Annotated in this window: 88 protein-coding genes and 1 pseudogene; 58 read left to right on the forward strand and 31 right to left on the reverse strand. The window is 60.6% G+C overall.

Annotation, left to right across the window (positions count from 1 at the left end; translation table 11 throughout):
- The 6 genes from PRI8871_RS16685 to PRI8871_RS16710 form a co-directional block, all read right to left on the reverse strand.
- Positions 1–280: acetyl-coenzyme A synthetase N-terminal domain-containing protein (locus tag PRI8871_RS16685; protein ID WP_281258643.1), on the reverse strand; the 280-nt coding region annotated here is incomplete at its 3' end.
- A gap of 86 nt (positions 281–366) precedes the next feature.
- On the reverse strand, positions 367–1,122 hold the full coding sequence (locus tag PRI8871_RS16690; protein WP_108887334.1) for an ABC transporter ATP-binding protein: 756 nt from the start codon (positions 1,120–1,122) through the stop codon (positions 367–369).
- 12 nt (positions 1,123–1,134) lie between these two features.
- On the reverse strand, positions 1,135–1,890 hold the full coding sequence (locus PRI8871_RS16695) for an ABC transporter ATP-binding protein (protein ID WP_108887335.1): 756 nt from the start codon (positions 1,888–1,890) through the stop codon (positions 1,135–1,137).
- Between the two features lie 13 nt (positions 1,891–1,903).
- Entirely contained in the window at positions 1,904–3,103 is a 1,200-nt protein-coding gene (locus PRI8871_RS16700) for a branched-chain amino acid ABC transporter permease (RefSeq protein WP_108887336.1), read from the reverse strand.
- 6 nt (positions 3,104–3,109) lie between these two features.
- On the reverse strand, positions 3,110–4,117 hold the full coding sequence (locus PRI8871_RS16705; protein ID WP_108887337.1) for a branched-chain amino acid ABC transporter permease: 1,008 nt from the start codon (positions 4,115–4,117) through the stop codon (positions 3,110–3,112).
- 156 nt (positions 4,118–4,273) lie between these two features.
- Positions 4,274–5,638 (reverse strand): substrate-binding protein, encoded by a 1,365-nt coding sequence (locus PRI8871_RS16710; RefSeq protein ID WP_108887338.1) that lies wholly within the window; start codon positions 5,636–5,638, stop codon positions 4,274–4,276.
- 215 nt (positions 5,639–5,853) lie between these two features.
- On the opposite strand from PRI8871_RS16710, the gene PRI8871_RS16715 reads away from it, so the two are divergent.
- The 5 genes from PRI8871_RS16715 (at position 5,854) to PRI8871_RS16735 (ending at position 11,741) form a co-directional block, all read left to right on the forward strand.
- Complete coding sequence (locus PRI8871_RS16715) at positions 5,854–7,155, forward strand: helix-turn-helix transcriptional regulator (protein WP_108887339.1); 1,302 nt, start codon at positions 5,854–5,856, stop codon at positions 7,153–7,155.
- A gap of 103 nt (positions 7,156–7,258) precedes the next feature.
- The gene (locus tag PRI8871_RS16720) at positions 7,259–7,627 is read left to right on the forward strand and encodes a response regulator transcription factor (protein ID WP_108887340.1); all 369 of its coding nucleotides are present in this window, start codon (positions 7,259–7,261) and stop codon (positions 7,625–7,627) included.
- Complete coding sequence (locus tag PRI8871_RS16725; protein WP_108887341.1) at positions 7,624–7,914, forward strand: hypothetical protein; 291 nt, start codon at positions 7,624–7,626, stop codon at positions 7,912–7,914. Before PRI8871_RS16720 ends, PRI8871_RS16725 begins: the two co-directional genes overlap by 4 nt.
- A complete protein-coding gene (locus tag PRI8871_RS16730; protein WP_108887342.1) occupies positions 7,911–10,589 on the forward strand; it encodes a sensor histidine kinase in 2,679 nt (892 codons plus the stop codon). Before PRI8871_RS16725 ends, PRI8871_RS16730 begins: the two co-directional genes overlap by 4 nt.
- Positions 10,590–10,724: 135 nt before the next feature.
- Positions 10,725–11,741 carry a FliM/FliN family flagellar motor switch protein gene (locus PRI8871_RS16735; RefSeq protein WP_181389503.1) on the forward strand — a complete coding sequence of 339 codons (1,017 nt, stop codon included), beginning with the start codon at positions 10,725–10,727 and terminating at the stop codon, positions 11,739–11,741.
- 5 nt (positions 11,742–11,746) lie between these two features.
- Here PRI8871_RS16735 and PRI8871_RS16740 read toward each other — a convergent pair whose 3' ends face one another.
- The 4 genes from PRI8871_RS16740 to PRI8871_RS16755 form a co-directional block, all read right to left on the reverse strand.
- The gene (locus PRI8871_RS16740; RefSeq protein WP_108887344.1) at positions 11,747–12,166 is read right to left on the reverse strand and encodes a protein tyrosine phosphatase family protein; all 420 of its coding nucleotides are present in this window, start codon (positions 12,164–12,166) and stop codon (positions 11,747–11,749) included.
- A gap of 10 nt (positions 12,167–12,176) precedes the next feature.
- Positions 12,177–12,611 (reverse strand): DUF6691 family protein, encoded by a 435-nt coding sequence (locus PRI8871_RS16745; protein WP_108887345.1) that lies wholly within the window; start codon positions 12,609–12,611, stop codon positions 12,177–12,179.
- Positions 12,611–13,036: a YeeE/YedE family protein gene (locus tag PRI8871_RS16750; protein WP_108887346.1), complete on the reverse strand. Its 426-nt coding sequence runs from the start codon at positions 13,034–13,036 to the stop codon at positions 12,611–12,613. Before PRI8871_RS16750 ends, PRI8871_RS16745 begins: the two co-directional genes overlap by 1 nt.
- A gap of 63 nt (positions 13,037–13,099) precedes the next feature.
- Positions 13,100–13,963, reverse strand: a complete 864-nt coding sequence (locus PRI8871_RS16755) for an MBL fold metallo-hydrolase (protein WP_108887347.1) — start codon at positions 13,961–13,963, stop codon at positions 13,100–13,102.
- Positions 13,964–14,100: 137 nt separating this feature from the next.
- Here PRI8871_RS16755 and PRI8871_RS16760 point away from each other — a divergent pair, with 137 nt between their 5' ends.
- From PRI8871_RS16760 to PRI8871_RS16770, 3 genes are all read left to right on the forward strand, one after another.
- Complete coding sequence (locus PRI8871_RS16760) at positions 14,101–14,421, forward strand: TraR/DksA family transcriptional regulator (RefSeq protein WP_108887348.1); 321 nt, start codon at positions 14,101–14,103, stop codon at positions 14,419–14,421.
- Positions 14,422–14,470: 49 nt separating this feature from the next.
- Positions 14,471–14,680, forward strand: coding sequence for a hypothetical protein (locus PRI8871_RS16765; protein WP_108887349.1), 210 nt, complete (start codon positions 14,471–14,473; stop codon positions 14,678–14,680).
- A 107-nt stretch (positions 14,681–14,787) separates the two neighbouring features.
- On the forward strand, positions 14,788–16,740 hold the full coding sequence (locus tag PRI8871_RS16770; protein ID WP_108887350.1) for an enoyl-CoA hydratase-related protein: 1,953 nt from the start codon (positions 14,788–14,790) through the stop codon (positions 16,738–16,740).
- A gap of 5 nt (positions 16,741–16,745) precedes the next feature.
- Here the strand turns inward: PRI8871_RS16770 and PRI8871_RS16775 are convergent, their stop codons facing one another.
- Positions 16,746–16,961: a hypothetical protein gene (locus PRI8871_RS16775; RefSeq protein WP_108887351.1), complete on the reverse strand. Its 216-nt coding sequence runs from the start codon at positions 16,959–16,961 to the stop codon at positions 16,746–16,748.
- Between the two features lie 119 nt (positions 16,962–17,080).
- On the opposite strand from PRI8871_RS16775, the gene PRI8871_RS16780 reads away from it, so the two are divergent.
- The 15 genes from PRI8871_RS16780 (at position 17,081) to ureG (ending at position 28,049) form a co-directional block, all read left to right on the forward strand.
- Positions 17,081–17,350 (forward strand): DUF2312 domain-containing protein, encoded by a 270-nt coding sequence (locus tag PRI8871_RS16780; protein ID WP_108887352.1) that lies wholly within the window; start codon positions 17,081–17,083, stop codon positions 17,348–17,350.
- 104 nt (positions 17,351–17,454) lie between these two features.
- Positions 17,455–18,393 carry a polyphosphate kinase 2 gene (ppk2, locus tag PRI8871_RS16785; protein ID WP_108887353.1) on the forward strand — a complete coding sequence of 313 codons (939 nt, stop codon included), beginning with the start codon at positions 17,455–17,457 and terminating at the stop codon, positions 18,391–18,393.
- 207 nt (positions 18,394–18,600) lie between these two features.
- The gene (locus PRI8871_RS16790) at positions 18,601–19,959 is read left to right on the forward strand and encodes an MATE family efflux transporter (RefSeq protein WP_108887354.1); all 1,359 of its coding nucleotides are present in this window, start codon (positions 18,601–18,603) and stop codon (positions 19,957–19,959) included.
- A gap of 62 nt (positions 19,960–20,021) precedes the next feature.
- On the forward strand, positions 20,022–20,921 hold the full coding sequence (locus PRI8871_RS16795) for a 2-dehydro-3-deoxygalactonokinase (RefSeq protein ID WP_108887355.1): 900 nt from the start codon (positions 20,022–20,024) through the stop codon (positions 20,919–20,921).
- Positions 20,918–21,529 carry a 2-dehydro-3-deoxy-6-phosphogalactonate aldolase gene (locus PRI8871_RS16800; protein ID WP_108887356.1) on the forward strand — a complete coding sequence of 204 codons (612 nt, stop codon included), beginning with the start codon at positions 20,918–20,920 and terminating at the stop codon, positions 21,527–21,529. Before PRI8871_RS16795 ends, PRI8871_RS16800 begins: the two co-directional genes overlap by 4 nt.
- A 179-nt stretch (positions 21,530–21,708) precedes the next feature.
- Positions 21,709–22,530 carry an urease accessory protein UreD gene (locus PRI8871_RS16805; RefSeq protein WP_245897924.1) on the forward strand — a complete coding sequence of 274 codons (822 nt, stop codon included), beginning with the start codon at positions 21,709–21,711 and terminating at the stop codon, positions 22,528–22,530.
- A gap of 1 nt (position 22,531) precedes the next feature.
- Positions 22,532–22,834 (forward strand): urease subunit gamma, encoded by a 303-nt coding sequence (locus PRI8871_RS16810; RefSeq protein ID WP_108887357.1) that lies wholly within the window; start codon positions 22,532–22,534, stop codon positions 22,832–22,834.
- Positions 22,835–22,851: 17 nt separating this feature from the next.
- Positions 22,852–23,022 (forward strand): hypothetical protein, encoded by a 171-nt coding sequence (locus PRI8871_RS19700; RefSeq protein WP_181389504.1) that lies wholly within the window; start codon positions 22,852–22,854, stop codon positions 23,020–23,022.
- The gene (locus tag PRI8871_RS16815) at positions 23,019–23,324 is read left to right on the forward strand and encodes an urease subunit beta (RefSeq protein WP_108887358.1); all 306 of its coding nucleotides are present in this window, start codon (positions 23,019–23,021) and stop codon (positions 23,322–23,324) included. Before PRI8871_RS19700 ends, PRI8871_RS16815 begins: the two co-directional genes overlap by 4 nt.
- Before the next feature lie 84 nt (positions 23,325–23,408).
- Positions 23,409–23,756 (forward strand): lysozyme inhibitor LprI family protein, encoded by a 348-nt coding sequence (locus PRI8871_RS16820; RefSeq protein ID WP_281258644.1) that lies wholly within the window; start codon positions 23,409–23,411, stop codon positions 23,754–23,756.
- Between the two features lie 43 nt (positions 23,757–23,799).
- Positions 23,800–24,507: a hypothetical protein gene (locus PRI8871_RS16825; RefSeq protein ID WP_108887360.1), complete on the forward strand. Its 708-nt coding sequence runs from the start codon at positions 23,800–23,802 to the stop codon at positions 24,505–24,507.
- Positions 24,508–24,510: 3 nt separating this feature from the next.
- The gene (ureC, locus tag PRI8871_RS16830; protein WP_108887361.1) at positions 24,511–26,259 is read left to right on the forward strand and encodes an urease subunit alpha; all 1,749 of its coding nucleotides are present in this window, start codon (positions 24,511–24,513) and stop codon (positions 26,257–26,259) included.
- Positions 26,260–26,287: 28 nt separating this feature from the next.
- Entirely contained in the window at positions 26,288–26,770 is a 483-nt protein-coding gene (locus PRI8871_RS16835; protein WP_108887362.1) for an urease accessory protein UreE, read from the forward strand.
- Positions 26,718–27,395 carry an urease accessory protein UreF gene (locus PRI8871_RS16840; RefSeq protein ID WP_370742154.1) on the forward strand — a complete coding sequence of 226 codons (678 nt, stop codon included), beginning with the start codon at positions 26,718–26,720 and terminating at the stop codon, positions 27,393–27,395. Before PRI8871_RS16835 ends, PRI8871_RS16840 begins: the two co-directional genes overlap by 53 nt.
- Before the next feature lie 18 nt (positions 27,396–27,413).
- Positions 27,414–28,049, forward strand: a complete 636-nt coding sequence (gene ureG, locus PRI8871_RS16845) for an urease accessory protein UreG (RefSeq protein WP_108887363.1) — start codon at positions 27,414–27,416, stop codon at positions 28,047–28,049.
- Here ureG and PRI8871_RS16850 read toward each other — a convergent pair whose 3' ends face one another.
- A complete protein-coding gene (locus tag PRI8871_RS16850; protein WP_108887364.1) occupies positions 28,050–28,880 on the reverse strand; it encodes an amidohydrolase family protein in 831 nt (276 codons plus the stop codon).
- A gap of 145 nt (positions 28,881–29,025) precedes the next feature.
- Between PRI8871_RS16850 and PRI8871_RS16855 the strand changes: the two genes are divergently transcribed.
- The 12 genes from PRI8871_RS16855 (at position 29,026) to PRI8871_RS16910 (ending at position 39,284) form a co-directional block, all read left to right on the forward strand.
- Complete coding sequence (locus PRI8871_RS16855) at positions 29,026–30,333, forward strand: type 2 periplasmic-binding domain-containing protein (RefSeq protein ID WP_108887365.1); 1,308 nt, start codon at positions 29,026–29,028, stop codon at positions 30,331–30,333.
- Between the two features lie 69 nt (positions 30,334–30,402).
- On the forward strand, positions 30,403–31,299 hold the full coding sequence (locus PRI8871_RS16860) for a carbohydrate ABC transporter permease (RefSeq protein ID WP_108887366.1): 897 nt from the start codon (positions 30,403–30,405) through the stop codon (positions 31,297–31,299).
- 3 nt (positions 31,300–31,302) lie between these two features.
- Positions 31,303–32,169, forward strand: coding sequence for a carbohydrate ABC transporter permease (locus PRI8871_RS16865; RefSeq protein WP_108887367.1), 867 nt, complete (start codon positions 31,303–31,305; stop codon positions 32,167–32,169).
- Positions 32,170–32,172: 3 nt separating this feature from the next.
- On the forward strand, positions 32,173–33,258 hold the full coding sequence (locus PRI8871_RS16870; protein WP_108887368.1) for an ABC transporter ATP-binding protein: 1,086 nt from the start codon (positions 32,173–32,175) through the stop codon (positions 33,256–33,258).
- 2 nt (positions 33,259–33,260) lie between these two features.
- A complete protein-coding gene (locus PRI8871_RS16875) occupies positions 33,261–34,373 on the forward strand; it encodes a mandelate racemase/muconate lactonizing enzyme family protein (protein WP_108887369.1) in 1,113 nt (370 codons plus the stop codon).
- Positions 34,370–34,699, forward strand: coding sequence for an L-rhamnose mutarotase (locus PRI8871_RS16880; RefSeq protein WP_108887370.1), 330 nt, complete (start codon positions 34,370–34,372; stop codon positions 34,697–34,699). The genes PRI8871_RS16875 and PRI8871_RS16880 overlap by 4 nt, the downstream gene beginning before the upstream one ends.
- Positions 34,692–35,744: a Gfo/Idh/MocA family protein gene (locus tag PRI8871_RS16885; RefSeq protein WP_108887371.1), complete on the forward strand. Its 1,053-nt coding sequence runs from the start codon at positions 34,692–34,694 to the stop codon at positions 35,742–35,744. The genes PRI8871_RS16880 and PRI8871_RS16885 overlap by 8 nt, the downstream gene beginning before the upstream one ends.
- A complete protein-coding gene (locus tag PRI8871_RS16890; protein ID WP_108887372.1) occupies positions 35,737–36,183 on the forward strand; it encodes a MaoC family dehydratase in 447 nt (148 codons plus the stop codon). The genes PRI8871_RS16885 and PRI8871_RS16890 overlap by 8 nt, the downstream gene beginning before the upstream one ends.
- Positions 36,180–36,494, forward strand: coding sequence for a UxaA family hydrolase (locus PRI8871_RS16895; protein WP_108887373.1), 315 nt, complete (start codon positions 36,180–36,182; stop codon positions 36,492–36,494). The genes PRI8871_RS16890 and PRI8871_RS16895 overlap by 4 nt, the downstream gene beginning before the upstream one ends.
- Positions 36,491–37,687, forward strand: a complete 1,197-nt coding sequence (locus PRI8871_RS16900; RefSeq protein ID WP_108887374.1) for a UxaA family hydrolase — start codon at positions 36,491–36,493, stop codon at positions 37,685–37,687. The genes PRI8871_RS16895 and PRI8871_RS16900 overlap by 4 nt, the downstream gene beginning before the upstream one ends.
- Before the next feature lie 10 nt (positions 37,688–37,697).
- Entirely contained in the window at positions 37,698–38,435 is a 738-nt protein-coding gene (locus tag PRI8871_RS16905) for an SDR family oxidoreductase (RefSeq protein ID WP_108887375.1), read from the forward strand.
- Between the two features lie 9 nt (positions 38,436–38,444).
- Positions 38,445–39,284, forward strand: coding sequence for a fumarylacetoacetate hydrolase family protein (locus PRI8871_RS16910; protein ID WP_108887376.1), 840 nt, complete (start codon positions 38,445–38,447; stop codon positions 39,282–39,284).
- 170 nt (positions 39,285–39,454) lie between these two features.
- Here the strand turns inward: PRI8871_RS16910 and PRI8871_RS16915 are convergent, their stop codons facing one another.
- Together PRI8871_RS16915 and PRI8871_RS16920 are read right to left on the reverse strand one after the other, a co-directional pair.
- On the reverse strand, positions 39,455–40,588 hold the full coding sequence (locus PRI8871_RS16915) for a CaiB/BaiF CoA transferase family protein (protein ID WP_108887377.1): 1,134 nt from the start codon (positions 40,586–40,588) through the stop codon (positions 39,455–39,457).
- Positions 40,581–41,723, reverse strand: a complete 1,143-nt coding sequence (locus PRI8871_RS16920; RefSeq protein WP_219929043.1) for an extracellular solute-binding protein — start codon at positions 41,721–41,723, stop codon at positions 40,581–40,583. The genes PRI8871_RS16915 and PRI8871_RS16920 overlap by 8 nt, the downstream gene beginning before the upstream one ends.
- A gap of 141 nt (positions 41,724–41,864) precedes the next feature.
- Between PRI8871_RS16920 and PRI8871_RS16925 the strand changes: the two genes are divergently transcribed.
- Positions 41,865–42,647, forward strand: coding sequence for an IclR family transcriptional regulator (locus tag PRI8871_RS16925; RefSeq protein WP_108887379.1), 783 nt, complete (start codon positions 41,865–41,867; stop codon positions 42,645–42,647).
- Here the strand turns inward: PRI8871_RS16925 and PRI8871_RS16930 are convergent.
- Together PRI8871_RS16930 and PRI8871_RS16935 are read right to left on the reverse strand one after the other, a co-directional pair.
- Positions 42,632–43,468, reverse strand: a complete 837-nt coding sequence (locus PRI8871_RS16930) for a TolB family protein (RefSeq protein WP_108887380.1) — start codon at positions 43,466–43,468, stop codon at positions 42,632–42,634. The two genes, PRI8871_RS16925 and PRI8871_RS16930, sit on opposite strands and share 16 nt — an antisense overlap.
- Complete coding sequence (locus PRI8871_RS16935; RefSeq protein ID WP_370742159.1) at positions 43,465–43,836, reverse strand: tellurite resistance TerB family protein; 372 nt, start codon at positions 43,834–43,836, stop codon at positions 43,465–43,467. The genes PRI8871_RS16930 and PRI8871_RS16935 overlap by 4 nt, the downstream gene beginning before the upstream one ends.
- Positions 43,837–44,009: 173 nt before the next feature.
- On the opposite strand from PRI8871_RS16935, the gene PRI8871_RS16940 reads away from it, so the two are divergent.
- Together PRI8871_RS16940 and PRI8871_RS16945 are read left to right on the forward strand one after the other, a co-directional pair.
- Positions 44,010–45,581 carry a lysine--tRNA ligase gene (locus PRI8871_RS16940; protein WP_108887382.1) on the forward strand — a complete coding sequence of 524 codons (1,572 nt, stop codon included), beginning with the start codon at positions 44,010–44,012 and terminating at the stop codon, positions 45,579–45,581.
- A gap of 109 nt (positions 45,582–45,690) precedes the next feature.
- A complete protein-coding gene (locus PRI8871_RS16945) occupies positions 45,691–46,098 on the forward strand; it encodes a c-type cytochrome (RefSeq protein WP_181389505.1) in 408 nt (135 codons plus the stop codon).
- Positions 46,099–46,101: 3 nt separating this feature from the next.
- On the opposite strand, the gene PRI8871_RS16950 is transcribed toward PRI8871_RS16945, so the two are convergent.
- Complete coding sequence (locus PRI8871_RS16950; RefSeq protein WP_108887383.1) at positions 46,102–47,508, reverse strand: pyridoxal phosphate-dependent decarboxylase family protein; 1,407 nt, start codon at positions 47,506–47,508, stop codon at positions 46,102–46,104.
- A 118-nt stretch (positions 47,509–47,626) separates the two neighbouring features.
- On the opposite strand from PRI8871_RS16950, the gene hpaR reads away from it, so the two are divergent.
- Complete coding sequence (hpaR, locus tag PRI8871_RS16955) at positions 47,627–48,073, forward strand: homoprotocatechuate degradation operon regulator HpaR (protein ID WP_108887384.1); 447 nt, start codon at positions 47,627–47,629, stop codon at positions 48,071–48,073.
- On the opposite strand, the gene PRI8871_RS16960 is transcribed toward hpaR, so the two are convergent.
- Complete coding sequence (locus PRI8871_RS16960) at positions 48,070–48,996, reverse strand: LysR family transcriptional regulator (RefSeq protein ID WP_219929044.1); 927 nt, start codon at positions 48,994–48,996, stop codon at positions 48,070–48,072. The two genes, hpaR and PRI8871_RS16960, sit on opposite strands and share 4 nt — an antisense overlap.
- Positions 48,997–49,160: 164 nt before the next feature.
- Here PRI8871_RS16960 and chvE point away from each other — a divergent pair, with 164 nt between their 5' ends.
- The 17 genes from chvE to PRI8871_RS17040 all read left to right on the forward strand — a co-directional run bounded on the left by chvE (position 49,161) and on the right by PRI8871_RS17040 (position 68,451).
- Complete coding sequence (gene chvE, locus PRI8871_RS16965) at positions 49,161–50,222, forward strand: multiple monosaccharide ABC transporter substrate-binding protein (protein ID WP_108887385.1); 1,062 nt, start codon at positions 49,161–49,163, stop codon at positions 50,220–50,222.
- Positions 50,223–50,313: 91 nt separating this feature from the next.
- A complete protein-coding gene (mmsA, locus tag PRI8871_RS16970) occupies positions 50,314–51,834 on the forward strand; it encodes a multiple monosaccharide ABC transporter ATP-binding protein (protein ID WP_108887386.1) in 1,521 nt (506 codons plus the stop codon).
- 14 nt (positions 51,835–51,848) lie between these two features.
- Entirely contained in the window at positions 51,849–53,036 is a 1,188-nt protein-coding gene (gene mmsB, locus PRI8871_RS16975) for a multiple monosaccharide ABC transporter permease (protein ID WP_108887387.1), read from the forward strand.
- 41 nt (positions 53,037–53,077) lie between these two features.
- The gene (araD, locus tag PRI8871_RS16980) at positions 53,078–54,820 is read left to right on the forward strand and encodes an L-arabinonate dehydratase (RefSeq protein ID WP_108887388.1); all 1,743 of its coding nucleotides are present in this window, start codon (positions 53,078–53,080) and stop codon (positions 54,818–54,820) included.
- Between the two features lie 9 nt (positions 54,821–54,829).
- Complete coding sequence (locus PRI8871_RS16985) at positions 54,830–55,762, forward strand: Gfo/Idh/MocA family protein (RefSeq protein WP_108887389.1); 933 nt, start codon at positions 54,830–54,832, stop codon at positions 55,760–55,762.
- 98 nt (positions 55,763–55,860) lie between these two features.
- Positions 55,861–56,619 carry a sulfite exporter TauE/SafE family protein gene (locus tag PRI8871_RS16990; RefSeq protein ID WP_108887390.1) on the forward strand — a complete coding sequence of 253 codons (759 nt, stop codon included), beginning with the start codon at positions 55,861–55,863 and terminating at the stop codon, positions 56,617–56,619.
- 169 nt (positions 56,620–56,788) lie between these two features.
- Positions 56,789–57,256 (forward strand): 4-hydroxylaminobenzoate lyase, encoded by a 468-nt coding sequence (locus PRI8871_RS16995; RefSeq protein WP_108887391.1) that lies wholly within the window; start codon positions 56,789–56,791, stop codon positions 57,254–57,256.
- A gap of 46 nt (positions 57,257–57,302) precedes the next feature.
- Positions 57,303–58,850 (forward strand): benzoate-CoA ligase family protein, encoded by a 1,548-nt coding sequence (locus tag PRI8871_RS17000; protein ID WP_108887392.1) that lies wholly within the window; start codon positions 57,303–57,305, stop codon positions 58,848–58,850.
- Positions 58,850–59,671: an alpha/beta fold hydrolase gene (locus PRI8871_RS17005; RefSeq protein WP_108887393.1), complete on the forward strand. Its 822-nt coding sequence runs from the start codon at positions 58,850–58,852 to the stop codon at positions 59,669–59,671. The genes PRI8871_RS17000 and PRI8871_RS17005 overlap by 1 nt, the downstream gene beginning before the upstream one ends.
- Positions 59,671–60,135, forward strand: coding sequence for a DUF309 domain-containing protein (locus tag PRI8871_RS17010; protein WP_108887394.1), 465 nt, complete (start codon positions 59,671–59,673; stop codon positions 60,133–60,135). The genes PRI8871_RS17005 and PRI8871_RS17010 overlap by 1 nt, the downstream gene beginning before the upstream one ends.
- Before the next feature lie 155 nt (positions 60,136–60,290).
- Entirely contained in the window at positions 60,291–61,949 is a 1,659-nt protein-coding gene (gene boxC / locus PRI8871_RS17015) for a 2,3-epoxybenzoyl-CoA dihydrolase (RefSeq protein WP_108887395.1), read from the forward strand.
- A gap of 113 nt (positions 61,950–62,062) precedes the next feature.
- Positions 62,063–63,514, forward strand: coding sequence for a benzoyl-CoA 2,3-epoxidase subunit BoxB (gene boxB, locus PRI8871_RS17020; protein ID WP_108887396.1), 1,452 nt, complete (start codon positions 62,063–62,065; stop codon positions 63,512–63,514).
- Positions 63,515–63,575: 61 nt separating this feature from the next.
- Positions 63,576–63,728, forward strand: coding sequence for a hypothetical protein (locus PRI8871_RS19705; RefSeq protein WP_181389506.1), 153 nt, complete (start codon positions 63,576–63,578; stop codon positions 63,726–63,728).
- Complete coding sequence (gene boxA, locus PRI8871_RS17025; protein ID WP_108887397.1) at positions 63,725–64,912, forward strand: benzoyl-CoA 2,3-epoxidase subunit BoxA; 1,188 nt, start codon at positions 63,725–63,727, stop codon at positions 64,910–64,912. The genes PRI8871_RS19705 and boxA overlap by 4 nt, the downstream gene beginning before the upstream one ends.
- Positions 64,912–65,328: an acyl-CoA thioesterase gene (locus PRI8871_RS17030; RefSeq protein WP_108887398.1), complete on the forward strand. Its 417-nt coding sequence runs from the start codon at positions 64,912–64,914 to the stop codon at positions 65,326–65,328. Before boxA ends, PRI8871_RS17030 begins: the two co-directional genes overlap by 1 nt.
- A 93-nt stretch (positions 65,329–65,421) precedes the next feature.
- Positions 65,422–66,339: a helix-turn-helix transcriptional regulator gene (locus tag PRI8871_RS17035; RefSeq protein ID WP_108887399.1), complete on the forward strand. Its 918-nt coding sequence runs from the start codon at positions 65,422–65,424 to the stop codon at positions 66,337–66,339.
- Positions 66,340–66,387: 48 nt separating this feature from the next.
- Complete coding sequence (locus tag PRI8871_RS17040) at positions 66,388–68,451, forward strand: 3-hydroxyacyl-CoA dehydrogenase NAD-binding domain-containing protein (protein WP_108887400.1); 2,064 nt, start codon at positions 66,388–66,390, stop codon at positions 68,449–68,451.
- 2 nt (positions 68,452–68,453) lie between these two features.
- Here the strand turns inward: PRI8871_RS17040 and PRI8871_RS19710 are convergent, their stop codons facing one another.
- The 11 genes from PRI8871_RS19710 to PRI8871_RS17090 form a co-directional block, all read right to left on the reverse strand.
- Positions 68,454–68,600: a hypothetical protein gene (locus PRI8871_RS19710; protein ID WP_181389507.1), complete on the reverse strand. Its 147-nt coding sequence runs from the start codon at positions 68,598–68,600 to the stop codon at positions 68,454–68,456.
- A gap of 112 nt (positions 68,601–68,712) precedes the next feature.
- Complete coding sequence (locus PRI8871_RS17045; protein WP_245897928.1) at positions 68,713–70,152, reverse strand: PhnE/PtxC family ABC transporter permease; 1,440 nt, start codon at positions 70,150–70,152, stop codon at positions 68,713–68,715.
- On the reverse strand, positions 70,145–70,801 hold the full coding sequence (locus tag PRI8871_RS17050; protein WP_108887402.1) for an ATP-binding cassette domain-containing protein: 657 nt from the start codon (positions 70,799–70,801) through the stop codon (positions 70,145–70,147). Before PRI8871_RS17050 ends, PRI8871_RS17045 begins: the two co-directional genes overlap by 8 nt.
- Entirely contained in the window at positions 70,798–71,655 is an 858-nt protein-coding gene (locus PRI8871_RS17055; RefSeq protein WP_108887403.1) for a putative selenate ABC transporter substrate-binding protein, read from the reverse strand. Before PRI8871_RS17055 ends, PRI8871_RS17050 begins: the two co-directional genes overlap by 4 nt.
- A 64-nt stretch (positions 71,656–71,719) precedes the next feature.
- Positions 71,720–73,078 carry an FGGY-family carbohydrate kinase gene (locus PRI8871_RS17060; protein WP_108887404.1) on the reverse strand — a complete coding sequence of 453 codons (1,359 nt, stop codon included), beginning with the start codon at positions 73,076–73,078 and terminating at the stop codon, positions 71,720–71,722.
- Positions 73,075–73,389 carry an L-rhamnose mutarotase gene (gene rhaM / locus PRI8871_RS17065; RefSeq protein ID WP_181389508.1) on the reverse strand — a complete coding sequence of 105 codons (315 nt, stop codon included), beginning with the start codon at positions 73,387–73,389 and terminating at the stop codon, positions 73,075–73,077. Before rhaM ends, PRI8871_RS17060 begins: the two co-directional genes overlap by 4 nt.
- The gene (locus tag PRI8871_RS17070) at positions 73,389–74,372 is read right to left on the reverse strand and encodes an ABC transporter permease (RefSeq protein ID WP_108887406.1); all 984 of its coding nucleotides are present in this window, start codon (positions 74,370–74,372) and stop codon (positions 73,389–73,391) included. The genes rhaM and PRI8871_RS17070 overlap by 1 nt, the downstream gene beginning before the upstream one ends.
- Entirely contained in the window at positions 74,369–75,349 is a 981-nt protein-coding gene (locus tag PRI8871_RS17075) for an ABC transporter permease (RefSeq protein ID WP_108887407.1), read from the reverse strand. Before PRI8871_RS17075 ends, PRI8871_RS17070 begins: the two co-directional genes overlap by 4 nt.
- Positions 75,350–76,843 (reverse strand): sugar ABC transporter ATP-binding protein, encoded by a 1,494-nt coding sequence (locus PRI8871_RS17080; protein WP_245897929.1) that lies wholly within the window; start codon positions 76,841–76,843, stop codon positions 75,350–75,352.
- A 155-nt stretch (positions 76,844–76,998) separates the two neighbouring features.
- Entirely contained in the window at positions 76,999–77,991 is a 993-nt protein-coding gene (gene rhaS / locus PRI8871_RS17085; protein WP_108887409.1) for a rhamnose ABC transporter substrate-binding protein, read from the reverse strand.
- A gap of 33 nt (positions 77,992–78,024) precedes the next feature.
- Entirely contained in the window at positions 78,025–78,828 is an 804-nt protein-coding gene (locus PRI8871_RS17090) for a DeoR/GlpR family DNA-binding transcription regulator (protein ID WP_108887410.1), read from the reverse strand.
- Between the two features lie 189 nt (positions 78,829–79,017).
- Between PRI8871_RS17090 and PRI8871_RS17095 the strand changes: the two genes are divergently transcribed.
- Together PRI8871_RS17095 and rhaI are read left to right on the forward strand one after the other, a co-directional pair.
- The gene (locus PRI8871_RS17095) at positions 79,018–81,120 is read left to right on the forward strand and encodes a bifunctional rhamnulose-1-phosphate aldolase/short-chain dehydrogenase (protein WP_108887411.1); all 2,103 of its coding nucleotides are present in this window, start codon (positions 79,018–79,020) and stop codon (positions 81,118–81,120) included.
- A gap of 9 nt (positions 81,121–81,129) precedes the next feature.
- The gene (gene rhaI / locus PRI8871_RS17100; protein WP_108887412.1) at positions 81,130–82,395 is read left to right on the forward strand and encodes an L-rhamnose catabolism isomerase; all 1,266 of its coding nucleotides are present in this window, start codon (positions 81,130–81,132) and stop codon (positions 82,393–82,395) included.
- Positions 82,396–82,537: 142 nt separating this feature from the next.
- Here rhaI and PRI8871_RS17105 read toward each other — a convergent pair whose 3' ends face one another.
- Positions 82,538–82,801: a hypothetical protein gene (locus PRI8871_RS17105; RefSeq protein ID WP_108887413.1), complete on the reverse strand. Its 264-nt coding sequence runs from the start codon at positions 82,799–82,801 to the stop codon at positions 82,538–82,540.
- A gap of 365 nt (positions 82,802–83,166) precedes the next feature.
- Positions 83,167–83,281, reverse strand: a pseudogene (locus tag PRI8871_RS17110) (IS5/IS1182 family transposase); the annotation flags it as partial.

The following is an 83,281-nucleotide window of genomic DNA, read 5'->3' on the forward strand; positions in this document are numbered from 1 at the left end:
TGGCGGTCTGGTCGCCGCGGGTCTCAAGGTGGCGGTCCACACAGTTGGCCGCAACGTTCAGCGTGCCATCGGCAAACCAGTTGATCTTGACCTGACCAAGCGTGAAATCAACGTCCTTGACCTGCGTGTACGGCTTGATCCAGTCAATCCGCTTGCCTTGCTCGCCCCAGAACGCCGCAGGATCCGCAATCGAAGACGCATACATCGCGTCATACGTCGCGGCATCTATCAACGCATGCGATACCGTCTCGGGCGAGGGGGGGTAAGTATTTTCTGACATAACTGTTCCTTGCATGGCTCGGAATGGAACTTGCCCCGCCCAACGCCTATTCGCAATCGAACAAAGGTATTGGGCGGGGCGGGTTTTCAGATCGCCAGATATTCGGCGCGCAGCTGTTCGTTTTCAAGCACTTCAGCAGCCGATCCGTCAAACACGATCGATCCGGTGTCCAAAATCACCGCACGGTCAGCCAATTGCAGGGCGCGGACGGCGTTTTGTTCAACAATAATCGTGGTCATACCCTGCTCTTTGATGTGGCGAAGGGTCTTTTCAATCTCGTCCACGATCACCGGGGCCAGACCTTCGTAAGGTTCGTCCAGCAGCAGCACCTTGATGTCACGGGCCAGGGCGCGCGCGATGGCCAGCATCTGCTGTTCGCCGCCCGACAGGGTCACGCCTTCCTGCTTGCGGCGTTCGCCCAGACGCGGGAACAGTTCATACAGGCGATCCAGCGACCAGCCGATCGGCGGGGCGATCTGGGCCAGTTCAAGGTTCTCCTCAACCGTCAGGCCGGGGATGATGCGGCGATCTTCGGGCACGAGGCCCAGACCGGCAGCAGCCGCCTGATGCGAGGCCATTTTGTGCAGCGGCTGGTGATCCAGCCAAATTTCCCCACGGCTGACCTGCGGGTTGTCCAGACGTGCGATGGACCGCAGCGTCGTGGTTTTGCCTGCACCGTTCCGGCCCAGCAGGGCAAGGATTTCGCCTTCGTGTACGTTGAAGGAAATCCCCTGCACGATGTAGCTTTCACCGTAGTAGGAGTGCATGTCCCAAACGGAGAGGAACGCGGGGGCGGTTTCGGCCTGGTTGGCGTTCTTCGAAAAATCGGGTCTGACGTTCATGTCTGCGTCTCCTTAATGGGCTTCGCCAAGGTAGGCTTCACGGACTTTCGGATGGCCCTTGATGTTCTGCGGGTCATCTTCAACCAGAGGCGTGCCCTGCGCCAAAACAGTAATCCGATCTGCAAGGCTGAACACCACGTGCATGTCGTGTTCGATGATCGCGATGGTGATATCACGTTCTTCCTTGATCTGTTTCAGCAGGTCGATGGTGTTGTTGGTATCGGCGCGGGCCATACCAGCGGTCGGTTCGTCCAGCAGAAGCAGTTTGGGGTTCTGGATCAGGCACATGGCCATCTCAAGGCGACGCTTGTCGCCGCGGGACATCGCCGCCGAGTGCATGCCGCGCTTGTCGATCATATTCACGTCGATCAACATTTGCTCGGCCTGCTCGACCATCTCTTTTTCGTTCATCATGTTTTCGATGGCATGCATACGGAACGAGCCGTCGCGGGCTGCGAAACATGGGATCATCATGTTTTCCATGACGGTCAGATCACCGAAGATCTCTGGCGTCTGGAACACGCGGGAAATGCCCATCTGGTTGATTTCATAGGGCGTGCGGCCCAGCACCGACTGGCCGTCAAACATAACCGAACCGGAGTCCGGGATCAGTTTGCCGACGAGGCAGTTCAGCAGGGTCGATTTCCCGGCCCCGTTGGGGCCGATGATCGCGTGCACGGTGTTTTCACGAACGCTCAGGTTCACGTCGGACAGGGCTTTCAGGCCACCGAAACGTTTGCCTACGTCTTTGACTTCAAGAATTCCCATCTGTCAGGTCTCCTTATTCTGCAGGCTCGGTCGAGGCCGATTTGTTGTCATCCGCCTTCTTGCCACGGAAGGCTTTGGCGATGCGCTGTCCGCCTTCAACCAGACCGCCGGGCAGGAAGATCACAACCAGCATGAAGATGATGCCAAGGGTCAGGTGCCAGCCTTTGCCGACGAAGGGGTGGATGATTGTCACTACCAAATCTTCCAGACCGTCGGGCATAAAGCTGAACCAGCCGTGTAGGACGTTGTCGTTGATCTTCGAGAAGATATTCTCAAAGTACTTGATCATACCTGCGCCCAGAACTGGACCGATCAGGGTGCCTGCGCCGCCAAGGATGGTCATCAGTACCACCTCGCCCGAAGCGGTCCACTGCATACGCTCAGCGCCTGCAAGCGGGTCCATCGAGGCCAGAAGGCCGCCAGCGAGGCCCGCATACATGCCCGAGATCACGAAGGCCGCCAAGGTGTAGGGCTTGGGGTTCAGACCGGTGTAGTTCATCCGGGTCTGGTTCGATTTGATCGCGCGCAGCATCATGCCAAAGGGCGAACGGAAGATGCGGATGGCCAAGTAGAATGCCAGTAGCATCGCGATCGCACAGACGTAGTAGCCAACCGAGAAGGTAAAGCTCCAGGGGCCGACGACCATGTCAAAGGACGACCGCATTTCTGCGCCAAACAGGTTGGTCACCGGGATCGACCCGTCAGCAGTGGCGCTTTGGCCCAGAACGCGGGGGTCTTCCAGCGTCAGCTGAAGGCCGGTTTCACCATTGGTCAGCGGAGTCAGCACCGAATAGGCCAGAGCGAAGGACATCTGCGCGAAGGCCAGCGTCAGGATCGAGAAGTAAATCCCGGTCCGGCGCAGCGATATGTAGCCGATGACAACCGCGAAGATGCCAGAGATCAGGACCGACAGGATGATCGCCGGAATGATGTTCATGCTGAGCAGTTTGAACATCCAAACCGCCGAGTAGGAGCCAATCCCGAGGAAGGCGGCGTGACCGAAGGACAGGTAGCCGGTCAGACCAAACAGGATGTTAAAGCCGATGGCGAAAATCCCGAAGATCACAAAGCGCTGCATCAGGTCGGGATAGCCCGCATTGAACTGCGCCAGACCCGAATTGGTCGGGAAGGGGTTAAGGATGAAGGGGGCTGCCAGCGTCAGGATGGCCACCAGCGCCAGCAGGGATGTGTCTTTTTTATCCAGTCCGAACATGTCTGGTTACTCCATCACGCCTTTGCGACCCATCAGACCACGCGGACGGGTCAGAAGGATGACGATGGCGACAAGGTAGATGATGATCTGGTTGATGCCGGGGATCAGGGTGATGACTTCTTTCATCGAGGCAAAGCTTTCCAGAATGCCCAGCAGGAACCCTGCCAGAACAGCGCCCGGAAGTGAGCCCATGCCGCCGACAACCACCACGACGAAGCTAAGAACCAAGAAGTCCATGCCCATGTGATAGTTTGGCGCGTTGATCGGGCCGTACATCACGCCCGCCAGACCGGCGACCGATGCGGCCAGGCCGAACATCAGGGTAAAGCGTTTGTCGATGTCGATGCCCAACAGACCAACGGTTTCGCGGTCGGCCATCCCGGCGCGAACAACCATCCCGAAGGTGGTGAACTGCAAGAAGGCAAAGACGGCGCCGATGATCGCGATGGCAAAGAAGAAGTACACGATCCGCCAAACCGGATAGACGATGCCTTCGGCCAGTTGCGCAACGCCGGACAGGGCCTCGGGCGCGGGGGTCTGGATCGGGTTGGCACCGTAGTAATACTTGATGATTTCCTGAAGCACGATCGCCAGACCGAAAGTCACAAGGATCTGGTCGGCGTGGGGGCGCTTGTAGAAATGCTTGATCAGGCCGCGTTCCATCGAAAAGCCGATCGCCAGCATCACGGGAATTGCGAATATGATGGCCAATGGGACCGACCATTCAATGATCGCCCCGCCTGTTTCCGGGCCGAACCATGATTCGACGTAAGGGGTCTTGACCTTCAGCGGGTTGCCGAGGAAGTCGGTCTTGCTTGGATCGACTGTCTCGTATGAAAGGTTGAGGATGCGCTGTAGCGTGACCGAGCAGAACGCCCCGATCATGAACAGTGCGCCGTGAGCGAAGTTCACCACGCCGAGCGTGCCGAAAATCAGTGTAAGCCCCAGCGCGATCAGCGCGTAGGCCGAGCCTTTGTCCAGCCCGTTTAGAGTTTGCAGAAGGAATGCGTCCATTGACCCCACCATCGGGTTAAGTGTGGAGAGCGCCCTCTGGCGGAGCCAGAGGACGGGGTGCGTTATTGCCGATGTTTCTTAATTTAAGTGGCTGATGTTATTTGAAATCAGCCTGAAACGGGCAATGGGGTGCGTGATGGCACGCACCCCAGCTTTTTATGCGCCCGGGTTACAGGTACCCAGTGCACCGCCCGCGAACATCGGGTGATCAGGTGCATAGGTAACTTGCTCAACCGGCGTCGCTTCGACGATTTCGACCAGCTCGAACTCGTTGCCCGGGTTCTCTGCGCCGCGCACAACCAGAACGTCTTTGAAGCACTGGTGGTCATCTGCACGGTACAGGGTCGGACCGTTGCCCAGACCGTCGAATTCGAAGCCTTCCAGGGCTTCTGCAACGGCGCAGGGGTTGAACGAACCGGCACGGGTCACGGCATCTGCGTACAGCAGGGTCTGAGCGTAGCAGGTCTGAGCGGCCTGGCTCGGCGGGAAGCCGTACTTTTCACCGAACGACTTAACAAACGCGTTGGTGCCGATGTAACGCGAGCCCATCTGGTTCTCGAGTTTCCAGTCCCAGTTCTGCGAGCCGACGATGCCCTTGATGTTCTGGCCAGCGCCTTTCGCCATCAGCTCCGAGTACAGCGGAACAACGATTTCGAAGTTCTTGCCGTTGACCTGCTTTTCACGCAGACCGAACTGAACAGCGTTGGTGAGCGAGTTCACCATGTTTCCGCCGTAGTGGTTCAGAACCAGAACGTCTGCGCCCGAGTTCAGAACCGGCGCGATGTACGACGAGAAGTCCGTCGAGGCCAGCGGGGTCAGAACGTTGTTGACAGTTTCCCAGCCCATGGCTTCGGTCGCTGCCTGGATCGACTCCTGCTGGGTCCAGCCCCAGGTGTAGTCGGCGGTCAGGTGATAGGCGCGACGGTCCGAACCGTACAGCTTGTTCAGCACCGGTGCCAGCGCAGCGGCCGACATGTAAGCGTTGAAGAAGTGACGGAAACCGTTGGCTTTCTTGTCCTTACCGGTGGTGTCGTTCGAGTGGGTCAGACCCGCCATGAAGATGATGCCGGCTTCTTGGCAGAGGCCCTGAACAGCAACAGCCACACCCGAGGACGAACCGCCCGAGATCATGATGGCGCCGTCTTTTTCGATCATCGACTTTGCCGAAGCGCGTGCCGCGTCCGACTTGGTCTGTGTATCACCGGTTACGAAATTGACTTTCTTGCCCAGAATGCCTGCACCGTTCAGCGCTTTCGACGAGAAGGTGTTCAGCATGCCGCCGTCGCCTTCGCCGTTCAGGTGCTGAACTGCCAGTTCAAAGGCGCGCAGTTCGTCAAGACCTTCTTCCGCGTACGGACCGGTCTGCGGAACGTTGAAGCCGAGCGTTACGGTATCGCCAGTCGGAGCGTTGGTGTAGCCACCATGGCTTGCGGCCGACAGATACGTCGGCAGAGCCAGACCGGCGCCAGCAACGGCACCCGTCTTGAGCACGCCACGGCGAGTCACATTGGTTTTGGACATATAATCCTCCCATTTTACGAAAAGACTGCAGGCTCCTCTTCCCGCAATCATTGGCACCATTGGTGCAAAGTCATTATGAATGGGTAAGAAAACTTCGCAACAAGCACTTTCGATAAAACAATTTTTTTGTAAAAAGCTAAACAGTGACCTATGGTAATGTGTAAAGAAATTTTTAACGCGGTGCAGAAACGCGTTGAATTCGTGAGGATTTCCGCATGTCGCGCGACACATTGACCGGCAGCCGGATCCGCGAAAGGCGGGTCATGTTAGGGCTAAAGCAATCAGACCTTGCGCGAAGGGCTGATATATCAGCTTCGTACCTCAATCTGATCGAACACAATCGCCGTAGAATCGGGGGCAAGCTGCTTTTGGTCATTGCCGATGTGCTTGGGGTTGAACCGGCCACTTTGACCGAAGGCGCCGAGGCCACATTGATCGCCACGCTGCGCGAAGCGGCAGGGGATGCGCCCAAAACCACCGCTGAATTGGATCGCCTGGACGAATTCGCCGGGCGTTTTCCGGGCTGGGCCGGGCTGCTGGCGGAAAACCGGTCGCGCGTCACCGCGCTTGAACGCACGGTTTCCGCACTCAACGACCGTCTGACCCATGATCCACATTTGGCCGAAGCGCTGCATGAGGTTCTGACAACTGTGACGGCCATCCGTTCCACCGCGTCCATTTTGGCCGAGCCGGGCGAAATCGAGATCGAATGGCAGCAGCGCTTTCATCGCAACATCAACGAAGATGCCGCCCGTCTTGCAGATACCAGTCGTGCCTTGGCCCAGTATCTTGACCGGGTTGACGATGACACAACCGACGTCGGCTCACCTCAGGATGAGCTTGATGCCGTATTGGCGCGGCATGGGTTCTACTTTCCTGAGCTGGAGGCAGGCACCGCACCGGCGGATTTTCTGGGCGAGGTTGGGGCCGGGCTGTCGCGGATCGCAAGTTATCTGTTGGCCGCTGTGCTTGAGCGCTTTGCGGCTGACGCCAAAGCGGTGCCTTCGGACACTCTGTTGCAAGAGGTTAAGGAGGTTGGGCCTGATCCATTCGCCATTGCCCTGCGGCTGGGCCTGTCGCCTGCGCAGATCATGCGCCGTATCGGGGCGCTGGCGAAACAGGCGGGGCTGGCAGATGTCGGCGTGGCCATTTGCGATGCCTCGGGCAGCCTGACGTTTCGTCAACCGTCCAACGACCTGCAATTTCCCCGCTTTGGCGCGGCCTGCACCATGCTGCCGCTCTATCAGGCTCTGTCGCAGCCGGTCATGCCAATTGTCACCGTGGTGGAGCTTCCGGGTGCCAACCCTACGCGATTGTTGACCTATTCCTATGCGGAACCTGTTCGCGCAAACCGTGCGGATCAACCGCGTTTACTTGAGGCAACGATGCTGGCAGTTCCGGTGCCCGCGGGTCGAAGTTTTGCGCCGCCTGTGGGTGTTGGTGTCAGTTGCGGAATCTGTTCGCGCGATGTCTGCCCCGGACGGCGGGAACCTTCGATTCTAAGTGAGGGATTCTGATACAGGTTTTGACTCGGGTCCTTGGAATGGCGATAACTACGATTAAAGTGCTACAAAAAGCACGACAAAGAGTGACGCAACCATTTTGGGGGGGAGACCAAATATGGGGAAGACGGTCCTGTTGATCGAGGATGAACCCAACATCATAGAAGCCATTAGTTTTATCCTCAGCCGGGACGGGTGGACCGTTGACACGCATTCCAACGGGCATGATGCGGTGGAGGTCGTAATGGGGAGGCGGCCTGACGTGTTGATCCTTGACGTGATGCTGCCGGGCAAAAGCGGCTATGAAATCCTGTCCGAACTGCGTGGCAGCCTATCGCCCAAGGATTTGCCGGTGTTGATGTTGACCGCGCGCGGCCAATCCAAAGACCGCGAATTGGCTGAACGGTCTGGCGTCAATCGCTTCATGACCAAGCCCTTTGCCAATGCCGAAGTGCTGGAGGCCGTCCGCTCGTTGGTGGTGGCATGAACGACGGGCCGCGGTTTGGCATCGGGCGCGGCCCATTGTTTGTTGAACGGCAAACCTATCGCCGCCGCCGGTTGATGGACGCGGCCCGTGTTGTGCCGGTCGTCGGCCTGTTTTTGTGGAGCATTCCCCTGCTTTGGAGCAAACTGCCTGAGGCTGCGGTGCCGACATCGCGGGCGTTGCTATTTGTCTTTGGGGTTTGGGTTGCGCTGATTGCTGTGGCCTTTCTGATCTCGTTGCCGTTGCGCCCCGTCGATAAGCCCGAGGATCAACCGGGCCGCAATTCATGACCACTTTGAATGCCCTGATCGCGGTTTGCCTGTGCTATGTCGCATTGCTGTTCGTTGTGGCCTTCGTGGCCGAACGGTCGGCTGCTCAGGGCCGGGTGGCGTGGCTGCGCTATCCGATGGTCTATACGCTGTCGTTATCGATCTATTGCACGGCCTGGACGTTCTACGGCGCGGTTGGCAATGCGGCCCGCAGCGGTCTTGAGTATCTGACGATTTACCTCGGCCCATCGCTGGTGATGGTCGGCTGGTGGTGGATCTTGCGCAAGCTGGTGAGAATTGGCCGGTCGCAGCGCATCACCTCGATCGCGGATTTGATCTCATCGCGTTTCGGCAAATCCAACTTGCTGGCCATTTGCGTGACGATCCTGGCCGTCGTTGGAACCACGCCCTATATCGCGCTGCAACTTCAATCGGTTACCCTGTCGTTTGAGGTCTTTGCCGAGGCCGCAAATCCCGGCCAATCGCTGACCCACAATGCCACCGCGCTATATCTGGCGATGGGTTTGGCGTTGTTCACGGTTGTTTTCGGCACGCGCAATCTGGATGCCAACGAACGCCATCACGGCGTGGTTATGGCCATCGCGGTTGAGGCAGTGGTCAAGCTCTTGGCGCTGATGGCGGTCGGGGTCTTCGTGGTCTGGGGCGTGGGCGGCGGTGTGGCCGATACGCTGCAACGCATTGATGCATCGGGCCTTGGCGAATGGCAGGTCAGCGGCGGGCGTTGGGCCGGGCTGATGTTCCTGTCGGCGGCGGCGTTTCTGTGTCTGCCGCGTATGTTCCAAGTTCTGGTGGTCGAAAACGACGACGAAAACCACCTGCGCACGGCCAGTTGGGCCTTCCCGATGTACATGATGCTGATGAGCCTGTTCGTGCTGCCCATCGCCGTTGTCGGGCTGGAACTTATGCCGGAAGGCGCAAACCCGGACACCTTCGTTCTGACCGTCCCGCTTAGCCAAGGGGCGGATGTGCTGGCGGTGCTGTCGTTTTTGGGCGGTTTTTCCTCGGCCACGTCGATGGTCATCGTGGCGGCAATTGCACTGTCGACCATGGTGTCGAACCACATCGTAATGCCGATCTGGCTTCGGGTCGCGCCGGGCGAGGGTGCGTCGGTGTCGGGGGATGTGCGCCATGTGGTCATGTTGGCGCGGCGGATGTCGATCGCCGGCATCCTGTTCCTTGGGTATCTGTATTATAGCCTGTCTGGCGGCGGCACGGCCCTGTCGACCATTGGCCTTGTGTCTTTCACCGGGGTTGCGCAGGTCTTGCCGGTGATGCTTGGCGGGATCTTTTGGCGGGGGGCCACGCGGGTCGGGGCTTTGGCGGGTCTTTGCACCGGGTTCGCGATCTGGTTATACACATCGTTCCTCCCCAGCTTTGGCCCCGGCCATTTCATGAGCGGCGATATCGTCGCCTTTGGCCCGCTTGGGCTTGGCTGGCTGCGGCCCCATGCGCTGTTCGGGATCGAAGGGATGGATCCGCTGCTGCATGCCCTGCTTTGGAGCATCTCGCTCAATACGCTTGTGTTTATCGCCGTGTCGATTGCCAGCTTCCCATCGCCGCTGGAACGGCTTCAGGGCGCGCAATTCGTCAATGTGTTCCAGCATTCGGTCGGCGCGCGCGGCTGGTCTGCCGGGGTCGCCCAAAGCGAAGACCTGATGATCATGGCGCAGCGGATCTTGGGCGCACGAGAGGCGCAGGCCCTGTTCACCCGAGAGGCGGCGGGCCAGGGACGTGGCGGCCAATTGCCTGACCCATCGCCCGATTTTCTGCAAACGTTGGAGCGTGAATTGGCGGGCTCGGTCGGGGCGGCGACGGCGCATGCGATGATCGGCCAGATCGTCGGCGGGGCGGCGGTTTCGGTCGAAGATCTGATGGCCGTGGCGGATGAAACCGCACAGATGATGGAATATTCATCGCGGCTTGAGGCGCAGTCTGAAGAACTCAGCCAGACTGCCGGTAAGCTGCGGGAAGCAAACGAAAAGCTGACACGCCTTTCGGTACAGAAAGACGCCTTCCTCAGCCAGATCAGCCACGAGCTGCGCACGCCCATGACCTCGATCCGCGCCTTCAGCGAGATTTTGCGCGACAGCGACGGGTTGCCGCCAGAGGATCAGACCAAATATGCTTCGATCATCCATGACGAAGCGATCCGCCTGACGCGGCTTTTGGATGATCTGCTGGATCTGAGCGTGTTGGAAAACGGTCAGGTGAACCTGAACCTACGGCGCGGGTCGCTGCGTGATGTATTGGAACGCGCCGTAGCCGCCGCTGTGGCCGACGATTCGCAAGGGGTGATCGAATTGCGGCGGGATACCGTGGCCGAAGACATCACGCTTTACACCGATCTGGACCGGCTGAGTCAGGTGTTTATCAACCTGATTTCCAACGCCCGCAAATACTGTGATGCCGTTGATGCTGTTCTCGAAATTCGGGTTCAGTCAGGCAATGACACTGTGATCCTGGATTTCATTGACAATGGCACCGGCATCGCCCCCGAGGCGCAGGACGTGATTTTTGAAAAGTTCTCTCGGGTGTCGGATCAAAAGGCGGGGGGCGCGGGGCTTGGACTGGCGATTTGCCGTCAGATCGTCACGCGGCTTGGCGGGAAAATTGACTATTTGCCGGGCCAACAAGGGGCCGCATTTCGCGTTGTCCTGCCGATGGCGATTGATTGACCAGAAAGATAAACGCCTTGGTAACCAAATCCCGGTAGCCCTGAGATAGGGCAAAACACGGGGTGCAGAATGGCTCAGGGTTCCGGCAACAGATCAAGCAGCGTTTTAGGGCGCAAGGTCAGTATTGCCCGCCAAATGCGTGAAGCCCGTGGCGTTGTGACGCCGACACGGGCCTTGCGCCGGTCCCTGTCGCGGGCGGCGGATCGTTTGTGGGATCTGCCGCTTGTCACGCAGGGGATGCGGGCGGATACGGTCGATCAGGAAAGCTGTCTTGAGGCGCTGAACAGCGATGAACTGATGCTCTTGCTGGAAGGGCCGCAGGGCGCGCTTGGTTTGGCGACCCTGTCGCGGGCCGTGGTTATGGGGCTGGTTGAGGTGCAGACCATCGGCTTGGTCACGCCGATCCCGCCCGATGATCGGCCCTATACGCCAACAGATGCCGCCATGGTCGCGCCTTTGATCGATGAAACCTTGGCGGGGCTAGAGGCGATTTTGCACGCCGCCCCCGAAGGTAGCGCGCTGACGGGGTTTCGGTTTGGCGCGATGCTGGACGATGTGCGCACCGCCGGATTAACGCTGGAAGCGCCCGAATTCGCCGAATTCCTGGTTGAAGTGGACCTGATGGGCGGCAAAGCGGGAACCGTGCGTTTCTTCTTCCCGCAGTCCGAAATATGCGAAGATCCTGCGCCCGGCAGGTCAGACCCTGCGCCGCACCAAGAGGCGCTTGAAACCGTGCCGGCGGCTGTCGATGTCGTGCTGCCTGCACTGCGTTTGCCATTGTCGCAAATCCGGTCGCTGAAGGCGGGGCAACGGTTGGTTTTGTCGGGGGATGCGGTGACGCAGGCGTGGTTGGTTGCCGGCCGCAAACACCGGATCACCAAGGGGCGGCTTGGCCAGATGAACGGATGTTTGGCGTTCCGGGTGGAAACGGGCGAAAATCGGCCTGAGGCTACGGGCGTCGGCCCGATTGATCTTGGCGACGCGCCCGATGGGATGGCCTCGCCTGCGCCGATGGCCATGGATATCCCGCAAGATCCGGTTGCCCCGATTGAGGCGGACAGCCCAATGTCCGAAGGGCTGCCTGACTTGGATATGGACTTCGGCAGCGAACTTGACGGGCTGCCTATGACGCTTGATCCGATCGAACCCTAAAGGGTTTAGACCAGCGTGTTCAGCATGGGCCGCAGGCCTTCTAGATCATAGCCGCCTTCGGCCGCTGCCGACAGAACGCCGTCAACGCCCCGATCCGGCGCGTGGCCGATGGCCCAGACAACCGTGCTGCGGGTGCCGCTGGCGCAATAGGCCAAAACTGGCCCTGTCGCGTTTTCCAGCAACTCTCGCTGACGGGCGACATTGTCGGGCGTCATGGTTTGATGGGTCAGCGGCAGGACTTCGAACGCCATGCCTGCGGCCTGAACCGCCTGACCAATTGCGTCAGCTTGCAGCGCGGGCGGCACTTCGCCGTCGGGACGGTTGCAAATAACAAGGGTAAAGCCCGCCTCTTTCAAGGCGGGCACGTCTTCCGCAACGATCTGCGGAGCGACGAAATATTCGGGGGTGATTTGCTTTGGTGCCATACCTTCCGAATTACTCGGCGGGAACGACTCTGTCTAGTCTCGCGCGTAGCATCGGGGCCAGTAACATCCCCGAAATCATCGCCGCGACAAACACCCATGTCCCCATACCGCCATAGCTGAGCGAGGCGATGGACGGGCCCGGACACAAACCGGCCAGACCCCAACCAAGACCGAACATGGTGGACCCGATGATCAGGTTGCGCCCCAGTTCGGGTTTCGGCGGCGGCGGGAAGGTGCCACCAAGGACGGGCGTGTTGCGCACACGGGTCAGGCGCCATGCGATGAACATCGGAATCATCGCGCCGCCCATCACAAAGGCCAGCGTCGGATCCCACGCGCCAAAGACGTCCAGCCAGCCCTGCACCTTGGTGGTGTCGGTCATGCCAGATACGAACAGGCCCGCGCCAAAGAACGATCCTGCGATCAATGCAAACAGATTACGCATCAGATGATCCCCAAGATGTGACGAAACAGTACAACCGAGATCCCGCCAGCCAGAATGTAGAAGACGGTGGCAACGATGCCCCGCAGGCTCAGACGGGAAATCCCGCACACGCCGTGGCCAGAGGTACAGCCGTTGGCGATACGCGTGCCGACACCGACCAACAGGCCAGCGGCGACCAAAACGCCGATGTTGTTCGTGACATGTGTATCAACCGAGCCATAGAGCGGCATCAGCAGGATCGGCAGCAGGACAACCCCGGCCAGAAAGAACAGCCGTTCCCATTTGGTGTCTTTGCCAGAGCCATCGACCAGGCCCCCGATAATTCCGCTTGCGCCCATGATGCGCCCGTTTGCCAAAAGGTAAACCGCACCTCCGGTGCCAATCAGCAAGCCGCCGATCAGCCCCCAGATCCAATCTTGTTCCATTTGCGTTTCCTATAAATCCTGTATGGGGGTGCCCTGCCGGTTCGCGGCGGCAGGGCTATATGTTTAGATTTTGTTGACGGGCACCTTCAGGAACACGTCGCCTTTTTCGTCAGGTTCCGGCATGTGCCCGGCACGCATGTTCACTTGCAGCGACGGGATGATCAGCTTGGGCATTGCCAAGGTCGCGTCACGCTCATCGCGCATTTTGATGAAGGCTTCGGCCGATTTGCCTTCGCCCACGTGGATGTTCAGCGCTTTCTGTTCGCCCACGGTGGTTTCCCACGCGTATTCGTCGCGGCCCGGTGCTTTGTAGTCGTGGCCTACGAAAATGCGGGTCTCTTCGGGCAGGCTGAGGATCTTCTGGATCGACGCGAACAGCGTCTCGGACGATCCGCCCGGGAAGTCGCAGCGTGCGGTGCCAAAGTCCGGCATGAACAGCGTGTCGCCAACAAAGGCCGCGTCGCCGATGACATAGGTCAGACAGGCGGGCGTGTGGCCCGGCGTGTGCAGAACGTCGCCGCGCATCTGGCCGATCATGACGCTGTCGCCTTCCTTGAACAGCTTGTCGAATTGCGACCCGTCGCGTTGGAATTCGGTGCCTTCGTTGAAGACCTTACCGAAAGTGTCCTGCACGATCGTGATCCGGTCGCCGATCCCGATCTTGCCGCCGACCTTTTCTTGGATATAAGGCGCGGCCGACAGGTGGTCAGCATGGACGTGGCTTTCCAGAAGCCATTCAACATTCAGGTTGTTTTCCTGAACGTATTTGATGATGGCATCGGCCGAACGCGTATCGGTGCGGCCCGAGCTGTAGTCGAAGTCCAGAACGCTGTCGACGATAGCGCAGGCGCTGCCTTGCGGGTCGCGAACGACATACGAAATGGTGTTGGTGGCTTCGTCAAAGAATGCGGTGACTTCAGGTGACATGATGTATCCCTCTGGTTTCGGAACATCATATACGTCTTTCTGAATATGTTTCAAGGGGTGATTTTTGTTGACCTGCCTCAAGGTAAAGTATCCGTGAAAATGGCAAGATTCCTCTGAAATCAAGTCAGGAGGAGCGGATGCAACAAGAACAATACGAACGCAAGCTTCGGGAGCGGCTGAAAGAATTGGGCGTTCGACTGATTCACGTCGAGGCCGAATTGGACGCCCCCCATTCGAAAGATTGGGAAGAAATGGCCACCGAACGCGAAGGCGATGAAGTTCTCGAAGGGCTGGGCCAGTCGGGCCTAGACGAAATTGAGCGGATCAAAGCCGCTTTATCGCGCATCTCTGCCGGAGAATTTGGCATTTGCGTTCAATGCGGCGGCGATATCTCTCAGGCTCGGTTGGAAATTCTGCCCGAGACCCCGCTTTGTCGTGACTGTGCAGCAAAACACTAACAAACTGAACGATGCGGAGGGGAGTCCGCAAGTTTGGGAGGATTGAACCATGAAAAGCAAACTTGAAAAACTTGTCGCCATTGAACAGAACATCGCCACGTCCCTTGGGACTGCGCGGCAGCGGCATCTGAAGGAATTAAGCGCCGAGGTAACGCGCTTGGTCGATATGGATGTGCTGAGCGAATGCCAGGCCCAGGAACGCCTGAAAGCTTGGTCCGATGAGGCTCAGGACGACCTTTTCGATAATATGCCAGTCTAAAAAGGCTCTGCGGCTTGCCATAGCGGGCTGATTCGATTCTACTGCCCGAAAGCGCGAAAAGCGCCTTCCTGAGAACAGGGATTGTCCGACCGGGACAGGAGCAGTGAATGGTCGAATCGGTGAAAATGTCCGTAGCGGACGGCGTGGCCTTCCTTGTGATCGAGGGGGGCGCTGGTAATGCGATGACCGTCGACATCCGGTCTGCATGTCTGGACGCGATCAAAGCCGCCGAAGCCAATTCAGACGTTTCTGAGATTGTCCTGCTTGGACATGGGGCCCGGTTTCCGTCGGGCCCTTCTTTAGTTGAGCTGGGCAAGGGCGAAGCCAGCCCGACTTTGGCCGATCTGTGCCTCGCGATCGAGGGGTGTTCCAAGCCCGTTGTCGCGGGTGTCATGGGGGCGGCGCAATCCGGCGGGATGGAGCTTTTGCTGGCCGCCCATTACCGGATCGCGGACAAACGCGCACGTGTTGGGTTCCCATCCGTGCGGCAGGGGGTGATCCCTTGCGCGGGCGGCACACAGCGTGCGCCGCGTCTGATAGGGGTGTCTGCCACGCTCGACCTGTTGCTGACCGGCGCGCTGATCCCGGTGACCGATGCACGCCTCGCCAACCTCTTCGACACGATCACCGAATTGCCCTTGGCGCAGGCGGCGCTGAGCTTTTGCCAGACGTTGCGGGGAAGCGGGCAGGGGCCGCGCCCGACAGAGGATCGCGCGGAGGGTGTTGCCGATTTCGCCTCTGCGAATGCCAGCATCAAAGCGGCGCGCGATGCCGCTGAAAGTGCGGCGGCAATCGAAGCGGTGTCTTGCGTCGAGGCTTCGTTGCTATTGCCCTATTCGGCAGGTTTGGTGTTTGAGGCTGAGGCTTTCCAAACCGTGATTGCAACGTCCGAAAGCGCGGCCTTGCGCCATGCCTATACGTCTGAATTCCGGGCGGCCACTGCGCCCGTGCCGGGTGGTGCGCGGCCAACGGTCGACACATTGGCCATTTTGGGCCACACGGCCTTTGCGGTTCGGCTGGTCATGGCGGCCTTGTCGGCGGGCTGTGCCGTGCATTGGGGCGGCGACGTGCCAGAGCAGCGCAAAGAGGCGATTGCCGCGCTGGTTCGCTTGATGGGGGGCAACCCCGAAGATTCCCGGTTTGAACTTCTGCGCACCGGCCCCGTTCAGGACATGCTGGACGACGTTGATATCGTGCTTCTGGCGGCGCCGGTTGACGGCGGGCTTGATACACCTGAAGGGCTGGCCGTATTCAAGCTTTACCCCGACCGGGTCGATCATGTGGGTCTGCGGTTTTCCGGCAATATGGAGCGGGGCCGCCTGGCCGAGATAATCGCCGGGCCTGATGCCACGCAGGCGCAAATTGCCGCCGCGATCACCCTGTCGCGGCGCATGGCGCAGGTGCCGGTGGTTGTTGCCTCTTCGGGGTTTTCCATCTGCGACCGGTTGGCGGCGGCCATCTTCCGGGGCACCGACGCGCTGGTCGATCAAGGGGTGTCCTTTGTCGATATCGACAAGGCGATGATTGCATGGGGCTGGCCTTTGCCGCCCTTCATGATGCGTGATCGCAAGGGGCTGGAAACAGCGGCCCGGATGCCCCGCGCCAAGGGCGGCGCGAATTGGGCGCAGGTGCCGGTGGCGCTGGGCCGGACGGGCCTGTCGGCGGGCAAAGGGTTTTACGACTACGAAAAGGGCAAGATGCCCGTCCCATCGCCCGAGGTGCTGCAGGCCATCGACGACAAGGTGGGCCAGCGCAAAACCATGACCGACCGACAGATCATCGAACTTGTTCTAGGGGCGTTGGCCAATGAAGGGATGCGCATGCTGGCCGATCAATGGGCCGCTTGCCCCGGCGATATCGACGTGGCCGCGATGTTGGGGCTGGAATTCCCGCGCAGTCTGGGCGGTCCAATGCATGCCGCCGATCAGGTCGGGCTGCTGAAGCTGTCCAAGGCGATGAAGGCGTTCGACCACCCCGATACGCCCTTCTGGACGCCTCACACTGTTTTGGCAGACATGATCCGCAACGGGCAAAACTTTGCCTCGCGCAATCCGGCCTGAGGGGGTTAGCCTAGGAAGATGCCGATGATGACGGTCATCAGGCCAATCACCGATACGAACAGCGACCCTATGTTCAGCGGCATGGCCTTCTGAACCACCACGCGCAATTCGTCATCGCTCAGCCCGGCTTTGCGGGCGCGGGCGACTTTGACGATGCTCAGAACCAGTCCGATCAGCCCCAACAGTGAAATTGCGGCCCCTGTCCAGATCACGGCGTCCATGGTTGTTCCCCTTCGTGGCTATGCTCGTGCGGGCGGTAATCGAATGCCGCCGTGTGTTCAACCCTTGATGGGAAGCGCAGGGGGCGGTATCGAAGGGGCCTCATTGGCAGGAGAGCAACATGGACCCGATCGAAGACAATGCCGCCGAGGCCAACTACCGGGTGACCGCAGGAGAGCTGCGCCAGTTCATCGAACGGTTGGAGCGGCTGGACGAAGAGAAAAAAGTGATCGCCGAGCAGATGAAGGAAGTGATGGCCGAAGCCAAAGGGCGCGGCTATGACACCAAGGTGATCCGCAAGGTCATCGCCCTGCGCAAGCGTGAACCCGATGACATCGCAGAAGAAGAAGCAGTGCTTGAAATGTACAAAGAAGCGCTGGGCATGAGCTAAGCGCCGACATCGGCAAATGTAACAGTTTTTTGACTTCGATCAGGGCGGCCTTTGGGGCCGCCCTTTATGATTGCGGCATCCCATTTCTAATCAGGAGACGCCGTATGAACATGCCCGATCCCGCGCCCAGCACCGAAGCCGCCGAAGTAGTTACGCCTGTTCAGAAACCGTCTGTTCCCCAGCCAACGCCCGATCAGATCCGCATGGCGTTTGAATCCGGCAAATACCCCTATCGCCGCAAAATGGCGCGCCGCGAATACGAATTGCAGAAGGCCGCGCTTCAGTCTGAATTGCTGAAGGTTCAGCTGTGGGCGCAAGAAACCGGACAGAAATTTGTTTTGCTGTTCGAAGGCCGTGATGCGGCGGGCAAAGGCGGCACGATCAAACGGTTCATGGAGCATCTGAACCCGCGGTCGGCGCGTGTGGTCGCGCTCAATAAACCGACGTGGGAAGAAAAGGGGCAGTGGTATTTCCAACGTTACATCAAGGAACTGCCCACCGTCGGCGAAATGGTGTTCTATGATCGGTCTTGGTACAATCGCGCGGGCGTGGAACGGGTCATGGGCTTTTGTGAACCGAATGAATACCTCGAATTCATGCGCCAGACGCCAGATCTGGAACGGATGCTGGTCCGCTCTGGCATTCGCCTTTACAAATATTGGTTCTCGGTCACGCAGACCGAACAGCGCAACCGGTTCAAATCGCGTGAAACCGATCCGCTTAAGCAGTGGAAGCTTAGCCCGATCGACAAGGCCAGCCTTGATAAGTGGGACGATTACACCGAAGCCAAAGAGGCGATGTTCTTCTACACCGACACCGCCGACGCGCCTTGGACGGTGATCAAGTCCAACGACAAGAAGCGCGCCCGCCTGAACTGCATGCGTCATTTCCTGTCGACGCTGGATTATCCGGGCAAAGATCCTTCGATCGCCACCGCGCCCGATCCATTGATCGTGGCCGGGGCGCATCACGTCATTCACCGGTCTGACCACATTCTGGGCACGGCGCTGCACCCCGAAACGCGCAAGGCGGCCAAGGCCTAAGGCTCGCCCCGTCATACACCCATCAGCGCAGGCACGCGTTGCGCTGATGGCACCGTCCCGGCCGGTCTGCCGGCTGGGCTTGCCTTCATGAAATCGCTCCGTCACACTTCGGCGGCTGACCTCAAGGCATTTGAGGAAGTCGCGCTGGTTTCCTGACCCGTGCAAGGCTAAGCCTTGCGGGTCCGCCCGGTATTCAAAGGACGTTTCATGACGGATCAGACATTGTCGCCGCTTGGCCATTTTCGGGCTTTGCTGGTTCTTGGCCTGCCTCTGATTGGCGGGCATTTGGCCCAATTTGCCATCGGGTTGACCGATACTATTATGCTGGGCTGGTACGGCGTGGCCGAACTGGCTGCGCTGACATTGGCGACGACTTGGTTCTTTGTTCTGTTCCTTCTGGGCAGCGGCTTTGCTTGGGCAGTGATGCCGATGGTCGCCAGCTTCCACGCCGAACAGGATCAGCAAAGCGTGCGCCGGGCCACGCGCATGGGGCTTTGGCTGTCGGGGTTCTTCTTTTGCGCTGCCTTGCCCCTGATGCTGTGGTCGCGGCCAATCTTCTTGGCCTTGGGGCAAGCGCCCGATCTGGCCGAGATGGCCCAGACCTACCTGCGGATTGCGGGGCTTGGCATGTTGCCCGCCTTGGGCGTGATGGTGCTAAAATCCTACCTCGCCGCGCTAGAGCGGACACAGACGATTTTCTGGATCACGGTCGGGGCGGCGGTGCTGAACGGCGTGGCCAACTATATCCTGATCTTCGGCAATTTCGGTGCGCCCGAACTGGGCATTCGCGGCGGTGCGCTGGCGTCACTGATGACCAGCCTGCTGTCGTTCGCGGCGGTTGTTGTCTATGCGGTCCGCATCTTGCCGGAACACGCGTTGTTCCAACGCTTCTGGCGGGCGGATGGCGAAATGTTGCGCCGGGTGTTTCAGCTTGGCTGGCCCATCGGCCTGACCAACCTGTCCGAGGTCGGCCTGTTCGCCAGCAGTGCTTTTATGGTCGGCTGGCTGGGTACGGTGCCGCTTGCGGCGCATGGCATCGCGCTTCAGGTGGCCACGGCGACCTTTATGATCCATCTGGGCCTTAGCAATGCGGCGACCGTGCGGGCGGGCGCGGCCCTTGGGCGGCGCGACGTGGCCGGGCTGACTCGCGGGGCCAAGGTGGCCAGCATGACATCGCTGATGATTGCCGTTGTCGCCTCGACCGCGTTCTTTGCGATCCCCGAAGTGCTGATCCGCCCCTTCCTTGATCCGGCGGAACCAAAGCTGGATGAGATCATGTTGATCGGCACCGGGCTATTGGCGCTCGCTGCTCTGTTCCAGATGTTCGACGGTGCGCAGGTCATCGCGCTTGGCCTGTTGCGCGGCGTGCAAGACACCCGCGTGCCGATGATCATGGCGGCGACGGCCTATTGGGTGATCGGCCTGCCTGCGGGCTATGTGCTGGCCTTCGTCGCGGGCCTTGGGGCCAAGGGCATTTGGATTGGCTTGGTGCTTGGCCTGTCTGCGGCGGCGGTCATGCTGCTGTGGCGGTTCTGGCGGCATTCGGTCCCGGCTTTGCCGCGCTAGGCGCTTGCACGCGGGCCGGGGCTGGGCCAAAACGGCGCGAACGCTAACATCGGGGCAGGATCATGCAAAAAGCCGATTGGATCGCCGTGGACTGGGGCACGTCGCATATGCGCGCCTGGGCCATGGACGCACAGGACAAGGTGATCGCCGAACGTCATAGCGACCGGGGCATGGGGCAGATCACACCTGATCAATACCCCGGTGTTCTGGCGGATCTGATGGGCGAGTTGCTGCCCGATGGTCCGGTTCAGGCGATCATCTGCGGCATGGCCGGTGCCCGTCAGGGCTGGGTTGAGGCGCCCTATACCGCCGTTCCCTGTAACCCGCCGTCCGCTGCGACCGCCGTTCAGGTACAGGCTGGCCAGATCGCCGCATTCATCCTGCCGGGTGTGTCACAAGCCAGCCCGCCTGACGTAATGCGCGGCGAGGAAACGCAGATCGCGGGCTTCATGGCCGCCAATTCCAAGTTCGACGGGGTGATTTGCCTGCCCGGCACCCATACGAAATGGGTCCATGTCAGCGCGGGCGAAATCGTCAGCTTTCAGACCTTCATGAGCGGCGAGATTTTCGCTCTGCTGTCTGGCCAATCCGTGCTGCGCCATTCCGTGGCCGGCGATGGCTGGTCGGATGAGGCTTTTGCCGAGGCCGTCGCCGATGCCATGGCCCGCCCCGGCACGCTGGCGGCAAAACTGTTTTCGATCCGCGCCGATGGGCTGCTGAATGGCACCGGGGCCGATGTGGCCCGTGCGCGCTTGTCAGGGCTGTTGATCGGCCTCGAACTGGCGGGGGCGCGGCCTTATTGGCTGGGGCAGGATATCGCGCTGGTGGGGGCTGCCCCCCTATGCCGCCTTTATCAATCGGCCCTGTCCGCGCAAGGCGCACCCGCCCGTATTGCCGATGTCACGGAAATGACCCTCGCAGGCTTGATCGCTGCACACGCCACCTTGAAGGATCCGCAATGACCCATCGCAACGTTATCGCCATTCTGCGCGGCATCACCCCGGACCAAGCCGCCGAGGCCGCCATCGCCTTGGTTGAGGCCGGGATCACCATCATTGAGGTTCCGCTCAATTCGCCCGAGCCGCTGAACAGCATCGCCCGGATGATCGAGGCCGTGGGCGACCGCGCGCTGATCGGGGCCGGGACGGTCTTGACGGTTGAGCAGGTGGCCGATCTGGCCGCCATCGGCGCGGCATTGGTCGTCTCGCCCGATTGCAACCCTGAGGTCATCGCCGCCACCAAGGCCGCTGGCATGCTGTCCTATCCCGGCGTCATGACGCCGACCGAATGCTTTGCCGCGCTGCGGGCCGGGGCGGATGGGCTGAAATTCTTCCCCGCCTTCCTGACCGGCACCAAAGGGCTGGCGGCGATCAAGGCCGTTCTGCCGCCGGACACGGCCACCTATGCGGTCGGCGGTGTTGGCCCGGCGCAGTTTGCCGATTGGCAGGCGGTGGGCGTGACCGGCTTTGGCATGGGGTCGAACCTGTTCAAACCGGGCATGGCAACGGGTGACATCGCCGCCAACGCTCGTGAGGTGGTCGCCGCCTATGACGCGGCTTTCCCGGCCTGACCCGGTAATCCTTCGGGATTTTTGATTAATTATTGGGCAGTCCTGCCGGGGCTGCCCTGTTTTTTGACATTCTGCCAGGTGAATCCTGCCTTTCCTCCGGCATCGGCCTTGTGACTCGCCATGGCTCCGCAGCAATTTGAGGCAAAGTTGCAGGGGGTGCCAAAATTCTGGACGCAAGCGTGATATCCGCCGCAGACACGGCCAAGGCCCAACGGGCGCGGGGGGCTTTGCGCCTGTCCGCGCGTCGGCGCGGCCCGCTGTCCGAGATTGGCGAGCTGTATCAGGCGGGCTCTATGAGGCTGCTGTTCCCGCAGCGGCGCGGCCCGGCCCTGTCGGCGGTAATGTTGAACACCGCAGGCGGCGTGACGGGCGGCGATCAGTTCGCCCTAGACCTAGAGGCCGAGGCGGGCAGCCATCTGACCATCTCGACCCAAGCGGCCGAACGGATCTATCGCGCACAGCCCGGACCGTCGGGGCAAGTCACCAACCGTTTGGTTTTGCGCGACAATACCCGCGTGGATTGGTTGCCGCAGGAAACCATTCTGTTCGATCAGGCGTCGCTGTCGCGGCGGCTTGAGATCGATATGACCGCCTCATCCCGTCTACTAGCCTGCGAAGCGTTGGTCTTTGGCCGCCGCGCCATGGGCGAAACGGTGGACCAATTGCACCTGACCGACCGGATTGACCTGCGGATCGATGGGCGCTTGGCCTTTGCCGACCGTCTGCGCCTGACCAGCAATGCCGAGGCGCAACTGGCCCGGATCGGTGTGGCAGGCGGCGCGGTCGCCATGGCGACGATCCTTTTCGCAGCATCGGGCGCGGCGGGCCATGTGCCAGCCTTGCGCGACATGCTGCCAAACACAGGCGGCGTCAGCGCCCTAAGCGGCGATCTAATCGTGCTGCGGGTGCTGGGCGCCGATTCCTACGCATTGCGCCAATCGGTTTTGCCGGTTCTGGCCCACCTCAACCAAGCGGCCTTGCCGCGGACCTGGATGATCTGACATGCAATTAACCCCCCGTGAAAAAGACAAACTTCTGGTGGCCATGGCCGCAATCGTGGCCCGCAAACGGCTTGAGCGCGGCGTGAAACTGAACCACCCCGAAGCGATTGCCCTGATTACGGATGCAGTGGTCGAAGGCGCGCGCGACGGGCGCAGCGTGGCCGATCTGATGCAGGCGGGGGCGCAGGTCATCAGCCGCGACCAATGCATGGAGGGCATCCCCGAGATGATCCACGAAGTGCAGGTCGAGGCCACCTTTCCCGACGGCACCAAACTGGTGACCGTTCACAACCCAATTCGATAACAACAGGGACCGATCCGATGAAAAAAGCTGTGTTCTTCACGTCTCTCCTTGCGACCCCGGCCATGGCCCATGACGGCGTGCATCTGCACCCGCATGACGGCGCAAGCTGGATGGTCGTTGCGGCGGCGCTGGCAGTGATCCTTGGGGCAGGGGCCTTGAAACTGGCCAGCACCCGGAGCCGCGCATGATCCCCGGAGAGCTGTTTCCAGCTGATGGCGATCTGATCCTGAACGCGGATCGCGAGGCCATCACGCTGACCGTTGCCAATACGGGCGACCGGCCTGTGCAGGTCGGCAGTCACTATCATTTTGCCGAAACCAACCCCGCATTGGACTTTGACCGCGATGCGGCACGGGGCATGCGTCTGGACATCGCCGCAGGCACAGCCGTGCGGTTTGAACCGGGCCAGCGACGCGATGTCGCGCTTATCCCGATCGCGGGCGGGCGCAAGATCTACGGGTTTAATCAGAAGGTCATGGGCGCGTTGTAGCGCTGTGCATGTGTGTGCGTTTTGGATCGTCGAATGAAGCTGATTGCTGCGATTTTTGGGGCCTGTTTGGGGGCATCTGCCGCCATGGGGCAGACCCTTGATTGCGATAATGCGACAAGTCAGGCCGAAATGACTGGTTGTGCATCAATGGCTTACGATGCAGCCGATGCCGAGCTGAACCGTCAGTGGAAGCGGGCCATGGCCGCGATGAAGCAGATGGACCGATATTCGCCAAATGCTCAACCTTCGGGCGAAGACGTCCTGAGGCAAGCGCAGCGGGCTTGGATCGCTTTTCGCGACCCCGCCTGCGAGGCCGAGAGCTATTTGGCGCGGGGCGGAACGATGCAGAACCAGCTATTCTACGTTTGCCTTGAAAGGCTGAGTCGCCAGCGGGCGGAGGATCTTCGCCTCATCGCCGACGGCTTGAATTAATGAGTGGAGCGCGCACCGCATGCAATTTCAAAGGAGCGGACCAATGAGCCTTATGACCAACCCTCTCAATTTCACAGCGGCCTGTATCAAGGCCTCGGGTGAGCTTTATGTAGAAAACATGCGCACGCTGCGCGTGTTCACCGATGCCGCGGTTCAGTCGCAACTGGCGTTCTTCGGTCTGGCCCATCCGCTGCACTATCTGGGTGAGCCGCCGGTGGCCGCAGAGCCTGTTGCAGCGCCCGCGCCCAAGGCGGCGCCTGCCGCGAAAAAGCCGCCCGCGACGCGCAAACCGGCGGCCCGCAAAGCCGCGCCGAAACCGGCGGCCAAGCCTGCCGCGAAAGCCGCCCCAAAACCCGCACCGGCCAAACCGGCCCCCGCGCCGAAACCGGCGGCCAAGGTCGAGGCCGCTGCGCCCGCCGCCAAGCCTGCACCGCAGGCCGTCCCGAAAGCCGAGGCACCAGCACCTGCCGCCAAGCCCGCCGCCGCGCAAGCCGCGCCAGCCGTGGCAAAAGCAGCGCCCGCACCAGAGGTGAAGCCCGCACCTGCGCCAGCGACCAAACCCGCACCGGCCCCGGCAGCACAAGTTGCGCCCGCGCAAAAACCGGCAGCCCCTGCACCGGCCCCGAAACCTGTCGCCCCGGCTGTCAAAGCCGAAGCCCCGAAACCCGCTGAGGCAAAACCGCAAACTGCGACGCGTGCACCGTCCGCGCCGCCTGCGATGCCTGCCAGCAAACCCGTCCTTAAGGAGTGATACATGCCCGCCAAGATTGCCCGTGCTGATTATGCAGCAATGTTCGGCCCCACGACTGGCGATAAGCTGCGTTTGGCCGACACAGACCTGATTATCGAGGTTGAACGCGACCTGACCGCCAATGCGGTCGGCGCTGCCGCAGGTCAGAACGGCGCAATCTATGGCGAAGAGGTCAAGTTCGGCGGCGGTAAGGTGATCCGCGACGGGATGGGCCAATCGCAGGCCACGCGTGCGCAAGGGGCGGTGGATACCGTCATCACCAACGCGCTGATCGTTGACCATACCGGCATCTATAAGGCGGATGTGGGCCTGAAGAACGGGCGCATTGCCAAGATTGGCAAGGCGGGCAACCCCGACACCCAGCCCGGCGTGAACATCATCGTTGGGCCGGGCACTGAGGCCATCGCGGGTGAGGGCAAGATCCTGACGGCAGGCGGTTTCGACAGCCACATCCACTTTATCTGCCCGCAACAGATCGAAGACGCGCTGCATTCGGGCCTGACCACCATGCTTGGCGGCGGCACTGGCCCTGCGCATGGCACGCTGGCAACCACCGTCACCCCCGGCCCATGGCACCTTGCGCGGATGCTTCAGGCCGCCGATGCCTTCCCGATGAACCTGGCCTTTGCGGGCAAGGGCAATGCCTCGTTGCCTGCCGCGCTGGAGGAGCAGATCAAGGCCGGTGCCTGCGCGCTGAAACTGCACGAAGATTGGGGCACGACCCCCGCCGCGATTGACTGCTGCCTGACCGTGGCCGACGCGATGGACGTGCAGGTGATGATCCACACCGACACGTTGAACGAATCCGGGTTCGTGGAAAATACGGTTGCGGCCATGAAGGGCCGTACCATCCACGCCTTCCACACCGAAGGCGCGGGCGGCGGGCACGCCCCCGACATCATCAAGATCTGCGGCGAAGAGTTTGTTCTGCCCAGCTCGACCAACCCGACGCGCCCCTACACCGTGAACACGCTGGAAGAGCATCTGGATATGCTCATGGTCTGTCACCACTTGGATAAATCCATCCCCGAGGATGTGGCCTTTGCCGAAAGCCGCATTCGCCGCGAAACCATCGCCGCCGAAGATATCCTCCATGATATGGGCGCGTTCTCGATCATCGCGTCCGACAGTCAGGCCATGGGCCGCGTTGGCGAGGTGCTGATCCGCACGTGGCAAACCGCTGACAAGATGAAGAAACAGCGCGGGCGCTTGGCCGAGGAAACCGGCGACAACGACAATTACCGCGTGCGGCGCTACATCTCAAAATACACGATCAACCCCGCAATCGCCCATGGCATCGCGCATGAGATCGGCAGCATCGAAGAGGGCAAACGCGCCGATCTGGTGCTGTGGAACCCGGCGTTCTTTGGCGTAAAGCCCGAAATGGTGCTGATCGGCGGTATGATCGCCTGCGCGCAGATGGGCGATCCCAACGCCTCAATCCCGACGCCGCAGCCCGTCTATTCGCGCCCGATGTTCGGCGCCTATGGCCGCGCGGTCGAAAACTCGGCCGTGACTTTCGTGTCCGAGGCCGCCTTGGCCGAAGGTATTGGTGATAAGCTGGGCCTTGCCAAAACGGTGCTTGGCGTGCGCAACACGCGCGGGATTGGCAAGAAAGACCTGATCCACAACAGCGCCACCCCGCATGTCGAGGTGAACCCCGAAACCTACGAAGTCCGCGCCGACGGCGAATTGCTAACTTGCGAGCCCGCCAAAGAACTGCCCATGGCGCAGCGCTATTTCCTGTTCTGATCCATCCGCCAGACCAAAGAAGACCCTCATGCAAACAGCACATCACTACCACGGCCACGCCCATAAACCCGCGTCTGATCGGTTGATCCTGACCTACGAGGACCGGTTCTTGCGGCGCAAGGTGTTGGTTCTGGCTTCGGGCGGGACGTTGCTCGTGGATCTGGCCAAGACCACCTCGCTCGATCAGGGCGGGGTGCTGATCACAACTGAGGGCGACGAAATCGCGATTGAGGCCGCGCCGGAACCGCTTTTGTCGATCACCGGCGAGGATATGGCGCGGCTGGCATGGCATATCGGCAATCGTCATACCCCCTGCCAGATTGAGCGGAACCGCCTGCTGATCCAGCCCGATCATGTGATCGCTGATATGCTGGTGCGGCTTGGCGCGCGTGTCGAAGAAGTGGAAGAACCCTTTACGCCCGAAGGTGGGGCCTATGGCCATGGCCGCACCCATGGGCATGACCATTCGCACAGCCACGGCCCCGACGATCATCATCACCATGACCACTGACCCGCACCTGATCCTGCATCAGATCTTCTCGCCTGCCTTTCCGGTGGGGGCCTTTGCCTATTCGCACGGGCTAGAGGCCGCGGTGCAGGGCGGAATCATTGGCGATGCTACAGATTTGCAGGGCTGGCTTGAGGACATTCTAAACCACGGGTCCGGCTGGTCTGATGCTGTGTTGTTTGCCCATGCGGCGCGCGGCGATGACATTGGCCCGCTGAACGAATTGGCTTTGGCTATGGTGCCCTCGGCGGATCGGCGGCTGGAGACGGAAAAGCAAGGCGCGGCCTTTGCGACCTGCGCGCGGGATCTGTGGGGCGTCGATTTGCCGAATGCGGCTTATCCGGTGGCGGTGGGGCGGTTGGTGCATCTGCTGGGATTGCCGCAGCGCGATGCGCTGCGCCTGTATTTGCAGGCTTTTGCTGCCAATATCACCAGCGCGGGCGTCCGCCTGATCCCGCTTGGCCAGACCGATGGTCAACGCATCACCTTGGCGCTGGCCCCGCTTCACCAAACCATCGCTGATCGCGCGATTACGGCGGATTTGGACGACATCGGCGGCTTTGTTCCGATGGTCGACATCGCCTCGCAGCGCCACGCGGCCCTGTATTCGCGGATCTTCCGCACCTGACGACGAAGGAGAGACCCCATGCCATCCCCGAACGGACCTTTACGCGTGGGCCTTGGTGGCCCTGTGGGCGCGGGCAAGACCACGCTAACGGCAGCGCTGTGCCGGGCGCTGCGCGATAAGGTGTCGATGGCCGTTGTCACCAATGACATCTACACGCAGGAAGACGCCGAAGAACTGATGCGCCAGCAAGTTCTGCCGCTGGACCGGATCAAGGGGGTGGAAACGGGCGGCTGCCCGCATACCGCAATCCGCGAAGATGCCTCGATCAACCTTGCCGCTATTGCCGAGTTGAATGAGGCGCATCCCGATCTGGATCTGATCTTGATTGAATCGGGGGGCGATAACCTGTCGGCGACGTTCAGCCCCGAACTGGCCGATGTGACGATCTATGTGATCGACACCGCGGCAGGCGAAGAAATCCCGCGCAAGGGCGGGCCTGCCATCACCAAATCGGATATCCTTGTGATCAACAAGACGGATCTTGCCCCTTATGTCGGGGCCTCGCTTGAGGTGATGGAGCGGGACGCGACCCGGATGCGCGCCGGGCGGCCCTTTGTGTTTGCGTCCCTGCGCCACGGGAATGGCGTGGATGAGATCATCGCGCTGCTGTCGCAAATCGGCGGCTTGGCCGTGCCGGGCATCGCCGCCGAATAATCACAGTTTCCAAATGCGGCGGGCATTGCCGGAGTATAGCTTTGCCCGCTCGCCCTCAGAACAGCCAGCCATCAGGGCATGCGTGATCGCGACCCACTGATCGAGCGAGGATTGCAGCGTGCAAACCGGGCTGTCCGACCCCCAAACCACCCGATCCCAGCCAAAAGCCAGAATGACGTGTTCGACATAAGGGCGCAGGGTTTCGGCGCTCCAATCGTCGCCCGTGTAGGCCGTGATCCCCGATATCTTGGCGCTGACATTCGGGCGCTGCGCGATCTTGGTCACCGCGCTGGCCCAATCGTCAAAAGCACCGCCTGCGATGTCCGGCACGCCGCAATGGTCCAGAACGAACTGGGTGTTTGGGGCGCTGTCGACCAATTCCGTGGCAATCCCGATCTGCCGCGCCAGAACGCATAGATCAAAGGGCAGGTCCGCCGCGCCAAGCGCCCGGATGCTTTCGCGGAACTGCGGCGCTGTGGACAGCTCATCGGGGACAACATGCAGCACGCGCCGCACGCCGCGCACGGCCGCACGGTCCACGCCATCCAGCCATTCCGCAAATTCCGCGCTTTCGGGCCGGGCCGAGGAAATGGCCCCGACAATCAGGCTATCGGGTTGCCCCATCAGGTCGCGGACAAAGGCCGTTTCAGCGTCAATCTGATCGGGGGCGACGTCGACCTCCATGTGCAAGGCCGCATCAATACCGATGCGGCGGGCCGTCCGGGCGTAGTCTTTATAGGTCCAGTCCTGATCCAGCGCGAGAACGTCGGACAGCCACGGGTAAGACAGGCGCTTGCGGTCAATCAGATGCAGATGCGTGTCGATGAACATGGGGGCCTCCTGAAAAGTCTCCTCTGAGTGGTACTGGAGCTTGACTCGAGATTTAAGTCAAGTTTAGATATGAAACTACATTCCGAATATAAAATTCTAGAATGTGGGCGGCACGGGAGGCCGCATTTAACGGGAGGTCCAAATCATGAAATTTTTTGCAGGGGGCGCAGGATTGGCTGCGCTGGCACTGACCACGGCCACCGGCGCGCTTGCCGCAGGCGAATTCGAAGGTGTGACGCTGGATGCCAAGCTGATCGGCGGTCAGCAGTATGAGGCGCTCTATGGCCGCATCTCAGAATGGGAGGCAGAAACCGGCGGCAAGGTGAACGTCATCTCGTCGAAGAACCACTTTGAACTGGATAAAGAGTTCAAGTCGGACATCGCCGCAGGCACCACCAGCTGGTGCGTGGGGTCGAACCATTCGTCCTTTGCGTCGCAATATCCGACGCTTTACACTGATCTGACGCCCTATGTTCCGGCGGCCACCGTTGCCGAATACGTCGATGCAAACATCGCCGCCGCCACGCTGGAAGGCCGTCTGGTGATGCTGCCGCGTGCGCAGTTCGACGTATCGGCGCTCTATTATCAGAAGTCGCTTTATTCCGATCCGGCCAAGGCCGAGGCATTCAAGGCCGAATATGGCTATGACCTGGCCGTGCCGACCACATGGAAGGAAGTGTCGGATCAGGCCAAATTCTTTACCGATGCGCCCAACTTCTACGGCACGCAATACGCCGGTAAGGATGAGGCCATCGTTGGCCGTTACTATGAAATGGTCGTTGCCGAAGGTGGCGAGCTGTTCACCGCCGATTTCCACCCGGCATTCAATTCGGACGCTGGCAAGCGCGCGCTGGCATGGTTCGTGGATCTGTATGAGGCGGGCGCCGTTCCGCCGGGCACCACGAACTACCTTTGGGATGACCTTGGCAACGGCATGGCCTCGGGCACCATCGCGCTGAACCTTGATTGGCCGGGCTGGGCTGGCTTCTTCAACGATCCGTCGGCGTCGAAAGTCGCGGGCAATCTGGGCGTTGCGCCCGCGCCCAAAGGTTCGGCTGGCAATCGCACTGGCTGGTCCGGCTTCCACGGCTTCTCGGTCACCGAAGACTGCGCCGACAAAGAGGCCGCGGCCTCGCTCGTGGTGTTCCTGACCAATGAAGACAGCCAGAAGCTTGAAAGCGCGGCCGGTCCGCTGCCGACCCGCGATGCGGTTTGGGACTATGTGACCGAACAGGCCAAGGGCGATGCGTTCAAATCCGAAACGCTGGCGGCCTTCCAGGAAACCGCGAAAACGGCCTTTGCCGTGCCCGCGACCCCGTACTGGATCGAAGCGACCAACCTGATCTACCCTGAGCTTCAGGCGGCCATTCTTGGCGACAAAACCATCGACGAAGCCTTGGCCGATGCTGAGGAAGCAGTCGATGAGATGATGCAGGAAAACGGCGTCTACTAACCGGCTCCTCCGCGCGGGGTGGCCGCAACTATGGTCACCCCAAGCATTGATTTACCGAACGGACTTCTGATGACCCGATTGAAACTGCCGCCATGGCTGGTTTTGCTGCTGCCTGCGATCTTGATATTGATGGCGGTCGTGCTGATCCCGCTGCTTTTGTCGCTATATTCCAGCTTCACCAGTTACCGGCTGACCCGGCCTGACAGTATCACCAACTGGATCGGCACGTTTAACTACGAAAAAGCCGCCAAGGACGAGAATTTCTGGGCCGCCTTTGGCAGAACGGTTCTGTTCCTGACCATCGCGCTGAACCTTGAAATGCTGTTCGGTCTTGGGCTGGCCTTGATGGTGTCCAAAGTCACGAAAGGCCAGCGCCTGCTGCGCACCGTGATGATGTTCCCGATGATGTTTTCGCCCATTCTGGTGGGGTTTCAGTTCAAGTTCATCTTCAATGACAACGTCGGGCTGGTGAACAATGCCTTGCAATCGCTTGGCCTAAGTTCAACGGCTATTCCTTGGCTGGTCGATGGCAAGCTGGCACTGTTCTCAATCGCGTTCGCCGAGATTTGGATGTCCACCTCCGTGTTTGGTATTCTGATCCTTGCCGGGCTATATGCGATCCCGCAAGATCCGCTTGAGGCGGCCAAGGTTGATGGCTGCACCTCGTGGCAAAGCTTTCGCTTTGTGACGCTGCCGTTCCTGATGCCCTTCATCTACATCGCCATGGCCATCCGGTCGCTGGATGTGGCGCGGGCCTATGACATGGTTCAGATCATGACCAACGGCGGCCCGGCACGGCGCACCGAACTGCTTTGGACGCTTATCGGGCGAACGGGCTATGTCGATGCCAAGATGGGCTACGCCAATGCCATGGGCTATATTTCGATCTTTTTGGCGATTTTCTTCACCGTGTACTTCTTCAAGAAACTGACCTCGGCCCGTGCCGAGCTGGGCATGGGGGGCTGAGCCATGACAACGGATCGCACCCATCGCAACCGCAAACGTGCCTTGCGCATCGCCCATTTCATCGGGCTGTTTATCGCCATGTCCATCATCTGCATTCCGGGGCTTTGGATCGTGCTCAACTCGTTCCGCCCAACGGTTGAGATCATGGCAAAGCCGCCGGTCTGGATCCCGAATGAGCTGAACCTAGACCATTACCGCGCCATGTTCGGCGGGAATGGGCAGGGCGGCGTGCCGGTTCTGACCTATTTCCGCAACTCGATGGTCATCTCGGTCACGTCGACGATTATCGCGCTTTTGGTGGGGATGGGCGGGGGCTATGCCTTTGCGCGCTATCGCTTCAAGGGCAAGGCCGCGCTGTTCGTGGGGCTGATGGCGACGCGGGCCGTGCCGGGCGTGGCGCTGTCGCTGCCGCTGTTCATCCTGTTCGCCCGGATCGGCATCATCGACACGCATTTCGGCATGATCCTGGCTTATGTGGCGATGAACGTGCCCTTTACCGTCTGGCTGATTGACGGGTTCTTCCGTCAGGTTCCCCGCGAACTGGCCGAAGCCGCCGAGATTGACGGCTGCACCCGGTGGCAGGCCTTTTGGCGGGTTGAATTTCCCGTGGCGCGGGCAGGAATCGCCAGCGCAGGGATCTTTGCCTTCCTGACCTCGTGGAACGAATACGCGCTGGCCAGCCAGCTGACCCGCTCAGTCTATTCGAAAACCATGCCTGTTGGCTTGCTCGACTTCACTTCGGAATTCACCCTCAATTGGGGAGGTATGTGCGCATTGGCGGTGCTGATGATTATCCCGGCGCTGATCCTGACCTTCCTTGTACAGAAACACCTCATTGCCGGCCTGACCTTCGGCGGCGTGAAAGGATAACCCATGGCGCAAGTTCACCTTCGATCTGTGGTCAAGAAATACGGCGGCTTGCAGGTCGTCCATGCGATCAACCTTGATATTGCCGATGGCGAGTTCGTAGTGCTGGTTGGCCCCTCGGGCTGCGGCAAATCCACGACGCTGCGGATGATCGCCGGGCTTGAGGATATCTCGGGCGGCGAGGTTCTGATTGGCGACCGGGTCGTCAACGACTTGCCCCCGCGCGAACGCAATCTGGCGATGGTGTTCCAGAACTACGCGCTGTACCCGCATATGTCGGTGCGTGAGAACCTTGGCTTTTCGCTGAAAATCGCCAAGCGCAGCCAATCCGAGATTGACCGCGCCGTCGATGACGCCGCCGAGATCCTGTCGCTGACGCCGTTGCTTGACCGCAAACCCGGCCAACTATCGGGCGGCCAGCGTCAGCGCGTTGCCATGGGCCGCGCCATTGTGCGCCATCCCGATGTGTTCTTGTTCGACGAGCCGCTGTCGAACCTTGACGCCAAGCTGCGCACGCAGATGCGGGTCGAGATCAAAAAACTGCACCAGCGCCTGAAATCCACCATCGTTTATGTGACCCACGATCAGGTTGAGGCGATGACGCTGGCCGACCGGATCGTCATCATGCGCGACGGGCATATCGAACAGATCGGCACCCCGCTTGAGGTGTTCGAGCGGCCCAACACGACCTTTGTCGCCACCTTCATCGGCTCGCCCCCGATGAACATGCTGCCCGCGCGGGTTGGCGGCGGGCGCGTGGTTCTGACCGATGGCACCGCCTTTGACATCCCGCCCGGTCACAAGGTCGAAGAAGGCCAGGACGTCATCTTTGGCGCACGGGCCGACAATATCATGCCGGTGGGCCATTCGCTGCCCGCAACCGAACACGTGGCCGAGGTCAAAATGTCTGTGCAACTGACCGAACCGCTTGGCACCGAAACTCTGCTGTTCGCGCAATTGGCCGGGCAAGAGGTGCAGGCCAAAATGCTCAACCCCCGTCCGGTTGCCAGCGGCGAAGTGCTGACGTTCCAGATCAATCTGGACAAATGCCACTTGTTCGACGCCGAAACGGGCGCAAGCCTGAGGGTCTGACCATGCCAAAGATCGTCCGTGCCGAATGTTTCAAGATTGATCTGGTTCCCAAGGTTTTGCGGACCGATGCGATCCAGTCGTTCAAATGTCAGGAAACCATTTTTGTCCGGGTCTGGGATGCGGATGGCGGCACGGGGCTGGGCTATAGCTATACCATTGGCGATGGGGGATCCGCAGTTCTGGCGCTGCTGCGCGATAGCCTGCTGCCCGCGCTGATTGGCCATGAGGCGGACCGGATCGAGGCCATCTGGCGGCATCTGCTGTTCTTCTCCCATGCGACCGCCGTGGGGCCGATCATGTCGCTTGCACTGGCGGCGATTGATACCGCGCTTTGGGATCTGCGCGGCCATCGCACCGGGTTGCCGCTGCATGTGCTGGCGGGCGGGGCCAAGGACCGCGTGCCGATGTACACGACTGAGGGCGGCTGGCTGCATCTGGAACCGGCGGCTTTGGTCGAGGATGCGCAGGCGGCACAGGCGCAGGGCTTTCGCGGCTCTAAGGTCAAGATCGGCAAGCCGACGGTTGCAGGGGATGAGGCGCGGCTTGGTGCGGTGCGCGATGCCCTTGGCCCGGATTATGAAATCATGACCGACGCCAACCAATCCATGACCGCCGCCGAGGCGCTGCGCCGGGTGCCAATGCTTGAAGCGCTCAATATCGGCTGGTTCGAAGAGCCTTTGCCCGCCGACGACATTGCGGGCCACGCGCGTCTGCAATCGCAAAGCCGGGTGCCGGTGGCGGTGGGCGAAAGCCTGTATTCCCCCGGTCAGTTCGCCGATTACATCGCGGCGGGCGCCTGCGGGATCGTTCAGGCCGATGTGGCGCGGGTGGGGGGCATTACCCCGTGGCTGAAGATCGCGCATCTGGCCGAGGCGCATAACATGGCGATCTGCCCGCATTTCCTGATGGAACTGCACGTCAGCCTTGTCTGCGCGGTGCCGAACGCGCCTTGGCTGGAATACATCCCTCAGCTTGACGATATCGCCGCGCCAATGCTGCGCGACGGGGGCATGGCGATTGCGCCGGATGCGCCGGGGCTGGGCATCGACTGGGACCACGACCGCCTGACACGAATGCGCGATCATGTGGCCGAAATTACAGGAGAAGACGCATGAAACGCTATGGGTCCGTGATCGGGCTGGGGCCTGATGCCATCGCCGAATACAAGCGCCTGCATGCCGATGTCTGGCCGGGTGTTCTGAAAATGATCAGCGCCTGCCATATCCGCAATTACTCGATCTTCCTGAAAGAGCCGGAAAACCTGCTGTTTTCCTATTTCGAATATCACGGATCGGATTTTGAGGCCGACATGAAGCGCATGGCGGATGATCCCGAAACCCAGCGCTGGTGGGATGTGTGTATGCCCTTGCAGCGCCCATTGGACACGCGGGCCGAGGGCGAATGGTGGGCCAATATGGAGGAGGTCTTTCACCATGATTGACCTGTCCCAGTCCATCGCCATGCCAGATGTGCCGCGCCCCGTGGTGATCTTTGGCGCAGGCTCAATCGTCACCGACGCCCATCTGCCCGCCTATCGCGATCTGGGCGTGCCTATTGCGGGGATCTATGATCCCGACGCCGCCAAAGCCGCCAAGGTCGCGGCCGATTGGGGCACAAAGGTCATCGGTTCACTGGAGCAGGCGGCGGCGATGGACGCGATCTTTGATCTGGCCGTACCGCCCGTTGCCATTCCGGGCATCTTGCAGGCCCTGCCCGAAGGGGCTTTGGCGATCATCCAAAAGCCGCTTGGATCGGACCTAAGCGAAGCGAACGAGATCATTCGCATCTTGCGCGCACGGAACATCACCGCCGCCGTCAATTTCCAACTGCGCTTTGCGCCCATGGCGCTGGCGCTGAAAGACGCGATTGCCAAGGGCCTGCTGGGCGAAGTGGTGGATTTCGACGCGTGGCTTGCGCTCGATACCCCGTGGCATCTGTGGGAATTTCTGGCCGATCTGCCAAGGGTCGAGATCCTGTTGCACTCGATCCATTACCTCGATTTCGTGCGCGATCTGCTGGGCAATCCGGCGGGCATTCATGCCAAAACCATGGGCCATCCGTCCTCGACCGTGTCCAACACGCGCACGTCGATGATGCTGGATTACGGCCCGCAAACGCGCTGCGCCTTGTCGATCAACCACAACCACAGCTTTGGCCGCCAGTTCCAAGCCTGCGAGTTCCGCATCTGCGGCACCAAGGGCGCGGCCTATATGAAGCTGGGCGTCAATCTGGACTACCCCAAGGGCGAACCGGATGAACTTTGGCTGAACACCGGGGGCGGTTGGCAGCAGGTGCCGCTGCAAGGCAACTGGTTCATCGCCGCCTTCCATGGCCGTTTCGCGCAAGTGCAACGCTATGCTGCCGGGTTGGATGCCACGCTGCAAGGCTCTGCCGAAGATGCCTGGCACACGATGGCGCTGGTCGAAGCGGCATACCAATCCTCGGCCCAACCCATGCACCCCATTCAAGAGGCCCCAGATGCTTGAGCAGACAATCTATTACGAAGACTATGAAATCGGACAAAACCGCCAAACCATCGGGCGCACGATCACGGAAACGGATTTCGTGGTGCACGCGGGCCATTCCGGCGATTTCTTTCCGCACCATCTGGATGCCGAGTTCTGCAAAACGCTGCCTTTTGGCCAGCGGATTGCCCATGGCACCATGGTGTTCACCATCGGCGTTGGCCTGACCGCGACCATCATCAACCCGGTGGCCTTTTCCTACGGCTATGACCGCATGCGGTTCATCAAACCGGTATTTATTGGCGATACGATCACCTCGACCGTTGAAATCATCGGCAAAGAGGTCATGGAGAAACGCCCCGGCTATGGCCGCGTGACCGAACGCCTGACCGTGACCAAGCAAACCGGAGAAGCGGCGTTGGTGGCCGATCATATCTACATGGTGGAGATGAAGAAGTGACCGGGCCATTCCTGTTGCTGCATCCAAACGACAACGTCTTGGTCGCCCGCGCCTTGGCCCCCGAAGGGCTTGAGGTCGCGCTTGAGGGCGGCACCGTGCGCCTGTCGCGCCCGATCCCCATGGCCCATAAAATCGCCCGCCACGCGATCGACGAAGGCACGCGCATTTTGAAATACGGCATGCCGATCGGCATCGCGACCCAAGCGATTGCGGCGGGCGAACATGTCCATGTGCACAATATCCGTTCCGCCTATACCGCGACCCATGTGTTGCAGGACGCCGACGGAGTTTCAGCAGGGGTGTCGCAATGATCTCGGGCTATCTGCGGGCCGATGGCCGCAAGGGCATTCGCAACACCGTTGTCGTCGCCTATCTGGTGGAATGTGCGCATTTCGTCGCCTCGAAGATCGTTGCGGGGTTCGATGGCGAAGACGTACAGTTGATCGGCTTTCCCGGCTGCTTCCCCAACGAATACGCCGCACAGATGATGGAGCGGCTTTGCACCCACCCCAACGTGGGCGCGGTGCTGTTCGTCTCGCTTGGGTGCGAGAGTTTTGACAAAGTGCGCGTGTCGAACGTGGTTTCAGAGTCGGGCCGCCCGGTGAAAACCTTGGTGATCCAAAAGGCGGGCGGTACGGCAGGCACGGTGCAGGCTGGCCGGGACTGGGTCCGCGCCACCTTGGACCAGATCGCTAAGGCCCCCCGCGCCGCTATGGGCGTGGATGAGTTGATCATCGGCACGGTTTGCGGCGGCTCGGACGGTACCTCGGGCATTTCTGGCAACCCCGCAGCGGGCAAGGCCTTTGACCTGCTGGTCGGCGAAGGCGCGGCTTGTATCTTTGAAGAAACCGGCGAGCTGATCGGCTGCGAAGAGATCATGGCCGAGCGCGCCATCACCCCCGAACTGGGCCAAGCCCTGCGCGAAAGCGTGCAAAAAGCCGAACGCTATTATGCGACGCTGGGATATGGGTCTTTCGCGGCAGGCAATGCAGCGGGCGGGCTTTCGACGATCGAGGAAAAATCGCTCGGGGCCTATGTGAAGTCGGGCGACAGCCCCATTTCCGGGCTGATCAAGCCGGGCGATGTGCCCCCGCGCGGCGGGCTTTACCTGATGGATGTGGTGCCGGATGGAGAAGTGCGCTTTGGTTTCCCCAACATCTCGGACAATGCGGAAATCGTCGAAATGATCGCCTCGGGCGCGCATCTGACGCTGTTTGTCACCGGGCGCGGCTCGGTCGTGGGATCGGCCATATCGCCAGTCATCAAGATCTGCGCCAACCCCGACACCTATCGCGCGCTAGAGGGCGACATGGACGTCAACGCCGGAGACATCATCGAAGGCAAGCGCAGCATCGAAGCCGTCGGCCAAGAGATCCGCGATCTGGTCGTCGCCGTGGCCAGCGGCGCGCAAACCAAGTCCGAGGCATTGGGCCACCGCGAATTCATCCTGACCTACAAATCATTCGAACCGATCGGGCCTGCCTGCCTGCCCGCATCGGCCTAAGGAGACATCCATGAAACGATTGGACAATAAGCTCTGCGTCATAACGGCGGCAGGGCAGGGGATCGGTTTGGCCACGGCCAAGCGTTTGGCCAGCGAAGGCGCCCGCGTCATCGCCACCGATATCAACGATGCTGCCTTGGCGGACTTGGCTCAGGTAGACGGCGTCGAGGCGCGCAAGCTGAACGTGCTTGACGCCGTCGCGATCTCCGCACTGGCCGCCGATCTTGGCCCGATTGACGTGCTGTTCAACTGCGCCGGGATTGTTCACGCAGGCACGATCCTTGAAGCCTCGGAAGACGAATGGGATTTCGCCTTTGACCTGAACGCCAAGGCGCAATTCCGCATGATCCGCGCCTTCCTGCCGGGAATGATCGCAAAGGGCGGCGGCTCGATCATCAATATGTCCTCAGTCGCGGGGCCCGTGACCGGGCCGGTGAACCGGCTGATCTATTCCGCGTCCAAGGCCGCCGTGGCGGGCCTGACCCGCGCTGTGGCGGCTGACTATGTGACCCAAGGCATCCGCTGTAACGCGATCTGCCCCGGCACAGTCGACAGCCCCAGCCTGCACGACCGCCTTCGCGCCACGGGGGATTATGAGGCCGCCAAACAGGCCTTCATCGCCCGCCAACCCATGGGCCGGATCGGAAGGCCTGAGGAAATCGCCGCGCTGGTGGCCTATCTGGCCGCTGACGAATCCGGCTTCACCACGGGCCAAGAACACATCATCGACGGTGGCTGGACCACATAAGGAGAGACCATGAAACTTGCACGCTATGGCGCCCCCGGCGCCGAGAAACCCGCTTTGGTCGATGCGCAGGGCCACCTGCGCGATCTGTCGGCCTATGTGCCCGATATCGCGGGCGAGGTTCTGACAGACCTGTCCGCACTGGCATCGCTTGACCCCGAAACGCTGCCCTTGATCGACGGCAACCCGCGCCTTGGCCCCTGCGTTGGCCAGACGGGCAAATTCATCTGTATCGGCCTGAACTACGCCGATCACGCCGCTGAAAGCGGGCTGGACGTGCCGCCCGAACCGGTGATCTTTGCCAAATACACCAGCGCGATCTGCGGGCCGAACGATCCGATCATCATCCCGCGCGGGTCCGAGAAAACCGACTGGGAGGTCGAGCTGGGCTTTGTCATCGGTAAGAAGGCCAAATACGTCGCCGAAGTCGACGCCATGGCCCATGTCGCAGGGTTCTGCCTGATCAACGACGTGTCCGAACGCGCCTATCAGATCGAACGGTCTGGCCAGTGGTCGAAGGGCAAAAGCTCTGACAACTTCGGCCCCACCGGCCCCTGGCTTGTGACCCCGGATGAGGTTGGTGATTTCGACGATCTGCACATGTGGCTGGATGTGAACGGCGAACGTGTCCAAGACGGCTCGACCGCCACGATGGTTTACAAAGTGCCGTTCCTGCTGAGCTACCTGTCGCAGTTCTTCACACTGCATCCCGGCGACATCATCTCAACTGGTACGCCTCCGGGTGTGGGTCTGGGCTTCAAACCGCCGCGCTACCTGAAAGCCGGTGACGTGGTCGATTTGGGAATCGAAGGGTTGGGCACCCAACGCCAAACCTGCGTGAACGACGTTTAACGGGTAAAAGAGGGGCTCTGCCCCGCCGCCGCTGCGCGGCGACTCCCCGGGAATATTTGAAGTCAGAAAATGCAGGGGCGCTTTTCCCGTATTTTCTGACCATAAATATTCCCGGGTGAATTGGGCCCGAAGGGACCAAGAGGGCAGCGCCCTCAATCAACGGCGGGGAGTCAGAGCCACCCTGATTTCAGAAGCGCATTGGCGTCGCCTAAGGCAGGCGCGGCGCGGGTGGATTTGGGCCGCTGCCCGTCGATGCGAAGGGGCAGACGGGTGGTGTGCATTTCAAGCCCGTCGCGGGCGATGGTCTGGGTCATGTCCAAGGTCGTGAGCACGCCGCTTGCCATTAATTCCTGCCAGTCCATCACAGGCGCCGCCCAGATGTCTGCTTTGGTGAAGGCTTCGATCCAATGGGCGGTATCAGCGGTGGCCAGCCGTTCAGCGAGGGCGGCTTTGATCTGGTCGCGTCTGGTGAACCCGTCCAACTGGGCAATCTCACTGGGCAGGCCGGTGAGTTGGGCCAAAAGTGTCAACTTGCCCATAGCGATGGCCACATGGCCGTCACGGGTGGCGTAGACGCCGTAGGGGGCCGCCAGATAGGCATGGGCCGGGTTTTGCGCGGACCGTTTCGGCGTGCGGTGGCCATCGTTGAACCATGTCGTCAGCATTTCGAACTGAAGGTCCGCCAGCACCTCGATTAGCGAGGTTTCGGTGTGACCTCCTTGCCCGGTGATGCCGCGCCGAACCAATAGGGCCAGAACGCCATGGGTCAGCGCGGCCCCGGCCAGAATATCGGCGATGGGCATGCCAACGGCGACCGGGCCATCCTCGGCCCCGCCGGACAGCCACATGACGCCTGCGCGGGCTTGTGCCAGCAGGTCTTGACCTGGCAGGTCGACCCATGGTCCTTCGGAACCATAGCCGGTGACCGAGCCATAAACGAGGCGCGGGTTCAGCGCCTTGACGTCCTCGTAGCCAAAGCCCAAACGCTCAATCACGCCGGGGCGGAAGTTTTGCAGCATCACATCCGCACCCTTGATCAACTCGGTCACGGCGGCCTTGTCGTCATCCAATTTCAGATCGATCGCGATGGACCGCTTGTTGCGGTTGATGGCGTGGAAGATCGTGCTTTCGCCGCCGATCTTGGTGTCGGTCAGATAAAGATAGCGGGACAGATCGCCCACGCCTGCGCGTTCCACCTTCACCACATCGGCCCCCAGATCGGCCAGTTTCAGCGCGCAATACGGGCCGGCAAGGAATTGGCTGAAGTCCAGCACACGCAGGCCGGACAGGGGCAGGTCAGTCATTTGGGAAGCTTTCGTTGAAACGGTCGTTTAGCGCGGCAAGGGCGGTTTGGTGGCTGGTGCGGCCGGACAGGGCATCCGTCAGGATATCCGCGCCGTCGTGCTGGAACCCCATGTAGCCATCGTGGCGCGGGCGCAGCCAAGCGGCTTCGTGCGTCATGCGGGTTTGGGCGTAGGTGTTGCCGGTAGGACGGTTGACGGTGTCGTTGCCCCAAGCCACCGCATTGCCGGGCTGGCCGTTGTTCTGGGCATAAAGGCCGGACTGCACCTTGGCGCTGGCCAGCCAGATGGCGAAGGCGGTGGCGGTTTCGGGGTGTTTGGTCTGTGCTGACACCGCGATGCCCGTACCCCCAAGGGCGGACCCAAGCGGGCCGTTGGGGCCAAGGGCCGGAATGTCGTGATAGCCGATGCGGTGGCTGCGGTAGCCGGTGCGCCCGTATGGGGCATAGAGGTAGATGTAGGGGGCCAGTTCCAGCGTGGCACTATCGGCCAGCGCATCCAGCGCGGCGATCGGGTCCATGCCGGTGCAGGCCGGATCAACGAGATCGTGCAAGGCCTGCATCGCCTCTAGCACCATAATTCCCGCCGCGCCGGGCAGCAAGGGGCCAGGGGTCACGGCGCAGGGCGATCCGATATTGGCGCTGAGGGTGAAAAAGCTCATGAGGTTATGAGGCGGGCGCAGGGGCCAGATCACCGTGCCGTTTCGCGCCGCTGTCAGCACCTGATCGAAGGTTTGCGCAGGGGCGCTGCGTTTGTCCGGGCGGATGGCCTGCACCTGTGCTGCGGCGTCGATGGGCAGTGCCCATTGCTGGCCGCCCAAGGTGTAGCTGGCATAACTTTTGCCGACGGTTTCCCCGGCCAACCGGGTCAGATCCCACGGTTTGGCGTGCAGGTCCAACGGCAACAGGCACCCGGCGGCCTGGGCGGCGCCCACATGCGGATGATCGATGATCATCAGGTCATATTGCGCCGCCAATTCCGGCACAGGGGTCGATTCAAACCCCTGAAGCGACCGCTTGTCCCATGTGATCTCGACCCCCGGCGACAGCGCGGCAAAGGCCTGCGCCGCTGCGACCACCGGGTCGTATCCTCGGGGGTCAGACCATGTCATGCCCCGCAAGATGATGTGTTCCATCATCGACTCCTCCACTCTGACTTCAGGTTATCGGCGATGGTTCATAAATGAAAGAAGATTTTATATCTTAAAGTGTCGCGGATCTTTGGGAGATTGCAAATCCTTGGAGGCTCTGGCTAAAGTCCCAAGAAAAGGAAGAAACGCATGTCCGACACCGAAGATGACGACAAGTACCGCGCCCCAGCTTTGTCCAAAGGGTTGGACATACTGGAATTGCTGGCGTCTGAACCGGACGGGTTAAGCCAAGCCGAAATCGCCAAGACTTTGGGCCGTACCACGTCTGAGATTTTTCGGATGTTGATGGTGCTGCGCAAGCGCGGCTATGTCCGGCTTGAGGACAGCGACCGCTATTCCCTGACGACGATGCTGTTTGAGATGGCGCATCGGCACCCGCCGATCCGGCGCCTGACATCCATCAGCGGCAAGGCCATGCAGGCCTTGGCGGACCGGATCAACCAATCGATGCACATGGGGATTTTGCATTCGGGGCGGTTCTTGGTGATCGCGCAGGTGGATTGCCCGGATAACAACGTGACCTCGGTCCGGCTTGGGGCCAACATTCCGATCTTTGACACCGCATCAGGGCGGGTCTTGGCCGCGTGGATGGACGAGGCTCAGCTTGATGCGCTTATCGCCTCAGCAGATGCGACGGATGAGGCGACGCGGCAGGCCTTCCGCGCTGATTTGGCCGAAGTGCGGGCCAAGGGCTATTGCGAGAACGACTCGCTGACCATTGCCGGGGTGCGCAATATCTCGGCCCCGATCTTTGATTTTTCCGGCAAGGTGGTGGCGGCGGTGACGATCCCGTTCATTCGGCGTTTGTCAGGTACCTCCATCGCCCCGGTCGAGGATTGCCGGGACGAGCTATTGGCGATGTGCCGCGATATTTCGCGCCGTTTGGGCGCGGGGGCCTATTTGGACGCGTAGGTGACGTAGGCGAACTTGCGGCTGCACGGCGACCAGGACGGCACGTTGATCGTGCCTTGCCCGCCGAAGAATTCCGTCAGGATCACCGGCGTGCCGCCGTCGGCGGGCATCAGGCGCAGCGACACGTTGCGCCCGAAGGGGTGGCCTTCGGTGCCTTCGGGATAGGCCAGATAGACCACAAGCGCCCCATCCGGTGACGGGTGGGGGAACCAATTGACCATGGCGTCATCGGTCATCCGTTCCAGCCCGGTGCCGTCGGGGTGAATGCGCCACAGGTCAACCGCGCCGTCTTTTTCGCCGTTGAACCAGATCCATTTGCCATCGGGCGTATAGTCGGACCCGTCGCAATGATCGAAACCCTCGGTGATCTGCTGTTCGTCGCCGCCCGTCGCCGGAATGGTGTAAATCTGCGCGGTGTCCCCGGTTGAGGCGCGGAACGCAGGGTAGGTGATCGTTTGCCCATCCGGCGACCAGCCGTGAAAATAGGACGGGCCGTTGGGCGTGACGCGCTGCGGGCGGCCCCCGCCGATGGGCATTGTGTAGATGATGCTTTTGCCGTCCTCGGTTTTGTCCGAGATCGCCAAGGTCTTGCCATCGGGCGAAATGCCATGGTCGTTGTTCAGCCCGGTCGCAAAGCCGGTATCGACCGGGGTCAGCGTCGGCGCGTCCAGCGGCACGCGGTACAGCAGACCATCGGCATTCACGATCAGTGCGGTTCCGTCCAAGGTCCAGTTCGGGGCCTCGATGTGGTCGTCGGTTTTCAGCACCGTCTGAACAGCGCCGCTGTCCAGATCGTAGATGCAAAGTTGCGCAAAGCTCATAGGGTCAGATGGCGGGCGCGGGCGCCACGTTCGATGGCCGCGGCGTGCAGGCGGTCGATGTTCAACTCATACCGGATTTCTTCCAGTAGGCGCAGTTCTGAATCGTTCAGGTTGCCATCGGCGGCGGCAACGTCGCAGCTTAGGGCATAGGCCGTTTCATTGAGCTTATCCGGCAGGTTGTCGCGCAGTAGGCCGAACAGGGCATCCAGCCCGTCTTCTTGTTCAAATAGGTCAAACACAAGCTGAGACATGACGTTCAGCCGGTCCAGATCATAGTCGCCAAAGATTGGCAGGTTGTTCACCTGACTTTGGATCTTAATCAGCTCTGCCGTGCGCATGTCTTCGTCGGATGCAGAGACGGCAATCATGAGTGCAACAAGGCAATCTTGCGGGGTCAGCGGGTGAGATACGTCTTGTGTCACTGGAATGTCCTTTAATCAGGCGTGTTGCGGTGCAGAATATTGACCTGATAGCCGCCTAGCAATAGGAGTCCCCGGCAATCTGCGCACATCGGGTGCGCCACCCTTCAGGAGATCCAAAAATGACCGAGCTGCGCGACGCCGCCCTCGCCTCCAAAGCATGGCCTTTCGAAGAAGCGCGCCGGATCCTGAAACGGTATGAAAAGAAGCCGCCCGAAAAGGGCTATGTGCTGTTTGAAACCGGCTATGGCCCCTCGGGTCTGCCGCATATCGGCACCTTTGGCGAAGTGGCGCGCACGACGATGATCCGCCGCGCGTTTGAGGTGATCTCGGACATTCCGACGCGTCTGATCTGTTTCTCGGACGATCTGGACGGGATGCGCAAGGTGCCGGGCAATGTGCCCAATCAGGACCGTCTGCGCGAAGATCTGCAGCGCCCGCTGACCAGCGTTTACGACCCGTTTGAAACCCATGAATCCTTCGGCCACCACAATAACGCCATGCTGCGCCGGTTCCTTGATACCTTCGGGTTCGAGTATGAGTTCATCTCGGCCACCGAATTCTACAGATCGGGCCGGTTTGACGAAATTCTGCTGCGGGCGGCGGAAAAGTACGATGACCTGATGGCCATCATGCTGAAATCGCTGCGCGAAGAACGGGCGGCAACCTATTCGATCTTCCTGCCGATCCACCCCGAAACGGGCCGGGTTCTGTATGTGCCGATGAAGAACGTCGATGCCGCCAAGGGCGAAATCACCTTTGACGACGAAGACGGCAAGGAATGGACGCTTCCGGTCACGGGCGGCAACGTCAAACTTCAGTGGAAGCCGGACTTTGGCGCACGTTGGGCCGCGCTGAGTGTCGATTTTGAGATGTACGGCAAGGACCACTCAACCAACACGCCAATCTATGACGGCATCTGCCGGACGCTGGGCGTTCGCCCGCCCGAGCATTTCACCTATGAGCTGTTCCTAGATGACAAGGGGCAGAAGATCTCAAAATCCTCGGGCAACGGCATTTCGATCGACGAGTGGCTGACCTACGCCTCGTCGGAATCGCTGTCGTACTTCATGTACCAAAAGCCCAAGACCGCCAAACGCCTCTGGTGGGATGTGATCCCCAAATGCGTGGATGAATATCACCAGCAGCTTCGCGCCTATCCGACGCAGGATCTGAAGGCCCAGCTGAACAACCCGGTGTTCCACATCCATGGCGGCAATGTGCCGGTCAGCACGCTGGATGTGCCGTTCGGTATGCTTTTGAACTTGGCCTCGGCCGCTGGTGCCGAAAGCAAAGACCAGATGTGGGGCTTCATTTCGCGCTATGCGCCGGACGCCTCGCCTGAAACGCACCCCGATCTGGATGCGGCGGCGGGCTATGCCGTGGCCTATTACAACGACTACGTGAAGCCGAACAAAACCTTCCGCGCCCCCACCGATCTGGAGCGCGAGGCCCTGACCGAATTGCGCGACGGATTGGCCAATTGGGACGGCGCGGCGGATGCAGAAGCGCTGCAAAGCCTTGTCTTTTCTTGCGGTCGTGAACGGTTTGACCCGATGCGCGATTGGTTCAAAGCGATCTACGAAGTGCTGCTTGGCGCCAGCCAGGGGCCGCGATTCGGCTCATTTATTGCGCTTTATGGCGTCGAAAACAGCATTGGCCTGATCGACAAAGGCTTGGCGGGCGAGTTGTAAGGGCATTTTTGCAACACACGCAAAAAGTGCACGCGCAACTGATCCGTGTCAAATCCTTGCCCCTGTTCGCCCCCTAACCTGTCTTGCGTGGGGGCGACAGGAGGACGCCATGCTAAAGATTGCGATGCTTGCCGCTGTGTTCGCATTGTTCGCCACGGAATCGGTCAGCCAAGAGGTGGAGGCAGGTCGCGCCTTGTTTCGCACCCATTGCGCCACATGCCACGGGCTAGAGGCGCGGGGAAACGGACCCATGGCCGGGGTGTTGACGGTGCAGCCGATCAACCTGACGGAACTGGCCGCCGCCAATGGTGGCAGTTTCCCGATGAAACGGGTGATCGAACGGATTGACGGGCGCGACCCGTTGGTCAGCCACGGCTCGCCCATGCCGGTATACGGCGATTATTTCGAAACCCTGTTTGATCTCAGCGTTCGCACACCGGACGGCGATACGGTGAAAACCTCGCGCCCGGTGCTTGATCTGGTGATGTACCTGCAATCGGTGCAGGTGGCCGACTAAGCCTTAGGGCATGTCGCGGGCGATTTGGGTGATCACCTCAAACGCCATATTGATATCTTCCTCGGTGCAATCGAATTGCCCGGCTTGGAACCGAATGACCTTTTGACCTTCGAATAGGGTCTGGGTCAGATAAATCCGCCCATCCTCATTGATCGCATCCACCAGCCGTTGGTTGGCGGCATCCGCATCCGTTGCGCCGGTATAGCGGAAGGTGAACAGCGATAGGATCGGCTCGGACGTGATTTCGAAATCCGACTCGGCCCGAAGCCGTTCACAAAGCGCGTGTGACCAGCGGACGTGATTGCGCAGGCGGGTACGCAGACCCTCAAGCCCATAGCTGCGCAGCAAGAACCACAGTTTCAGCGCCCGGAACCGGCGGCCAAGCGGGATAGACCATTCGGAAAAGTTGGTGACCCCATCGCGGTTGTGGGTCAGCAGGAATTCAGGGCGGATGGCCAGGGTTTTGATCAGGCTGTCAGGATTGCGCAGGAACTGGATGGAACAGTCGAACTGTGCGCCCAGCCATTTGTGCGGGTTGAAGACGATGCTATCGGCCCGCTCGGCCCCGGCCCAAAGGGTGCGGAACTCAGGGCAGATCATCGCCGACCCGGCCCAGGCCGCATCAATGTGCAGGTACAGGTCGTGGCGTTCGGCAATATCGGCCAGCGCGTTCAAATCATCGCAGGCCCCGTTGGATGTGCCACCCGTGCAGCCGATGATCCCCGCAGGCACCAGCCCGGCGGCTTTATCGGAAACGATCGCGGCCTCAAGCGCGGCGGGGTCCATGCCGCGCGTCGGGCCAGTGGTCGGGATGCGGACCAGATTGTCTTGCCCGATCCCGGAAAACCAAACCGCCCGGTCAATGGATGTATGCACCTCGGCTGATGAATAGATCCGCAGGGGCGCCGCGCCAAACAGCCCGCGTTCCTTGCCTTGCCAGTTCAGCGCCCGTTCGCGCATCACCAACACGGCGGCCAAAGTGGCCGAGCTGGCGCTGTCCTGAATGGCGCCGGTAAAGCCGTCCGGCAGGCCGATGGATTGGCGCATCCAGTCGCAGATCCGTTCTTCCATCTCGGTGGCCGAGGGCGAGGTTTGCCAAAGCATGCATTGCGGCGCGATCACCGTCACAAGAAATTCGGCCAGCATCGACGGCGGCGCGGCATTGGCCGGGAAATAGGCGAAGAACCGGGGGTGCTGCCAATGGGTGATGCCGGGCATGACGATCTGGTGGAAGTCGGTCATGATGTCCGTCATCGCCTCGCCGGTTTCGGGCGGACAGGCGGGCAGGGCGGCAAAGGTGGTGCCGGGGGCTACATCCGGGCGCACGGGACGGTCGCGCAGAGATTGATGATACTCTGCCGCCCATTCGGCAATTTTCTTGCCCCAGTCTTCAAATTCCGACCAATCCATGTCGCCCTCGCCTTGTTGTGCCGATCAAACCTTAGACAAGGTTGTTGTAGATGTTAAGTAACCAAGCGGAACCGCATTTTGCGCTTTTCGCCAAACGGGTTGTCTGCATAATAGCGCCATGTCTGACCCAACGCCGCTTGATCTTCATTCGACCCAGAATTCGCTGCCCATGGCTTTGATCCGGGCGCGCGAACGGCTTATGGGGCCGATCCGGGATATGCTGTCGCATATCGGGCTGACGGAACAGCAATGGCGTATTTTGCGGGTTCTCGAAGAATTCGGGCCGATGGATGTCACGCAACTGGCGGATAAGGCCTGTTTGCTGCTGCCGTCCCTGTCGCGCATTCTGCGGGGAATGGAAGAAAAGCGTCTGATCGAACGCAGCGCCGATGAGGCCGACCGCCGCCGCCAGATCGTTGAGATCGCCGATGCCGGGCGGGGCTTGCTGCAAGACAACGTCGTGCAGGCGCGGGTGATTGCCGAACAGGTCAAGCAGCAGCTTGGCACCGAAAAGACCCGCCAATTGCTAGCGCTTTTGGGCGAAGTGGAGCGGATGAAGCCTTAGTGAAAGGCCAATCCGGCCATCACCAGATTGCGCAGTCGGGCCGCAATCGGTGCCATGTCCCGGCCTTTGCGTTGGATCAGGTGATAGGGCGATACGATGATCGCTTGGCGCAGCGACAGCGGTTCTAGCGTGGGGCCGGCTGCGTTTTCGACAAGGCTCATGACTTCGTGCGTCATCGGGGCCAGCAGGTCAGACGATTTCAGGCTGGCAATCATCACCAGAAGCGAGGTCGTGGTGATGATCGTTTGCGGCGGCGCGACCGAACTGGCCAGATAAGCATCTTCCACCGCTTGGCGCATGGGCGTGCCGGGGGCCTGAATGACCCAGCCGTAGCCGTCCAATTCCGCGATTTCGAGGTTTTGCCGCCCGGCCAGCGGATGGTTCGACCGGACCAGAAAGCGGATTTCCTCGATCCGTCCGCGGGTGATGTCGAATTCGCGGGCATCCAGTTGCGACGGAATGCGGGCCAGTACAAAATCATAATGCCCTGCCATCAGCCCCGTCATGAGATCGTCGCTGGACGAGACATCGATTCGGATGTCTGTCGCTTCGGTCTGTCGGGTCAGCTCTTGCACCGCTGGCACGACATAAGAAACGGCGGCCCCGGTCACGGCTCCCACGCGCACCGTGCCGCGCGTGCCGCTTTGCAGGGCGGCGACCTCTTGCGCGGTATCCTCCAGATCGGCCAGCAGAATCGCGGCGCGGCGTACCAGAACTTCGCCGATCAAGGTCGGGGTCATGCCCTTGGGATGGCGATGAAATAGCGGCTGGCCCACCAGATCCTCCATTTGGGCCAGCATCCGCGAGGCGGCAGGCTGGGTCATGGCCAGCGCATCGGCGGCCAAAGACAGCTGCCCGCTTTCGGAAATGGCGTTCAGCAACCGGTAATGGCGCAGTTTCAATCGAGAAATCAGGTGATCCATGCATCCATATTTCACTAATGGTATGTTGATCGTCAATTATATTATTTGAAAGGTATGACGCTTCGGCGTTTGATGTCCCCCAGACGCAGAGACATGCGTCCGTGGCACGGTTTTCTCGTGTCGCCGGAACTCGGGTCGGAGGGACCCGAATGGGAGGAAAAGTTATGAAATTCGTGACTAAGGGCGTTGTCGCCCTCGCCATGTCGGCTGGCCTTTTGGCTGCTCCGGCCTTTGCGGCTGACAAAGGCACCATTGGTATCGCCATGCCGACCAAATCCTCGGCCCGCTGGATCTCGGACGGCAACTCGATGGTCGAGCAATTCGCCGCCGCCGGTTATGAGACCGATCTTCAGTACGCCGAAGACGATATCCCCAACCAGCTGGCCCAGATCGAAAACATGGTCACCAAGGGCGTTGATGTTCTGGTGATTGCGGCCATCGACGGCACCACGCTGTCGAACGTGCTGGAAAACGCGCATTTCGCTGGCATCAAGACCATCGCTTATGACCGTCTGATCCGCGATAGCGAATACGTCGACTACTACGCCACCTTCGACAACTTCAAGGTTGGCGTGCAGCAGGCATCGTCGCTGGTAAGCGGCCTGAAAGAGCGCTTTGGCGATGGCCCCTACAACGTTGAACTGTTCGGCGGCTCGCCGGACGATAACAACGCCTACTTCTTCTACAACGGTGCGATGTCGGTGCTTCAGCCGCTGATCGACGCGGGCACTGTTGTGATTGGCTCCGGCCAGATGGGCATGGACACGGTCGGCACCCTGCGTTGGGACGGTGCCGTGGCTCAGGCCCGGATGGATAACCTTTTGTCGGCCAACTACACCGACAAGATGGTCCACGGCGTTCTGTCGCCCTATGACGGTCTGTCGATTGGTATTCTTTCTTCGCTCAAGGGTGTGGGCTACGGCTCGGGCGACATGAAGATGCCGATCGTCACCGGACAGGACGCAGAACTGCCGTCGATCAAATCGATCATCGCAGGCGAACAGTATTCGACCGTGTTCAAGGACACGCGCGAACTGGCCCGCGTGACTGTGGGCATGGTGGATGCCCTGCTGCAAGGCGGCGAGCCGGAAATCAACGACACCTCGACCTATGACAACGGTGTGAAAGTCATCTCGTCGTACCTGCTCGAGCCGGTGTCGGTGGATGCCACCAACTATGAGGCCATCGTGATCGAGTCGGGCTACCACTCGAAGGACGACCTCTGATCCTCTCCTCCCCTTCAGGCAACTGAGGGAAAACGCGGGGCCCGGTTACACCATTCGTGGCCGGGCCCTTTGAAGACCGCGGAGCACGGATATGCACACGCTTCTGGAAATGCGATCCATCACCAAGACCTTTCCGGGCGTCAAAGCGCTGGATACGGTCAATCTGAAGGTCGCCGAGGGCGAAATTCACGCACTTGTTGGCGAAAACGGTGCAGGCAAATCGACGCTGATGAAGGTTCTGTCCGGCGTCTATCCTCATGGCAGCTATGAGGGCGAGATTTTCTATGATGGTGCCGAGGCCCGGTTTGGCGGGATCGCCGACAGCGAGGCCAAGGGCGTCATCATCATTCACCAAGAACTGGCGCTGGTGCCGTTGCTGTCGATCGCCGAGAACCTGTTTCTGGGCAACGAATGTGCCAAGGGCGGCGTGATGAACTGGCCCGAAACCTTCCGCCGGACCGAAGGTCTGCTCAAGAAGGTCGGCCTTAGCGAAAGCCCGGCGACGCTGGTTGATAAGCTGGGCGTGGGCAAGCAACAGTTGGTTGAGATTGCCAAGGCACTGGCCAAAGATGTGCGCCTGTTGATCTTGGATGAGCCGACGGCGGCCTTGTCCGAATCGGACAGTCAGGCGCTTTTGGATCTGATGCTTGAGCTGAAGGCGCAGGGCGTCACCTCGATCATCATCAGCCACAAGCTGAACGAAGTGCGCCGCGTGGCCGATAGCATCACCGTGTTGCGCGACGGGTCCGCCGTGTCGACCATGAGCGCGGCGACCGGCGAGATCACCGAAGACCGCATTGTGCGCGATATGGTGGGCCGCGATATGTCGGCCCGATATCCGGAGCGGGATCGCAAAGCGGGCGACATGCTGATGGAGGTGGACGGATGGAATGTCTTCCACGCCGAACATGCCGACCGTCAGGTGATCCATGACATTGCTTTCAACGTTCGTGCGGGCGAAGTGGTGGGCATTGCGGGCCTTATGGGCGCGGGCCGCACCGAATTGGCGATGAGCCTGTTTGGCAAAAGCTATGGTCAGAACATCAGCGGGCAGGTGAAGCTACACGGCAAGCCGGTGGACACCTCGTCCGTGACTAAGGCGATCAAGGCGGGCCTTGCCTACGTGACCGAGGACCGCAAAGAGCTTGGCCTGATCCTCGATGAAACCATTCTGCGCAACACGACGCTGGCCAATCTGGCGGATGTGTCCAGCGGGGGGATCATCAACGAGGCCGAAGAAACCAAGGTTTCTGAACGTTACCGCAAGGCGATGAACATCCGCACCCCAAGCGTGTTTCAGCGGGTCGTCAACCTGTCGGGTGGCAACCAGCAAAAGGTTGTGCTGTCGAAATGGCTGTTTGCTGGCCCTGAGGTGCTGATCCTGGATGAACCCACGCGCGGTATCGACGTGGGCGCGAAATATGAAATCTACGGCATCATCAACGACCTGTCGGCCCAAGGCAAAGGCGTGGTCATGATCAGTTCGGAAATGCCCGAACTGCTGGGGATGTGTGACCGGATCTATGTAATGAACGAGGGCCGTTTCGTGGGCGAATTGACCGCCGCAGAGGCCAGCCAAGAGCGCATCATGTCGCTCATTGTGACGGAATAAGAGGGACAACGGACATGAGCGAGGCACAAGGATCGCAAGGTAAGGGGCTGGGTCAGTACCTTATGGCGCATATTCGGGATTTCGGGCTGCTGTTCGCCCTGATCGCCATCATGGTGTTCTTCCAGATCGTGACCGATGGCACTTTGATGCGCCCGGTGAATATCACCAACCTGTTCCTGCAAAACAGCTATATCATCATCATGGCTTTGGGCATGTTGATCGTCATCGTTGGCGGGCACATTGACCTGTCGGTCGGGTCTGTCATGGGCTTTATCGGCGCATTGGCGGCGGTGATGATCGTGCAATGGGAGATGCCGGTTAGCCTGACCATCGCGGTTTGTTTGGTCTTTGGCACCATCATCGGGGCGGCGCAGGGCTATTGGGTAGCCTATTGGAAAATCCCCAGCTTTATCGTGACTTTGGCCGGGATGCTGGTGTTCCGGGGCGCGTCGCTGTGGCTGCTGGAGGGGCAATCGGTTGGCCCGTTCCCGCGGTCGTTTCAGGCGCTGTCCACCGGCTTTATCCCCGACGTGTTTGGCATTGATCGCCCCAATGGCACGGCTTTGGCGGTTGGTCTGATTGCGGCGCTGGCCATCGTCTATATGGGCCTTCGCAAACGGGCGCAGAACAAGGCCTACGGGATCGAGGACGAACCCTCGGGCCTGTTCTGGGGGCGGAATATCATCATCGTCGGCGCGATGCTCTTCGTGTTCTACAAGCTGTCAACCTTCCGGGGCTTGCCCAACGTTTTGGTGACCATGGGTATTCTGACGATCATCTATGCGTTCATCACCGAACGCACCACGATTGGCCGCCGCGTCTATGCGCTGGGGGGCAATGAAAAGGCGGCGAAACTGTCGGGTATCCCGACCGAACGGCTAACCTTCCTGACCTTCGTCAACATGGGCTTTCTGGCCGCGATGGCCGGGCTGATCTTTGCCGCGCGCCTGAATACGGCGACGCCCAAAGCGGGCTTTGCGGTCGAACTGGACGTGATCGCCGCCGTGTTCATCGGCGGGGCCTCGATGTCGGGCGGTGTCGGCAAGATCGTTGGGGCCGTGGTGGGCGCGTTCATCATGGGCGTTCTGAACAACGGCATGTCGATCATGGGCATTGGCATCGACTACCAGCAGGTGATCAAAGGGCTTGTTCTTTTGGCTGCCGTGATCTTTGACGTCTACAACAAGCAGAAACAGGGCTAGGGCGCGTTGCGCCTGTCCCTCCCGCGTGAGAGAGAACTGGTATGACCTTTGCACCAGCCAAATGGCCCCGAAAGCTTCGTTCACAAGAATGGTATGGCGGCACCTCGCGGGATAACATCTATCATCGCGGGTGGCTCAAGAACCAAGGCTACCCGCATGACCTGTTCGACGGGCGCCCGGTGATTGGCATCCTGAACACTTGGTCGGACCTGACGCCGTGCAACGGCCACCTGCGCGAGCTGGCGGAAAAGGTCAAAGCCGGGATTTGGGAGGCTGGCGGATTTCCGGTCGAAGTGCCCGTATTCTCGGCCTCGGAAAACACCTTCCGTCCGACGGCGATGATGTATCGCAACCTTGCCGCCATGGCGGTCGAGGAGGCGATGCGCGCCCAGCCCATTGACGGCGCTGTGCTGCTGGTGGGCTGCGACAAGACCACGCCAAGCCTGCTGATGGGCGCGGCCTCAACCGATATTCCTTCCATCGTCGTGACCGGCGGGCCGATGCTGAACGGTTGGTTCCGGGGCGAGCGTGTGGGCAGTGGCACCGCGCTTTGGCAGATGTCCGAGGACATCAAGGCCGGCAAGATGACCACCGAAGATTTCCTTGAGGCCGAACAGGCCATGAGCCGGTCCAGCGGCACCTGCAACACGATGGGCACCGCCAGCACCATGGCCAGCATGGCCGAGGCGTTGGGTATGGCGCTTTCGGGCAACGCCGCCATTCCTGCGGTCGATGCGCGCCGCCGCGTGATGGCGCAGCTGACGGGCCGCCGCATTGTGCAGATGGTCAAGGACGATCTGAAACCGTCCGACATTCTGACCCGCGCCGCCTTTGAAAACGCGATCCGCACCAATGGCGCGATTGGCGGGTCAACCAATGCTGTGATCCACATTCTGGCGCTTGCTGGCCGTGTGGGCGTGGATCTGTCGCTGGACGATTGGGATGCGCTAGGCCGCGATATCCCGACGATTGTGAACCTCATGCCGTCGGGCAAATACCTGATGGAAGAGTTCTTCTACGCGGGCGGCCTTCCGGTGATCCTCAAACGTTTGGGCGAGGCGGGCAAGCTGAACAAAGACGCGCTGACAGTCTCCGGTGACACCGTCTGGGACGAGGTCAAAGACGCCAAGAACTGGAATGAGGATGTGATCCTGCCGGTCGAACAGGCGCTGACCCAGCAGGGCGGGATCGCCGTGCTGAAGGGCAACCTTGCCCCCAACGGCGCGGTGCTGAAGCCCTCGGCGGCCAGCCCCAACCTGATGAAGCATCGCGGTCGCGCCGTGGTGTTCGAAGACATCGACGACTACAAAGCCAAGATCAACGATCCCGATCTGGACATTGATGAAACCTGCGTGATGGTCCTGAAAATGTGCGGCCCGCGCGGCTATCCGGGCATGTCCGAGGTCGGCAACATGGGCCTGCCGCCGAAGGTGCTGAAGAAGGGGATCACCGATATGGTGCGTATCTCGGATGCGCGTATGTCGGGTACGGCCTATGGCACCGTGGTGCTGCACACCGCGCCCGAGGCAGCAGTGGGCGGCCCGTTGGCCATCGTGCAAAACGGCGACATGATTGAATTGGACGTGGCCAACCGCCGCCTGCATCTGGATGTCAGCGACGAAGAAATCGCGCGCCGTCTGGCCGCATGGACCGCGCCGGGCGAAAAGCCCCAAGGTGGTTATGCCAAGCTGTTCCACGACACGGTGCAGGGCGCTGATACCGGCGCGGACTTGGATTTCTTGCGCGGCTGCCGTGGCAACGCGGTGCCAAAAGACTCGCACTAGGGGCATAGGATGACTGAGCTTCACAAGATCGCCATTGTCGGGGTGGGCAAGATTGCCCGCGATCAGCACTTGCCTGCTATCTCGGCGGGCAAGCGGTTTGATCTGGTGGCCACGGCCAGCCGCAACGCCCAAGTGGGCGGGCTGCCGGGTTACACCTCGCTTGACGCGTTGTTGGAGGCGCATCCCGAGGTGACTTGCGTGTCGCTTTGTACCCCGCCGCAAGTGCGGTATGACGATGCCCGCCGCGCCTTGATGGCGGGGCGGCATGTCATGCTGGAAAAACCGCCGGGCGCGACCCTGTCCGAGGTGCATGATTTGCAGGCGCTCGCCGCCGAAAAGGGTGTTGCGCTCTATGCCACGTGGCATTCGCGGCAAGGGGCCAGCGTTCAGGCCGCCAAAGCTTGGTTGGCGCAAGGCCGCAGCATTCGCCGTGTGACGATCAACTGGAAAGAAGACGTGCGCAAATGGCACCCTGGCCAAGATTGGATCTGGGAGCCGGGCGGCTTGGGCGTCTTTGATCCGGGCATCAACGCGCTGTCGGTCCTGACCGAGATTTACCCGCGCCGCCTGCACTTGGCGTCTGCGGAACTGTCGTTCCCCGAAAACCGCGCAACCCCGATTGCTGCCGATCTGGTGTTCAATGATCCTGAAGGGGCCGAGGTGAGCGCCGCGTTTGACTGGCGTCAGCAAGGCAACGAGATCTGGGAAATCCGTATTGAGACCGATCAAGGCCTGTGCCTTCTGGCCAATGGCGGTGCCACGCTGTTGATCGACGGTGAGCAGATCGCCAATGGCACGGATGAAGAATACCCCGCGCTTTATGATCAGTTCGCGGATCTTGTTGAGGCGTCCGCCATAAACGTGGACCTGTCGCCGATGACCCATGTGTCGGATGCCTTCACCCTTGGGCGACGTTTGCAGGTTGAGCAATTCTATTTCTGATCGCCGGGTCTGGACATTCCGAGCGGGCTAGGGTGGTATCGCTATCATCTTTGGCCGGAACAGGGCCAATACCGCCCTTCCGACGGAACTGAGACGTGATGACCGAAACTGCCTTATATTGGGGTCTGGCGGCCCTTGCCTCATTGTTTGTGGGGGCCTCGAAAGGGGGGCTGCCGATCATCGGGATGCTGAGCGTGCCGTTGATGTCCATCGTGATGCCGCCGATGGTGGCCGCCGGGCTGCTGCTGCCGATTTACATTCTGTCGGATATGTACGGGATTTGGCTGTTCCGGGCGTCCTTTTCGCGCCGGAACCTGGCCATTCTGATCCCCGCCGGGGCCATCGGCATTGGCATTGGCTGGGCGACGGTGTCGATCACCGATGAAAACGCGGTCAAAGCGATGATTGGCTTGGTGGGCCTAGGGTTTCTGGCCGACAAGATGCGCCGCCGGTACAAAAAGGATGACCGCCCGCGCCCGGCCAAAGTGGTGCCGGGGCTATTCTGGGGCAGTATGGCCGGGTTCACCAGCTTTATCAGCCACGCAGGCGCGCCGCCCTATCAGGTGTATATCCTTCCGCAAAAGCTGCCGAAAATGGTGTTTGCCGGCACGTCGACCATCCTGTTTGCTGTCATCAACGCGCTGAAGCTGCCGCCCTATATCATGCTGGGGCAGGTGAATGGCGATAGCCTAAAGCAAGGGTGGTGGCTGTTGCCGGTTGCGCTGTTTGGGTCGTGGCTGGGGCATCGGCTGACCAAGATCATCCCCGAAAAGGCGTTCTTTGTCTTTGTTGAGGTCGCGCTTTTGCTGGTCTCATTGAAGCTTCTGTACGACGGGATACACGGCTACTTGGCCTAACACCCTGATGTTTCCCAATGAAAACGCCTCGCAAATTGCGGGGCGTTTTGCGTTTCGGGGAGTGGATAGGTTTATGCAAAAAAATGCATCAACCGCCTCTTTTGTCTTGCGACGGTGCGATGCTATATGCACTATAGCGCATATTGGCGGTGCGGATTTGGGAGGAATCATGTCGCAAGCACGATTTGAGGCGCTGATCGGAGAGATTGCGCAAGATATTGCCGCAATGGATCTGAATGACGCGATGGCCACCCATCTGAACACGTCCTTTGGCCCGTCGACGCAGGCGTTTCAGGAACTGTCGGGCCTTTGCGCCGAGGGCGAGCGGGATGGCTGGCTGATGGCGCGCGAACATGGCGGCATAAAGTTTGGCCGCGCGGTAAAGCCGGGCGCAAGCGCGGGCGCTTTCAGTGTGGATGTGGTTCGCATGAAGGACGTCAGAGGCCCGCATCACATTCACCCGAACGGAGAAATCGGCGCGGTCATACCGCTGGAGGGCGCGCCGAAATTCGATGACTTCCCAGAGGGTTGGTATGTCTATGGTCCCGGTACTGACCATCATCCAACCGTGTCCGGCGGGGATGCCTACGTGCTGTACCTTCTGCCTGAAGGTGCCATCGAGTTTACCGGAAAATAAGACCAGACCCGGAGCAATCCGGGCGCGTCACGGGAGGAGAGACGTGATGACCCAGACCAACGAAAACGCAGCGGTCTATTTCCTAGATCGCCATCTGGCCGAGGGCCGCAGCGACAAGGTCGCCTATATCGAGGCCGACGGCGAAAAGCGCAGCATCACCTATGGTGAATTGGCCGGGCAGGCGGGGCGTTTTGCCGGTGCGCTGTATCGCCATGGTGTGCGCCGCGAAGAGCGCATCGCCATGATCGTGCGCGACACTCTGGAGTTTCCGGTGGTGTTCTGGGGAGCGATGAAGGCTGGGGCGATCCCTGTGCCGCTGAACACGCTACTGTCCGCCGATGTCTATGAGGCGATCCTGAACGACAGCCGTGCCTCGATCCTTGTGGTGTCCGAAGCGCTGTATGACACCGTGAAGTCCGCGATTGAGGGCAACCGCTTCCTGCGCACGGTTGTGGTGATCGGCGATGCGCCGGAAGGTACTGAAAGTTTTGACCAATTCGTCGAAGGCGCACCGGTTGAGGCAACCTGTGATGCTTGCGCCGATGAACTGGCCTTCTGGCTGTACTCCTCTGGTTCAACAGGTGTGCCGAAGGGCGTGCGTCACGTGCATTCCTCGCTTCAGGCCACGTGTGACACGTTCGGCGCGCAGGTGCTGGGCATCACCGAGGATGATCTGGTCTTCTCGGCGGCGAAAATGTTCTTTGCCTATGGCCTTGGCAACGCGGTGTCCTTCCCGATGTCGGTTGGCGCGACCACGGTGATCTTCTCGGGTCGTCCCACGCCGGATGCGGTTTCGGCCATTTTGGCCGAGCATAAGCCGACGATTTTCTACGGCGTGCCCACGCTTTACGCCGCTATGGTCAACGCGCAGGAACAAGCGGGCGGTGCGCCCGATCATGCGTTGCGCCTGTGCACCTCGGCGGGCGAGGCCCTGCCGCGAGAGATTGGCGAGCGTTGGGAAAAGATCTGGCATGCGCCGATCGTTGACGGCGTCGGCAGCACCGAAATGCTGCACATCTTCCTGTCGAACCGCCCTGGAGACATCGTCTATGGCACCTCGGGCACGGCGGTGCCGGGCTATGAGGTGCGTCTGGTGGACGAACACGACGAAGATATCAAAGACGGCGATGTGGGCGAATTGCTTGTCCGTGGGCCTTCCAGTGCTGAAGGCTATTGGAACCGCCGCCACAAATCGCAATCCACCTTCGCAGGCCACTGGACCCGCACTGGCGACAAGTATGAGCGCACGGAAACGGGCCGCTATGTCTACTGTGGCCGGGCCGACGATATGTTCAAGGTCTCGGGCATTTGGCTGTCGCCGTTCGAGGTGGAATCGGCGCTTGTGGATCACCCCGCGGTTCTGGAGGCCGCTGTCGTCGCGCGCAAAACCGATGATGGTTTGGAAAAACCCGCCGCCTATATCGTGCTGAAGCCCGGAGCGAGTGCCGATGTGGTGGGTGAGTTGAAGGAGTTCGTCAAAGAGAAGGTGGGCATGTGGAAGTACCCCCGCTGGATCACCGTTGTGGATGAGCTGCCGAAAACCGCCACCGGCAAAATCCAGCGCTTCAAACTGCGCGACGTGGAGGCGGTGTGATGGCAATCGACTGGTCCGCAGGGCGGGGGCGGTTCACGGCAAATGGCAAGTCGCTGGAGTGGGGGGCGTTTGGCCCTGCGCCCGGCGACGCTCCGGTGATCGTGCTGCTGCATGAGGGGCTTGGCTCTTTGGCGCTGTGGCGCGATTTCCCCCAGCGGCTGAGCGATGCGACGGGCCTGCCGGTGTTCGCCTATTCGCGGGCGGGCTATGGCCAATCGGATGCCGACGACCTGCCGCGCCCGCTGGATTACATGACCCGCGAAGCGACGCAGGTGCTGCCGGATGTGCTGAATGCGTTGGGGGCCAGCCATGTGATCCTGATGGGCCATTCCGATGGCGCGACCATCGCCGCCGAATACGCGGGCCGGGTCGAGGATTTCCGTGTGCGCGGCTTGGTTCTGATGGCCCCGCATTTCTTTACCGAAGAGATGGGCCTGACCGAAATCGCCCGCGCGGCGCAGGTGTTTGCCGAAACGGATATGGGCGCGCGTTTGGGTAAGTACCACCGCGACCCTGAGGCGACCTTTCGCGGCTGGAACGACGCGTGGCTCGCCCCCGGTTTCAAGGATTGGCACGTGGGCGATGTAATCGATTATTGGCGCATTCCCTGCCTCGCCATCCAAGGCGTGCAGGATCAATACGGCACTGCCGCCCATATCCATGAGATTGAAACGCGCAGCTATGCGCCTGTCGATGTGCTGATGCTGGACGATTGTCGCCACTCGCCCCATTTTGACCAGCCGCAAGCGGTTCTGGACGGCGTGGCCGAGTTTGCCGCGCGGTTGCAGCGCATTGAGGCCGCTGAGGTTGAGGGTGTGTGATGGCCTGGACCGGTCCCTTGACCTTGCCGCCCGAGCCGTATTTCCCCGGTCAGAATACGCGCCCGTCCGAGACGTATTTCGCGCCGTTTAAGGCCGGGGTTTCGGGCGGTGTGGGCGAGCTTGAGGAATGCGCGGCCTTCTCGGCTGGGCTGTCGGCCTTTGGTGAGCGCTACTACTGGGAAGCGCATGAGTTTTGGGAGCCTGTCTGGATGGCTTTGCCGCAAAACAGTGTGGAAAAGCTGTTCCTGCGCGGGTTGATCCAATTGGCCAATGCGGGGCTTAAGGCGCGTATGGGCAAGGATGGGGCCGCGCTGCGCATTCTGAAGCTGGCGGATGCGGCTTTGGCTGAGGCGCTGGTTCGCGCGGGCGATGCGCCGATTCTGGGGATGTCACGGGGCGCAGTCCAAGGTCTGCGCCGTCAGGCAATCGAGGATTCAGCCTCAATTGTGCATTATGATGCATAAAATATCTTGAAATCCGGTGTTATCTGGGCTTTTAACAGAAAAATCTGGCGGTGAGGTGCACAATAGTTCCATTTCGGTGTTTACGTGATCCGAAATTATGCGCTATGGTGCATCACGCCCCGCAACACAACTCTTGATGGGGAGGAGACGCGCCCATGACCAAAGTGATCGATTTTCAAACGGACCCGTCCAAGTACCGCCACTGGAAAGTGGCGTACGACGGTGACGTTGCGACCCTGTATATGGATGTCGATGAAAACGGCGGCCTGTTTGACGGCTACCAACTGAAGCTGAACTCCTATGACCTTGGCGTTGACATCGAGCTGGCCGACGTGGTGCAGCGCATGCGCTTTGAGCACCCCGAGGTGAAGGTCGTGGTGATGAAGTCGGCCAAGGAAAAGGTGTTCTGCGCTGGCGCGAACATCCGCATGCTGGGCGGCGCAAGCCACGCCCATAAGGTGAACTTCTGTAAGTTCACCAATGAAACCCGCAACACGTTTGAAGCCGCCGAGGCCGACAGCGGCCAGAAATACATGGCTGCCGTGAAGGGGGCCTGCGCCGGTGGCGGCTATGAGCTTGCCTTGGCCTGCAATCATATCATGCTGACCGACGATAGCTCGTCGGCTGTGGCGCTGCCCGAGGTACCGCTGCTGGCGGTTCTGCCCGGCACTGGCGGCCTGACCCGCGTCACCGACAAGCGCAAAGTGCGTCGTGACCGCGCCGATATCTTCTGTTCGATCGAAGAGGGGGTGAAGGGCAAGCGCGCCAAGGAATGGCGTCTGGTCGATGAGGTGATCCCGAACTCGAAGTTTGATGACACCGTGACCGAACGGGCTAAGGAATTCGCGGCAGCGTCGAACAAGGCCGTGGGGCAGGGCATCGCGCTGAACCCGCTGGCCCGCAGCTTTGCCGAAGATGGTTCGGTCAGCTATTCGCTGGTTGAGGTCACGCTGGACCGCGCGGGCAAGAAGGCCACCGTCACCATAAAAGGCCCGGATGCTGAAACGCCCGCTGACATGGCTGCGGTTGAGGCGTTGGGCGATCAATCCTACCTGCTGCGTCTGGCGCGCGAATTGGACGATGCGATCCTGCACCTGCGCTTGAATGAACGTGAACTGGGTCTGATGGTGTTCCAAAGCCAAGGCGATCCCGAGGCCGTTCTGGCCGAGGAGGCGCTGCTGGTTGCCAACGCGGGCAACTGGCTGTCGAACGAGATCCTGAAGTACTGGAAACGCGTGTTGAAGCGCATCGACATGACCTCGCGCAGCCTTGTGGCGCTGGTCGAGCATGGCTCGTGCTTTGCCGGTGTTCTGGCCGAGATCCTGTTCGCCGTTGACCGCAGCTATATGATGGAAGACGAGTTCGAAGGCGACAACCGCCCGATGGCCACGGTCACCCTGTCGGATGCAAACTTTGGCCTCTTCCCGATGGGCAACGACCTGACCCGCCTGCAAACCCGTTTTCTGGGAGAGCCGGAAACCGTTGACGCGCTGGCCGCCCGCAAAGGCGAGGCGATGGAAGCTGAAGATGCCGATGAGGCGGGCCTTGTGACCGAGATCTTCGACGATATCGACTGGGAAGACGAAATCCGCATCTTCATGGAAGAACGGGCCTCTTTCAGCCCCGATGCAATGACCGGCATGGAAGCCAACCTGCGCTTTGCTGGCCCGGAAACCATGGAAACCCGGATCTTTGGCCGCCTGACCGCTTGGCAGAACTGGATCTTCAATCGCCCGAACGCAACCGGGGCCAATGGCGCATTGCAGCGCTACGGCACGGGCGTGCGCGGCGACTACAACATGGAGCGCGTGTAAGCGCGCTCCGGCGGTGGGCCTGAAAACCCACCCTACGGGCCCCGGCACAGGTCGGTCCCGCGTGCACATCTAGGCTGGGTTTTGAACCCACCGCCCCCTGAGGAGGACCCGAAATGCTTGACCTTATTAACGTCAGCTATGACACCCAGATCCCCAATAATGTGGGGCTCAGCTCGGACAAGCGCGTGCTCAAGGCGCTTGAAAAATGGCACCCCGGTTACATCAATTGGTGGAATGACCTGATCCCGCAGAACTTCCAGGAATCGATGGTTTATCTGCGCACCGCCGTTTCTGTGGACCCCAAGGGCTGGGCCAAGTTCGACTATGTGAAAATGCCGGAATACCGCTGGGGCGTTCTGCTGGCCCCGCAAGTCGAAGGGCGTGTAATCCCCTGCGGCGAACATGCTGGCCAGCCCGCGTGGCAGGAAGTACCGGGCGAATACCGCAACCTGCTCAAGCGTCTGATCGTCATTCAGGGCGACACTGAGCCGGGCTCAGTTGAACAGCAGCGTTTCCTTGGTCTGACAGCGCCGTCGCTTTATGACATGCGCAACCTGTTTCAGGTAAACGTCGAAGAGGGCCGTCACCTCTGGGCGATGGTTTATCTGTTGCAAAAGTACTTCGGCAAAGATGGCCGCGAAGAAGCCGATGATCTGCTGATCCGCTCGTCTGGTTCGGAAGAAGCGCCGCGTATGCTGGGTGCCTTCAACGAAGAAACGCCCGATTGGCTGTCGTTCTTCATGTTCACCTACTTCACCGACCGTGACGGCAAGATGCAGCTGGAAAGCTTGGCTCAGTCCGGCTTTGACCCGCTGTCGCGCACCTGCCGCTTTATGCTGACCGAAGAAGCGCACCACATGTTCGTGGGCGAAACCGGCGTGGGCCGGACCATTCAGGCCACGGTCGAGGCGATGAACAAGGCGGGCATTACCGACCCGTATGACATCAACAAGATCCGCGATCTGGGCGTCATCGATCTGCCGACCATCCAGAAAAAGCTGAACCTGCACTACACGCTGTCGCTTGATCTGTTCGGCCAAGAGGTTTCGACCAACGCCGCCAACGCGTTCAACGCGGGCATCAAAGGCCGCTACATGGAGCATCGCATCGACGATGACCACAAGCTGACCGGCGACACCTATCCGGTTTGGACGATCAAAGACGGTGCCTTGGTGCGCGAAGATGCGCCTGCGCTGACCGCAATCAACATGCGCCTGCGTGATGACTATGTCCGCGATGCCGCTGGCGGCGTTGGCCGTTGGAACAAGATCATCGAAAAGGCTGGTGTCGAATTCGAACTGAAGATGCCGCACGAAAGCTTCCACCGTCAGATCGGCGTGTTTAACGGCATGCCGTTTGATCCCGCGGGCGACCTGCTAAGCCGTGAGGCATGGGATGCCAAGCGCGATGAATGGCTGCCCTCGAAGGCCGATGGTGATTTCATCCAGTCGCTGATGAAGCCGGTCTATGAGCCGGGCAAATTCGCCAGCTGGATTGCGGCGCCCAAGGTCGGCATCGACAACAAGCCGGGCGATTTTGAATACGTGAAACTGCACATGGCCTGATCCAAGGCCGGGATGGCCCCAGTCCGGGGCCATCCGTTTAAACGGATTGGAGATTGAAGCAATGTTGACATCGGACCTTGGCGGCCTGCGTCGCCGCGCCATCGGATCGGACGGTTGTCTTGGCTGCACGGATTGCACCGGCACTTGTCTGGAACTGCTCGAATTGCTCTATGTTCCACCGCAAGTGCTGAAGCCCAAAGGCAAACCAAAATGAACAAACCCCTCAAGCAGCACCTGATCGACCCCGAGATCTGCATTCGCTGCTACACCTGTGAAATGACCTGCCCGGTTGAGGCGATCGTCCACAATGACGACAACGTCGTAGTCGATGCGGATAAGTGCAACTTCTGCATGGATTGCATTCCCGTCTGCCCAACCGGGTCTATCGACGAATGGCGCGTGGTGGACACGGCCTATTCGGTGGGCGAACAATTCGAATGGACCGAGCTGCCCGAACAGGCCGACATTGGCGGCGGTGATGATGGCGGGATCGAAGCGCTGGATGAGGCGATGGCCGCCCTTTTGGCCGAGGCGCATCAGGGCGCGGGCGGCAAATCCAAGGCCCCGGCATCGGCGGCCAAGGCGTCGGTCAATATGTACAATCTGGGCAAGCCTGCGGTGGCCAAGGTTCAAGGCAACTATCGCCTGACCAAAGAGGCCAGCGGTGCAGATGTCCGGCACATCATTCTGGATTTCGGCGGTCAGCCCATGCCGGTTCTGGAAGGCCAGTCGATCGGGATTATTCCGCCGGGTACTGATGCCGAAGGCAAGCCGCACCTGCCGCGTCTCTATTCCGTATCCTCGCCCCGCGATGGCGAACGTCCGAACTACAACAACCTGTCTTTGACCGTGAAACGCGAAGATCAGGGCCTGTGTTCGAACTACGTCTGCGATCTGAAGATCGGCGATGAGGTCCGCGTAACCGGCCCCTTCGGCGCGACCTTCCTGATGCCCGACGATCCGGCATCGCGTTTGCTGATGATCTGCACCGGCACCGGGTCCGCCCCGTTCCGCGCCTTCACCATGCGCCGCCAGCGGATGGCGGCAGGGGCTGCGGGCGACATGGTGCTGTTCTTCGGTGCCCGTACGCCAGATAGCCTGCCGTATTTCGGCCCGCTGGGGAAGATCCCCGACAGCGTTCTGAAAAAACACTTGGTCTTTAGCCGTCAGCCCGATGTGGCCAAGGAATATGTCCAAGATCGTATGATGGTTGAGGAAGAGGCGGTCGCCGAACTGTTGCTAGATCCCAAGACCCATATCTACATCTGCGGCCTGCGCGGCATGGAGGAGGGGGTTGAGAAATCCTTCGCCAATATCGCCGAAAGCCAAGGGGAACAATGGATCGCCCTGCGCGACAAGATGCGCGACGAAGGCCGCTATCACGTCGAGACGTATTGATGATCTATGAGCACGAAATCCGGGTCACTTGGGGTGACTGTGACCCGGCCAAAATTGCCTATACCGCGCGGCTGCCATGGTTCGCGTTGGATGCCATTAATGGCTGGTGGGAAGCCAAGACAGGCGACGGATGGTTCCAGATGGAAATGGACCGCAATATGGGCACGCCCTTTGTCAGCATGTCGATGGACTTCCGGTCGCCCGTGACGCCGCGCCACCGCCTGATCTGCAAGGTTTGGCCGAACCGTTTGGGCACGACCTCGGTCGGGTTCCATGTGGACGGGTATCAGGACGGCACGCTTTGTTTCGGCGGGGATTTTGTTTGCGTTTTCACGCAGGCCGATGCGTTCCGCAAAATGCCGCCACCCGAAAGAATCCGGGAAATCGTGACCGCCCATCTGATCCCCGCGACATAAGATGTGATATGGGGGCCTCAAGATGCGAAATCCTTTTGACGCCCCCGAAATTCCGGCTACACTTTGTGCATTATATTTCATAAGTCAGCCGGTATGAGCGAGATTACCAACTTCAAAGGCGAGGCGGTCACTGCCAAGCCCGAAAATGCCGCCGACCTAGAGGTCGAAGCGCTGATCCGGTCCGTTGGCGACCGGGTTCGAAAGGCGCGTGACCTAAAGGGCATGCCGCGCCGGGTCGTGTCCGAACTGTCGGGTGTGTCGCCGCGCTATCTGGCGCAGCTTGAGGCGGGCGAGGGCAATATCTCAATCGGGCTGCTGCTGCGTGTGGCGATTGCGCTGGATCTGCGGATCGAATGGCTGGTCGGCGGCGAAGACCCTTGGTCGTCGGATGTGCTGCGTGTGGCAGATCTGTTCCGATCCGCCCCGGCGGGCACCCGCGAAAAGGTGCTTGAGCTTCTTAGCCCCGAACCGCCCGAAGCGATGCGCGCCCGGCGCATTTGCCTGATCGGTCTGCGCGGGGCGGGAAAATCGACCCTTGGCGCGATGGCGGGTGCCAAGATGGGCGTGCCATTCGTCGAATTGAACCGCGAAATCGAAGACCATTCCGGCATGCCGGTGAATGAGGTCATGGCGCTATACGGTCAGGAAGGCTATCGCCGTCTTGAATCGCAAGCGGTGGAACGCGTGATCGCGATGCATGACACGATGATCCTGGCCGTCGCAGGCGGCATCGTGGCCGATCCCGACACCTACAATTTGCTGTTGTCGCGCTTCCATACGATCTGGGTCAAGGCCAGCCCCGATGAGCATATGTCGCGGGTGCGGGCGCAGGGCGACACGCGCCCGATGGCCGGGAACCCTGAGGCGATGGAACAGCTGAAAGTCATTCTGCGCAGCCGCGAGGCTTTGTATGAACGCGCACATGCGCAACTGGACACTTCGGGCCGTGCGCCCGAGGAATCGCTTGAACGCCTGCTGGCCCTGATCGAGGACAAAGGGTTTTTGACCTGATCCAAGGGCCGGTCGCAGGCAATTCACCATTATTGAGGGAGGACGCTCATGGCTGTCACACGCCGCAAGCAAGGGATGTATGGGTATGTCGAACTGACGAACCCGCCGGTCAACGCAATCAACCGCGACATGCGTCAGGGTTTGCTTGATGCGGTCAAGTGGGCCGAGGACGAAGGGCTAGAGCGGGTGATCCTGTCGGGTGCGGGGCGTGCTTTTGCCGCTGGGGCCGATGCCAAGGAATTCGACGGCCCGCCACTAGAGCCGCATCTGCCCGACGTGCTGAACGCGATTGAAACCAGCCATGTGCATTGGGTTGCCGCCATTCACGGCCCGGCGTTGGGCGGCGGGGCCGAGATTGTCTTGGCTTGCCGGTATCGCGTGGCCCATCCCAAGGCATTGATTGGCTTTCCAGAGGTGACGCTTGGCGTTGTGCCGGGCGCAGGCGGCACGCAGCGCCTGCCGCGTCTGGTCGGGATGGAGCAGGCCTTGGCCCTGATCCCCACGGGCAAGCCGGTGTCGGGCGTCGCGGCCAAGCAGATCGGCCTGGTCCATGAGGTGGATGAAGACCCGGTTGCCTTTGCCGAGATGACAAATTCGGAATGGCTGGGCATGGCCGTGCCGGTGGGCGAATTGAACACGGGCGAGGCCGCGCCAGAGCTGTTCGCAGCGGCCCGCGCCACGGCTGACCAAAAGATGCGCGGGCAGATCGCGCCGCAGCGGGCGATTGACCTGCTGGAACTGTCGATGACCGCCGATCTGGCCGCAGGGATGGCCGAAGAACGCGCCGCTTTCCTTGAACTGCGTACCCAAGATCAGGCCCGCGCCTTGCGCCATGCCTTCTTTGCCGAACGCGGGGCGAAAGCGCCCGATTGGCTGACCGCCACGCCCAAAGATGTGGCGTCTGTCGCCGTTGTTGGCGGCGGCACCATGGGGGCTGCGATTGCCTATGCGATGCTGAATGCGGGCCTTTCGGTTGTCTTGCTGGAAACCGATGCCGATGGCGTCGCGCGGGCGCGGGACAATGTTGAAAAGATCGTCGCGGCCAGCCTGAAACGTGGTCTGATTTCCGAAGAGGGCGCAGCAGACCGCCGCGCGCGCCTGACCCTTAGCCACGATTACAGCGATGCGGGTCAGGTCGATCTGGCGATTGAGGCGGCGTTCGAATCCATGGACGTCAAAAAGCAGATCTTTGCCAAGCTAGAGGCCGCCGTGCAGGCCGGTGCGGTTCTGGCCACCAACACCAGTTATCTCGATGTGAACGAGATCGCCTCGGCCCTGCAAGCGCCGTCGCGGTTGGTCGGTCTGCATTTCTTTGCGCCCGCCCATATCATGAAGCTGTTGGAGATTGTTCGGGGGGATGCCACCTCGGATGAGGCGCTGGCCACGGGTTTTGCCCTTGCCAAGACCCTGCGCAAGATCCCGGTGCTGGCTGGTGTCTGTGACGGGTTCATCGGCAACCGCATTCTGGCCCGCTATCGCGAAGCGGCGGATACGGTGTTCATGGATGGGTCAACCCCGTGGGAGGTTGATGAGGCGATGGTCGAATTCGGCTATGCCATGGGCCCCTATGAGGCGCAGGATCTGTCCGGGTTGGACATTGCCCATGCCAACCGTCGCCGTCAGGATGCCACACGCGACCCGAACCGCCGGTATATCCCGATTGCTGACCGTATGGTCGAACTGGGCAAACTGGGCCGCAAAACGGGCGCGGGCTGGTATCGGTATCCGGGTGGCAACGGCAAGGTCGAAGATCCCATCGTTGCCGATCTGGCCATCGAAGAGGCGCATTTCGCCAAGATCACTCGCACGGATTATTCCGCCGATCAAATCCGCCACCGGTTGCTATTGGCGATGATCAATGAAGCGGCCGCGATTTTGGGTGAAGGCATTGCCCAGTCGGCGGCAGATATCGATCTGGTCACCATGTCGGGCTATGGCTTTCCGCGTTGGCGCGGCGGGTTGATGCATTACGCCGATACGCTTGGGGCGAAGGAGGTTCTGGCGGGGCTGGAGGCGCTGTGCGCCGAAGACCCGCTGGTATGGGCACCGTCGCAGGTTGTCAAAGACTGTGCCGCCAAGGATATTCGGTTTGCCGATTGGACGCCCGCCTGAGATCAGGCGCGCCAGCCCTGAAGAGACATGGCCAGAAGGGTGAGCGGGGTTGCTGCGGTCCGGGGGGCTTGCCCTTCGGGCCGGAAGAACAGGCCGACCATCCGAAAGCAGGGTAGGTGAAACGCGTGGGCGTAGGTCATGGCACTCATGGTGATGCCTCTTGGTCGTGATAAGCGCGGGGGCGCTCTGCCGCGCATCATAGGGGGTGCTTAAAAAATCACCAGTTGCAAACGGTTATGGCAGATATGCAATTTCTGCATGTCAATGGGCGGCCTTGCGCAACCGTCTTGATAGCCAGTCCACAGTGGCGGTCAGAAGTGCCGTAGCTGCCAACAGAACCAAGGCCCGGTCGATGCGCAACTCGGCCATGGCGCTGTCGATGTAAAAGCCCAGAGTGGCCACGCCCAACAGACCCATGACAGCGGTTTCGCGCAGGATGATTTCCCAGCGATACAGCAGCAGCGCCCAGAACGGCCCTGACAGGCGCGGCAGCAGGTCCCAGCCCCAATGCGTCATACCGCGCGGCGCGTCTTGGCGCAGGGTCGGGGCCAGATCGGTGGCATCCCGCGCCATCAGATGTGCGATGATCCCGCCATTGTGCAACGCAAGCGCCAGAATAGCCGGGAGCATGGACGGCCCCAGCGCCTGAAGGAACAGATAGGCCAGCATGTATTCGGGCAAGCTGCGCATCACGATCAGCAGGGCTTGCCCGGCGCGGTGGCCCCATGTCCCCGTCACCCGCCGCACCGCCAGCCCAAAGCTGGACAAGGCCACCGCGGCCGTTGCGGCAAGGGCGATTTGCGTGACGATCAAGGTGGCCAGGATGCCGGGCCAAGCCTCATGCGCCAGAAGCGACCACAGCCAAGCGCCCAGATCGCCGCCATTGCGCAGGGGGGCGGGGACAATGTCTTGGGTCAGGAAGCGCCAGAAGGCCCCTTGCCCCATCGGCGGGCTGGACAGGCTCAGCAGCAAGGCCGCCGCAGCGATGGCCCAAATCAGCACCAGACGCGGCCGCATCCACCAACGCATGGAGGCAATTAGGGCGATGTAGCAAATCAAAATGGCCGAGGCCGCGCCGTAGGCCCCCAGTTTGAAAAAGCTATCGAGTTGAAAGCCCAGCGTCGGCAGCCCGATAAACCCCAGCACCGCGCTGGACCTCAGCCCGCATTCCATCCGGTAGAGCGTATAGGACCATAGCGCGGGCCATGTGCTTGGCACCGCCACCCAGCAGAGTCGCACAAGGCCCGGCAGGTTTGGCGGCAGCCCGTCATAGGCGGCGCGGGGCAGGGTTTCGAACCGTTCGGCAAACACCTTGGCGAAGATCCCGGCATAGGGCAGCGCCAGCGCCAGAACGCCGGTCAAGGCGCTAAGGCCAAGCCCCTGCATCAAAAACAATGCCCAGAACAGCTCATGGACTGACCGGATGGCGATGCAAAAGGCCCGCACGGGGGCAAGGCGGTAGAACGGGGCCATGATCGCCCCGGCCAGCGCCCCAAGCCCAACACCCGCCACGGCAAAGGCCACGGTCAGGGCCAAGGCGCGGCCAAGATCTTCGATCCGGGTGAAATCTGGGCGCAAGGCACCGCTGGCCATCCGGCCAAGCTCGGCCCAGGGGGAATGGTGGCCCAGCCCCAAGTCGGCGAATGGCAGCGCAATCGCCGCCGATAGAAGAACCCAAAGCGCGACGGGAAGCCTAGGCATAAAGCGCATCCAGCGCGGATTGTGGCAGATCATCGGGGGCGGCGTCGAACTGGATCTTTCCGCTGCGAATGCCAATCAGGCGGGTCGCGTATTGCCGCGCCAAGCCCAGATCGTGCAGAGCAACCATGCCTGTTTCAAACCGGTCCGCCAATAGGTTCATGATCCGTGCGGCGCGGGATTCATCGACGGCTGACACCGGCTCATCCGCGATCAGAACATCACCGCCACGATAGAGCGCCCGCGCTATTGCGGTGCGCTGGCGTTGCCCGCCCGATAGGCTATCCACCCGGCGCGGGGCGTAGTTTGTCAAATCGACGGGCGACAGCGCTTCAAGAATGGCCGCACGGTCGGCGCCACGCGTCCAGATCAAATCGCTTAAATTGCGAACCCCGCCGTGGTCATCCAGACGCCCCATGGCGACGTTTTTGGTGACGGTCAAAGGGTCCACCAAGCCCAGATCCTGCGGGATCAGGGCCACCCGCTGCGCATCGGCGATCTGGCGATACGCCTCACGCAGCAGGGTGGATTTGCCGGCCCCGCTGGGGCCAAGAAGCGCGGCGCGTTCCCCTTTGTAGAGGGTCAGGGTTACATCGGTCAGGACTGCGCCCTGACCGTAGCCCAATTGCGCCTGCTTCAGCTGCAGGATCATTCCAGCAGGCCAAGCTCGGTCGCGACGTCCTCAATCGGCTGATAGTCGCTGTCCTGCGCGGGGATAAAGCCCGAGCGCGGGAAGCTGGCAAGAACATCGGCATCGGTCAGGCCGATCAGCGCGGCCTGCACCTTATCGGAAAAACCATCGCCAAAGCGGGCATCCACATCGCCGCGAATGGTCCAGTTGTAATCAGGGTAGGGCGGGGTTTTCCAGATCACCACGGCGTCATCTGCCTGCGGTGCGCCCTCGGCTTCGGCCTTGTCATAGACCGAATAGTTCAACGCGCCCACGTCCCATGCGCCCGAGGCGACAAGGCGCAGGGTTTGCGAATGGTCACCCGAGAAGCCGACCTTGGCGAACAGGTCTTCGGGCGATTTGCCGGTTTCCTGACGAATGTGGAATTCGGGCATCAACCGCCCCGAGGTCGAGGTTTTCGCCCCAAAGGTAAAGGTGCGGCCCTCGATGCCTTCCGGGAAGGTGTCGGACGGGGTCAGGCCAAGCGCTTTGTTGGCGATGAAATAGGTAACAAAGGTCTGATCTTCGACACCTTGCGCAATCGCCTTGGCACCGGGGCTTAGGCGGCGGGCTTGAACGCCGGTCAGACCGCCGAACCATGCCAGTTGCACCTGATCGTTGCGGAATGCGGTGACCGAAGCGGCGTAGCTTTTCACCGGGACGAACTGAACATCGACGCCAAGCGCGCCTTCCAGATAGTCGGCGACCTTTTCGAAACGCGCGATCAGGGCGGTTTCGTCCTCATCGGGGATGGCCGAGAAGTAAAGGGTTTCGGCGGTAAGGCTGCTGGCGGTCAGAAGCATCGCGGCGACGGCGGTAAGGGTTTTGCGCATCATGGGCCTGTGGTTTTGAAATTAGGTTGGAATTTGCCCGACCTATTGCCGCCGATGGTCCTTGTGTTCAACCCCCGGTGTGTTTCGCAACCGCCCTGCGCCAGCGGTCGGCATAGGATTGCAGCACCGATGTGTCCGGCGCGGGGATGCTGCGGGTGGCGACGCCGGATTGCGCCCCCAGACACAAAAGCGCCGCGCCGACGCTGGTGCCGGTGGAGGAGGCGGCGACCTCAACCCCGGCGGGGCGGATGGCGGCCAGCATCGACAGGTAATCGGCGTTGCGGGCAAAAGGCCCTTCGATCACCGTAGGGCCGGATGCGCCGGTCAAGCCCAGGCATGTGTCGGTCATCAGCGCCAGATACCACGACAGGGCGACCATCTCTTCGCCGGGGGTGCTTGGCGGGCGGCTCCAGGCATGGGCGTGGCCTGCAAAGGGGCCGGTGCCGGGCTCAACCGCTGGCATTAGCATCAGGTCATGGGCGCGGGTGCGGTCTTGGTCGGTGACGGTGATGTCGCGGCCTGCGCGGATCAGCTCAAATTCGCGCCCGCCCATGAAACGGGCCGTTGGCACCGGGTCGCCCAAGGCGTTGACGTTCACCAGCGTATCGCGGGCCGGGTCCAGCCGTGCCGCGCTGCCATTCATCGCCATCGCGATGACCCAAGTGCCTGTAGACACGACCGAAAACGCGCCGGACCGGCCCAATAGATGCGGGTAAAGCGAGGCGTTGGAATCGTGGATGCCGCAGACAACCGGCGTGTCGGGCGCAAGGCCCGTGGCTGTGGCAACGCTGGCCGTGATCGGCCCCAAAACGTCCGACGACCGGCGGGCCGGGGCCATCAGATCGCGGATCCCCAACCGGTCGACAAGCCCCGAGAATTGCCCGGTGTGCGGGTTCCACAGGTCGGTGTGGCAGCCAAGGCTGGTCACATCGGTCGCCGCCACCCCGGTCAGGCGATAGCCCCAGTATTGCGGGTAGGTCACGATGGTCTGGATGCGGCCGCGCAGGCCGGAATCTGCGTGCAACATCCAATGCAGTTGCGCCCCGACATTCAGCCCCATCGGCAACCTCGGCGAGCCTGTTTCCGCAAAGCTGGGGCGGATCGCATCATATTGGGCGGCAATCACGTCGGGGCCGGTGTGTTCGTAATCCAGCATGGGCAGGGCCTGCCCGTCATGGCCGATCAGGGTGGCCGATGCGCCATGGGTGGTGATGCTGATGGCATCGACGCCATGGTCGGCGTGAAAGGCGCGCAGCCCGTCCAGAAAAAAGGTCCAATGCCCCTCTAGTTCGAAATGCGGCCAAGGCGGGCTGGGGCGCACCCGATTGGGCCGGGTCAGAACCGCGACTTCCTCAAGCGTGGCGCCATCGACCAGCGCCAGCTTGGCGTTGGTCTTGCCCACATCTATGACGGCAATGCGCTTCATGGCAGGTGGAACAGTGTCTCAAGCGGGGTCGCGACGGGTTCATTGCCGGGATGGGTTTGCATGATGTCGGCCATATGCGCCCACCATTTCTGCATCACCGGATGGCTTGGCAGATCCTCCATCCCGTGGCCGTCACTGCGCCATAGCACGCCGAACAAGATGTTGGTTTCCGCATCCAGATGGATCGAATAGTCGGTCACGCCCGCGTCTTTCAGCAAGGTCACAAGCTCGGGCCAGATCTCGTCATGGCGTCGTTTGTATTCGTCGCGCATGCCGGGGTTCAGCACCATTTTGAACGCGTATTTCTGCATCATCCTCTCCATTTCTGCCACAGGCGGGGCAGGGCGATGACCCCGATCAGCAACGCGCCGATGAAGATCGACATCACGATCCCCGGCACGTTCAGCAGGCCCAGCCCAAAGGTCACCAGCCCCATGACAAAGGCTGCAATCACCACGCCGGGAATGGTGCCAGACCCGCCAAGGATGTTGACCCCGCCAAGCACGACCATCGTGACCACCTCAAGCTCCATCCCGAGGCCGATCGAAGGCCGCGTCGATCCAAGCCGCGACGTCAGGCAAACGGCAGCGACGCCGCTCATTAGCCCGGTCAGCAGGAACAGGATGGATTTGACCCGGTTCACCCGAATGCCGGAAAACAGCGCGCCGGTTGCATTGTTGCCGATGGCATAGACCGCGCGGCCAAAGTTGGTCTTGTGCAGGATCACACCGTAGATCACCGCCAGAATGGCAAACAACACGAATTCAAAGCTGATGACCCAGAACACATAGCCTTGGCCGAAATAGGCAAAACTGGTCGGATAGCCGCGATAGGCCTGATCGCCAAGGATGATGTAGCTGATGCCCCGGAACAGGCTCATGGTGCCGATGGTCACCACGATCGACGGCAGGCCCATACCGCAGACCAGCACGGCATTGAACGCCCCGCAAGCCAGCCCAACGCTCAGCCCAACCAGAACCAAGGTCAGGGTCGAGGCATCGACCTGCGCCGCAGCGCCCATCGCGGTGGAGGCCAGCGCAATGATCGAGGCAACGGAAAGATCAATTTCCCCCGCCACGATCAGCAGCGCCATCGCAAAGGCAATCATCGCCTTCTCGGTAAAGTTGAAGGTCGCGTCGCTCAGATTCCAGGCGTTCAGGAAATAGGGCGAGGCCAGCGAATTGGCGATGAAGATGCCAATCGCCACCGCCAACAACAGCGTTTCCCAGCTTTTCAGCCGCTGCTGCAATGGGCTTTGCAGCCGGTCGGGGATGAAACGGTCGGTGCTGCTCATGATGCGTGCTCTGCTTTTTTCAGAATGATGCGGCCCTTGGTGCGTCCGGCGCGGGTGTTCACCGCAATGGCAATGATGATCGCGCTGCCAGAGATGGCCATTTGCCAAAAGGGGCTGACGTTGATGACCGGAAGCGCGTTTTTGATGACGCCCAGAAACAGCGCCCCCAGAACCGCCCCGCCGACCGATCCGATCCCGCCCGAGATGGCGATGCCGCCAATCACGCAGGCCGCGACCACATCCAGCTCAAACCCCAGCGCGATATCGACATAGGCCACCGCATAGCGCGACACCCACAGATAGCCTGTCAGCCCGGCCAGCGCGCCGGAAAACACGAACGCCCAGAACTGCGACTTGCCGACATTGATTCCGGTGTAGACAGCGGCATGGGGGTTGCCGCCCACGGCATAAAAGGCACGGCCCAAGGTGGTGCGGGTCATCAGCACAAAGAAGATCACAACCATCAAAATCGCGAGCCATGACAGCATCGGCAGGCCAAGCGCCTCGGCGCGTGGGAAGGCTTTGAATGCGTCGCTCATTTCATGGCTGTTCACCCATTTTCCGTCTGAAATCAGAAAGATGATGCCGCGATAGATGGTCATCGTGCCAAGGGTCACAACGATGGGCGGGATGTCCAGCTTCCAGACCAGAATGCCGTTGAACGCCCCAAGCAACGCGCCCAAGGCAATGGCTACGAACACGATCACCGCCACAGGCACGCCCGGCGCGGCCACATTGATCATCGCGCAGACCATGCCGGTCAGGGCCAGATTGGCCGCGACGCTCAGATCGATGCATTTGGTCAAAATCACGATCATCTGACCAATCGCCAGAATGATCAGCGGCGAGGTGTCATTGAACACATCCGCCAGATTGCCCGGCGCAACAAAGCCCGGAAACCGCGTCGCGATCAGCCCCAGCATGACGACGATGGCCGCGCTCAGGATCAATTCGCGGGATGACAGTAGTTGTTTCATTCAGGCCTCCGCGATACCGGCGGCATGCCGGACCAAGGTTTCAGGCGTCAAATCATCGCCCTCCAGTTCCGCCGCAATGCGCCCTTCGCGCATCACGATCACCCGGTCAGACATGCCCAGAACTTCGGGGATCTCTGAGCTGACCATGATCACCGCCAATCCTTGTGCGGCCAATTCGGCCATAAAGTCATGCACGGCGGCCTTGGACCCGATGTCGATGCCCTTGGTCGGCTCATCCAGAATGATCACCTTGGGCTGCGTGGCCAGCCATTTTGCGATGACCACCTTTTGCTGATTGCCGCCCGACAGATTGCCAACCGGCGTATCAAGCGATGCTGCCCGCAGATCCAGCCGCTGGGTGAATTCGCGTGCAAGGGCAAATTCCTCGGCCAGACGGATAAACCCATTACGAGACGTTCGCGCCAATGACGGCAGGGTGACGTTCTGGAAAATCGGCATGGGCCGGATCGCGCCCTGCTGGCCCCGATCCTCAGGCACATAGACAATCCCGGCATTGACCGCCTCGGCGGGCGACCGGATCACGCGGATCTTGCCGTCGATCTTGGTCACGCCCTTGGACGGCTTGGTAATGCCGAACAGCGCCTGCATAAATTCGGACCGGCCCGCGCCAACCAGCCCGTAAAAGCCCAAAATCTCGCCCTTGTTCAGGGTAAAGTTGATGTCCTCAAACTCGGTCGGGTGATCGTATCCAGTGACCTGCAAGACGGTCTCGCCAATCTGCGGGGCGCGTTTGGGAAAGATCTGATCCACGGACCGGCCAACCATCATCTTGACCAGATCGCCTTCGGTGATCTCATCAATGCGCCCCTCGGCGACGAACTGGCCATCGCGGAACACGGTATAACGGTCGGCAATCCGAAAGATCTCATCGAACTTATGGCTGATGAACAAGATCGCCTTGCCTTGCGCTTTCAGCTGCTCGACCAGATCATAAAGCTCATGGATTTCCTTATGCGACAGCGCCGCCGTCGGCTCGTCCATAATCACCACACGGGCGTCAATCGACAGCGCGCGCGAAATGGCCACCAGATGCTTGGACGCAATGCCAAGATCGCGCAGCCGTGCATCGGGATCAATCTCGGCCCCAATCCCGCGCAAAATCTCTGCCGCCATATGGCGCTGCGCTGAGGTGTCGATCAACCCAAACCGTGATTTGGGCGCATGACCCAGAAAGATATTTTCGGCCACGCTCAGATCATCAAACAGAACCGTTTCCTGATGAATGGCGGTAATTCCATGATCGGCCGCATCCTGCGCCGCCCGAAACCGCACTGGCGTACCATCGACCGTAATCGCCCCGCCATCGGGCTGGTAAATCCCGGTCAGGATCTTGACCAAGGTCGATTTGCCAGCGCCATTTTCACCCACAAGCGCGGTCACCTGGCCCGGATACAGCGCCAGCTCCACCTCGTTCAGGGCTTTGACGCCGGGAAAAGTCTTGGTAATCCGGTCAAGCCGCAAAACCGGCGCCACCGGCGATGGGGGTGTCAAACTCTCAGGCGTCACGCCAAATTCCTTGTAATTTCTGACTGAGTATTTTCTGACTGAAAATATCCCGGGGGGTCTGGGGGGCAGCGCCCCCCAGCCGGTCGGATCGCGCCTGCGATCCGAAACGTCAGGCCAAAGCCTCAGAAGATCGACTTGAACTGTTCGATGTTCGAGCTGTCATAGACAAACGGATCTGCCATTGCGCCCGAGTTGGTATCGTCCAGTGTAACCGATCCCATACGCCCCATCGGGATCGCGGCGCCCGGCTCGGCGGTTGCGGCTTCGGTTGCCAGCGCATGGGCAATCATTGCCGCCGAATAGCCCAGATCGATCGGGTTCCAGATGGCAAAGGACTTCGATGCGCCGCTGTCAATTGCGCCGGCCATTTCCGACGGCAGGCCAAGGCCGGTTACGTTGATCTGGCCAACCTTGCCGGCATCCGCCACGGCTTGGGCTGCGGCCACGATGCCAACGCTGGTGGGGGCGATGATGGCGTCCAGATCGGGATAGGATTGCATCAGGCCCTGCGCTTCGCGATAGGATTTGTCGGCCAGATCGTCGCCATAGACCGTGGTCACCACTTCGATACCCGGATAGTCGCCCATCACCTTGTTCATCTCATCGATCCAGATGTTCTGATTGGTGGCGGTGGCCGAGGCCGACAGAACCGCGACTTGGCCGCCATCGGGCAGGTGGTCGGCGGCCAGCTTGATAATCATATTGCCGATCAAGGCGTTCGACGACGGGTTCAGGTGCATCTGGCGACCTTCAGGCGCCACGCCCGAGTCCCAGGAGATTACGGTGATGCCGCGCTGCATGGCCTTTTTCAGCGCCGGAACCAGCGCGTCAGGGTCGTTGGCCGAAATCGCGATGGCGTCAACGCCCTGCGCGATCAGGCTGTTGATCACCTCGATCTGGCCTTCGGCGGTGGTGTCGGTCGGGCCGGTGTAGATGATCTCGACATCGCCAAGCTCGGCCGCGGCCTCTTCGGCCCCTTTGGCGGCCGCCTCAAAGAATCCGATCCCAAGCGCCTTGACCACCAGCGCGATGCGCATGTCTTCGGCCTGAGCTGTGCTTGCCATCATAGTTGCGGCGACAGCCACACTCGATAGGATTTTCTTCATCACACTCATGTTTTCCTCCCAGAAGTGTACGATCGGCGGATGCTAAGAGGCCGCCCCCTCTGCTTTCACGGCCTCGACAGGGGCCACGATCAGCTTGACATCTGCGGCCTCAAGCAAGGCCGCGGTCTTGTCCGAAATCCCCTCATCGGTGATCACGGTGTCGATCCGGTTCAGCGGGCAAAGCACAAGGCTGCTGCGCTGTTCGAATTTGGAACTGTCCACCAGGACAATCAGTTCATCCGCTTGGCCGATCAGCTTTTGTTCGGCCTGGATCAGCAGCGGGTCCGCCTCCATCAGCCCCAGCGGGCCGATGCCTTGCGCGCCCATGAACATGCGGCGGGCATAGAAATTGCGGGTCACATCATTTTCGAAGGGGGACAGAACGATGTTCTGTTCGCGGTAAATCACCCCGCCCGACAACATGATGGTGTTCTTTGAGTTCTTCAGCAGATGTTCTGCAATCGGGAACGAGTTGGTAAACACCTGCATCCGGCGCGTCGCCAGCGGGTGGACCATCTGAAAGGTGGTCGTGCCGCCGTTGATGATGATCGGTTCGCCGTCGTTGCAAAGTTCCACAGCGGCAAGCGCGATTGCTTGTTTTTGCTTGATATTGATCGTTTCGTTGATCGCGAAGGGACGACCCGCCAGTCCGACGAATTGCGGCGGCGAGATCGCCTCGGCCCCGCCGCGCACGCGGCGCAGCTTCTTCTGCATGTGAAGGGTCGCGATATCGCGGCGAATGGTGGCTTCGGATGCTCCGGTCAAGCCGCACAGGTCGATGACGGTCACGACCGGGCGGTCCTGAACGGCAGATAGAATAACCCTGTGGCGTTCTTTTTCGTGCATTGAGTCCTCCCTCTGAATGGGATGTTGCGAGATTCTGCGGCGTTTTGTCAATCATAAAATGTCACAAACGATCATGCTGCGCCTGCATACTGTTGAAAATGATCGTTTGTGATTGACAAGTTTGTCGTGTGCCCTCAGTGTGGGCGCAACTGTTTATTACCGCGCTTTTTCGCGTTGAGGGAGGACATCATGACGAATTCTGGTGCAGCCACGCGCCTTGCGAACGGCTGGGATGACGCCAAAGCCGCTGGCATGAGCGAATCTGAAAAGCTGCTTTATCGCTCAAACCTGCTTGGTTCTGACAAGCGGATTACCAATTATGGCGGCGGCAACACCTCGGCCAAGGTGCAGGAACGCGACCCGCTGACCGGCGAGACGGTCGAAGTGCTGTGGGTCAAGGGTTCGGGCGGGGATGTCGGATCGATCAAGATGGACGGCTTTGCCACGCTTTACATGGACAAACTGCGGGCACTTAAGGGCCTGTATCGTGGTGTGGAGTTCGAAGATGAAATGGTCGGCTATCTGCCCCATTGCACCTGGAACCTGAACCCGCGCGCCGCCTCAATCGACACGCCGCTGCATGCCTATGTGCCCAAGGCACATGTGGATCACATGCACCCCGATGCAATCATCGCCATCGCCGCCTCCAAGAATTCGCGGGAACTGACCCAGGAAATTTTCGGCGATGCCATCGGTTGGCTGCCTTGGAAAAAGCCGGGGTATGAGCTGGGCCTGTGGCTAGAGAAATTCTGTCAGGACAATCCTGATGCCAAGGGCGTGGTGCTGGAATCGCATGGCCTGTTTACTTGGGCCGATGACGCCAAGGACTGCTATGAACTGACGCTGGAGATCATCCAGAAGGCCATGGATTGGTTCGAGGCGAAAACTGCAGGTGTTCCGGCCTTCGGCGGGGCGATTCATAAGTCGCTGGATGCGGATGCCCGCCGCGCGGTTGCGGCGAAACTGATGCCCGCGATCCGGGGCATGGTTTCGGGCAAACAGCACATGGTTGGTCATTTCGACGACCAACCCGCCGTTCTGGAATTCGTGAATGCCAAGGATATGCAGCCGCTGGCCGCGCTGGGAACGTCCTGCCCGGACCATTTCCTGCGCACCAAAATCCGGCCCTTGGTGGTTGCCTTCGATCCGGTCAAAAACAACATCGACGAGGTGTTGGAAGGCCTGCCCGCGCAGGTCGCGGCCTACCGCGACGACTACACCGCCTATTACGACCGCTGCAAATACGACAATTCGCCTGCGCTACGCGATCCCAATGCGGTGGTCTATCTGGTGCCGGGCGTGGGGATGATCACCTTTGCCAAGGATAAGGCGACGGCGCGAATCTCGGGCGAGTTTTATGTCAACGCGATCAACGTGATGCGCGGATCGTCTGCCGTGTCCGAATATTGCGGTCTGCCGGAACAAGAGGCGTTTGACATCGAATATTGGCTTCTGGAAGAGGCGAAACTCCAGCGTATGCCCAAGCCGAAATCGCTGGCCGGGCGCGTGGCGCTGATCACCGGCGGGGCAGGGGGCATTGGGGCGGCCACGGCGCATCGCTATCTGTCTGAGGGCGCTTGCGTCATGCTGGCCGATATCAACGCCGACGCCTTGGAGGAGGTTCGCACAGGCTTTGCGGGCCAGTTCGGCAAGGACGTTGTGCGCGCGGTTGACATGAACGTGACCGATGAGGACGCGGTCGCGGCGGCCTATGCCTATGCCTCGGTCGAATTTGGAGGTGTCGATATCGTGGTGTCCAACGCGGGCATCGCCTCCTCCGCGCCGGTCGAACAGACCACGCTGGCGCTTTGGAACAAGAACATGGACATCCTTAGCACCGGATATTTCCTTGTCAGCCGCGAAGCCTTCAAAGTGCTGCGACAGCAGGGGATCGGCGGATCGGTCGTGTTTGTCGCCTCCAAGAACGGTCTGGCCGCATCGCCCAATGCTTCGGCCTATTGCACGGCCAAGGCGTCGGAAATCCATCTGGCACGCTGCCTTGCGCTGGAAGGCGCAGAGGCGGGCATTCGGGTCAACGTGGTCAACCCCGACGCGGTGCTGCGCGGATCGAAGATCTGGGAAGGCGAATGGCTGGAACAGCGGGCCGGAACCTACGGCACCGACAAAGAGGGGCTAGAGGAGATGTACCGCAACCGGTCCATGCTAAAACGGTCCGTCCTGCCCGAAGACATCGCGGAAGCCGCGTATTTTCTGGCCTCGGATGCTTCGTCGAAATCGACTGGCAATATCATCAACGTCGATGCTGGCAATGTTCAGGCATTCACGCGGTAAGGTGGCAGTATGAAAACGGTTATTGAGTCCGAAAACGCCCGGCGCGTTGCCGATCTGACCCGCGATTATGAGGCTTTGGGCGAACAGCTTGACCGCCGCGGGATCGACATTGCCGCCATCAAGGACCGCGCCAAGGGGTTTGGCGTTGCGGTTCCGTCTTGGGGCACCGGCACGGGCGGCACGCGCTTTGCCCGCTTCCCCGGTGACGGCGAGCCGCGCAACATCTTTGACAAGCTCGACGATTGCGGGGTGATCCACGCGATGACGGCAGCCACGCCCAAGGTGTCGCTACACATCCCATGGGATAAGGCCGACCCGGCCGAGATGAAAGCCAAGGCCGAAGAACACGGGCTTGGGTTTGACGCGATGAATTCCAACACCTTTCAGGATCAGCCCGATCAGGCGCATTCCTATAAGTTTGGTTCGCTGTCGCACACCGATGCCGCCACCCGGCAGCAGGCGGTGGATCACAACATCGAATGCATTGAAATCGGTCAAACGCTTGGGTCCAACGCCTTGACGGTCTGGATCGGCGATGGCGCGAACTTTCCGGGCCAAACCCATATGGGCCAGCAGTTTGATCGTTACATGCAGTCGATGCAGGCGATTTATGCCGCCTTGCCCGAGGATTGGCAGATCTTCAGCGAACATAAGATCTATGAGCCGGCGTTCTATTCCACGGTCGTGCAGGACTGGGGCACCTCGCTCATGATCGCGCAGGAACTGGGCGAACGCGCGAAATGTCTGGTCGATCTTGGCCACCATGCGCCCAACGTGAACATCGAGATGATCGTGTCGCGCCTGATCCGTGCGGGCAAGCTGGGCGGGTTCCACTTCAACGATTCCAAATATGGCGACGATGATTTGGACAGCGGCACGATTGAGCCGTACCGCCTGTTCCTTGTCTGGAACGAGCTGGTGGATGCCGAAAGCCCCGACCTCAATCTGGCGCATATGATCGACCAGTCGCACAATGTGACCGATCCGATCGAAAGCCTGATGATCTCTGCCATCGAGATCCAGCGCGCCTATGTGCAGGCGTCCTTGGTGCAGCGGGATGTTCTGGCCGGTTATCAAGCCGAGAATGACGCGCTGATGGCCTCGGCCACGCTGCGCCGTGCCTTCCGCACGGATGTTGAGCCGATCCTTCAAATGGCCCGCCTTGAGGTCGGCGCCGCCATTGACCCGGTCATGACCTACCGCGCCTCAGGATACCGGGCCAACGTCGGCCAAATCCGCCCCAAAGTCAGCGGCGCAGGCGGCGGTATCGTGTGATTGATCCGGCGCTGGTGGGGGAACTTGCCAGCGCCGTTTTCTTCGGTGATCGGGTGCAAAAGCTGCAAAGCACTGGCCCGCCCTCGGTGGGGACGCCGCGCGCTCCGAAGACGTTGATACGCAAGCGCACTGCTTTTTAGGGTCAGCGCTCTACAATAAAGAACTTCGATAGCGGATGCCGTTTCATGTCGGCATTCATTTCGGCTGTGTTGAACCTTCTCAAGCAGGTAAAGACCCAAGGCACAAAGACCCGAAACATCAAGAACACCCCAGTCGCAAATAGGACAAGAGGCGGAAACTGCTTGCTTTGAACGATTTGAAACCGCGCCATTAGGATCGTTGCCGCAGATGCAACGGCCAGCAAGCCACCGATTTTGCAGTTCCAGAAAAATTCGCTCTGAGTCACTTCCGCCTCATATCGTAAGGAACGTCACAAAAGTCACGGCTTCCCAATACGTAGCGCTGACTACATCAAACGGTGATGGAGGCGAGTACCGGAATATCGCTCCCAATTTTAAATCGTTTAATTCCAAATGCTTGTAGGTATTATATCCTCCTGTTTATTCGCAGGGTATCCTCCCGACAGCCCCTCCAAGTACAGAAGTGACGATGCACCCTGCGAGATTTTGGGGAAAATTTCTGAGCGGCTTATACGTATCTCTTTCCAAGTCGCTTCCCCCGTCCCGGGTGGTGTGCATAACTGTTTTTATTCGTACATAGGCCGCCTCAACATGCTTCGTAAACTACCCATCATACTCCTAGGGTCAGGACTCATAGCCAATAGATGACCAGCGCGGCGAGTGCGATTGCGGAGAGGAAGACCTTGGGGCATCTGTCGTATCGTGTGGCCACACGTCGCCAATCCTTCAGCCTGCCAAACATGATC

It is taken from the genome of Pseudoprimorskyibacter insulae (assembly GCF_900302505.1).
Classification (GTDB): domain Bacteria; phylum Pseudomonadota; class Alphaproteobacteria; order Rhodobacterales; family Rhodobacteraceae; genus Pseudoprimorskyibacter; species Pseudoprimorskyibacter insulae.

Coding starts and splice junctions, on each gene's coding strand:
- PRI8871_RS16690 (WP_108887334.1), bottom strand. CDS start 1,122: ATGAACGTCAGACCCGATTTTTCGAAGAACGCCAACCAGGCCGAAACC.
- PRI8871_RS16695 (WP_108887335.1), bottom strand. CDS start 1,890: ATGGGAATTCTTGAAGTCAAAGACGTAGGCAAACGTTTCGGTGGCCTG.
- PRI8871_RS16700 (WP_108887336.1), bottom strand. CDS start 3,103: ATGTTCGGACTGGATAAAAAAGACACATCCCTGCTGGCGCTGGTGGCC.
- PRI8871_RS16705 (WP_108887337.1), bottom strand. CDS start 4,117: ATGGACGCATTCCTTCTGCAAACTCTAAACGGGCTGGACAAAGGCTCG.
- PRI8871_RS16710 (WP_108887338.1), bottom strand. CDS start 5,638: ATGTCCAAAACCAATGTGACTCGCCGTGGCGTGCTCAAGACGGGTGCC.
- PRI8871_RS16715 (WP_108887339.1), top strand. CDS start 5,854: ATGTCGCGCGACACATTGACCGGCAGCCGGATCCGCGAAAGGCGGGTC.
- PRI8871_RS16720 (WP_108887340.1), top strand. CDS start 7,259: ATGGGGAAGACGGTCCTGTTGATCGAGGATGAACCCAACATCATAGAA.
- PRI8871_RS16725 (WP_108887341.1), top strand. CDS start 7,624: ATGAACGACGGGCCGCGGTTTGGCATCGGGCGCGGCCCATTGTTTGTT.
- PRI8871_RS16730 (WP_108887342.1), top strand. CDS start 7,911: ATGACCACTTTGAATGCCCTGATCGCGGTTTGCCTGTGCTATGTCGCA.
- PRI8871_RS16735 (WP_181389503.1), top strand. CDS start 10,725: ATGCGTGAAGCCCGTGGCGTTGTGACGCCGACACGGGCCTTGCGCCGG.
- PRI8871_RS16740 (WP_108887344.1), bottom strand. CDS start 12,166: ATGGCACCAAAGCAAATCACCCCCGAATATTTCGTCGCTCCGCAGATC.
- PRI8871_RS16745 (WP_108887345.1), bottom strand. CDS start 12,611: ATGCGTAATCTGTTTGCATTGATCGCAGGATCGTTCTTTGGCGCGGGC.
- PRI8871_RS16750 (WP_108887346.1), bottom strand. CDS start 13,036: ATGGAACAAGATTGGATCTGGGGGCTGATCGGCGGCTTGCTGATTGGC.
- PRI8871_RS16755 (WP_108887347.1), bottom strand. CDS start 13,963: ATGTCACCTGAAGTCACCGCATTCTTTGACGAAGCCACCAACACCATT.
- PRI8871_RS16760 (WP_108887348.1), top strand. CDS start 14,101: ATGCAACAAGAACAATACGAACGCAAGCTTCGGGAGCGGCTGAAAGAA.
- PRI8871_RS16765 (WP_108887349.1), top strand. CDS start 14,471: ATGAAAAGCAAACTTGAAAAACTTGTCGCCATTGAACAGAACATCGCC.
- PRI8871_RS16770 (WP_108887350.1), top strand. CDS start 14,788: ATGGTCGAATCGGTGAAAATGTCCGTAGCGGACGGCGTGGCCTTCCTT.
- PRI8871_RS16775 (WP_108887351.1), bottom strand. CDS start 16,961: ATGGACGCCGTGATCTGGACAGGGGCCGCAATTTCACTGTTGGGGCTG.
- PRI8871_RS16780 (WP_108887352.1), top strand. CDS start 17,081: ATGGACCCGATCGAAGACAATGCCGCCGAGGCCAACTACCGGGTGACC.
- ppk2 (WP_108887353.1), top strand. CDS start 17,455: ATGAACATGCCCGATCCCGCGCCCAGCACCGAAGCCGCCGAAGTAGTT.
- PRI8871_RS16790 (WP_108887354.1), top strand. CDS start 18,601: ATGACGGATCAGACATTGTCGCCGCTTGGCCATTTTCGGGCTTTGCTG.
- PRI8871_RS16795 (WP_108887355.1), top strand. CDS start 20,022: ATGCAAAAAGCCGATTGGATCGCCGTGGACTGGGGCACGTCGCATATG.
- PRI8871_RS16800 (WP_108887356.1), top strand. CDS start 20,918: ATGACCCATCGCAACGTTATCGCCATTCTGCGCGGCATCACCCCGGAC.
- PRI8871_RS16810 (WP_108887357.1), top strand. CDS start 22,532: ATGCAATTAACCCCCCGTGAAAAAGACAAACTTCTGGTGGCCATGGCC.
- PRI8871_RS19700 (WP_181389504.1), top strand. CDS start 22,852: ATGAAAAAAGCTGTGTTCTTCACGTCTCTCCTTGCGACCCCGGCCATG.
- PRI8871_RS16815 (WP_108887358.1), top strand. CDS start 23,019: ATGATCCCCGGAGAGCTGTTTCCAGCTGATGGCGATCTGATCCTGAAC.
- PRI8871_RS16820 (WP_281258644.1), top strand. CDS start 23,409: ATGGGGCAGACCCTTGATTGCGATAATGCGACAAGTCAGGCCGAAATG.
- PRI8871_RS16825 (WP_108887360.1), top strand. CDS start 23,800: ATGAGCCTTATGACCAACCCTCTCAATTTCACAGCGGCCTGTATCAAG.
- ureC (WP_108887361.1), top strand. CDS start 24,511: ATGCCCGCCAAGATTGCCCGTGCTGATTATGCAGCAATGTTCGGCCCC.
- PRI8871_RS16835 (WP_108887362.1), top strand. CDS start 26,288: ATGCAAACAGCACATCACTACCACGGCCACGCCCATAAACCCGCGTCT.
- PRI8871_RS16840 (WP_370742154.1), top strand. CDS start 26,718: ATGACCATTCGCACAGCCACGGCCCCGACGATCATCATCACCATGACC.
- ureG (WP_108887363.1), top strand. CDS start 27,414: ATGCCATCCCCGAACGGACCTTTACGCGTGGGCCTTGGTGGCCCTGTG.
- PRI8871_RS16850 (WP_108887364.1), bottom strand. CDS start 28,880: ATGTTCATCGACACGCATCTGCATCTGATTGACCGCAAGCGCCTGTCT.
- PRI8871_RS16855 (WP_108887365.1), top strand. CDS start 29,026: ATGAAATTTTTTGCAGGGGGCGCAGGATTGGCTGCGCTGGCACTGACC.
- PRI8871_RS16860 (WP_108887366.1), top strand. CDS start 30,403: ATGACCCGATTGAAACTGCCGCCATGGCTGGTTTTGCTGCTGCCTGCG.
- PRI8871_RS16865 (WP_108887367.1), top strand. CDS start 31,303: ATGACAACGGATCGCACCCATCGCAACCGCAAACGTGCCTTGCGCATC.
- PRI8871_RS16870 (WP_108887368.1), top strand. CDS start 32,173: ATGGCGCAAGTTCACCTTCGATCTGTGGTCAAGAAATACGGCGGCTTG.
- PRI8871_RS16875 (WP_108887369.1), top strand. CDS start 33,261: ATGCCAAAGATCGTCCGTGCCGAATGTTTCAAGATTGATCTGGTTCCC.
- PRI8871_RS16880 (WP_108887370.1), top strand. CDS start 34,370: ATGAAACGCTATGGGTCCGTGATCGGGCTGGGGCCTGATGCCATCGCC.
- PRI8871_RS16885 (WP_108887371.1), top strand. CDS start 34,692: ATGATTGACCTGTCCCAGTCCATCGCCATGCCAGATGTGCCGCGCCCC.
- PRI8871_RS16890 (WP_108887372.1), top strand. CDS start 35,737: ATGCTTGAGCAGACAATCTATTACGAAGACTATGAAATCGGACAAAAC.
- PRI8871_RS16900 (WP_108887374.1), top strand. CDS start 36,491: ATGATCTCGGGCTATCTGCGGGCCGATGGCCGCAAGGGCATTCGCAAC.
- PRI8871_RS16905 (WP_108887375.1), top strand. CDS start 37,698: ATGAAACGATTGGACAATAAGCTCTGCGTCATAACGGCGGCAGGGCAG.
- PRI8871_RS16910 (WP_108887376.1), top strand. CDS start 38,445: ATGAAACTTGCACGCTATGGCGCCCCCGGCGCCGAGAAACCCGCTTTG.
- PRI8871_RS16915 (WP_108887377.1), bottom strand. CDS start 40,588: ATGACTGACCTGCCCCTGTCCGGCCTGCGTGTGCTGGACTTCAGCCAA.
- PRI8871_RS16920 (WP_219929043.1), bottom strand. CDS start 41,723: ATGATGGAACACATCATCTTGCGGGGCATGACATGGTCTGACCCCCGA.
- PRI8871_RS16925 (WP_108887379.1), top strand. CDS start 41,865: ATGTCCGACACCGAAGATGACGACAAGTACCGCGCCCCAGCTTTGTCC.
- PRI8871_RS16930 (WP_108887380.1), bottom strand. CDS start 43,468: ATGAGCTTTGCGCAACTTTGCATCTACGATCTGGACAGCGGCGCTGTT.
- PRI8871_RS16935 (WP_370742159.1), bottom strand. CDS start 43,836: ATGATTGCCGTCTCTGCATCCGACGAAGACATGCGCACGGCAGAGCTG.
- PRI8871_RS16940 (WP_108887382.1), top strand. CDS start 44,010: ATGACCGAGCTGCGCGACGCCGCCCTCGCCTCCAAAGCATGGCCTTTC.
- PRI8871_RS16945 (WP_181389505.1), top strand. CDS start 45,691: ATGCTAAAGATTGCGATGCTTGCCGCTGTGTTCGCATTGTTCGCCACG.
- PRI8871_RS16950 (WP_108887383.1), bottom strand. CDS start 47,508: ATGGATTGGTCGGAATTTGAAGACTGGGGCAAGAAAATTGCCGAATGG.
- hpaR (WP_108887384.1), top strand. CDS start 47,627: ATGTCTGACCCAACGCCGCTTGATCTTCATTCGACCCAGAATTCGCTG.
- PRI8871_RS16960 (WP_219929044.1), bottom strand. CDS start 48,996: ATGGATCACCTGATTTCTCGATTGAAACTGCGCCATTACCGGTTGCTG.
- chvE (WP_108887385.1), top strand. CDS start 49,161: ATGAAATTCGTGACTAAGGGCGTTGTCGCCCTCGCCATGTCGGCTGGC.
- mmsA (WP_108887386.1), top strand. CDS start 50,314: ATGCACACGCTTCTGGAAATGCGATCCATCACCAAGACCTTTCCGGGC.
- mmsB (WP_108887387.1), top strand. CDS start 51,849: ATGAGCGAGGCACAAGGATCGCAAGGTAAGGGGCTGGGTCAGTACCTT.
- araD (WP_108887388.1), top strand. CDS start 53,078: ATGACCTTTGCACCAGCCAAATGGCCCCGAAAGCTTCGTTCACAAGAA.
- PRI8871_RS16985 (WP_108887389.1), top strand. CDS start 54,830: ATGACTGAGCTTCACAAGATCGCCATTGTCGGGGTGGGCAAGATTGCC.
- PRI8871_RS16990 (WP_108887390.1), top strand. CDS start 55,861: ATGACCGAAACTGCCTTATATTGGGGTCTGGCGGCCCTTGCCTCATTG.
- PRI8871_RS16995 (WP_108887391.1), top strand. CDS start 56,789: ATGTCGCAAGCACGATTTGAGGCGCTGATCGGAGAGATTGCGCAAGAT.
- PRI8871_RS17000 (WP_108887392.1), top strand. CDS start 57,303: ATGACCCAGACCAACGAAAACGCAGCGGTCTATTTCCTAGATCGCCAT.
- PRI8871_RS17005 (WP_108887393.1), top strand. CDS start 58,850: ATGGCAATCGACTGGTCCGCAGGGCGGGGGCGGTTCACGGCAAATGGC.
- PRI8871_RS17010 (WP_108887394.1), top strand. CDS start 59,671: ATGGCCTGGACCGGTCCCTTGACCTTGCCGCCCGAGCCGTATTTCCCC.
- boxC (WP_108887395.1), top strand. CDS start 60,291: ATGACCAAAGTGATCGATTTTCAAACGGACCCGTCCAAGTACCGCCAC.
- boxB (WP_108887396.1), top strand. CDS start 62,063: ATGCTTGACCTTATTAACGTCAGCTATGACACCCAGATCCCCAATAAT.
- PRI8871_RS19705 (WP_181389506.1), top strand. CDS start 63,576: ATGTTGACATCGGACCTTGGCGGCCTGCGTCGCCGCGCCATCGGATCG.
- boxA (WP_108887397.1), top strand. CDS start 63,725: ATGAACAAACCCCTCAAGCAGCACCTGATCGACCCCGAGATCTGCATT.
- PRI8871_RS17030 (WP_108887398.1), top strand. CDS start 64,912: ATGATCTATGAGCACGAAATCCGGGTCACTTGGGGTGACTGTGACCCG.
- PRI8871_RS17035 (WP_108887399.1), top strand. CDS start 65,422: ATGAGCGAGATTACCAACTTCAAAGGCGAGGCGGTCACTGCCAAGCCC.
- PRI8871_RS17040 (WP_108887400.1), top strand. CDS start 66,388: ATGGCTGTCACACGCCGCAAGCAAGGGATGTATGGGTATGTCGAACTG.
- PRI8871_RS19710 (WP_181389507.1), bottom strand. CDS start 68,600: ATGAGTGCCATGACCTACGCCCACGCGTTTCACCTACCCTGCTTTCGG.
- PRI8871_RS17045 (WP_245897928.1), bottom strand. CDS start 70,152: ATGCCTAGGCTTCCCGTCGCGCTTTGGGTTCTTCTATCGGCGGCGATT.
- PRI8871_RS17050 (WP_108887402.1), bottom strand. CDS start 70,801: ATGATCCTGCAGCTGAAGCAGGCGCAATTGGGCTACGGTCAGGGCGCA.
- PRI8871_RS17055 (WP_108887403.1), bottom strand. CDS start 71,655: ATGATGCGCAAAACCCTTACCGCCGTCGCCGCGATGCTTCTGACCGCC.
- PRI8871_RS17060 (WP_108887404.1), bottom strand. CDS start 73,078: ATGAAGCGCATTGCCGTCATAGATGTGGGCAAGACCAACGCCAAGCTG.
- rhaM (WP_181389508.1), bottom strand. CDS start 73,389: ATGCAGAAATACGCGTTCAAAATGGTGCTGAACCCCGGCATGCGCGAC.
- PRI8871_RS17070 (WP_108887406.1), bottom strand. CDS start 74,372: ATGAGCAGCACCGACCGTTTCATCCCCGACCGGCTGCAAAGCCCATTG.
- PRI8871_RS17075 (WP_108887407.1), bottom strand. CDS start 75,349: ATGAAACAACTACTGTCATCCCGCGAATTGATCCTGAGCGCGGCCATC.
- rhaS (WP_108887409.1), bottom strand. CDS start 77,991: ATGAGTGTGATGAAGAAAATCCTATCGAGTGTGGCTGTCGCCGCAACT.
- PRI8871_RS17090 (WP_108887410.1), bottom strand. CDS start 78,828: ATGCACGAAAAAGAACGCCACAGGGTTATTCTATCTGCCGTTCAGGAC.
- PRI8871_RS17095 (WP_108887411.1), top strand. CDS start 79,018: ATGACGAATTCTGGTGCAGCCACGCGCCTTGCGAACGGCTGGGATGAC.
- rhaI (WP_108887412.1), top strand. CDS start 81,130: ATGAAAACGGTTATTGAGTCCGAAAACGCCCGGCGCGTTGCCGATCTG.